Raw genomic sequence first — 111,410 nt, forward strand, 5'->3', positions numbered from 1 at the left:
GGGGCTCCACGCTCTATATACACCCCCGGCCGGCGCCGGAACATGTTCCGTCGCGGCCCGTCAGTTGATAAGGGATTCGTTTCTTACGTCTTGTCGAGACTGTTGAGCACCGCCAACACGGCCTCGCCGAACGCCTCGGGACGCCCCGCGAAGATACGTTCGACGGCTTTCCCGTCGATCAGGCGCCGGCGCAGCGCCTCCCGCTCATCGTGCTGCTCGGCGAGCCGCGCGGCGGCGCGCACGTACTCGTCGGTCGAGTGAGCGGTCAGCCACGACGGCAAGCCGGCGCGCCCGAACAGGCCGCTGTCGATATGCTCGAATACTTCGCGCCCGCACAGATTGACACCGGGCAGGCCCATGGTGAACGAATCGACGATGCCGTTGGTGTTGCCGAACGGGAACGGGCTCACGAACATGTCCATCGTGTTGAGGACGTTTAGATACGTCGGGTAGTCGAGCGAACCGTACACGTCCACGCTCGATTGCGGCAGCGTCGCGTGAATCGACTTTCTGACGTACGCCAGATCGATGCTTTCGCTCCAACATGTCATGAAATGGAATTTGACCGGCACACGAGCGGTGTGAACGATCGCCTTGCAGGTCTCGAGAAAGTGCGGATTGATCTTCATCGCACTGGCCGTTACCCCGATGTTGACGATGTCGCCTCGCGCCGGAATTGACGGCACGATTTCGGTGAGCAGTTTCGACGGCACGTACGGTTGGCCATCCTTCGGCAAACGGATTATTTTTTCGCTGAAGCACGCCGGGTCGCCGACGAAATCTTCTTCGACGCTCACGTAGTCCATATGCGCCGCGTGCATCGTCGCCGGATGACCGAGACCCGCGATCTGCAGTGGCGCGACGCGCAGGTTCGACAGAAAGATCGTGTGCGAGAACATGCCGACACTCGGCATATAAAGCACATCCGGTTGCTCGCGCGTGGCGAATGCCTGGATCTGGCGGATGCAATCGCCGATGTATTCCGGATGCTCGAATTCGACGAAGCGATCGAAAATCGCGCGCCCTGTTTCGTCCACATGCTGCGCCTCGCCGAACGCGACGACTTCGAAATGCTCGCGCGCGGCGAGCATTGTGCGTGAATGGGTGCGGTAGATCGAGTGGCCGCCCGTGAACCATTCGAGAACCACCAGCATCACCGGCTTGCGGTTCTTATCGGGTCGTTTGGCCGGCGTGCGTGGGACGTTGGCTTCATGGTCGAGCAGGCCGAGCGTCGCCAGTTTCTTGCGAACCAGCTTGTTGATGCTGCGCTTGATTGCGTGCCGATCGGGCGAGGTGGAATAGCTGCAATGCATGTAAGCGCCGCACACGGCGGCGGTCGGCAAGTCGTCGAGGTCTTCGATACTGTCCAGCGCGCCCGGCAACCAGTCGAGCAGCCGCTCGCGTTTTTCGTGCGCGGCGGGCGAGATATGCACAGCCGCGCTGACGATCGAAATGCCGAGGCTGGTCGCGAGCACCGGGTCGCATCGATGAAGATCCGCGAAATCGATATCGTATTGCGAGCCCGACGTGTAGAGCACCAGTTGCTTGCGGGTCAATACGTCGCGCGCGGCGTTGTTGTCGTTGTTGTCGTGCGCGGCGTCGAGCAGCGTGCGGACGATGTGATCGGTCGATCCATACGACGACACGGCGAAGATCATGTTGATCCATGGCCGCCCCCAAAACAGGATGTTCATTTTCTCCGCGGCGAGCGTGTACTCGGGCGCCGAAAACAGCGCGGTGAATCCATCGGCGATGCGCTGCAAGGTGCGCTGCGACGCTTCGTCGCCGGGCGAATTCGGACTGCTGCGGGCAAAGCGTTCGCCGCCGAGCGTGCCGCGCTTTTCGCAGAGCGTTTTGAGCAGCGCGCAGAACTCCTCGTGCGCGGCATCGTAGTCACGGGACTGGATCTGGGATTCGAATCGATCGAGGGAGAATTCTGTGCTCATGGTGACGGTCGAGAGTGAACGGCATGCGGTGTTCCGCATGCGCGTCGTGTTCAATGACAGGAAGGCGGGCGACGGGGCGTGAGACCCACTGCGGATTGCGACGCGTGATGGGACGCGCGCCGCGCCGAGTTCGGGCGATGTCCACTGACTGCGTGTGTCGCCAACGGAATCCGATTGTCAAAGAATTCGACCGGGATGCATCTAGGAAGAGTCTTATTTTGAGAAAGGCTTTTGAAGAGGCCTTTGAGCCGATGCGGTGCGAGAGCGCGCCTAGCGCCGCCGCGTGGCCCGCTTTGCCGGGGTTGTTTGGACGGCGGCGGGCTCCGGCTGCAACGGTGACTCGGATGCCACGGGTTCCAACTGCGGCGGCGGGGCCTCCACCGGTTGTGCCGGCGCTTGCGAAGCTACGGCCTGCCCCGGCGGCGTTGCCGCTTCGCGCGGCACAGATTTGTCGCCGGCCGCCCCGATCACGCGATGCACGAAGCGCAGCTTCTCCACCACCGGCGCGGCGAGCGTGAACGGATAACCGTCCGGCATGCCAAGACTCCGGTTCAGGCTGTTCAGTGCATAGGTAAGCGGAAACCAGCGCTTCATCAGATTCTCGAAGCTGGCGTCTTCCACCGGCGTGCGATCGGTCAGCGTCGGCTCGCTCGGATCGTCGGGCAGCAGCGCAACGCCGTACGAGGTCGACGTATCCAGCACGTCGACGATCAGCATGTAATGCGCCCACGTCTCGGCCCAATCTTCCCAAGGATGCATCGTGGCATACGCGCTGATATACGACGCCTGCCAGTCGGCCGGCGCGCCGTCGCGATAGTAGGCGTTCAACGCCTCGCCGTAGTCGATGCTTTCGTCGCCGAACAGTTTGCGGAACGGTTCGAGCCAGCGCGGGTTGTTCTCGACGAGCTGGCTGAAGTAGTAGTGCCCGGTCTCGTGCCGGAAGTGGCCGAGCAAGGTCCGGTACGGCTCGCCCATCGCGGTGCGGACTTTCTCGCGGTAGGCGTCGTCGGCTTCGGCGATGTTCAGCGTGATCAGGCCGTTATCATGGCCGGTCATGACGCGCGAACCGTCGCCGCCGTCTTCGAGGAATTCGAAGGCGAGGCCATGTTCCGGGTCGGCCTGGCGCGACTTCACGTCGAGACCGAGTTCGGCCAGTGTGTACAGCAGGCGACGTTTGGCCATTTCCAGCCGATACCAGTAGAGCCGATTGTCCGGCGCGCTCAGATTCGGAATCGTCAAGGTCAACTGGCAGGCGCGGCACAGCACGTCCGGCGAGTCGGCGGGGATCATCCAGTTACAGACGTTTTCGACGGCGTAGTTGTGGCATTGGCGGAACAGCGCACCGTCGGCGCCCGGATGCAGGCTGCGCCAGCGTCCTTCGCCGGCGTCTTCGAACGCGCTGATTTCCGCCAGTTCAGGTACATAGCCGAGCAATGACTCGCAACGTTCGCAACGCACGTTTTCATAGAACACGAGGTGCGAGCAGTGATTGCAGTGGAAGGTTTTCATCGGTCGAGCCTGGGAGGTGGAGGGCGGGCATGAGCGAACAGCTGCCGCAATCTTCATGCCGCATTTGCCAGACGTCACTGGTTTAACGCACATTACGTGCATGATCGTGCATCAGCGTTGCGCCGCTTTGGTGCGCGACCTTGGAGATGGCAGGAGAAAGGGTGCTCGGTTCGATCGACCGGACGGTCGGCCAGGCGCGGCAAAGTTCATCGCAGGCGGTGATCCGGGCAGTACGGGCAATTCAGGCGGTTTTTCGCACTTGTTCAATAAACGGCATGAAGCTTGCTTTTTGGCGGGCTGCCATCCTTCGTCCAGGAGTCCGGTGTGTCCATACGCGTCGCGTTGCATCATGTCACACATTACCGCTACGACAGGCTGGTTTCACTGTCGCCCCAGGTCGTGCGTCTCAGGCCTGCGCCGCATTGCCGGACCCCGATCCTGTCGTATTCGATGCGGGTCGAGCCGGCCGAACATTTCATCAACTGGCAGCAGGACGCGTTCGCCAACTATCAGGCGCGGCTGGTGTTCCCCGAGAAGACGCGCGAATTCAAGGTGACGGTCGATCTGGTCGCCGAAATGGCGGTCTACAACCCGTTCGACTTCTTTCTGGAGCCCTCGGCCGAGCAATTTCCGTTCGAATACTCACCCGGCCTCGCGCTGGAACTCGCGCCGTACCTCGTCAAGCGGCCGATGACGCCGCGCTTCGCCGAATTCGTCAAGAGTATCGACCGCACGCCGGCTGCCACCGCCGACTTTCTCGTCGGCCTGAATCAGCGGCTGCAACGCGAGATTCGCTACCTGATCCGGATGGAGCCGGGCGTGCAGACGCCCGAGGAAACGCTCGTGAGCGCGGCGGGATCGTGCCGCGATTCCGGCTGGCTGCTGGTCGAGACCTTGCGGCAACTGGGGCTGGCGGCGCGCTTCGTGTCCGGCTACCTGCTGCAACTCGCGCCCGACGTCAAATCTATCGACGGCCCCAGCGGCACCGAGGTCGATTTCACCGACCTGCACGCGTGGTGCGAGGTGTATCTGCCGGGTGCGGGCTGGATCGGCCTCGATCCGACCTCCGGGCTGCTGGCGGGCGAAGGGCATATCCCCGTCGCCTGCACGCCCGAGCCGGGCAGCGCGGCGCCGATCTCCGGCGCCGTGGACGAATCCGAGGTCGAGTTCGAACACACCATGTCGATCGAACGGGTGCTGGAGACGCCGCGCGTCACCAAGCCGTTCAGCGAAACCGTGTGGGCCGACGTGCTGAAAATGGGCGCCCACGTGGACCAGCAACTCGCCGGCATGGACGTGCGTCTGACCATGGGCGGCGAGCCGACCTTCGTCTCGGTACGCGATCGCGACGCCGCCGAATGGAACACGGACGCGCTCGGCCCGACCAAGCGCGGCTACGCGGTCGCGCTGATGGAAAAGCTGCGCGCGCGCTACGGCGCGAACGGCTTCCTGCATATCGGCCAGGGCAAGTGGTATCCGGGCGAGCAATTGCCGCGCTGGGCCATGTCGCTGTACTGGCGCGCCGACGGCGAGCCGTGCTGGCACAACCCCGCGCTGTTCGCGGACGAGCGCGAGCCCGGCACCTACACGGCTGCCGACGCGCAACGCTTCCTCGCGCATCTGGCGACGAAGCTCGCGCTCGACGCGGACTGCATCCAGCCCGGCTTTGAGGACGTCTGGTACTACTTGTGGCGCGAGCGCCGTCTGCCGGTCAACGTCGATCCACTCGACGCGCGGCTGGACGACGAACTGGAGCGCGTGCGTCTGCGCCGCGTATTCGACGCGGGGCTGGGCGGCGCGACCGGTTACGTGCTGCCGCTCGCGCGCGAACGCGAGGTGCCGCACGAGGCGCCGAAGTGGGTCAGCGGCCGCTGGTTCTTCCGCGACGAGCGCATGTTCCTGATTCCGGGCGATTCGCCAATGGGCTATCGGCTGCCGCTCGATTCGCTGCCGTGGGTGTCGAAGACCGACTACCCGTATCAGCACGCGCACGACCCGTTCGCGCCGCCGGTGCCGTTGCGTTCGGCCGCGCAATTGCGCATGCAATACGACGGCGAGCAACGCGGCATGAGCCCCGCCGATGCGCGGCGCGCGGCGGCATTGTCGACGTCGGCGGCGGAGTTGCTGAGCGGCATGCCGGGCGGCGGTGTGCTGGCCTATGCACGTCAGCCAGGCGATGAGGCGGTGCCGGCGCGCGGGCAGTCGTCGAAGGAAACGATCCGGACGGCGATTTGCGTCGAAGCGCGCGACCCGAAGCGGGCAGCCGGTCCAAAAGCCGAAACGGAAGCGTTCGGCAGCGGGCGGACGCTGCTGCATGTGTTCATGCCGCCGCTCACCGAACTCGACGACTATCTCGACCTGCTCGCCGCCGTCGAAGCGACGGCCGCCGAGTTGCGCATGCAGGTGGTGCTCGAAGGTTATCCGCCGCCGCGTGACGCGCGCCTGAAAGTGCTGCAGGTCACGCCGGACCCCGGCGTGATCGAGGTGAACATTCATCCCGCGGCGAACTGGGAGCAACTGGTCGACCACACGGAGTATCTGTATCAGTCCGCGGCGGAGAGCTATCTCAGCAGCGAGAAGTTCATGACCGACGGCCGCCACACCGGAACCGGCGGCGGCAATCACTTCGTGCTCGGCGGCGCGACGCCCGCGGATAGTCCGTTCCTGCGCCGCCCCGACCTGCTGGCGAGCCTGATCGCTTACTGGCACAACCATCCATCGCTGTCGTATCTGTTTTCCGGGCTGTTCATCGGACCGACCAGCCAGGCGCCGCGGGTCGACGAAGCGCGCAACGACCAGGTCTACGAGCTCGAAGTGGCGTTTCGCGAATTGCAGCGGCAGATCGACATGCTCGGCGGCCGCGAAAGCGCGAGCCTGCCGCCGTGGATGATCGACCGGTCGCTGCGCAACATCCTGATCGACGTGACGGGCAACACGCACCGCGCCGAGTTCTGCATCGACAAGCTCTATTCGCCGGACGGCCCGACCGGCCGTCTCGGCCTGCTCGAATTGCGCGGCTTCGAAATGCCGCCGCACGCGCGCATGAGTCTGGTGCAGCAACTGCTGCTGCGCGCGCTGGTGGCGCGCTTCTGGCACACGCCGTACACGCAGCGGCTCACCCGTTGGGGCACGGAGTTGCACGACCGCTTCCTGCTCGGCACCTTCGTTAAGATGGATTTCGACGACGTGCTCGGCGAACTGAACCACGCGGGCTACGCTTTCGACAGCAGCTGGTTCGCGCCGCACTTCGAATTCCGCTTCCCGCTGGTCGGCGAAACGACGGTGAACGGCGTCTCGCTGACGATTCGCAACGCGCTCGAGCCGTGGCATGTGATGGGCGAGGAGGGCTCGGCGGGCGGCACAGTGCGTTACGTGGATTCGTCGGTGGAGCGGCTCGAAGTGCGTGCGCTCGGCCTGAACGACAACCGCCATGTGCTGACCGTCAACGGCGTGCCGGTGCCGTTGCAGCCGACTGGCCGCGTCAGCGAATATGTGGCCGGCGTGCGCTTTCGCGCGTGGTCGCAGCCGTCGGCGCTGCATCCGACCATCGGCGTGGACGCGCCGCTCACTTTCGATCTGGTCGATACATGGAGTGGCCGCTCGGTGGGCGGATGCCAGTATCATGTCGCTCATCCGGGCGGGCGCAATTACCAGACCTTCCCGATCAACGCCTATGAGGCGGAAAGCCGGCGGCGCGCGCGCTTCTTCGCGACGGGACACACGCCGGGGCCGCTCACGGTCGATGCACCTCAGCGCAGTCTGGAGTTTCCTTTCACACTGGATCTGCGCTACTGGTAAAACCAGCACACACTTAAAACGACACGACCTTGGCCTTTCAATCGACTTTTCCCTTCGAAACGTCCGCGGCGCGCGCGGACGCTTCGTCCCTGTTGCGCCTGCTGCCGGCCCACGAGGGACACTGGGACGAGTTGCGCGACGCCTCGGGCGCGTTGCGCGAACCGTGGCGGCAGTTCTTCGAGCGGCTGGGCGAAGTCGGCATCGCGCGGCTCGACGACGATCTCGCCTCGGTCGCGCAGCAGATCCGCGACAACGACATCAGCTACAACGTCTACGCGGATAACGGCGAGCCGCGGCCGTGGGCGCTCGACCTGCTGCCGTTCCTGATCAGCGAGGACGAGTGGGCGCATATCGAGCGCGGCGTGACGCAGCGCGCGCATCTGCTCAACGCGATCGTCGCCGATATTTATGGGCCGCAAACCCTGCTCGAGCGCGGGCAATTGCCGCCCGCGCTGGTGTTCGGCCATCCCGGCTATCTGCGCTCGGTGAAGGGCTTCACGCCGCCGGGCGGCCAGTATCTGCAGGTGGTCGCGGTGGATCTGGCGCGCACGCCCAACGGCGACTGGACCGTGATGGCGCATCGCACCGAGGCGCCGTCCGGGCTCGGTTACGCGCTGGAAAACCGCCTGATCATGTCGACGCTGTTCGCCGATCCGTTTCGCGCCTTGCGTGTAAGCCGGCTCGCGCCGACCTATTCGCAACTGATCGCGACCCTCGTGCAGGCGGCGCAGGCCACCATGCGGGACGACGGCGAAGGCGTCGACCGTTCGCCGCATATCGCCTTCCTCACGCCGGGGCCGTTTAGCGAAACCTACTTCGAGCACGTGTTTCTGGCGCGCTATCTCGGCGTGACGCTGGTCGAAGGCAAAGACCTGACGGTGCGCGACGACAAGCTCTATCTGAAGACCCTCGCCGGTCTCGAACGCGTGCACGTGGTGCTGCGGCGTCTGGACGACGCGTTCTGCGACCCGGTCGAGCTGCGCGCCGATTCGAGCATCGGCGTGCCCGGTTTGCTGCAGGTGATGCGCGCGGGCAATGTGATCGTCTCGAACGTGCCGGGCTCGGGCTTTGTCGAATCGCCGGCCCTGCACGGCTTTCTGCCCGGCATTGCCGAAGTGCTGCTCGGCGAAGACCTCGTGCTGCCGAGCGTGCCAACATGGTGGTGCGGCGAAAAGGCGGCGCGCAATCATGCCTTCGCGCGCCTCGACGAAGCGTTCATCGTGCCGACGTGGCCGGTCGCCGGGCGCGATGCGCCGCCGGGCGTGGAGCAGGGCAGGCAGCGCCTGTCGGCGTGGCGCGAGCGTATCGAGGCCATGCCGGACACCTACACGATCCAGCAGGCGCAACGTTTTTCCTGCACGCCGCGTTACGAAGACGGCACCATTGGCCGCCGTCCGTCGGTTCTGCGCGTCTATGCGATTGCGGACGTCAACGGCGGCTGGCATGTAATGCCGGGCGGTTTCACCCGCCTCGCCGCCGAACGCCAGACCACGGTGTCCATGCAGTATGGCGGCAGCAGCGTCGATACGTGGGTGCTGTCGAGCCAGCCGACTTCGACCTTCACGTTGCTGCCTTCGCCGATGCAGCCCGCCGACCTCGCGCGCAAACACCGCACCGTGTCGAGCCGCGCGGCGGAAAACCTGTTCTGGGCCGGGCGGTACGGCGAGCGCGCCGAAAACAACGTGCGGCTGCTGCGCCTGATTCTCGGCTCGCTGGAAGGCAACGACGCCGACGCGATGTTTCCGACCCTGGTCGAACTCGCCATGCATTGCGGGCTCGTGCAATCCGGCGACATGTTCTCGCCGCATTCGCCGCAAGCTTTCGAGCGCGCGCTGGTCGCCAATCTGAGCGAGAGCACCGGCGCCGCGAGCATCGGCCAGAACCTGAACTGCCAGGCTCGCTCGAACGGGGAAGTGCGCGGGCGTCTGTCGAACGATCACTGGCGCACGATTCTCGCGGCGCGCAACGACTTCCGCGACGCGTTGCAGACACTGATGCCCGCTCCTGGGTACAGCGGTGGGGGATCGCAAGGCAACGGCAATAGCAATGGCAACGGCAACGGCCGTGGCGAGCGCTACGAACGTTACGATCGCGTCACGCTGATGAACGCGCTCGAACGCCTGTCGGTGCAGTTGTCGGCGATCAGCGGCGCACAGGGCGACCGCATGACACGCGACGAAGCGTGGCGTCTCCTGTTCGTGGGCCGTCACATCGAGCGCGTGTCGGCGATGACGTCGTACCTGCGCGTAGTCGCCGACAAAGGTCAACTCTCCACGCCCGCCGGCTTCGACCTGCTGCTGCAGTTGTTCGACAGCACGCTCACGTATCGCTCGCTCTATCCTGGCCGCTTCGAGGTGCCGGCGCTGCTCGACCTGCTGGTCATCGAGCCGACCAATCCGCGCGGCATCTACGGCGTGTACGAGCGTCTGCGCAAGAAACTTGACGAGATCGCGGTGGCGGCGGGCAGCACGCGGCATCGTCCGTTCGCGGAATTGATGGCGCCCGCCGCTTCGTTGCCTTCGCTCGAATCGCTGTGTACCGTCGACGAAGACGGCGCCTATGCCAATCTGATTGCGGTATGCGATCAGATCGGCGCTTATGCCGGCGCGGCCGCCCACGAAATCAGCGCGCGCTATTTCAGTCACGCCAGCACCGTCGCTTCGCAGGTGTGGTCATGAAGAACGCGCCGACCGTGCTGTCCGTTTCGCATCGCACGACTTATCGCTATTCCACGTATGTGGAGACCGCGCAGCATCTCGCGACAATCCGGCCGATCGCCTGCGCGTGGCAGCGCGTGGTGTCGCACAGCGAAACGATCGAACCCGAGCCGTCGTATCTGAATAGCCGCATCGACGCATTCGGCAACGACGTCCTCTATTTCGCGCTGGATGCGCCGCACGAGCGCTTGCAACTCGTCAGCGAAACTACCGTGGCGCTCACGCCGCGCTGGACCGACCTCGATCCCGAGGCGACGCCCGAATGGGACGACGTGTCCGACGCGCTGCGGTTTCGCGTCGGCGGCCAGTTCCGGCCCGAGGTGGAGTTCTGTTTCGCGTCGCCGAACATCGTGCCGCGGCCGTCGCTGCGCGCCTATGCATTGCCGAGCTTTCCGCCCGGCACGCCCATCGCAGCGGGCGCGATCGATCTGATGCATCGCATTCACGAAGACTTCACCTACAAACCTTCCGCGACGATGTTCGATACACCCGCCGAACGTGCCTTCGAACTGAAGAGCGGCGTGTGCCAGGACTTCGCGCAGGTGATGATCGGCTGCTTGCGCTCGCTGGGATTGCCGGCGCGTTACGTGAGCGGCTATCTGCGCAACGATCCGCCGCCTGGGCAGCCGCGTTTGATCGGCGCGGACGCTTCCCATGCGTGGGTGTCGGTGCATTGCCCCGGCAGCGGCTGGATCGATCTCGATCCGACCAACGACGTGCTCGCCGATGTGGATCACGTGACGCTTGCGATCGGCCGCGACTACAGCGACGTGTCCTTGCTGCGCGGGATGATTCTCGGCGGCGGCGCGCACCGGGTGGAAGTGGGTGTGACGGTTCTCGCGCTTTAGGCGCGGGCCGCATGCGGCGGGCCATTTCCAGCGGCTATTCCAGTTAGCTTTTCTAGCGATCGACAACGTTCCCCAACTTGCGTCGCGACGCATTCGTGTCGCGACTTCGCCGCTCGCTTCTGAGCCGCGCTGATCCCACCTCGACAGACGCCTTCGCTCGGTGGATGTCCATTCCTTCCGTCGCCGGTATCGCCCGTAATTCCTACGACATCTTTGGGAAAGTTCCGACTTTTTCTCAGTGAAATCGTATAGCTGACGAGACCGTCAACGCGGATACTTTCACACGTTGCCGCGTGCCTACCGCCGCGCGCAGAACAAACGTTGATAGTTGAAATGGCGGCAAAAAGACATTCCGAATTCACCCGAGGATTGAGCAGACGAGCGCGGCGGCGCACGCATGCGCTGATGTTCGGTGCGCTCGGCGCCTGTGTGTGGGCGCCGGGGCATGCGCAGACCATCACCGGCGCCGGTGCGCAGTTCAACGATCAGCGTGACGATGGCGCGAATGCTTCCGCTATGGAGTCGGGACAGGCGGCGCCCGGGAGTGAATCGCTCGTAACCGCGCATGCGGAAAGTCCGTCGGCGGCGCTTGGTTACGCGTTCAATACGTTTCGCACCTCGGGGCAAGGGGTGGCGGATACACAGCGTTACTTTGGCTTTAACGCAGGCGTCAATATCGGCAGTTGGCAAGTGCACGAGCGCGGTGCGGTCCAGTCCATGACGGGGCGAGGCACGTCATACCAGAATATCGCGACTTACCTGCAGCGAGACATTCCGTCGTTGAAAACCCGGCTCGCTCTTGGCGACCAGTTCACGGACGGCGCTGTGTTCGACAGCATCGGCGTGCGTGGCGTAAAGGTGGAGAGCGTCGATAGCGCGGTGCCCGAGGTCGTGTCCGGCTATGCGCCGATGGTGCGCGGGGTGGCAATGTCGAATGCGCTAGTCACTGTGACGCAGAACGGCAACCGCTTATACGAAACCACGGTTGCGCCGGGGCCGTTTGAAATCAACGACGTCGCGGCAACCGGTTATGGCGGCAATCTGCTTGTCACCGTGACGGAAGCCGACGGCAGTCAGCACAGTTTCACCGTGCCATACCCTTCGGCCGTGCCGCTTTTGCGTCGGGACTCGACGCGATTCAGCGTCGCCGGTGGTGTGGCGCGTGACCCGCAGATCAAGCGCCACGACGCGATGCTGCAGGGCACGATCCAGCACGGCTTCAGCGGTTCGGTAACGGGCTACGGCGGGGCGGTTGCCGCGGACGGTTATCTGTCCGGCTTGATCGGTGCGGCGATCCGCACGCCGATCGGCGCGCTGTCGGCCGACATCTCGGCGGCTCAGGCCGACGCGCCGCAATCGCAAAGCACGCGTGGTGCAAGCCTGCGCATCGGCTATAGCAAGTTCATCGAGCCGACGAATACGAACGTTTCGATCGCCGCGTATGGCTACTCATCAGGCGGCTTCCTCTCGCTGCGCGACGCGCTGCTTACACGCGAGGTGGCGTCGGCGGGTTCCGGCGTAAACGGCGTCGGACATCGGCGCAGCCAGATGCAGATTGCGCTGAACCAGCGCCTCGGCGGCGCTGCCGGTACGCTTTATGTGGTCGGCTCGACGTCGGACTACTGGAACCATTCGGGATCCGAAACGGAGTTTCAGATTGGCTACTTCGGCGCGGTACGCGTGGCCAATGCGAATCTGAATTACACCGTATCGGCTTCGCGGCAGCGCACCGGCTTGACCGGACCCATGAGCAACCAGTTGTTCGCCACCGTCTCCGTGCCGCTTGGCAAGGCGGAGCATGCTCCGCTGCTGTCGGCGGGCTTGATGCATGACAGTCACGCCAACTGGTCCGAGCAGGCAATCCTTGCTGGTTCCGCGGGTGCTGCGGATGAACTGAAGTACGGCATGTACGGGACGCACTCGGAGCGCTCGAGCATCGGTGGCGGCAATGTCCAGTACCACAGTCCCTACGCGACTTTCGGAGCAAGCGCGAGTGGCGGTTCCGGCTATTCGCAGGTGGCGGCGAACATTCGGGGCTCGGTGTTTGCTCGCAGAGAAGGCATCACGATTACCGAAGCACCAGAAGACAAAGCCGACACCCTCCAACCGAAGGGCGGCCTGGACGCCGGCGCGTCGGCGAACCCGGACCTGAGCGCGGGCAGTCCCGGCCATGCGGCCGTGCCGCACCTGCTGCCCGGCAGCGCGGATCCGATTGAAGTCGGTCCTCAGAGCGCTCGGCCCGACAGCAAGGTTGAGCCAACCAGCCTGGAGCCAGCGCCGCCGTTGAATGCGGTAGTCGTGACGCGCCAGTCTGCGAGCGACAACATTGCTTCGAATGTCGCAACGGTTGACCAGACAGAAGGGGCGGAACGGCTGATGTTGTTCATGAATGCAGTGCCCATGAAGGTGTATGCACGCAATGCGGTTGTCTCATGGTCGGATGTCGAGCGTGGGAACGGGCATCACTAGTTTCACCCGGGAGCGCGCCTACAGGATTGACCGGGTGGCTGAAGAATTCAAGGATTGGCCGAGCTTCGCAAGAGGCAAAGCCATGTTTTGCAGGGCGTAGTTAGAAGTAGATGTAGAAGTTGTAGTTATCCTAATTTTATATTTTTTATCACAAGGCAAGAAAATGCAAAAGATCGATCGTAATGCACTGGCTCAATCGGAAATCGCCGGCGGCTGCTGCAAGTGCTGCTGTGCTCCGGCAAGCTCGGCATCGAAGTCCGCAGCACCGACCGCGGCGCCGGCAGCAGCTCCGGCAGCCAAGCCGGTCGCGCGCAGCTAAGCAGCGTCGCAATAACGGTGTAAGGACGGGCTGATTGCCCGCTCACCGTCTCGCGAAGCCCGGTCGTTCAAGATCGGGCTTCGCGTCCGGACAACGAATCATGGCGTTCCCGTGGAACGGCTGTATCACCGTGACGAAGGAACGAGCATGCGGTTATTCAAAGCGTTGCGCGAGTTGCCTGCCGCTTTCAGGCGCGGCGCGAGACATAGCCGCGACCGGCTACAAGGCGCTTGCCTTGCGCGCATTCCTCTGCGCGCGATCGAGCCGCTTGCAATGACCGCCTGGTATGTGCGCAGTCGCTTCAATGCGAGGCTCCGCTGGAGCGGTATCGAGCGGCGGGAAGTCGGGCGCGACGTATTGAAGCTCGACCATCTCGACAATCGCCGGGTGCTGCCGGGCAGGATGCTCGAGAAACTGATCGATCAACGGCTTCATTTTGGCCGCCAGCGCAATCGCGCGGAACCGTGGCCGGATTTGCAGCGTGCCGCGACCGTGCTGGCGCAGATCATCAGGAAGGTGAAGGCCGCGGCGCCTGATCGGCCAGTCATCGTTTCGCCATTTCACTACGTCTCGCAATACGCCAACATCTACTTGGTCGACGAACTGCGCAAACAGCTCGGACTTGCGTCGATCGGCGTCGTATCGGGTGTGCCGCAGAATATCTACGGAAGCGATGAGGCGATGATTCCGCACATCGACATCCTCCACACCTATAGCGAAACGAATCGCAGCGGATTGGGTTTGCGCGCGGCGCGCTCGCTCAAACGCAACGGTGTCGTCGTGCTGTTTTCGGATGCGCCGCCGTTCACGCTGAGCGGGTATCCCATGGAGACCGTCGGCGTTTCCATTTTCGGCCGTCCGGCGCGGATTCATAACGGCGTATTTCGCATGGGCGCGCCGCTCGACGCGCTGCTGCTGCCGTTCTATCTGCGCTTTGAGCATGGGCGTTTTGGCGCTTTCGTATTCGATCCGCTCGAACTGGCGCAACGCGACGCGCCTCAACGTCTCGCCGATTGCATCGAGCAGGCGTTAAGAGACAACTATGCACGTGCGTTGGCCGCCGGACATCCTTCAATGTACGCATTCGCGCCAGTCAGATAACTCACGCAGTCACCGCTAGAAAAGACAGCTCGTCTCCAGCAGAGAGGCGGCAGGACAGTCATGGACCCAACCAGTATCCCGCAGTACAAAGACATTTCCTGGCGATGGATCGCCTATGCCGCGTCGGCGATCGTGGTGGTTGCCGTCGGCTTCGGCTTCCTGCATGAAGTGGAACTCAAGCAGGACGTGCAGTGCGAAATCGTGTCGCCATCGGAAGTGAAGGTACGGGGTTTGAGCGGACTCGTGACCTCGGTATACGTGCGCCCGTCGGAGCGCGTGGCAGCCGGTGCGCCCTTGTTCACGCTGCAGCGTGACCTGTCGCTGTCGAGTGACGGCCGTCAGCGCACCGTGTTCGACTCGCAAATGCGCGACGAACAGATTCGCGTCGCAGACGAACAATACGCCCAACGCAAGGCGCAATTGACCGCACAGCGGGATGCTTCGCTGCTGACGGGTTCGAGCCGTAAAGCGGAGCTCATTGCGCTGGATGAACAGATTTCCCAGAACCGCCAGCTTTCCGACGAATCGCAGCAGAAACTCGTGCGGCTCAAGTCGGTGTCGGACTACGTCACCGCGGATCGTATCGAGCAGGCGAGTGCCGATGAACACCAGGTCAAGGTTTCCATCGCCCAAGGTTTGGCGCGCCGCGAACAGTTGCGCGGCGAGATGTCGACGCTCAACGGCGCGCTGATCGACCTCAACGCGCAGCTGAAAGAGAACGACGCGCGGCACGAACAAGGCATTCAGGAAATCCGGATGCGCTTCGAACAGTCGCGCCAGGACGCGACAATTTCGGCGCCGCAAGCCGGGGTCGTCACGTTTTCGAAACTCGTGACGGGCCACACGCTGGAGGCGTCCGACGTTGCGCTCGTGATTGCGACCGACGACAAGGGCGCATTGCGGGCGGCGCTGCGCATTCCGTCGCGCCGTCGCGGGTTCGTCGAAAAAGGCCAGATCGTGCGGCTCAAATTCGACGCGTTTCCTTACGCGAAATTCGGCAGCTACGAAGCACGCATCGACGCCATATCGGACACGACGATGCAGTCGTCCCCCTCGCTTCCGGGCATGCCCGGCTCGCTCGCCGCTCAAGGCGGCGGAGACGGCGACTACCTGGCGTGGGCGACGCTACGGGGCAAGACCTTCGACTACGGCAAGCAGCATTTCGACATCTTGCCCGGTATGCGCGCTACGGCGAGCATCGTCGTCGAGCGTAGAACGATTGCCGAATGGGTGTTGGCGCCGCTTTTCCGCATGATCAGAGGCTAATCAGGGGGCCCAGTGCGAACGATTTATCAGAACGAAGTCGCGGAATGCGGCTATGCCTGCCTGGCAATGGTGCTCTCGCATCTTGGCCGCGCAACCGAGGTGCGCGAATTGTCAGCCTTCAGGCCGATCTCGGCGAACGGTCTGTCCTTGATGGACCTGTACGACGTGGCGACCGAATTCGGCCTCGCCGTGCAGGCTTACCGGTTCGACGTGGCGGATTTGCCGTCGGTCAAGCGAGGGTCGATTCTTCACTTTGGCGGCGCGCATTTCGTGGTGTTCGAGAAATGCGGCCATGGCTATGTTCAGGTTGTCGATCCAGCCAGCGGCCGGCGGCGCGTGTCCATGGATACGTTCGTGGCGAGTGTGTCGGGCTATCTGCTCGAATGTTCCGCTACGCCTTCCATGCCGCGCATTCGCGCGAAGTCGCAGGTGCCCGGCGCGCTTGCCCGCGTACGGGCGTTGAACCCCGCACTGCGCAAGCAACTGGCGAAAGTGCTGTTCGTCACACTGGGCAGCCAGTTCGCGATCCTCGCCATGCCCTATCTCGGCAACCTCGTGCTCGATTATGTGGTATCGGCGGACAACATCAATCTGCTGAGCGTGCTTGTTCTGACGTTTGCCGGCATCTTCGCGGTCGGTGCGCTCAGCCAGTACGTGGAGACTCGTCTCGTCGAATTGCTGCATCAGCTTACGCAAATCAACATGACCGAAGGTTTGCTCGGTCATCTGCTGCGCAATCCGATGTCGTGGTTCGAGAAGCGCCACGTCGGCGACATTTTTGCGCGCATCAAGGCGCAGGACGAGATCAGCGTGCATGCGACCCGAACCGTGACGGCAATGTGCATCGATGTCGCTGTGGGGACGCTCGCACTCGCGCTGATGCTCGTGCAAAGCCGGATGCTGACGGCCGTCGCTCTCGGCATGTTCATCGTCTATCTTGCGGTCGCATTGGGCATGTTCGCCCGCATGCGGGACAACCATGCGCTCGTGCTCGAGACGTCGGCACGCTGCGACGATGCGTTGATCGAGACGATCCGGGCAGCGAGCCTGATCAAGCTTGCTCAGGGAGAAACGCGCCGCACGGCGCTCTTCATGATCAAGTACAAGGAATATGTCGCGGCGCTGCTGACCAGTAACCGGCTGACCAGCGCTCGCGACGCCATCCTCAAGTTGGTCCAGTATGCGGACACGATTGCGATCACCTGGTTTGCCGCGCGGCTGATGCTGGCCGGCACGGTATCCGTGGGCGTGTTCTATTCGTTTCTGATCTACAAGTCGCTCATGTCCGAGCGTCTTGCCCACGCCGTCAATGGTGCGTTTGCGTATTTCATGCTGAGCGTGCCGACCGCACGGGTGGCGGACATCGTCGAGTGTGAAGAAGAGCGCTACACGCCGCTTGCCGACTGCAACCGTGTGACCGAGATACGCATGTTCGAGCGTATTGAAGTGCGCCATGTCACGTTTCGCTACGGCGTGTCCGACCAGCCGGTGCTACGCGATGTGAGTATTGATATCCGGCACGGCGACAAGATTGCCATTACGGGGCCTTCGGGCGCCGGAAAATCGACGTTGTTCAAACTGCTGTCGGCCGCCGAGCCGCTCCAGGAAGGCCAGATCGCGCTCAACGGCATTGCGTGGCCCAATCTGACGGTCGACGAGATCCGGCGGCACGCCGCGCACATGCGTCAGGGGGATCTGATTCTGCACGGCTCGATCGCCGAAAACATCACGTTGTTTGCTGCGAGTATTGACGAAGATCGCGTGCATGCGCTCCTCGAAGACGTCGGCTTGTTGCAGGACGTCATGCGCCTGCCGATGCGCACACGCACGGTGATTAGCGACACGATTGCGAACATTTCGGCGGGCCAGCGGCAACGATTGCTGTTGGCGCGCGCGCTCTATCAGGGCCGCAGTCTCCTGCTGCTCGACGAGCCGACGTCCAATCTCGATCCGGCTTCGGTGCAGCACGTGGCCGCCTTGCTGCGCCGGCTGACCTGTACGGTCGTGGTGATTACACACGACCGGTCCCTCGCCGCCGCGTTCGATGTTCGATATCGACTGATGGACGGCGCGCTGGTGCCCGAGACGCCTGATCACGCGCACCGTTTGCCGGAGCCGACCTATGTTTGAGTTCCGCCTCGCGCGCCTGGCCGCCGGCCTGTCGTGTGCCATTGCGAGCCCCGCGTTCGCAACGGACCTTCTCACGGTCACGCAACAGACGCTAGGCCGCGACTCCACCCTTGCGCAGGCACGCGCCGGCTACGCGGCGGCACAGCAGGCCGTTCCCCAGGCGCGCGCCGGCCTGCTGCCGCAGATTTCGGCGGGTTGGGGACGCACTTATAACAGCATAGCGGCCGATGGTTTTCCGAAGACCACATACTGGCAGTCGGGATGGACCATCAATATTGCGCAGCCATTATTCGACTGGACGAAGTGGAGCACCTACAAGCAGGCGGATTATGTCGAAGCGCGCGGCACGGTCGAATTGAACGCTGCGCAACAGGCCGCGATTCTGCGGGCCGTGCGCGTGTATTTTGAAGCGCTGGTCGCCGAGGACGAACTGCGGCGCGTCAGCGAATACGCGAGCGCGGTCGATCAGCAACTTCAATTGATCAACCGGAGTAAAGCCGGTGGGGAAGCGACGCTGATCGATCTGCGCGACGCCCAGACCGCGCGCGAGAAGGTGGCGCTCGAACAGATGGATGCTGAAAATACGCTGGCAGCCAGGCGCCGGGCGTTCGAGCAAGCCACGGGCGTGCCGTTCGAGACGCTCGCGCGATTGCCTGACTCGTTGCCGATGCCGCGCCTGCAGCCTGAGGACATCGACGCGTGGGCCGGCCAGGCGAAAGATCACGCGTTTGAGGTCCAATTGAAGCAACTGGATTGGCAGATTGCCAGAATGGAGGTGAGCAAGGCCACCTCGGCGCATCTGCCGTCTGTTTACCTGACCGGAAGCTATACCCCGGCGGGCGCGGCATCCGGCTACTCGCGTCCCACGACGACAACCACAGGCATGCTCGCCATCTCGATACCGGTTTTTTCCGGCGGTGAGACGCAGGCAAAGGTAAAGGCGTCATCTGCTCTGGAAGACAAGGCGCAAGAGGGTCTTGCAGGCGCCTCGCGTGACGCCGAGGCGGCGGCGCGTGACGATTACAGCCGCTATCAATATGGGCGCACGCGAATCGATCTGCTCACGCATCTCGTGGCGTCATCGCGAGAGGTGCTGGCGGCGACTCGGGTCGGCTTCCGGGTGGGTAGTCGGACGGCCAGCGACGTCCTCAGAGCGATCGATGCGCAGTATTCCTCGCAACGCGATTTGCTGGCCGCCCGCTATAGCGCCATCGTCGCGCTGATGCAACTCAAGGGCGACACGGCCGCGCTGAGTATCACCGACGTGGTCCAGATCAACGACATGTTGGTGCGCTGAACCCGAACGGCCTCGACACGAGACAAGCCTCACTGCACGAGCGCATGCCATGAGGCTTGCATCGACAATTCAACCCACGCCGGGCAGGCACACGCCTCGGAAGCCGAGGTTGACCGGATTGTGCAACACAGTGTTCAATCCAGCTAAACTTGACTCTGTGCGTATGCACATATAGACTGCCCTTCATGAACCGTCCTCTCTCTTACGACGAATGCAACTGTTTTGCGCTGCGCCAGGCGGCGCGCCACGTCACGCAAATCTATGAGCGCCATCTCAGCGCCGTTGGCCTGACGGCTGCGCAGTTCACGATTCTCGCCAAACTCGCGCGTACGCCGAATCTGCCCATGGTGGATCTGGCGGATGCCATGGTGATGGAACGCACCACGTTGGTCCGCGCCATGAAGCCTTTACAGCGCGAGGGGCTGGTAGTGGCCGAATCGGCGGAGCATGACGGCCGCACGTTGCTGTTCAGCCTGACGGACAAGGGCGAAGCGACGTTCGACCAGGCCGCCATTGCGTGGCGTGCGGCGCAGGAAGAGTTTGAAACGAAGTTCGGCCATGCGCGCGCCAAAACGCTGCGCGCCGAGTTGTTCAGCATCACAGGATAGTTGAGGCGCACGCGCTCGTTGATACGAGCTTTAGCGCGCCTGCTTATGTGCATACGCACTCACAAACGAGGAAGTGCCGCAATGGAAGGGCTAATCGACGACGACTGCTTTGCGATCCGCCAGGCCGCACGATATGTCTCACAGATCTACGACCGGCACCTGGCGAATGTTGGACTAACCATTACGCAGTTTTCGCTGCTGGGACGGCTCAAACGCACCGGCCCCATGACGATGAGGCAAATGGCCGAGGCCATGCGCATGGAACGTACGACGCTGGTTCGCACGATTCAGCCGCTGCGCCGCAATGGTCTGGTGTCGAGCGAGGCACTCGGCGCCGACGCGCGGGCGCTGACGATCACGCTGACAGCCGCAGGGGAAGAGCGGTTGAAGGCAGGCCGTGAACATTGGTATGCCGCGCAGGCGGAATTCGAGCATCGTTTTGGCGAGCGGCGCGCGGCCGCTCTGCGTAGCGAGCTGTTTGCCATGACTCGGGATTGAATCCAAGGCCGCGAGTGCGGCACCGGCCCACCGGCGCAATCCAAGCGCCGTTTTTTTCACCTTAACGAGTGCATACGCACATATCGACATCATGTCCACTACTCCAGCGACTATCGCCCCGCCGAGCGCGGCGCAGACCGCCAAACCGGCACGGCGTATTCCGTGGATGTTGCTAGCGATCATCACGGTCCTCGTGGTGCTGGCGCTTGCTGCGTCGTATTGGTTCTTCGCCGGCCGCTTCGTCGAAACGACGGACGATGCATACGTGGGCGGAGATGTCACGGTGATGGCGCCGAAGGTGAACGGCTTCGTCACGGACGTGCTCGTGCATGACAACCAGTTCGTCCACGCGAACGACGTGCTGATCCGGCTCGACTCACGCGATTACGACGCGCGGCTCGCGCAGGCCACGGCGGAAGTGCAGAGCGCGCAAGCCGCGGTGACCGAACTGCAGGCGAAGAAATCCTTGCAGCTCGCCACCATCAACGAGCAGGCCGCGGAAGTCCGCGCGTCCGGCGCCGAATTGACCCGCAGCGCCGCGGACCAGACGCGTTACCGCGAACTGGTGAAGGACGAGGCGGTATCGAATCAGGTCGTTGAACGCGCGGATGCCGATCTGACCAAAGCACGCGCCGCGGTCGATCGCAGCGGCGCCGCGCTGATCGCGGCGCAACGCCAGATTGCCGTGCTCGACGCGCAGATCGGCGACGCCGAGGCGCGCATCGCCACGGCGCAGGCTGCCCAGCGTGTGGCGGCCCTGAACGTGGAGTACACGACGATTCGCTCGCCGATCGACGGTTATGTCGGCAATCGCACCGCGCGAGTCGGCTTGCTGGCGAACACCGGCGTGTCGCTGCTGACCGTGGTGCCTTCGAGCGGACTCTGGATCGACGCCAATTTCAAGGAGGACCAGTTGAAGAAAATGCGCGTCGGCGACAGCGTCGACGTCGATCTCGATGCGTCGAGCAAGCGCATTCACGGCGTCGTGGAAAGTCTGGCGCCGGCCACCGGTGCGACCTTCAGCGTACTGCCCGCCGAAAACGCCACGGGCAACTTCACGAAGATCGTGCAGCGTGTGCCGGTGCGCGTGCGGCTCGAAGCGCCGAAGGACATGCAAGGCGTGCTGCGCCCGGGCCTCTCGGCAACCGTGAAAGTGCATGTCGATGCCGCTCCGGTCGGCAATACGCCGGCGCGCGGATGAGCCGATCATGACTCAAGTTCTCGCCAACCCCGCCGACCTGCCGACACGCACCAAAGTGGCGGCGTTCACGTTGATGTGTCTAGGGTTCTTTATGGCGACGCTCGATATTCAGATCGTGGCGTCGTCGCTCAAGGATATCGGCGGCGGTTTGTCCGCGAGCCAGGACGAACTCTCGTGGGTGCAGACGTCGTATCTGATTGCTGAAATTCTCGTTATTCCGATGTCCGGCTGGCTGACCCGCGTGTTCTCGACGCGTTGGGTGTTCGCGTTTTCCGCGCTCGGCTTCACGATCACCAGCATGTTGTGCGGTCTCGCGTGGGACATCAATTCGATGATCCTGTTCCGCGGTTTGCAGGGCGCGCTCGGTGCAGCGATGATCCCGACCGTGTTCACTACGGCGTTCGTGCTGTTTCCCGGCAAGCAGCGACTGATTGCATCCACCACCATTAGCGCGCTCGCCACGCTCGCGCCGACCATCGGCCCGGTGATCGGCGGCTGGATCACGTCGCAATGGTCGTGGCACTGGCTGTTCTATCTGAACCTCGTGCCCGGCGCCGTCGTCACGGTGATGGTGCCGAAATACGTGCACTTCGACGAGGTCGATCTGTCGTTGCTGAAAAAAGGCGACTACCTCGGCATTCTTCTGATGTCCGGGTTTCTCGGTTGCCTTGAATACGTGCTGGAGGAAGGACCGCGCAAAAACTGGTTCGGCGACGACCTGATCCTCACGTGTACATGGGTGGCGGCGATCTGTGGATTCCTGTTCATCGTGCATGCGTTCACCGCGAAAGAGCCGATCGTCGATTTGCGCGCATTGGCGATCCGCAACTTCGGCATAGGCAGTCTGCTGTCGTTCATCACCGGGATCGGGATTTTCTGCGCGGTGTTCCTGACGCCGGTGTTTTTATCGCGTGTACGCGGGTTTGATTCGTTGCAGATCGGCGTGGCGTTGCTGTCGGTAGGCTGTTTCCAATTGGTCGCGATGGTGGCGTACTCGGTGGTCGCGCGCTTTGTCGATATGCGCGTGCTGCTGGTGTTCGGGCTGGTGCTGTTCGGTGTCGGCTGTTATCTGTATGTGCCGCTGACCAATCAGTGGGGCTGGCAGGAGTTGCTGATCCCGCAGGCGTTGCGAGGCTTCGGCCAGCAGTTCTGCATTCCGCCTATCGTGACGATGGCGCTCGGTTCGTTGCCGATGTCGCGGCTTCGTTCCGCCAGCGGCCTGTTTAATCTGATGCGTAACCTTGGCGGCGCGATCGGCATTGCGGTGAGCAGCACGATGCTCAACGACCGCCTGAACCTGCACTACGAGCGGCTCGACGAGCATCTGAACGTAGGCCGTCCGGTGGTCGAGTCGATCTTGCAGCAGCAAAGCGCACATTTCGCGGCAGTGGGCGGCAACGTGCTGAATGCGGCAAACGCCGGGCTCGGCGAACTGCACGCGCTGCTGTTGCGCGAAGCACTCGTCCTCACGTTCTCCGACACCTTTTTCGCCCTGTCGCTGTGCTTCCTGGTCGGCCTGCTGAGCGTGCTGTTTTCGCGCCCGTTCGGCAACTCCGCGCCGCCGCCCGACGCTCACTGAGGAATTCACCATGAAACCGATCCTTCTCAAAGTACTGGCGAGCGCCGCAATGCTGACGATTGCAGCGTGCGCGGTGCAACCGGAAACGCACGCGGATTTGCCGCAGACCGTGAAGACCGTTGCGCCCGCTGCGTGGAATGTCGAAGCGCCGCAAGACAGCGTGAGCGCAAACGCGTGGTGGGCGCAATTCGGCGACCCTGTCATGCATCAACTGGTCGAAACCGTGTTGACCGGCAACCTCGACGTGCAGTCGGCAGTGGAGCGCGTCAAGCAGGCGCAGGATCTGGCGACGCAAGACCGCGCGGCCTTGCTGCCCGAGTTGAATGCGAGCGCGACTGCCTCCGACTCGCGTCAGAACACGCCGCCGCCGCTCGGGTACGTGCGTCAGGCCGGTGTCGGCCTGACGGCCAGTTGGACGCCCGACGTATTCGGTGGCGAACGTCTCGCCGTGCTCGCGGCGCAGGCGCAGGTGTCCGGACGCCAGGCGGCTCTGAACGAGGTGCGCCTCGCGCTCGCGGCGAATACCGCCGCAGCGTATATCGACCTGCGCTGGGCACAATCGCAATTGCAGATTCTGAGCGACAACGAGCAGATTCGCGCGCGCGCATTGAAGCTCACACAGCAGCGTCTGCATTACGGGCTGTCGACACAACTGGATGTCGCACGCGCGCAGAACCAGTTGCAAGATTTGCAGGCGCAGATTCCGCGCGTGCAATCGGCGGTGCAGCACGAGTTGAGTCTGATCGCGGTGTATTCGGGGCGCACGCCGGAAAGCGTGGACGGGTTGCTGCTCGCCAATGCACGCGATATTCCGGTGCCCGCGCAAAGCGTGCCGCAGATGCTGCCCTCGCAAGCGTTGTTGCAGCGTCCCGACGTACGCACCGCGTACGCGACGGTCGAACAGCGCGCGGCGGAAGTGGGCGTATCGAAAGCGCAGCGCTATCCGCAGTTCAGGATCAATCTCGCCGACGGCCTGCTGGCCTCGTCCTATCTCGGCTTGCCCACGCTGACCGACAACCTTTTTAGCGCCGCCCTGAACGCGACGAGTCCGATCTTCAACGCAGGCCGCATTACCGCGAATATCGACGCGAGCGAAAGCCGCATGCGCGAATCGCAACTCGGCTTGCAGCAAACCATGTTGCAAGCCCTCAAGGAGATCGAGGACAACCGCAGCGATCTGGTGAGCGGCGCAGTGCAGGTTCAACGGCTTGGCGGCGCGCTGGACGCGTCGGACCATGCGCTGCGTCTATCCACCGAACTGTACAAGGGCGGCGTGTCGAGCTTTCTCGATGTGCTCGCGGCGCAGGAAGCCTTTCTGCGCGATGCCGAATCGTTGAACCAGGCCAAACGCGAGCATGCGCTCTCGGCGGTCGCGTTGTACCGCTCGCTCGGCGGCGGCTGGGATGTGCCTGACGCGGTCACGGCGGTATCGGCGAATAACTGATGCATGCGTGTGACCAATGAGGTGTTGAACCAACAGGAGAGAAGCAATGGCGAATCAGCGCGAAGTAGTGATCTGCAATCCGGTGAGAACGCCGATCGGCGCGTTCGGCGGATCGTTGAAAGAGGTGCCTGCAACCGAACTCGGCGCAATCGCCGTGCGAGAGACCTTGCGCCGCAGTGGGCTCGATGCGGCGGCGCTGGCATCGGTCGTGATGGGTAACGTGATTCAGGCGGGCAACAAGATGAATCCGGCGCGCCAGGCGTCGATTGGCGGCGGCGTGCCGGTAAGCGTGCCCGCGTTGACGGTCAATCGTGTGTGCGGCTCGGGTGCTCAGGCGATCGCGTCCGCAGCGCAGGAGATCCTGCTGGGTCTCGGCGATGCCGCCGTGGCCGGCGGCATGGAGAACATGGACCGCGCGCCGTATCTGCTCGACGGCGGCCGCTGGGGCTACCGCATGGGCAACGCGCAAATGCATGACAGCCTGTTGCGCGACGGCCTGAACGACGCGTTTTCGGGCGAGCACTCTGGATGGCACACCGAAGATCTCGTCGCGCAATTCGATATCACGCGCGAAACTCAGGATCGTTGGGCCGCGCGTTCGCAACAGCGATTTGCGCAAGCCCAGGCGAGCGGCGATTTCGACGCCGAACTGGTCGCGGTGGAAATAGCCGGGCGCAAAGGCCCACAACATTTCACGCGCGATGAGCAGCCGCGCCCCGACACCACGGTGGAAACGCTGGCGAAGCTGCGTCCGGCATTTCGCCCGGATGGCACGATTACGGCAGGCAACGCGCCCGGCTTGAACAGCGGCGCGGCCGCGATGCTGGTGGCCGAACGCGGCTTCGCGGAAGCACGCGGCATCGAGCCATTCGCGCGACTTGCGGCCTACGGCGTCGCCGCGGTGGAACCCGGCATGTTCGGCCTAGGTCCCGTGCCGGCGGTAGAGATGGCGTTGGCGCGAGCCGGGTGGCAACTGCACGATGTCGAGCGCTTCGAAATCAATGAGGCGTTCGCCGCCGTGCCGATCGCGGTCGCGCGCAGACTCGGCATTGCGGACGAACTGATCAACGTGCAAGGCGGCGCAATTGCGCATGGCCATCCGATCGGCGCGACCGGCGCCGTGCTGACCACGCGCCTGCTCCATTCAATGCGGCGCGACGGCCTCAAACGCGGCATCGTGACGCTGTGTATAGGCGGCGGACAGGGGATCGCGCTGGCATTGGAAATGCTGTGATGCCGAGTCGATAAAAGCGGGGTGCATCGGCGTGCGAACGAGTTCGATGCACCTTGCTGACATCGCGCAGATGCGCGGCGCATCAATCTTGACTGATTCTTCGGCAAAGGACGCGGGCCTCTATTTAAAGTTTTTTCTCCGGGTTCAGTTTCGTTTAGCATCGTTGCCACTTTCACAAGAACACGACGAGACATGGCACTGATTGTTCGAAACATCCTCGGTATTGCCCTACTGCTGCTCATTGCCTTTATCTTTTCCACCAACCGGCGTGCTATCCGCTTACGGACCGTAAGCAGCGCACTGCTTGCGCAGATCGGAATCGGCGCGTTCATTCTTTTCGTCCCGGTCGGCAAGTCGATCCTCTCGGGCGCGGCGTCCGCTGTGAATCATGTGCTGGGCTACGGCAACGCGGGAATCGAGTTCCTGTTCGGCGGCCTCGTGCAGTCGAAAATGTTCCAGGTGTTCGGCGACGGCGGCTTCGTGTTCGCCGTGCGCGTGCTGCCGGCCATCATCTTCGTTACCGCGCTGATTTCGGTGCTGTACTACATCGGCGTGATGCGCTGGATCGTGATCGTGCTCGGCACGCTGTTTCAGAAACTGCTCGGCGTGTCGAAGCTCGAATCGTTTTCAGCCGTCACCACCATCTTTCTCGGTCAAAGCGAAATGCCCGCCGTGGTCAAACCGTTTACGCGCGCCATGACCGGCGCCGAATTGTTCGCGGTGATGTCGAGCGGCATGGCGGCCGTGGCCGGGTCGGTGCTGGCGGGGTATGCGGGCCTCGGCGTGCGTATCGAGTATCTGCTGGCCGCCTCATTCATGGCGGTGCCGGGCGGCTTGCTGTTCGCGAAGATCATCCACCCCTCGACCGAAGCGAGCCGGGTTCATCTCGACAACCTCAACTTCGACGAGAAGCGTCCCGCCAATGTGATCGAAGCAGCGAGTTCCGGTGCGACCGTGGGCCTGAAGATCGCGGTAATGGTCGGCGCGATGCTGATCGCGTTCGTCGGGCTGATTGCGTTGCTCAACGGGATCGTGGGCGGCATTGGCGGCTGGTTCGGCCATCCGCAGTTGTCCATGCAATCGGTGCTTGGCATCGTATTCGCGCCGCTCGCCTATCTGATCGGCGTGCCGTGGAACGAGGCCACGATTGCCGGCAATTTCCTCGGGCAGAAGGTCATTCTGAATGAGTTCGTCGCCTATGCTTCGCTGTCGCCGTATCTGAAAGACGCCGCGAGCGTGACCGCGGCCGGTCTGCAGGCGCTCGATCCGCGTACCATTGCTATCCTGTCGTTTGCGTTGTGCGGCTTTGCGAACTTTTCGTCGATCGCGGTGCTGACGGGCGGCTTTAGCGCCGTCGCGCCCGAACGCCGTGCCGAAGTCGCGCGTTACGGCCTGCGTGTCGTGCTCGCCGCGACGCTCTCGAACCTGATGAGCGCCACGATAGCGGGCATGTTCATTACGCTGAATTGAATCGAGGATTGCTGGATGAATATGGAACAACTACTGGAGCGCGCGGGTGCCGCGCGAGAAAAGGCCTACGCGCCTTATTCGAAATTCAAGGTCGGCGCGGCGCTGCTGACCCAGGACGGCCAGGTGTTCGACGGCTGCAACGTCGAAAACGCCTCGTACGGTTTGTGCAATTGCGCCGAACGTACCGCGTTTTTTAGCGCCATTGCGGCGGGCTATCAGCGCGACCAGTTTGCGGCACTCGCCGTGATCGGCGACACGGACGGCCCGATCGCGCCGTGCGGCGCATGCCGCCAGGTGATTATCGAACTGGGCGGCCCTGAATTGCCGATTCGCCTCGGCAATTTGCATGGCGCGACGCGCGACACGACCGCGCGTGAACAATTGCCGGACGCGTTCTATCTATGAGCCGGCATAAAGTCATCTACGACACCGACCCAGGTGTGGACGACGCCATGGCGCTCGTGTTTCAGGCGCTGCATCCGGATATCGAACTGCTTGGCCTGACGAGTGTATTCGGCAACGCGACGATCGAAACGACCACACGCAACGCGCGCTTTCTCGCCGGGCGATTCGCCAAGGGCGTGCCGGTCGCGCAGGGCGCGGCAGCGCCGCTCAAGCGCGCCGCGCCTGAGCCACTCGCATGGATTCACGGCGACAACGGGCTCGGCAATATCGCGTTGAATACAGCGGAGCAGGCCGCACTCGACACGCGCCCCGCGCACCGCTTCATCATCGACACGGTGCGCACGCATCCTGGTGAGGTGACGCTGCTTGCGGTAGGGCCGCTCACGAACCTCGCTCTCGCGCTCGCGGACGATCCGCAGATCGCCTCGCTCGTCAAACAGGTGGTGATCATGGGCGGCGCGTTCGGCACGGACGGCGTGCTCGGCAACGTGACGCCCGCAGCGGAGGCCAACATTCTGGGCGACCCGGATGCCGCCGACATCGTATTCGGCGCGGCGTGGCCGGTGGCGATCGTCGGTCTCGACGTTACGCAGCGCACCATCATGAGCCACGATTATCTGGCGTCGTTGCGCGCTCGCGGCGGCGCGGCAGGTCAGTTCGTGTGGGACGTGTCGCGCCATTACGAGGCGTTTCACGAGCAGAGCGCGCAGCTTGCGGGCATCTATGTGCACGATTCGTCGGCCGTGGCCTATGTATTGGCGCCGCATCTCTATACGACGCGCAGCGGTCCGGTGCGTGTGCTGACGGACGGTATCGCGGTAGGCCAGTCCATTCAGAAACCGTCGACAATGCCTGTGCCCGCGCCGGCCTGGGATAGCCGGCCCGACTGCAAGGTGTGCATGGATGTGGATGTGCCGGGCATGCTGGCGCTATACGAGCGCACCATTTGCGGCACGTTTTAAGAGGGCGGCTGTCGTACAGTCGACACATCCAGCGCCTGCGCGGCATGGCGTGGATTGATCCGACATAAGCCGCTGTGCAATGCAACACGCTGCGCACCGGCAATCGTGGCCGATGTCGATCTTCAATCTTTGCTACATTTCTGCACACGCGCTGCATAAGCGTCCCTGAAGCCCTCGCTTATCGGCGCGGCGCGCGTGACCGAAATCTATCAAGAGGCCAAAGATGCGAATTCTAGTAGTAGGGGCGGGCGCCGTGGGCGGCTATTTCGGTGGTCGTCTCGCCGCGGCGGGCCAGGACGTGACCTTCCTCGTGCGCCCCGGCCGGGCGGAAAAACTCAAGCGCGACGGACTCGTCATCAGAAGCGTGCGGGGCGATCTCACGCTGCGCGACCCACAAACCATTCTCGCCGGCGTGAGCGCCGAGCCGTTCGATCTGGTGCTGCTGAGCTGCAAAGCCTACAGTCTGGACGACGCCATCGATTCCTTCGCGCCGCTCGTCGGCAAATCGACGCTGATTCTGCCGATGCTCAACGGCATGCGCCATATCGAAGTGCTCAACGAAAAATTCGGCGCCGCGCGCGTGCTGGGCGGTCAATGCGTGATCGCCGCCACGCTCAATGCCGAGCAGCACATCGTGCATCTGAACGACAGTCATGCGCTCACCTTCGGCGAACAGGGCGGCGGCGCGTCGGAACGTGTCGCGGCGATCGCCGAGGCAATGGGCGGCGCGAATTTCGACCCGCTGGTCAGCGACAATATTTTGCTGCGCATGTGGGAGAAGTGGGTGTTCCTCGCCACATTGGCGGCCAGCACGTGCTTGCTGCGCGGATCGGTCGGCGATATTCTGGCTGCGCCGGACGGCAAACGCGTCATTGAAAATCTGCTGGGCGAGGCCCGCGCCGTGGCCGAACACAACGGTTTCACGATGGGCCCCGACTTCGACGCACGCGCCACGCAGACGCTCTTCACGCCTTCGCCGCTCACCGCTTCAATGCTGCGAGATGTGGAAAACCACTCGCACACCGAGGCGGATCACATTCTCGGCGATCTGATTTCGCGCGGCGGCGACGCGCAAAAGGGCGAGCACGGCTTATCGCTGCTGCGCATCGCCTATAGTCACCTGAAGACGTATGAAGCAAGGCAGACCCGCACGTCCTGAATGAAGCCGCGGCGCGGGACCTGGCAGGCACGGCCATAACAGCCTAAATATCTGAGGTGAAGCATGCCGAGTCCAACAGGATCAGTCCCCGCGCTGAGTGCCGCGTCGGCCACGATCTTCTCGATCGGGATCGTGTTTCTCGGTTACTGGGGCATGTACGAGCCGACCGGCTGGCGAGTCGCCGACATCTTCGTGTTCGCGTCCGCGCTAATCGGCTTTGCTTGTCTCGGGCTCGTGCCGTGGGTCGCGACGAGTCCGGTCGAACCCGAAACCAGCGACAGGCGGGTGCGCATTGCGCGGCATCTGTTTCTCGCCGGTGTGGTGGCGATCTGGCTGGCGGTGGCGACATCGGTGATTTTCTAACGCCGCTCCTGTACGAACCCATAAAGAACGCGCGCCTTGCTGGGCTGCAAGGCGCGCGTTTTCGTTGCAGTTTCAACAGACCGGCTTAGCGCTCGATCTGCCGGTTCCAGCGCGTATCCCACTGTGCGCGGTGCGCGTTGATCGTGTCCCAATCCACCACTGTCACCTTGCGCACCAGATCTTCGACGTTGCCGAGGCTTTGCTGCATGGGCGGCGTCATCTTCGCGAGACGGTTGGTGGGAATCTGACGGCCGGCCTCGGCGGCTTTGGTTTGGGCCGGCGCGGACAGCAGGAATTGCGCGAGCTTCTGCGCCAGTTGCGGATCCGGGTTGTTGTTGACCACGCACAGGTCGACTAGCAGCAACACCGGACCTTCCTTCGGATTCACATAGCCGACCGGAATGCCCTTGTCGGCCAGATCGCCCACGGCGGTCGGCGTCAGCGGGAACAAGCCCGCTTCACCGGTCTGGACCATTTCGGAGATCTTCGCCGAATTCGGCACATATTCGACCACGTTCGGTCCCACCGTGCTCGCCCACTTGGTGAAGCCCGGCTCTACGTTCTGCTCGCTGCCGCCCATCAGGCGGTTGATGGCGAGAAAGCCGTGCAGGCCGAAAGTGCTGCTCGACGCCGACTGGAACACGACCTTGCCCTTGTATTTCGGATCGGCGAAATCCATCCACGAGGTCGGCGGCGCCCAGCCTTTTTCCGCAAACAGCTTCTTGTTGTAGGCAATCCCAGTCATGCCGAGCTGCACGCCTGCGCCCATGTCGTCCTTCATGCGCGCGAACGGATAAAGTTCCTTGAGCACTGGCGAGTCATCGAGCTTCTTGCACACGCCCATGCTGACCGCGCGCGCCATCACGCCGTCGTCGAGAAACACCACGTGGATCTGCGGGCTGGCCTTGTTGGCAAGCAGCTTGGCGAGAATGTCCGACGACGTGCCCGGCACCACGACCACCTTCACGTTGTTGGCTTTCTCGAAGTCGGGCAGCACCTGACTCGTATAGGCCTTTTCCATCGGCCCACCGTTCATGCCGATATAGATCGTTTTCGTTTGCGACCACGCCGGCGCGGCCGCGCCGAATGCACACAATGCGGCCAGCGCCGCGAGCGTCTTGAACAGTTTCATTGATGGGCTCCAGGGGTTCACTAAACGTTGACTTGGGCGACCGCAGAGGTCGCAACAGCAGAAAAGCGGCCAATCGAAAAAGCGTCGAGCGGCGTGGCGGTGGCACCGTCGATGACGAGATCGGCGAGCACTTCGCCGACGCCCGGCGCGAGCAGAAAGCCGCCGCCTGAAAAACCGAACGCATGCAACAAGCGCGGCACGGTGCGGCTCGCACCGATGATCGGATTGCTATCGGGCGTTTCGCCTTCCACACCGCTCCACGTGCGGATCAGCAACGCCTCGCGCAATGCCGGGAGCAGCGCGCACGCATCACGCATCACGGCGCGCGTGGTTTCCGTCGAGGGCTGGCCATACTCGCCGTCGCCATGTCCGCGTCCGCCGCCGATCACGCAATTGCCGCGCGCCACCTGCCGCGCGTAGATGCCGCCGCCATACACGCCCAGGTTGTGCGTGATGAAGAGCGGCAAAGGCTCGGTGACCCACATGTTCGGGTAGATCGGTTTCATCGGCACGGTCTCGCCGAAAAGGCCCGCAACCGTATTCGCCCATGCGCCAGCCGAGTTGATGAGCCAGTCGGCGCTGATGCGCATCTCACCGGCGCGCAATTGAAAGCGCGTGCCGTCGTGATGAAGGTCGGTGAGTTCGGTGTGTTCGCGCACGTCCGCGCCCGCGGCCCGCGCGGCCCGCGCGAATGCGGGCGACACGAGGCGCGGATTCGCGTGACCGTCCGTCGCGCACAGCGAACCGCCAATGGCCGATGCGCCGAGCCATGGATAGCGCTGGCGGAACGCCGCACCGCTGATCAACTGCGCGTGCAGTCCGTAGTCGCGCGCCATCTCGGCCCATGTTTGCAGCGCATCGAGCGCGCTTTCGCTACGGGCGAGCCGCAAATGGCCCGACACCGTGAATTCGCCGTCGATGCCGATCAACTCCGGCAAGCGGTCCCAGATACGCCGCGCGCGGATCGCGAGCGGCATCTGTTCAACCGGGCGGCCCTGGCAGCGTACGCCGCCGTAGTTCACGCCGCTCGCCTGCGCGCCGCAATAGCGCCGCTCGAACAGGCCCACGCGCAGGCCGCGCTGCGCCAGCGCCAAAGCCGCCGATGAACCGACGAGGCCGCCGCCCGCGATCGCAACGTCGTAGTGCAGGGTGTCACTCATCGCGCGCCTCCACGGGAATGTCAGCAACGTCGTCGGCATACATGGCCGGCGAGAGCGGAATGGGTTTGACGGGCGGCTGGCTGCGCAAGCGGCCTACCGCTTCGAGGGGTTTGCCGGTTTCCTCGGCGAGCAGGGTGAGCGCGGCTTCGCCGCACATGCGCCCCTGGCAGCGACCCATGCCGACGCGCGTGAGTGCCTTCAGCCGGTTGATCTCATTCGCTTCGCCGCCGCGGATGCAGCGCCGTAAAGTGCCCGCATCGATTTCTTCGCAGCGGCACACGGTCATGTCGTCGGGCCATTGCGACGCGCATTTCGCCGGTGGCGCGAAAGCCGTTTCGATGCCCTCGCGGAATACCGCGATACGTTTCAGACTGCGTTCGATCGATGCGGCGTCGGGCATGCCCGGACCGCGTGGATGCGCGATGCCGAGATCGTCGAGCAGCGCCAGCGCTGCGCGGCGGCCGGCGAGTTCGGCGGCGTCCGCACCGGCGATGCCCGCGCCGTCGCCGGCGAGATAGAGGCCGCGCACGGAACTGCGTCCCGCCGCGTCCACTTCAGGGAGCCAGCAACGGTTGGTCGCGTCGAAACGGAAGCGGCAGCCCGCGAGATCCGCGAGTTGCGTTTCGGGCTTCAGGCCGAAGCTGACGCCGACCGCATCGCATGCGATTGTCTCGGTTGCCGAACCGTTACGTGCTGCGCGCCATTCGAGCGACTCCACACCATCCACACCGCGAATGCCGAGCAGTCTCACATCGCGCTCGATGCGCACGCCGCGCGTTTTCAGCCAGCCGACGTAGTACAGGCCTTTGGCGAAAGTGGACGGCAGGCGCGCCAGTTTCGGCGCCGCGGCGATCTGCTGCGCAAGCGGACTCGTGTCGAGCACCGCCACGACGTGCGCGCCTGCCTTCACGTACTGGTACGCGACGAGATACAGCAGCGGCCCGGTGCCGGCCAGCACGACGCGTCGGCCGATCGCGCAGCCTTGTGCCTTCAATGCGACCTGGGCCGCGCCGAGCGTATAGACGCCGGGCAGCGTCCAGCCCGGCACCGGCAGCACGCGGTCCGCCGCACCGCTCGCGATGATCAGATGAGAGAACGGCACGCGAAGCTCGCGTCCTGCATGCAGGGTATCGAGGTGGCCCGCTTCGCATGCCCACGCGAGCGTGTCGGGACGATAGTCGAGATGGGGCAGCAGCGCGGCCATGGTCGAATGCAAGGCGTCGGCTTTGTGCGCCTCGAAACCGTAGAGCGTTTTTTTCGAGCGCTCGAATCCGCCGTTGGCGGGCGGCTGCCGGTAGATCTGGCCGCCCCAGCGCGCGTTTTCGTCGATCACGATTGGCTTCACGCCGGCCGCGACCAGCGTCTCAGCGGCGCGCACGCCCGCCGGCCCGGCGCCGACGATCACGATGCGGCGTTCGTCGTTCATCGGGCGTCTCCGTTCGCGTCCGCAGCGCTGGTCTCGATAGCGACGCTGCGCGTGAGCACCCGCATGCCCTCGGTGACGAGCGTCGAGCACGCGCGCACGCGCTTGCCGTCTTCGGTACGCATCCAGCAGTCCTGACATGCGCCGATCAGACAGAAACCCGCGCGCGGCGCGCCGCTGAATTCGCTTTCGCGCACGCGGCGTTGCTGCATCAGCACGGCCGTCAACAGCGTATCGCCTTGCAGCGCGGTGACTTCGCAGCCGTCGATAAAGAAGTGCAGCGGCTCACGCCGCGTTTCCGCAACGCGGATGAATTGCGGCTCGCCGCGCTCTGCGGCGGCATGAGTGGAGGGCAAGGTGGACGGCATGAGAGCGTGGGCGGAAGAAGACATCAGTGCTGGCCGATCAGAATGCGGTTCAGGCCATACACGCGGTCGAGCAGCAGCATCGCGCCGCCGGTAATGAAGATCACCAGCGCGGAGACGGAGGCCATCATCGGGTCGATGGATTCGGTGGCGTACATGTACATGCGCACCGGCAGCGTGACGGTTTGCGGCGAGGTGACGAAGATCGACATCGTCAATTCGTCGAAGCTGTTGATGAAGGCCAGCAGCCAACCGCCGGTAATGCCCGGCAGAATCATCGGGAAAGTGATGCGGCGAAACGTGGTCCATGCATCGGCGCCGAGCGAGTGCGCGGCGTGTTCGACGCTGCGGTCCAGTCCGCTCACCGAAGCCAGCACGAGCCGCATGACGAACGGCGTGATGATGATCATGTGCGCGAGCACGAGCCATGAGAACGAGCCGGTCGCGCCGATCAGCGCGAAAAAGCGCAGCAGGGCGATGCCGAGCACGAGACCGGGAATCACGAGCGGCGACAGCAACAGGCCGTTGAGAAAGCTGCGGCCCGGAAAGCGGGCGCGGCCGATGGCGAGCGCGGCAGGCAGCGCCACGATCAGCGACAACGTGGCCGAAGCGAACGCCAGCTTCAGGCTGTTGAAAAACGCGCCGATGAAATCCGGGTAATTGAGGATCGCGCGAAACCAGCGCAGCGAGACGCCGTGCGTGGGCAACGTGAGCGTTTCATCGGGCGTGAAGGCGACCAGCACGACGATCACGAGCGGCGCGAGCACGAACGCAATCACGAGCGTGTGGAAAATCAGCGCAATAGGGCCGTTCTTTCTCATGATGTTTTCACTGAGTGAGCTGATAGGTGCGCTGATGAATTAGCCGAGGCTTCTGGTGTACTTACGTTCGAGAACGCGGTAGTACGTGAGCATCACGATCAGATTCGCGACCAGCAGGAGCAGCGCGATGGTCGCGCCGAGCGGCCAGTTCAGCGAGCCGAGGAATTCGTCGTAGACGGCGGTGGCGGCAACTTTCAGGCGCCGTCCGCCGAGCAGGCCGGGAATCGCGAAGGCGCTCGCCGACAAACCGAACACCATCAGGCTGCCCGACAGAATGCCCGGCGTGAGTTGCGGCAGCACGATACGGCGCAACGTGGTGGCGGGCGACGCCATCAGCGAAAGCGCGGCGTTTTCCGTTTGCGGATCGAGCTTCTGCAACGCTGTCCATACCGGAATCACCATGAAAGGCAGCATGACGTGCACGAGTGCAATGACAATCGCGAAGGTGGTGTATTCGAGCTTGTAGGGCCCGAGTCCGATGAGGCCGAACGCCTGATTCACGAGTCCGTTGGTGTTGAGCAGCATGCTCCAGCCGAAGGCCCGCACCACCACCGATACCAGCAGCGGCGCAAGAATCACCAGCAGGAACATCGAGCGATAAGGATCGCGCATGCGCGACAGAACGTAGGCCTCAGGCGTGCCGATCACGACGCACAGCAGCGTGACCAGAAACGCAATGCCGAACGTGCGCAGAAAGATGGTGTGGTAATACGACGAGCTCAGTACTTCCGCGTAATTGCCGAACTGAAATGCGGCTATGGGCCCGCTGGCCGGATCGAAGCGATAGAAGGTCAGCACCAGCGTCATCAGCAGCGGCACCAGCACGAGCGCCACGAACAGCAGAAATGCCGGCGCGCACATCAGCCACAATGGCAAAAAAGCATGCCATGACGCACGGCGCGGTTTAGCGGATTTCACGTCGCGGTCGTCGGTTGCGGGCAGCGTACTAGCCATGATGCGCGTCCCGTTGAACGAAGCGAATCGCGTCGCTGTTCCAATCCACGCCGACCGCCGCGCCTTCCGCCAGCGGCTCCGTGCCTTCGTTCTGGCAGCACACCAGCACTTCGCCGAGCCGGCTGTCCAGCCGGTACAACCACTGGCTGCCGAGGAAGAAGCGACTCGTCACGGTTGCCGGCACACGTCCCGCGTCCGGCGCGCACAGTCGCAGTTTTTCCGGACGGATGCACAAGGTCACCGCGTCGCCGACACCCACCACGCGCTCGCGCGCCGGCAACTGCGCCATGTGCCCCGTTTCCGCCAGGTCGTGGCCGAGGTCGATGCGGATCGCGTCGCCCTCGCGCGCCACGACCGTGCCCGGCAGCATGTTGGCCTTGCCGATGAACTGCGAGACAAAGCGATTCTCGGGGCGCTCGTACGCTTCGTACGGCGTGTCGATCTGCGTGATGCGGCCGGCTTCCATCACCACCACGCGATCGCTGATCGACAGCGCTTCGGATTGGTCGTGCGTCACCATGATGGTGGTCGTGCCGATCTTGCGTTGAATGCCGCGCAGTTCGAATTGCATGTCTTCGCGCAGCTTGGCGTCGAGATTCGACATCGGTTCGTCGAGCAGCAGCACGGGCGGCGCGATTACGATGGCACGCGCAATCGCCACACGCTGCCGTTGACCGCCGGAGAGTTCGCGCGGAAAGCGATGCGCGAGCGCGTCGAGGCGCACCAGCGCCAGCGCTTCACGGATGCGCTCCTTGCGCTCGGCCTTGTCGATGTTGCGCATTTCCAGCCCAAAGCCGACGTTCTCGGCGACGCTCATGTGCGGAAACAGCGCATAGCTCTGGAACACGATGCCGAGGCCGCGCTTGTTCGGTTTCATGTGCGTGATGTCGCGGCCGTCGAGCGTGATGCGGCCGCGCGTCGTTTCGACGAAGCCCGCGATCATCTGCAACGTGGTGGTCTTGCCGCAGCCGGACGGCCCGAGCAGCGAAACGAACTCGCCTTTTTCCACCGACAGGTTCACGTCCGCGACGGCGTGCAGATCGCCGAACGATTTCGTGACGTCGGTAAGTGTGAGGAACGACATGATCTGACCTTTGGATGGTTCGACACCGGTTCAATCGACTACTGCCTCGATGACGCCGACTCTAGCCAGCCAAATTACGGTCAGTCAATTTCAAATTCCGTTTGGCGATATAAAATTCACAAAAATTCCATCAAACGGAATGTATTTGTGGGAACATCGTGGAACTGTTCCGCTCCATGGCGTCCGGAAAATCCCTATGAATCATGACAAGATTGGCGCATGGCGGGAAAGCGTCCGGGATTCCATATGAGGATAAAACGCTTTATAGTGTTCCGGTCAATGAAATAATCGAGAGCCATGAAGATGAATGCTGCCGCCAAACGGGATACCGATACTGCAGCAGAGGCGGGCGCAGCGCCCGGCCCCGGCATGCTGGAACGCGCGTTCGCGGTGATCCGCGCCTTGTCCGAAGCTCAGCCCGATGGCGGTCGCGTCACGCGACTGGCGAAAGCGGTCGGTCTGACGCAGGGCACCGTGCACCGCATCCTGCATGCGTTGATCGCGGAGGGCATCGTTGAACAGGACGAAAGCTCCAAGCTGTACCGGCTGAGCGTGGATTTTTTCGCGCTCGCGGCGCAGGCCGGCAATCCGAGCGGCATGCGCACGCTGTGCCGTCCCGCGTTGTTGCGGTTGTGCGCCAGTCTCGGCGACACGATCTTTCTGCTCGTCAAGAGCAGCTTCGACGCGGTGTGCCTCGACATCTGCGAAGGGCCGTTTCCGATCCGTTCGTTCACCGGCGATATTGGCGGGCGCGTGGCGTTAGGTGTCGGGCAGGGCAGTCTGGCGATTCTCGCGTTTTTGCCGGAGGCGGAGCGCGAAGAGATCATCCGCTTCAACGTGCCGCGAATTCGGGGCTACGGCGTGCTCGACGAAGTCTATTTGCGCACCGAGATCGAACGCGTGCGTCAGTTGGGCTACGCGGGGCGCAATAGCGGCGTGCTCGACGGCATGGCGGGTGTGGCGGTGCCGATTCTGGATCGCACCGGCGTGGCGGTGGCGGCGTTGAGCGTCGGCACGCTGGCCGCGCGCCTGGGCGACGACCGCTTACCGATGGTGGTCGAACTGCTGCGGAGGCAGGCCGATGCGATCGGCCCGCAAACCAATCCGTTCGATGTCGCGTTGCGCAGGCCGATGCATGGCTTGTCGCGCGCCATGACCACCGAACGGATCACGGGATAAGCGCAGGCGAAGCACCAGGCGTCACGCTCAAGCCACGAGCGTGACGCCCTTTGCGGCAGCGCGAAAACCCGCGCGCCAGATGCCGCTGAAAACCGCTTAGAACACCTTCACCGGCACATTCACGACCAGCCGGTATTCCATGTTGTTGCCATCCGAGTAGTGGTACTGACTGTTGTGCCACATGGCGATGAACGTGACCTTCGTATCCTTGAAGCGTCCGCTTTGCAGCGTATAGCTCGGAATGAAACCGAACTCGTGATGGTGGCCGTGCACCGGCTCGCCGTTCTTCCAGTAGAGATCATGCAGCGGCGCCGACGGCGAAGCATTCTCCGCCGCACCCGCGGATGCGTCCGCGCCCCAACCGTATTGCCCCCAGAACATCGCCTTGAGTCCCGGCACACCGGCATATTTGCCGTCGAACGTATAGCGCAATTGCAGCGACTGCTCGTGCGGCGCGTTGTAGTCCACGTCCATCGAGTTGGTCAGGTAAATGCCGTTGGTCTCGTTGACGTAGTCGAAGAACTGGTCGCCGAGCACCTGCTGGTAACCGAGCAGCAGCGCATGCGGGCCGTGCTGTGCGGAAACCGACACGCTGTAGGCGTTGCTGTTGATGTGCCCCTGACGTGACGCGCCGGTGTCGTGCGTCGAGTAGATGTTCGCGAGCCCGCTCCACTTGATGGTGGTCGGATCGCCGAACGACTGCGCGACCGAGCCGTAGTACTGGCGCCAGACGTCGTCGGCCTGATCGACATACAGGGCCATTTCGCCGTTCTTCGCGTAGTGCCAGGTGCCGCCCACATACGTGAGGCGATCGATCCGCGTGCCGCCATACGAGGTGGTGAGATTGGTCAGGTTCGTGTGGCCGCGCGCGTCGACTTTCGTGAAACTGCCGGCCTCGAGCGTGGTGTGCACGAGATCGTTGCTGACCATGGAAACGCCGAGGAAGGTCGGCGGCAGCGCGCGATTGTCGTGTGGTTCGAGGAACGGGTTGGTGACGATCTGCAGACCATACTTCACGACCGTTTCCGAAATGCGCCCCTTGATGTCGTACATGCCGGGGTAGGCCCACGCGAGTTGTTCCGAACCGCCACCGTCCTTTCCCACGTGCACCATGTTGCCCGCGCCGTTGCCGCCGTCGAGCTTGAGCGCGCCGAACAGCGAGGCATCCACACCGAAGCCGACCAGTCCTTGCGTGTAGCCGGATTCATAATTGGCCTGCACGCCCTGAACCCACGCGTGACGGTAGATGGCGTCAGGCGCCTGGAAGTAATCGGCGTAGTTGCGAAACAGCAGATTCAGATGGCTGTCGGCGATAAACCCTTTGCTCGCCGCCTGGCTCGACAGCGGTGCGGGCGGCGTGACCGACTGATTGGCTTCGGCGTTGACGATGGCGTTGGTGGTGTCCGGCTGGTCGTTACGCACCTGGCCGCCCTGGTCCGCGCGGCGCTTGCCGGATGGACTGCTTTGCGCGACCGAAGGTTCCGGTGCATGTTGCGTAGGGGACGACAACGTTTGCGCTAGCGCTTGAGCTTTAGACGTTTCGGAGGTGGGCTCCGAAACACCGTCGTCGGCATACGCGTTCGCGGCGAGGGTCAACGCGGGAAGCGTGAATGCGCAGTAGAAGAAAGTTGCAGCTCCGGTTTTTTTTGACCGGTTTTTTGATCGGGTATCTTTCATGGAATACGTCTCTGATTATTGTGGTGAACCTTTGGCCGGCGCGTAGCCAGTCCAAGCGAATCGCTCAGTCCTGCTGATGACAGGACGAGCGAATCCAACGGCGCGACGGCCCGCCGCGCCGGAGAATACGGTTTTAACTTCTTGGGTTTGCTGCTCTAGCGGTGTTCCAGCGGCGCTTCCTTCGGGACGTCCCCCACGCGAATGCATGCGACGCGTGTCGCTTTGGCGCCGTGCGTGACAGGCTGCGGAATCTCCCGCGCGCAGGCTTCGATCGCATCCGGGCAGCGCGTGCGAAACGCGCAACCGGACGGTGGACTGAGCGGCGAGGCAATCTCGCCGCGTAACAGCAGATGACGGCGCGCGCGCTCCACCACTGGATCGGGGACCGGCACGGCAGAGAGCAATGCCCGCGTGTACGGATGACGTGGCGTGCCGTACACCTCGCGCTTGTCGCCAAACTCCATCACTCGTCCCAGATACATCACCAGCACGCGGTGGCTGATCGCTTTGACGACGGCCAGATCGTGCGCGACGAACAGCAGGGAGAGCGACAGTTCGCGTTGCAGATCACGCAGCAGGTTGACGATCTGCGCCTGGATCGACACGTCGAGTGCGGATACGGGCTCGTCGCAGATCACCAGTTGCGGCTCGCCGATCAGCGCGCGCGCAATGCCTACGCGCTGGCACTGGCCGCCGGAAAATTCGTGCGGATAACGGCGCAGATGCTGGGCGTTGAGGCCGACGCGTTCGAGCATGGTCAGCACGCGGCGTTGCACGTCGGCGCGCGCAATGTCCTGGCCGTGCGTCGTCAATGGCTCGGCGACGATCTGTTCGATCGTCATGCGCGGGTCGAGCGAGGCGAGCGGGTCCTGGAAAATCATCTGCACGTCGCGGCGCAAACGCGACGTATCGCGTTGCGCGCCGGGCACTACGGTTTCGTCGCCGAGCCAGCGCACGCTGCCGCTCGCCACGGGAGCGAGCCCGATGATCGCGCGCGCAAGCGTGGATTTGCCGCAACCCGATTCGCCGACGAGCCCCACGGTTTCGCCGCGCCGCACGGTAAATGACACGCCGTCCACCGCGCGCAGCGTCGCTTTGCCGGACCACGGAAAACCGCCGCGCGGTACGCCGAATTGCACCTTGAGATTGTCGACGCGCAAGAGCGTTGCCGCGTCCTGGTTTGCAGGAGGAGTGGAGTTCATACGTGTTGGGCCTCGAGAATTTCCGCTACCGGCCGATGGCACGCGCGCAGCGCGTCGGCGTGACCTTCCGCGGAAGTGAGACGCGGGCGCGACTCACGGCAGCGATCGGTGCAATATCCGCAGCGCGGCGCGAATGCGCAGCCCGCGCCGACTTCGCCGGGCAGCGGCGGATTGCCGGGGATGGTTTGCAGGGGGCGCTCGTCGTCATCGTCGGTCAGGCGCGGCAGCGCGTTCAGCAGGCCGAGCGTGTACGGATGCGTCGGCGCGGCGAACAGCGCGGCGGCGCTCGCCTGCTCGACGGTCTGGCCGGCGTACATCACCATCACGTCGTCGCACAAACCGGCCACCACGCCCATGTCGTGCGTGATCAGAATGATCGCCGTGCCGCGTTCCTGATTCAGTTCGCGCAAGAGTTCGATGATCTGCGCCTGCACGGTCACGTCGAGCGCGGTGGTCGGCTCGTCGGCGATCAGGATTTCGGGCTCGGAGAGCAGCGCCATCGCGATCATCACGCGCTGGCGCATGCCGCCGGAAAACTCGTGCGGATACATGTTGATGCGCCGCGCGGCATCGGGAATGCGCACCGATTCCAGCGTTTCAATCGCGCGGCGGCGCGCTTCGCGGCGCGACATCTTGCTGTGCAGTTGCAACGTCTCGGTCATTTGCCGTTCGATCGTCAGGAACGGATTGAGCGAGGTCATCGGGTCCTGAAAGATCATGCCGATGCGGTCGCCGCGAATCCGGTTCAAGGCCGCTTCGTTCATGGTCAGCAGGTTTTCGCCGCGATAGGTCGCGGCGCCCGACACCTTGCCGTTGCCGGCCAGGAGGCCCAGCAGCGCCATCACGGTCTGGCTCTTGCCGGAGCCGGATTCGCCGACGATACCGAGCGTGCGGCCCGCCTCCAGCGAAAACGACACGCCTTGCACCGCGTCGACGGGTGCGCCTTCGCGGCGCGTAAAGCGCACGCTGAGGTCTTTGACTTCGAGTAGCGGCATGTCAACGGTCCTTCGGATCGAATGCGTCGCGCAAACCATCGCCGACGAAATTCACGCAATACAGCGTCACGCACAACATCACGGCGGGGCACAGCAGCAGCCAGGGCATCGATTCGAGCTTCTGCGCGCCGTCCTGAATCAGCACGCCCCAACTCGTCATCGGCTCCTGCACGCCGAGGCCGAGAAACGACAGCACCGATTCCGTCAGCACGATGTTCGGCACCGTCACGCTCGCATACACCACGACCACGCCGAACAGATTCGGCACGATATGGCGCGCGATGATCGAACGCGAACTCACGCCGATCGCCTTCGCGGCGTCGATGAATTCGCGCGAGCGCAGCGACAGCGTCTGGCCGCGCACCACGCGAGCCATGTCGAGCCACGAAAACGCGCTGATGGTGAGCACGACCAGATAGAACGCGCGGCCGAACATGGTCATCATCAGAATCGCGATCAGCATGTAGGGGATCGCGTACATCATGTCGACGATCCGCATCATCACCGCGTCGACTCGTCCGCCCAGATAACCCGCGGTCGCGCCGTACGCGACGCCGATCAGCCCGGACACCAGCGTGCCGAGCAGGCCGACTTCGAGCGACACGCGCCCGCCTTGCAGCGTGCGCGCGAGCAGATCGCGGCCGAGTTCGTCGGTGCCGAACCAGTGCATGTTCTGCAACGTGGGCGCGAGGCTGATCGCGCTCCAGTCGCTATCGATCGGGTTGTTCGGCAACAGCCACGGACCGGCCACGCAGGCGATCACGATCAGCATCAGCAGGACGAAACTGGCGAAGGCGGCGCGGTTGCGCACGAAGCGCCACGTGGCGGTGGCGAGCGGGCCGCGCGAACGCGGCGCCCTTGCTATGGCCGCGAGCGGATCGAGCGCCGCGGCAGTCGATTGAAGAGAGCGGGGCATGGATCAGTACCGGATGCGCGGATCGAGCCACGCATAGGCGAGGTCGACCAGCAGATTGAACAGCACGGCGATGGCGGTCGTCAGCACGACGAGGCCGAGCACGAGGGTGTAGTCGCGATTGATCGCACCGTTGACAACCAGCTGGCCGAGGCCCGGCAGCGCGAACACCGATTCGGTGACCACGGCCGCGGTGATCGACGAGATGCAGATCGAACCGAGCAGCGAGACGACCGGCATCAGCGCAGGCTTCATCGCGTGGCGCAACACGATCGTGCGGCCCGGCAAACCTTTGGCGCGCGCCGTGCGGATGAAGTTGCCCGACAGCACTTCGATCATGCTGCCGCGCATCACGCGGGCAATCGCGGCGACGTTGATGATGGTGAGCAGCACGATCGGCAGCACGCGATAGCGCCATTCGCCTTCGCCCCAGCCGCCGGCCGGCAGCCAGCCGTGCCCTTCGGAGGTCTTCAGCAGGATCGCGAAGATCCACACGAGTACCGGACCGAGCACGAAAGGCGGCACCACGTTGCCGATATTGCCGAGCACCATCACGAAGTGATCGACGAAGCGGTCGCGCCGCACCGCGGCCACGGTGCCGAGCGCGACGCCGATCACGAGCGCGATCGGCACCGAGACGCCGCCCACGCCGAGGCTCACCGGCAACGCTTTCCACACCAGATCGTTGACGGTCCAGTCGGCGTAGCGGAACGACGGCCCGAGATCGCCGTGCAGCAGCGAACCGAGATAGTGGAGGTACTGCAACCACAACGGTTCGTCGAGGTGGTACTTGGCGTTGAGGTTCGCGAGGACGGCCGCCGAGAGTTGCTTCTCGGTGTCGAACGGTCCGCCCGGGGTGAGATGCAGTAGCAGATAGCACGCGGTGATCACGGCGAGAATCGTCGGGATCGCCCAGAGCGTGCGGCGCAGCGTATAGGCCAGCATGACGGTGCTCCCGCGCTTAGTGCTTGATCAGATACATGTCTTGCGTGGCGCGCTGGTCGACGTAGTTGGTCGACGTATAGCCGCCCACATACGGTTTCACCAGCCGGTCCGCCGAGTACTGGAAGAGCGGCACCAGCGGATAGTCGTTCATCGCCAGATCGTGCGCCTGCGTGAGCAGAGCGGTGCGCTTCGCGTCGTCGAGCTGCTGGTTGGCCTGATCGACCAGTTTGTCGACTTGCGGGTTGCAGTAGCGCTGATCGTTCTGCACGCTGTTGCAGCGGATCAGATCGAAATACGACATGGCGTCGTTGTAGTCGACGAACCAGCCGTCGCGCGAGGCCTGCACCTTGCCGTCGTGGCGCTGCTTGAGCAGCACCTTGTATTCGACGTTTTCGAGCTTGGCGTTCACGCCGAGCTTGGTGCGCCATTCGGAAGTCGCGAACAGCGCGACTTTCTTGTGCAGGTCGTTGGTGTTGTAGGTGAGCGTGAACGTGAGCGGCTTGGCGTCCGAATAGCCGGCCTGCTTCAGCAGATTGCGGGCATAGTCCACGCGCTTGGGCATCGGCCAGGTGGACCACTCAGGCTTGAAAACGGCCGCGCCTTGCGTGCCCTTGGAAATCAGGCCGTACATGGGCAGTTCGCCGTCCGCGGTGAGGCGCTGGGTCAGCAGGTCGCGATCGAGCACCATCGAGAGGGCCTGGCGCACGCGCTTGTCCTTGAACAGCGGGTCGTCGTTGTTGAGGCTGTAGTAATAGGTGGCGATCTGCAGGCCGGTTTTCAGTTCGGAGCCGAACTGCTTGCTCACCTGCGCATAGATGCCCGAGGGGACCGAGTACGTATAGTCGAACTGGCCGGCCTGATACATGCGCATGGCCGTTTCGTCGTTTTCAATCGGCAGGTAGGTCACTTTCGTGATCACGACCTTGCTGGCGTTCCAGTACGTCTTGCTCTTCGTGCCCACCAGGCGGTTGCTCGGCTGCCAGTCGGTCAGCGCATAAGGTCCGTTGCCGACGAAGTTGCCCGGCCGGGTCCAGTCGCCGCCGAACTTCGTCACGACATCACGGTTGACCGGCGCCATGGTCGGCATGGCGGCCAGTTGCGGGAAGAAAGCGGCGGGAACTTCGGTGGTGACTTCGAGCGTGTACGGGTCGACGGCGCGCGCGGCGAGGCTCGTGAGCGGCGCCTTGCCGGCGAGAATCGCCTTGGCGTTCTTCACGAATTCGACCAGCACGGTGTACTTCGAGCCGGTTTTCGGATCGAGCACGCGCTGCCATGCGTAGATGAAGTCCGCCGCCGTGACCGGCTGACCGTTGCTCCAGCGCGCATCGTGGCGCAGCTTGAACACCCACGTGTCCGGCCCGGTGCGCGTCCACGATTGCGCGACGCCCGGCACCACCGCGCCGGCTGCGTCGATGCGCGTCAGGCCTTCGAACAGGTCGAGCGCGATCGTATTGCCGGTCCACGATTCGATATGCGCGGGGTCGAGCGATTCGGTTTCAGCCGGCACCTGGCGGGTGATTTCCTGGCTCGCGGCGAGCGTGACGCCGGCAGGTACGTTGACAGCAAAAGCGGACGGGGCAAACGAGAGGACGAGCGCGGTCAGCGCCGTCGCGTAGACGAACGGGGTTTTCATCGATTGAGATCGCAGGAAAGGTCGAGAGAGAAACGCGCTGGCGCCAGGGCGCCCGTTTAGCTGCGTTGCTCGGGCCAGGGCGGCCCTTGTTGCTCGTATTGATAGCGCGACATGCAGGATTCCTTACATTGCGTAATGCAGGCAATCCCTGGCCGGTCCGACCGGATGAGGTGCCTGCTCTTTAGAACAGTCTTGGTGTGCCCACCCAGACGACCACCGACTCGATGCGCGCGGTGTTCACCCAACTGTGCGGCACCGTCGATTCGTAATGCGCGCTGTCTCCCGCGTGCAACACGAACGTCTTGCCTTCCAGTGTCAACGACACTTCGCCGTCGATCACATACATAAACTCTTCTCCGGCATGCGTGGTGACTTCGGAGCGCTTCTGCCCGGGTGGCATTCTCACCAGGATCGCCTCGAGCTGACGGCCGCCCGTCACATTGGTCAGCCGCGCAAACAGATTGGCCGAGTCCGCAAAACCGAAAAACCTCAACTGATCGCCGCGGCTCACGCAGCGTTCTTCGCTGGGTGTGTCGACGAAATACTGCACCGTGACCCCGAGTGCGTTTGCGATCCCCGCCAACGACGTGATGGACGGTGACGCGAGGCCACGTTCCACCTGCGACAAAAACGGCTTGGAAATGCCCGCCGCGGTTGCCGTGTCATCCAGCGTGCGCTTGAGCCGTTGCCGCAGCGCGCGGATCTTGCTGCCGATTTCTAGTGCCGGATTGCTCTTTTGAATTGTCGTGACCATAGCAGGAGGAAATTAGCCCGTCAAAATTTGTTTGATATATGTAAATATGGTTTGATTGCGGTCCGGGCGCGGCATCGGGCCTTGGCGACGCCGGGTGAGGCAAGCGACCACAATCTGAGATAACACTCTATGTTGCCAGAATCGAAACTAAACCCCGCCAAAATGACCGTTTATTTCGGAAAACAGCAAACAAAGGCGGTAATGCCTGGAGTATGCACGCTCGCCGGCGCGTTTATGCAATTCGAGTATCAGCAGGATTAACGGCATGACATTACAGATTATTTTTGGCCGCGGGTGCGGATGCGGCAAAGACGCAAGGCGCAATCGACCCATGTCATCAACGCGGGATCGGTGAAATCCCTGAGTGACTCAGCATGTTTCTATTTGCAGAATCGGCCCCGCTGTTTCTCATTCCGCGCGCAGCGATCCTGTGCGGCGGAGCACTGTCCGGCCCGTTCCAACCGAACGCCCGCCGGCGTAAGGATATGACCATCACTGCCGATCTTTCCCGCCGCGGGCTCGCCGCCCGTCGCCGACTGGCACCGACGCCATCGGCCGGCCTCAGAATTTCCATTCGCCGCGATGCTTTATCATTCAGCCCGCTCCGCATGCCGGAGCGCGGCCCCGATATGACGTCGCGTGCCCCGGCAACGCGTTGCGCAGGGCGCTCGCCAACGGGACTTGCTTCGGGGCCTATCGCGAGACGGGCCTTCGCCACCCTTCCTGGTTTATCTGCTGGTTTGGCGCATTGGCGCGCGAATGCGCGCGTTCGCGCCAGGGCCCATGCGTCCGCGTGTGCGTGACGGCACAGGCTGCGCCGACTGTCTTTCCAGATTCCGTTTCATGCGCCGCGCGGCCAGTTCGCGCGACGCCGTAACCGTTTGAACAAGAGGTACACGATGAATTCATCCAATCCGCCGGGCGCGCGCGTGTCGCAGACCCGTTCGTTTTCGACGGTCTTTCTGATCGAGATGTGGGAGCGCTTCGGCTACTACGGCATGGCCGCGCTGCTGGTCCTGTTCATGATCGACAAGCTGCAGTTCACCGACAGCCACGCCACCCTCACGTGGGGCGCGTTCACGGCGCTGGTGTATGCGTCGCCCTCGATCGGCGGCTGGATCGGCGACAAGATTCTCGGCGCGCGCCGCACCATGATCTTCGGCGCCGGCGTGCTGTCGGTCGGCTATTTCATGCTGGCGCTGCCCAATGACCAGCTTGCCTATATGTACGCGTCGCTCGGCGTGATCGTGGTGGGCAATGGTCTCTTCAAGGCCAATGCCGCGAATCTCGTGCGCCGTATTTATGAAGGCGACGACGCGCGCATCGACAGTGCGTTCACGATCTATTACATGGCGGTCAACATCGGCTCGACCGTATCGATGCTCGCCACGCCGTGGATCAAGGACCATTGGGGCTGGCACACGGCGTTCGCCGTCTGCTGTGCGGGGATGCTGTTGTCGGTGCTGAACTATTTCGTCATGTTCCGCACGCTCGCGCATATCGGCTCCGCGCCGGACGCCGAACCGGTGCGCTGGAAGCGTGTCGGCGCGGTCGCGCTGGGCGGCCTCGCGCTCGGCGCGGCGACCATGTTCGTGCTGCAGCACAAGGCGATCGCGGTGGCCTGCGTGTACACGGCGGGCGTCGCGATTCTGGCGATCTTCGGCTACATGCTGATGAAGTGCGAACGCTCGGAGCGCTCGGGTCTGGTGGCCGCGCTGATTCTGACCGCGCAGGTGATCCTGTTCTTCGTGTTCTACGTGCAGATGTCGACCTCGCTCACGCTGTTCGCGCTGCGCAACGTCGATCCGCGTTTCATTCTGTTCGGCCAGACGTGGTTCACGTGGAGCGCCGCGCAGTTCCAGGCGCTCAATCCTATCTGGATCATGTTGCTGAGCCCTGTGCTTGCGCTGCTTTACACCAAGCTCGCGAAAAGCGGCAAGGACGTTCCTGTGGCGGTGAAGTACGCGTTCGGTTTCGCTGTGGTGGCGGCCGGCTTTTTCGTCTATGCGGCGAGTGGCAATTACGCGGTGAACGGACGCGTGTCGTCGTGGTTCATGGTGGGCGGCTACGGGCTGTATTCGCTCGGCGAACTGCTGGTGAGCGGTCTCGGGCTCGCCATGATCGCGCGTTACGTACCGGCACGCATGAGCGGCTTCATGATGGGCGCCTACTTCGTCGCGACCGGTGTGTCGCAATATCTGGGCAGCGTGGTGGCGAATTTCGCGCAGATGCCGGCCGGCGACATGGATCCGCTCGAATCACTGCCGCTCTACACCAAGCTGTTCACCGGCCTCGGCTGGCTCGCGGCGGTGGGCGCGCTGGTGGCGGTTCTGCTGTTGCCGCTGATGCGCAAGCTGTCGCGCGAACATCAGCGCTGCAGCGACGAAGCGCGTGAGAGCGCGCGGCAAAGCGCGGCACTGAACGGCGTGGTGGCGGAGTAATCCGCTGCAACATCGGCAGCGGTGCGAACGCGCCGCTTGCAGGCCGCCTTCACCTTGAGTGCCGCATTGAGTCCGGCACTCAATCCGGCACTTCCGGCATCAGACCTTCCTGATCGTCAATGTCCGCTCAAATGCCGGCGACGGGGGTAAGCTTAGGACCGACATCGGTCTTTCGACTCAACCCTCTTCCGGATAGTTGAGGTAGCCACCCGGATGGAAATCCATATCGCGGTCCAAGGGCATCACGATCTGTCTGGACAGATCTATCGCCAGTTGCGCGCCGGCATCCTAGAAGGGCGCCTTGCCGGCGGCACGCGCCTGCCGTCCACGCGAGAACTCGCCACGCAACTGGGGGTGTCGCGCAAGACGACGCTCGACGTATTCGAGCGGCTGCTTTCCGAGGGTTATCTCAGCGCCCGAGCCGGCTCGGGCACTTTCGTCGCCGACGGCCTGGAGCGTCTGCCGGTGGAGCGCTCCTCGCATGCTAAGGCGGCGGATGTGTCGCGCGAGCGGGCCAAGGCGAAGGCCGCCGCGCGCGCCCAGCCGCTGTGGGACGAGATGCCCGAGCGCCTCGCGTTGCCGCGTCCTTCGGTAATGTCGCCGCAGGACTTCATAGGCGGCGCGACCGACAAGACGCTGTTCCCCTTCGACGTGTGGCGCCGCTGCGTGAATCGTGCGTTGCGTGCGCAAGCGCGCGGCCCCGGCACGTATCGCGACGCGGCCGGCGAGCAGGAGTTGCGTCTCGCGATCTCGCGCTATCTGGCCTTTAACCGCGCCGTGGCGAGCAACTGGGAAGACGTGATCGTGACGCAAGGCGCACAGCACGCGCTCGATCTGCTGGCTCGCGTCACGTTGCGTGCCGGCGACGTCGCGGCTATCGAAGACCCCGGTTATTCGCCCGCCCATGCCTGCCTGAAGGCCACAGGCGCGCGTGTGGTGCCCGTGCCGGTGGATGCGCAAGGGCTGATCGTGAGCAAGCTGCCGGACAAGGCGCGGCTCGTCTATCTGACGCCTTCACACCAGTTTCCGCTCGGCATGCCGATGAGTCTCGAGCGCCGCGTCGAGTTGCTCGAATGGGCGCAGAAGCGCGGCGCGGTGATCATCGAGGACGACTACGACTGCGAGTACCGTTTCGAAGGCCGGCCGATGGAGCCGCTCAAAAGCCTCGATCGCGCCGGGCTCGTGGCCTACGTAGGCACGTTTTCGAAGACGATCTTTCCCGAACTGCGGGTCGGTTACGTGGTGCCGCCGGCTTCGCTCTTCAATCCGCTTCTCAAGGCGCGCCAGATCGCCGACTGGCATGGCTGCACGCTCACGCAAACCGCGCTCGCGGCCTTCCTGCTCAACGGCGATTTCGCCAAGCACCTGCGGCGCATGCACAAGACCTATGCGGCGCGCCGTGCGGTGCTGCTCGATCATCTGCACGGCGGCCTCGCGCCCTGGTTCGAGCCGATCGTGCCCACGGCCGGCATCCACATGGCGGCGCACCTGAAAGCGCCGCTGACGGAGGAGGCCGTGGTTGGCGCGGCGCGTGAAGCCTCGATCGGATTGTATGGACTCGCACCGTTTTATTTGCGTGTGAAGGCGCGGCCCGGTCTGATTTTCGGCTACGGCAATATCGCGGTCGAGCATATCGACGCGGCGCTCACCAAGCTAGCCGGCATCCTGCCGCGGCTCGCGCAATAGGCACGCGAACCGCGCATACGGTTTACTCAAACCTATCTAATGCCCTACAAATCAGTGTCATAAACCCACCGTACGCTTGCGCCTCTGTAATTGTTTGTAATGCAAAGCCGGCCAGATGTGCCGGCATGACACGACGACAAACCGGAGGGCGGTAAGGATGCGAGTGACGTTCATGGCAGGCAAGCGGCTGCGCGCGCGAGGCGCGTTTGGCGCATGGGGAACCTTGGGGGCGCTGGGCGCAATGGGAATCGCCGCGGGTATCACGGCGTGCAGCAGCAGTGTCGACACGCCCGCGCCGCAAGTGGCGAATGGCACGACCGCGACGCTTGCGTTGCTGGAAACCACCGACATCCATACCAATCTGCTGAGTTACGACTACTACAAGCTGGCGGAAGACAAGTCGCTCGGTCTGGAGCGCACGGCGACGCTGATCGCGGCGGCGCGCAAGGAATTTCCCAATACCATGTTGCTCGACGACGGCGACACGATCCAGGGCACCGCGCTCGCCGACTATCAGGCGCAAGTCGCGCCGATCGATTGCAAGACCACGCTCGGTGTCTACAAGGTCATGAATCTGCTGAAGTACGACGCGGGCACGATCGGCAATCACGAATTCAACTACGGCCTGCCGTTTCTCGCGCAAGTGACGGGCAGCGCGTTCGACGTGCCGAACATGAGTCCGGTCGCCGCGCAGCCGGCATGCGCGGGGCCGAACTTTCCGCTGGTGCTCTCCAACGTGCTCGGCGCGAAATCGCAGCAGCCGATCTTCAAGCCGTACACGATCCTCGAACGCACGATCACGGCCACGACGCCCGACGGCAAGACCGTCAGCGCGCCGGTGAAGATCGGCGTGATCGGCTTCACGCCGCCCGCTATCATGGCGTGGGACAAGCGCTGGCTCGACGGCAACGTCTACACGCAAGGTCTTGTCGAAAGCGCGTCGAAGTACGTGCCGGAAATGAAGGCGAAGGGCGCGCAGATCATCGTGGCGATGTCGCACGGCGGGCTCGACAACTCAACCTATTCGCCTTCGATGGAAAACGGCAGCTACTACCTGTCCAAAGTGCCTGGCATCGACGCCATGTTGATTGGCCATTCGCATCAGGTTTTCCCAGATAAAAACAGCACGGTCACCCAATTCAACCTGCCGGGCGTGGACAAGGTGAAAGGCACCGTCAACGGCGTGCCGACCGTGATGGCGAATTTCTGGGGCAAACATCTCGGCGTGATCAAGCTCGCGCTGAACTTCACGAACGGCACGTGGACAGTGGACCGAAACGCGAGCACCGCGGAAGCCCGCTCGATCCAGAACGCGGATAAAAGCTACGTCGCCGTCGATCCGGCGGTCTCACAGGCGATCGCCGCCGAGCACGCCGCGACCATCAACTACGTGAAAACACCGATCGGCACGACCGACTTTCGCATGACCACGTACTTTGCCGATGTGGGCGACGTGTCGGCTATCGAAATCGTCAACCAGGCGCAGGCGGCCTACACGCAGGACTACATCAACGCGAATCTGCCGCAATATGCGGGCATTCCGGTGTTGTCGGTGAGCGCGCCGTTCAAGAGCGGCTTCGGCGGCGGCAACGATTTCACCGACGTCGCGCAAGGCAACGTGGCGATCAACAATGCCGCCGACCTTTATCTGTATCCGAACACGATCTATGCGGTGAAGGTGACGGGCGCCGACCTGAAGGCCTGGCTCGAAACCGCGGCCCAACGCTTCAACAAGATCGATCCGGCCAACACCGCGCCGCAGGCACTCGTCAGCACGTATCCCGGCTATAACTTCGACATGATCACGTCGAAGGATTTCAGCTACGAAATCGACGTGACGCAGGCTGTCGGCAGTCGCATTCGCAACCTGAAATATCAGGGCGCGGCGATCTCGGACACGCAGTCGTTCATCGTCGCGACCAACAACTATCGCGCGAGCGGTGGCGGAAATTTCCCTGGGCTCGACGGCAGCAAGACGATTTACGCGTCGCCGGATGCGAGCCGCGACGTGCTGATCGCCTATATCAAGAAAGTGCAGGCTATCAAGGCGGTCAGCAACGGCAGCGATCGTAGCTGGCGGTTTACGAAGGTGGCAACGGCCGGCCCGGTGACCTTCCTGTCGGCGCCGAACCTGGCGGCGCTCGCGCAGGCCAACGGCATTGCCAACGTCGCCCAGATTCAGGCCGACGACGGCACGGGCAAGGGACTCGCGGTCTACACCGTGAACCTCAACCAATGAACGCGCGGCTTTCTTTGGTGCTGGCGGTGGCCGTCGCCATCACAGCCGGCACGTTCGTCACGGTGGCCACGGTGGCCGCCACGCGCGTCTCCAACGTGCAGATCGACGACTGGCAGATGCAGGGCACGGCGACGCACGCGGCCTGGCCGCTGTGGCAGTTGCGCGTGACCTCGGCATTCGGCAACGCGGCGGCGCGCGAAGCGCTCGCGGACGTGCTCGTGAATTCCACGCGGCTCGACGAACGTCGCGAAGGCGTCGAGCTTTACCGGCAACTTGCGCTCGACGGCGCGCCGCGCGCTCAGGCGACGCTCGGGCATCTGCTATTGCGCGGGCTGCCCGGCATCGCGCCGGACTATGTGGAAAGCCGCCATTGGCTGACGCTGGCGGCATCGCATGATTCGCGCGACGCCCAGGTGGCCTACGATCTTGCAACGCTTTATCGCAATGGTTACGGCATGGTGCGTGACGCAAGCCTGGCGATTCGCTGGCTCGAACGGGCGGCGCAAGCGGGCCTGCCGCTCGCGCAGTTCCAGCTTGCCAACGAGTATCGCTTCGGCACGAGCTTGCCGCACGACGACGCGTTGGCGCTGCAATGGCTCACGCGCGCGGCCAATGCGGAGTTACCCGAAGCCAACCTCGCGCTGGCAATGGCCTATCGCAACGGCGAGCTTGGCCTCGCGCGCGACGAAAGCGAGTACTGGGCTCACGTGAAGGAAAGCGAACACGATCTGAAACACGTCAGCCGGCAGTAACCGTGCGCTGAAACCGGCCCGCGATTTTCTGTCGCAGGGCGAGATTGGTCGCCCCCTGCAATGTTTTTCGCTGCAGGGGGCGCGTTTTTTCCGCCGCGTGAAAGAGCATGGCGTGCGAGCCGCGAGGTCTTTTTTGCGATGACCGGACGATCCACCTTCTACTCTCCGATGCAGAAAGTGCCGTTATTCATGCATCGAAATGACTTGTAACGTACGTTACGTGTTCGTGTTGCCGAGCCCGCCTACGCACGTTTACCCGCTAAAACAAGCATCAAAATGTGTTGCGCAGTCTGCGCCGCGCAACAAACCTTCGCTGTTATACATAAAAGAGTCGCGCAAATCGTATTAGCGCTTGTAGAATCCGGCGTTGAAGCGTGCACATGTCGTGTGCGCTTCGTGCAATTCACTGACCACAACAGGTAGGAGAAACATGCCGACTTCCGCAAAAAAGGTGGCCAAGAAGGCTGCTGCCCCGGTACCGACCAAGAAGGTTGCTGCAAAGAAAGTTCCTGCGAAGAAGGCCGTCGCAGCTAAGAAGGTCGCCGTGAAGGCGTCCAGCGCTCCGTCGCCGATCAAGGACACCTTCACGAAGGCCTCGCTGGCTGCACACGTCGCTGAACGCGCTGCTGTGGAACCGAAGACCGCCAAGGCTGTTCTGGCCGCGCTCGAAGACACGATCCTCGGCGCCGTGCATAAGAAGGGTGCTGGCGAATTCACGCTGTCGGGTCTTCTGAAGATCGTCGTGCAAGCTGTGCCGGCGAAGAAGAAGCGCTTCGGCAAAGACCCGTTCTCGGGCGAAGAGCGTTGGTTCCCGGCCAAGCCGGCTAGCGTGCGCATCAAGGCACGTCCGCTGAAGAAGCTGAAGGACGCTGCTGCAGGCTGATCGCGTTTCACGCGTTGGCGTTGTATTTAACAATGGCTGACGCTTGAGACACCCGGCGGAAATTTCCGTCGGGACGATCCGTAGTGCATGTAGTCTGAAATCCCCGTGGGTGCGAATCCACGGGGATTTTTTATGCGCGTTCATGGCGTGTGCGAAGCCGGGCGCGAGCCCGAGGACTGTCCAAGTCACGCACCGCGGTGCTGCGTATGCACCGTACTAGCGCATCATGGGCCGCCGCAGTACGATGACAGCGGAGCCTTGCCGGCCGGGATGCGCTGTTCGCGTGCATGCACCGTGTTTAGTACGCGAAAAGCTCAATGGCATAGCGCTTGCTTGATCGATTGTCGAACACCGAATGCGCAGCGCATTCGCCTTCTATCCGACAACAAGAGCGGGGCGTGACATGCGATGCTATGACGAGATGCGTCATCATGACGATGCCGTGCGACCACACTACGCGCGCTTTGAGCGATGGCTGGTGGAGCAGGGCAACGAGGCGATCGCACGCAAGCGTGCGGAAGCCGATCTGCTGTTTCGCCGGGTCGGCATCACCTTCGCGGTGAACGGGGACTTGTCCGGCACCGAGCGGCTGATTCCCTTCGACCTGATTCCGCGCATCATTCCGCGCGGCGAATGGCAGACGCTGGAGGCCGGTTTGCGCCAGCGGGTGCAGGCGCTCAATCTGTTCATCCACGACGTCTATCACGATCGCAATATCGTGCGTGCCGGTATCGTGCCGGCCGAGCAGGTCTATACCAACGCGCAATATCGGCCTGAAATGCAGGGCGTGAATGTGCCGCTCGGTGTTTACGCGCATATCGCCGGTGTCGACGTGGTGCGCGCGGGCGACGAAGGCGAGTTCTACGTACTCGAAGACAATCTGCGAGTTCCGTCGGGCGTGTCCTATATGCTCGAAAACCGCAAGATGATGATGCGGCTTTTCCCTGAACTCTTCGTGCAGAACCGCATTGCGCCGGTCGCGCATTATCCCGATCTGCTGCTCGATACGCTGCGCTCGGTCGCGCCCGAAGGCGTCGACGATCCGGTCGTGGTGGTGCTCACGCCGGGCATGTACAACTCTGCGTATTTCGAGCACACCTTCCTCGCGCAGCAGATGGGCGTGGAACTGGTGGAAGGCAAAGATCTCTTCGTCGACGACAACTATGTGTTCATGCGCACCACGCAAGGGCCGAAGCGCGTCGATGTGATCTACCGCCGCGTCGACGACGATTTTCTCGACCCGCTCGCTTTCCGCAACGACTCGGCGCTCGGTGTGCCGGGTCTGCTGACCGCGTATCGCGCCGGGCGCGTGGCGCTCGCGAACGCCATGGGCACCGGTATCGCCGACGACAAATCGATCTACCCGTACGTGCCGGAAATGATCGAGTTTTACCTCGGCGAGAAGCCGATCCTCAACAACGTGCCCACGTTCCAGTGCCGCAAGCCCGACGATCTGGCCTACACGCTCGCGCATCTGCCGGAACTGGTGGTCAAGGAAGTGCATGGCGCGGGCGGATACGGCATGCTCGTCGGACCGGCTTCGACGAAAGCCGAAATCGAGGCGTTCCGTGAGCGTCTGATTGCGCGTCCGGCCGGCTATATCGCGCAGCCCACGTTGGCGCTTTCCGCGTGTCCGACGTTCGTCGAAAGCGGTATCGCGCCGCGCCATATCGACTTGCGCCCGTTCGTGCTGTCCGGCAAGACCGTCACGATGGTGGCCGGCGGACTCACGCGCGTGGCGTTGCAGGAGGGTTCGCTCGTCGTCAATTCGTCGCAGGGAGGCGGGACCAAAGATACATGGATGGTCGACTGACGCGGTTGCCGCTCGCGGTTGCAGATGTTTTCACGCAACCGCGCCTGCAACCCAGCGCGCCGGGGCGGCACGCAATACGCAATACGCACGCCGCCGGCGCATACGGATAACCAGCGCGAGCCTTTTACTTCGACAAGGTCTCGCGTCATCAGATACGGAACGCCGTCATGCTAAGCCGAACCGCCGATCACCTTTTCTGGATGGCCCGCTACATGGAGCGCGCGGAGAACACCGCCCGCATGCTCGACATCAACCTGAAGGCGCTGCTGTTGCCGCAGACGCCCGAACAGGAGGCGCGCGCGCAACGCTCGGTGCTGCGCATTTCCGAACTCGAAACCGCGTTCGCGCAGCGCTACGACGAACCGACCCGAGAACATGTGCTCGATTTCATGGTGGCGGATTCGACCAATCCGTCGAGCATCCACTCGTGTTTGCAGGCCGCGCGCGAAAACGCCCGCGCGGTGCGCGGCACGTTGACGACCGAGTGGTGGGAAACCATCAACGACACGTGGCTGGAATTCAACGAGCGCATTTCGTCCGGCCAGGCGGCGCACAATCCCGGCGCTTTGTTCGAATGGGTGAAGTTCCGCTCGCACCTCTCGCGTGGCGTGACGATCGGCACCGCGCTACAGGACGACGCGTTCTTCTTCACGCAGCTCGGCACTTATCTGGAGCGCGCCGACAACACCGCGCGGATTCTCGACGTGCGCTTTGCCGACGTCGAACCGAATTCACGCGACGCCGCGCGCCAGCTCGAAGATTTCTACTACTGGACGTCGATTCTGAGTTCGGTATCGGCGCTGGAGATCTATCGCAAGGTGTATCGCGACGTCGTCACGCCGGCACGCGTGGTCGAACTGATGATCCTGAATCAGCAGATGCCGCGTTCGCTGCTGGCGTCGCTCGAAGGCGTCTGTGCGAACCTCGCGATGCTGCGCACCTCGGGTTCGAACCAGTGCGAACGGTTCGCCGGCAAGCTGCGCGCCGAACTCGTGTACTCCGACATCCGGCAGATTTTCGAAGCCGGCCTGCACGCCTATCTGACGCAGTTCCTCGCTCGCGTGTTCGAGCTTGGCAATCTGGTTGCGCGTACCTACCTGATGCTGCCAGTCGCCTGACGGAGTTTTTTTATGTACCTGACGATCCGCCACGACACGTCCTATCGCTACGAAGCGACTGTCCATTATTCGATCCAGCAACTGCGGCTGACGCCGTCGAGCGGCGCCTCGCAGGTCGTGCGGCGCTGGAGCATCGACGCGCCGGGCAAGCTCGACGCGACCTTCGACGCTTACGGCAACGTGCTGCACACGCTGGTCATCAACAAGCCGCATAGCGAGATCCGTCTGCACGTGGCCGGCGAAGTGGACACGATCCCGCTGGTCGATGGCTATCTGCCCGACGCTGTCGGCCCGATTCCGCTCGAACATTTCACCTGCTCGACGCGGCTGACCGAGGTCGATGCCGCGGTGCGCGAACTGGCCGAATCGGTGCCGAACCTGGCGAACTCGGCGAACCTGATCGCGCTGTCCGAACAGATCGTGCAGCGTGTGAAGTACAACCCGGGCGTCACGGAAGTTACCAGCACGGCCGCTCAGGCGCTCGCGCTCGGCAACGGCGTGTGCCAGGACCACGCGCATCTGATGCTGGCGTGCTGCCGCGCGCGTGGCATTCCCGCGCGCTACGTGAGCGGCTATATCGAGCCGGGTGATGTGGAGCATGCCGCGAGCCACGCGTGGGTTGACGTCTGGCTCGAAGGCAAGGGCTGGATTTCCATCGACGTCACGCATGCCGCATTCGCCAGCGAAATCTACTGCCGCCTCGCCGTGGCGCGAGACTATGAGTCGGCTGCGCCGGTGCGCGGCCGGCGTATTGGCGGGCTGGAGGAACAGCTGAAAGTGTCCGTCATGGTCAGTGCGCAACAGCCGCAGCAACAGCCGCAATAGCAGGAAGAACGGGGCGGCGACCAGAGAGGCCGCTAGAGGCTCTGGTGAGCGCCAGGCCTCATAACCATTCAGATTGGGCCCCCAAGGCCGTTATACGGAATGGCGGCGCATGCGAGCCGCATTACAATAGCGCCGTTCAGTCGTTTTTTTGCGGGTACCTTTTCTTATGACCTATTGTGTCGCGATGTCCGTCGACGAAGGTCTCGTGTTCCTCTCGGACACGCGCACCAATGCGGGCGTCGATCACATCAGCACCGCGCGCAAGATGTCGGTGTTCGAGCAGCCCGGCGAGCGCATGCTCGTGCTGCTGGGCGCCGGCAATCTGTCGCTCACCCAGGCGGTGTTGCACGAGTTGTCGGAGCCTGCGGATCCGTCGCTGCCCACGCTCTGGAACGCGCCAACCATGGCCGACGCGGCCCGTGTGATCGGCCGCGCGGTGCGGTGCGTGCATCAGCGCGAGGCCGAGGCGCTGCAGGAATTCGGCGTCGACTTCAATTGCAGCTTCATTCTCGGCGGGCAGATCGCGGGCAACCGGCCGCGCCTGTTCATGATTTACGCGGCGGGCAATTTCATCGAGGCGTCGGCGGTGAACCCCTATTTCCAGATTGGCGAGGCCAAGTACGGCAAGCCGATCATCGACCGCGTGCTCACGCCCTCCACGCCGCTCGACGAAGCCGCCAAGTGCGCGCTCGTCTCCATGGACTCGACGCTGCGCTCGAACCTGTCGGTGGGATTGCCCCTCGATCTGCTGGTCTACCAGAAGGACGCGCTGCGGGTCACGCGCTTCGTCTCGATCGATCAGGACAACGCGTACTTCGAGATGATTCACCGCACCTGGGGCGAGCGATTGCGCCAGGTGTTCGGCGAGATTCCCGACCCGGACTGGCAGGATTCGCCGAACGTGCCGTTGCTGCAACGCGAGCGGGCACTGGTGCTGTATCGCGCGCCGGTCGGCGCGGATGGCATCGAGCATGAACTCGACGCGAGGCCCGCGCAGACGTTGGCGCAGGCCGAGAAGGGCAAGTCGCAGCGCAAATAGGCTGCTGGCGTATGACCCGCTTCCGCTGGCTTGGGCGGGAGACGCAACATGGCGAGGCCGCCAGCAGCCCCAACCGGCTGCTGGCGGCCTTTTTTTGCCTCAACCGGCGTGGATCGGCCGCGCATCTGACGAGCGGGGCATCCACGAGTATGTGATCGATCGCGCTGACGCGGCACGCGTGCCGGCGTCACTGGGGCCAGGGCGAAAAAAAACCAGCCACAGGCTTTCGCCTGTGGCTGGTCTTCAACTGCGTGTTGCTTCAGCAGTCCGTCAAGTTCGATTAGAACTTGTGGCGGATGCCCAGGCTGACCAGCTCTTGCGAGCTGGAAGCCGAGTTGTAGCCGTACGAACCGATTGCAGCGCCTGCGTCGACCAGCGTGCCGGCCGAGGTGCGTTGCTGGCCGCTTGCGTGCTGATATGCGCCAACTAGGTAGATGTCCGTGCGCTTCGACAGGTTGTAGTCGCCGCCCAGGGAAACCTGGTGATACGTTGCGCTCGAATCGCCGCTAGCCTTCGTGTAGGTGTAGCCCACGCCAACCAGCATGGCCGGCGTTGCCTGGTAACCCAGGTATGCGCCACCGACGTTGTACTTCTCGGTCGAACCGAAGCCCGAGTTTGCGTCCGGCTTGTACTGTGCGTTGCTGTAACGCAGGTTAGCCGTGAACGGGCCTGCGACGTATTGCACAGCGACCGAAGCGATGCCGATCGACTTGGCTGCCGCGTACGCGCCGTTGACCTGGTTGTCGAACGTGCCGTCCGACGTGCTGCCATTCCAGCCCACCGAGCCTGCCGACGTGCGGCTAGCCAGCGTGTTGCCGTTGTCCATGCGGAAGTAGCCAGCAGCAACGCTGAACGGGCCCGTTGCGTACGTTGCAGCGCCCGACCACGATTGACCCGAACCCGTTGCACCAGCCACGCCGCCCAGAGCGTACATGCCTTCGAACTGGAAGCCGCCCCACACCGGCGAGGTGTACTTGATGGCGCTGCTCGTGCGCGAGGAGTTGTCGTTGTTGTCGACGTCGCCCGGCGTGGTGAAGGTCGAACCGAAGTAGTTGTCAGCCGTCAGCGGCTGAACCAGGTCGACGAGCGGGTCGTATTGACGACCCAGCGTGAACGTACCCCATTGGTCGCCCGTCAGGCCGACGTAGGCTTGACGACCGAACATCTTGCCACCTTGACCCAGCTTGCCGTTGTTGATGTCAAAGCCGTTTTCCAATTGGAAAATCGCCTTCAGACCGCCGCCGAGATCTTCGGTGCCTTTCAAGCCGAAGCGATTGCCTTGCAGGTTGCCGCCAACCAGGCCGACCTGGTTCGAGTTCTTGCCCGAAGCGTCAACCGTGTTGTGTGCGTACTGGATCGATTCATCGATCAAACCGTACAGGGTCACGCTGCTTTGAGCATGAGCGACGCCAGTGACGCTCAGGAGCGCCAGCGAGAGGGTAGACAGCGCGATTCGTTTCATCCATTTCTCCACGCAGATGATTAGTTTGTTGTTGCGGGAAGGAGAATAGCGCAGGAGGTCTACCGGCTAGAACTGGAAAAAAAAGACTGTCTCCAAAAACTGACAACTCGCGCAAAGCCTTGTATTTAAAGCGCCTTAACGATTATTTCCGTTTCAGCAACATTTAATCGTTGACCAAGCATTATTGTTGTTTTGTTGACAGTGACGGCTCTGGCACCTTCACTTTCGACACTTATTTGAAGGTCTGTCGTAAGAAACTCGTCTACTTTTTTGGGGCGCTTTGTAGGAAACACGTAAAAATTTCGATGCATTTCGCTTGACGCACGCGCTGGACAGGTCTCTCCCGCTGTGGTCAGGCGCACCACGCTGGCGCATAGGCGGAGCACGCGGCGCGGGGCGGATTGCAACCGCGTGGCCTAGGGATTCGGGTCGCGTTCGCCGTTGCTGCGCCGCGCGACCGTTGCCGCAGTCAGCCCGGCAGCGGCGGCGAACAGCACCGAAGTCCACGGGTGCCGCCTCACGTAGCGATCCGCCGCAACGGCTTTGCGACCGGCCTCGATCAGCGCGACGGCGGCGATGCGAGTGGCTTGCGCCTCGGCCGATACGACAGTCCTGCCGAGTTTGACCGCCGTCGCGCGTGCCGACTTCTTGTTACTCGCTCGAGCTCGAAGCGCCGCTGCCGGCGTCGCGCCGGTCAGCGTGCCGGATGTCGCGTCAGACTGGACGCACGCGAGCGCGGCGTCGCTCGAAGCGGTGCGCTCACGCGCGACTTGCGGCGCGGCTTCCGCGGCGACCGTCGATGCCGCCAGCACCGACGCCAGCTTGGCGCGGCTGCCGGGCGGCGTGTCGTCCTGCATGCCCCAGCCTCCGCGCGGATCGAGCATACGTCCGCGCGCCGCTGAAAACTCCGCGCCGAGCAGCAGCACGGCGGCGGAGAAATACAGCCACATCAACAACACGGCGAGGGAGCCGGCCGCGCCGAACGAACTTGCCATCCCGGCGTGCGCGATATAGAGCGCGAACAGCTTTTTGCCCGCCGAAAACAGCACCGCGGCAACGATCCCGCCCACGAACGCATCGCGCCAGCGCACGCGAGCGTCCGGCAGGAACTTGAGCAGGCCGGCGAACGCAAAGGCCAGCACCAGCAGGCCGACGCCGAGTTGGAGCAGGTTGCCGATCACCACATACGGCGAGTCGCCCCACAGCCACTTGCCGATGAAGGTAATGACCGTGTCGAGCACCAGCGAAACGATCAGCAGGAACGCGACGCCGAGCACCAGGCCGAACGAGATCAGGCGCACACGCACCAGCGCGATCACGCTCGATGACCGTGGCCCCGTATACGGCCACACTATATTGAGCGCGCTATTGAGCGACGAAAAGGTGGCCGAAGCGCCGATCGCCAGCATCGTGAACGAAATGATTGCCGCAATGCCGCCGGCGCTGCCGCTGTGATGGGCATTTTCGACGATGGTTTGCACGCCCGCGGCAGCCTGGTCGCCGAGCAATCCGTGAATGTGGTCGAACAATTCGCCGCGCGCGGCTTCTGCGCCGAAGAACCAGCCGGCCACGGCGATCACCATCACCAGCGTCGGCGCAAGCGAAAACGCGGCATAGAAGGCGATGCTTGCCGCCATGGCCGCGCAGCGGTCTTCGGCAAACTGTTTGAAGGCGCCGATGGCCCAGTTGGCCTGCTTGCGGGCCACCAATTGCAGGTTCTCGGCGGAAAGCGTGTCGATGTCCATGGTCGTGTTTCTCAAAAGGTACAGGCGCCGCGCGCGTCAGGCGGTTGGGCGGGGGCGAACCGTTGAGGCAGCCTTGACGCAGTCTTCGCGTGAAAGCCTTCCGCAAACCTTGTGCCTGTCACTATAACAAGCGGCCGCGGCATGCGCGGACCCCGCGCACCTCGAGCGGGGCGTGCCGTTAGAATGCCGAGGGATCCCCATACACTTTGCTCGCTATGCACTCGCACGAACTCGTACAGCAGTTGGACATCATTCCCGCCGAACAATTGGGCGCGCATCTACCTGCGCATGTCGTCGAGCAATTGCCGGCCCAAGGCGTGACGGTTTTCTCCGTCACCGACGACGCTTCGGATACCGCCGAATTCAGCGCGCGTTACGGCTTCGGCCTAGAAGACTGCGCGAACACGATCGTGATCCGATACAAGAAAGAGGGCGCCGAGCATTACGCGGCGCTGGTCTCGCTGGGTTCGCTGCGCCTCGACATCAACGGCGCGGTGAAGGCGGCGTTGGGCGCGCAGCGGCTTTCGTTCGCCAAGCGGGAAGCGGCCGTCGAGCATAGCGGCATGGAGTTTGGCGGTATCACGGCCTTCGGCTTGCCGGCCGACTGGCGCGTTCTCGTCGACGCCGCCGTCATGGAGCGAACCCAAGTCGTCATGGGCGCTGGCGTGCGGGCCGCCAAGCTGTTGCTGGCGCCCGATGTATTGCGTCAGTGGCCGCGCTGCGAAGTCGCCGCGCTGACGCTGCCGGCGGAGTAACGCCTCACCCGGCCCGCGTGCACGAAATCGGATCGGCAGACGGCGCCGCCGCGTCGAGCATATCGTGAGCAGCGCCGGCAAAGTGCATGCATTGGCCCGGCGGCTGCCGCCGATTGGCCAAGCCTGAAGTTTTCCCTCGCTCCGCCGTTAATCCTGAAGATGGACATGAATCGCCGGGGCGTCCGCCTTGGCGGCGCGTCGACAAACAAGTACAAGGGATACGGAGATGGAACGGTTTCGCCTGAAGGTGCGGCTTTGGCTCGCACTAGCGGTAATGTGCATGGGTATTCTGGCAATCGGCCTGTGGGGCGCGTTCAAGACACGCGACACGATGATCGCCGACCGCCAGGCCGAACTGAAGAGCGTGGTCAGCGTCGCGTACAGCGTGCTGGACCGCTATAACGGCCTGGTCGCCTCGGGCGCCGTGCCGCTCGCCGACGCGCAACGCTCGGCGATGGCCGATCTGCGCGCGATGCGCTACGACGGCGCCGGTGGCTATCTCGTGATCGAAGACGCGCAGGCCCGTGTGCTCATGCACGGCGTGCGTGCCGACCTCGAAGGCAAGGACATGAGCGGCTTCACCGACCCGCAAGGGCGCCACGTATTCAAGGACGGCTCCGATCTCGCCCAGCGCGAAGGCGAAGGCTTCATCCACCTGCAGTTCCTGAAGCCCGGCTCCAACCAGATGGCGCCGAAGGTCAACTACGTGCGCCTCTACAAACCATGGGCCTGGACGATCGTCACCGGCGTATTCACCGACGATATCGACGCTGCGTTCTACACGACGCTGATCCAGTACGTGGGCGCCGCGCTGATGCTGTGTCTGGTGGTGTCGCTCGTGATCGGCGTGATCCTGCGCAGTATCTTGCGGCAACTCGGCGGCGAACCGGCCTACGCGGCGCAGATCGCCGCGCGCATCGCCGACGGCGAGCTCGACCTGGTCGTCGAAACGAAGGCGGGCGACGAAGCCAGCCTGCTCGCCGCCATGCGGCGCATGCAGCAGCGCCTCGCGCAAGCGATCGCGCAGATTCGCGGCGGCGCGACGCTGATCTCGACGGTGTCCAACGAAATTGCCGCCGGCAACGCGGATCTGTCGCGCCGGACCGAACAACAGGCCACGGCGCTCGGCGAAACCGCGTCGAGCATGGAGCAGATCACCGCGACCGTGAAGCAGAACGCCGACAACGCGAAGCAAGCGAGCCAGCTCGCGCATAACGCATCGGAGACAGCAGCGCGCGGCGGCGAAGTGGTCGGTCAGGTGGTCGAGACGATGCGCGGCATTTCGCAGTCGTCGCATCGGATTGGCGACATCATCGGCGTGATCGAAGGCATTGCGTTTCAGACCAACATTCTCGCCTTGAACGCGGCCGTCGAAGCGGCGCGCGCCGGTGAGGAAGGGCGTGGCTTCGCGGTGGTGGCGGGCGAAGTGCGCAGCCTCGCACAACGCAGCGCGGCGGCGGCCAAGGAGATCAAGGCGCTGATCGAAGAGTCGGCCGCGCAGATCGAAGGCGGCTCGCAGTACGTGAGCCGCGCCGGCGAGACCATGCAGGAAGTCGTGCAGGCGGTGCGTCGCGTGACGGACATCATGGGCGAGATCAGCGCGGCTTCGGTGGAGCAAAGCTCGGGCATCGAGCAGGTCAACATCGCGGTGGCGAGCATGGATCAGACGACCCAGCAAAACGCGGCGCTGGTGGAGGAGGCGAGTGCGTCCGCGGATGTGCTCAAAGCGCAGACCGGCCAGCTTAGCGCGGCAATCGCCGTATTCACGCTACCGGAAGGCCGCTGACCGAAAGCCCGCCGTTGGGCGAGGCGGGCACGTCGTCACGCCAATGCGATACCGGCGCGGCTCAGCAGACGCTGGTTGCGCTCGGACAGATTCTTCATGCGCAATTGTTTGCCGGCTTTTCGATAGCGCTCGACGAGGCCTTGCAGCGCCGCGAGCGCGGAATGGTCGGCCAGCAGCAGATCGCGGCAGTCCACTGTGACGCGCTCGGGATCTTGCAGCGGGTCGAACAGCTCATGAAAACGGGCGGTCGACGCGAAAAACAGCGTGCCGCGCGGCGTGTAGATCTTGTCGCCGGCGCGATCTTCGACATGCGCATGAATTTCGCGGGCGTGCTGCCACGCGAAATTGAGCGCGGCGATCACGATGCCGCACAGCACGGCGATCGCCAGATCGGAAAACACGGTGATGATGGTGACCGCCACGATCACCAGCGCGTCGTTGCGCGGCACCTTGCCCAGCACCCGCAGCGAGCCCCATGCGAAAGTCTGCTGCGCCACCACGAACATCACGCCGACCAGCGCCGCCAGCGGAATGCGCTCGATCAACGGCGACAGGAACAGGATGTACATCAGGATCATCACGCCGCTGACGATCCCCGACAGACGCGAACGGCCGCCCGAATTGAGATTGATCATCGTCTGGCCGATCATCGCGCAGCCGCCCATGCCGCCGAACAGACCCGAGGCGATATTCGCGGCGCCGAGCGCGAGGCATTCACGGTTCGGCTGGCCGCGCGTTTCGGTGATCTCGTCGGTCAGATTGAACGTGAGCAGCGTTTCCAGCAGACCGACGATCGCCATCAGCACCGCGTAGGGCAGCACCACATGCAGTGTCTCAAGATTCAGCGGGACCTCCGGCATGCGCGAAAGCGGCAGGCCGCCCGCAATATGCGCCATGTCGCCGAGCGTGCGCGTGGGCAGGTGCAGCAACTGCGTGAACAGGCCGACGCCGACGATCGCCACCAAAGCAGGCGGCGCCGCACGCGTGAGCCGCGGCAGCAGATAGACGATCGCCATGGTCAGCGCGACGAGTCCGCTCATCATCAGCAACGCGCTGCCGTGCAGCCATTGTTCGCCTTCTGGCGTGCTTTGCCTGAAATGCGCGAGCTGCGCGGTCGCGATGACGATCGCGAGCCCGTTGACGAAACCGAGCATGACCGGATGCGGCACCATGCGGATCAGTTTGCCGAGCCGCAGCGCGCCGAACAGCACCATCAGGATGCCGCTGAGGATCACGGTGGCGAGCAGATATTGCGCACCGTGTTGCACGACGAGCGCCACGATCACTACCGCCATCGAACCGGCGGCACCGGAAATCATGCCGGGCCGTCCGCCGAACAGGGCCGTGATGGTGCAGATGAAGAACGCGCCGTACAGACCCATCAAGGGATTGAGGTGGGCGACCAGCGCGAAGGCGATGCATTCCGGCACCAGCGCGAAAGACGAGGTCAGTCCTGCGAGGACATTGCTTTTGATATCGGGCAGCGCGGCCAGCCGGCCGTGAGTGGGACGAGCGGTGTTCATCTTCAGCGGGGAGGGAGTCCGGGCAAACGGCGTGCGTAGACGCGAAACGCGCGAATTCGGACAGGTGAATGTCTCGGCCTGAAGCGCGGCAATGGCCGGGCAAGATGGCGAAAAGGCTGGATTTTACAGCAGGGCAGTCAAACTCACCGGTGAGGGGCGCGGTGAGGTGGCGGTGGCGCGCAGGGGTGGTCGCGCATCGAGCCCAAAGAAAAACGCCACGCAGCCGGCGAGACGGCTGCGTGGCGATTGGGCCGCGCGCTTAAATCATCAGGCGCGAGACTTTGGTGCCTTCGAGCGATACGCCGGCCATCAAGCCGCCGTTCGTCAGGACAAAGGCTTCGACCGGGCTGGTGGCGGTCGACGTGTCGACCGCGCCGTTCGCGCCAACCTTCAGCACGGCAACCGTTGCGTCCGCGCCGGCGGCCCAGCCCTGGCTGCCGAGGAATTTGTCGAGCGCCTCTTGCGTCATGAACAGGAACACGAGCGCCTTGGACTGCGCGCCGATCTGCAAACCGAACGAGCCCGCAGCGGTGCTGTAATAGCCGGCCGTGCGGCCTGCCACGCGCAGCGCGCCTTCGCCGTATTGGCCGCCAACCCAGAAGCCTGCCGAGATCACGGACGGGAACACCAGCACACCACGCGCTTTTGCCACCAGTTCGCGCGAACCGGTAACGTTGGCGTACAAACGCGAAAGCGTCGAATCGATCCCCGCGTTGATGGTGTCGCGCTTGCCGGCGTTGGCGGCAGGCGATGCGCTCGAGGACGGCGACGTCGTCGTGCAGCCGGCGAGGCCAAGGCCCGCCGAGGCAAGAGCGGCGCTGGTCGTCATGATGAATTGTCGTCTGCGCATGATTGTTTTCCTTATGCGTTATTTACGTTATGGAGGCTGCGTTCTCGTTTCCAGTCGAGTGGTCGTATCGTGACGCAGGGCGTGCCGTGCGTCGGTTGCTAACCAGCATTTAGCGTGCCTGCCCCCGTGTTTTAGCAGGCGCGGCGTGCCGGACCCGCACGCACGGGGAAACGGCACGCGATTCGCGCGCCGTTTCCCCGTGCTGCTATGACTACGCCGATGGCCGGATGTTCTGATTGCAGCGGAACAGGTTGCGCGGATCGTAGCGGTTTTTTACAGTCACCAGCCGTTCGTAGTTCGCTCCGTACGCCTCGGCGACGCGGCCGCCTTCTTCCTGCGTCATGAAATTGACGTAGACGCTGCCCAGCGCAAACGGCGCCGCCGCGTCGAAGAACGCGCGAGCCCAGCCGATGCAGCGCTCGTCGTCGCTCGCATCGTCCCAGCGGCCGTGCACGTTCATCGCGTACAGCGTGTCGCGGCTCGAATAGGCGGTGGCTTCGACAGGCACGCGCTGGGTCTGCGCGCCGATCTGTCCGAAGAAAATCTCGCATTGCGGCGACGGCAGGTTGTCGATCGCGCCGAGCAGCGCGTCGATGAGCCCGTCCTGAATCTCGCCGAGGTTGTGCGATTTCCAGTAGTTGCGCGCGCCCGGCGTGAGCAGCGGGTCGAACGCCTGTTGCCACGCGACATACGGCATCGGGCCGAGATGTTCGCCGAGCGGCGTTCCGAATGCGCGGACCGATTCCACCACGGATGGCCCGTTTTCGACGGGGCCGTTGTAGCACATCGCGAACACGATCACCGGCTTGCCGTGCACTTCGGGCGGCAGAAACGGCAGCGGCGGCGCGAGCCGCAGCACGGCCCACACGCTCAGTTCCTCCGGCATGGCGGCGTTCGCCGCGCGGTACTTGAGCAGGGCGTCCCGCGCCTGAGCGAGCGGCAGGACGACAAGGCCGCCGTAGACCAGCGGTCCAACCGGATGCAGCGCGAACTCGAACCGCGTGACGACGCCGAAATTGCCGCCGCCGCCGCGAATGGCCCAGAACAGATCTTCATGCGAAGCGGCGCTCGCAGTGAGGAATTCGCCCTCTGCGGTCACGACGTCGGCCGAAACCAGATTGTCCACCGTCATGCCATATCTGCGGCTCAGCCAGCCGAAACCGCCGCCGAGCGTCAGGCCCGCGACGCCGGTGGTCGAGTTGATTCCGAGCGGAGTGGCGAGCCCGAACGCCTGCGCTTCATGGTCGAAATCGTGCAGCGTCGCGCCCGGTTCAACAGACGCGCGCCGTGCCGCGGGATCGATGCGCACCGATTTCATCTGCGTCAGGTCGAGCACTACACCGTCGTCGCACAATGCGCTGCCGCCAATGTTGTGGCCGCCGCCGCGAATCGCGAGCGGCAGGCCGTTGTCGCGCGCGAAGGCCACGCCCTGGCGAACGTCGGCTACGCCTGCGCAACGCAAGATGATTGCCGGATGCCGGTCGATCATCGCATTCCAGATGCTGCGCGCCTGATCGAAGTTCGGGTCGCCGGGCAGCAGCACCTGGCCCCGGATGGCGGTTTTCAATTCGTCGACGGCGCTGCTGGACACATTAACCATGGCTCATCTCCTGAGATAGTGGAAGACGCTCGCAGAACACTATTCAGCTGCCGAGAGCAAATCGGAAGTGTCCTGAAAGGTTGTTTTGCGTCCAGTAAACGAGCCTGCCCCCTGAAGTCAAACAAAGGTAAACCCGCGTTTCTTACCGATTGTCCGCGAGGGCTCGCGCGACAGGCATCCGCGGGAGCCGCCGGCGATGATGCTCGGTTCGATCCCGTGGATGGTGGAAATGCTTCGGAAAAAGATGCTGCCAGGAAGTGTTGGTTATGCGGTGGCGTGGTGGTTGCGCAGCGACACTTTCTGGATTGGCACTCATCGCGATGAGCTGGCATTTCGTTCTCTTGGCGGTTTGCGACCAGGGGCACGGTTTTTAATCTGATGTTTTTAGTGCCTCGCTGAATCGCCAGGCAGCCGTTCCGCCGATTAAAAAACACGGGGTGTGTTGTCTGTGTGATTGCCCTCACACCCACCTCGACAGTCGCTCTTTTATGTTCGGGGAAGTTCGGGGACTCACATAGCATTTCTTCTCGGCGTTCTGAGGGCAACGATCGTGTCGGTTTAATTCGTCCTGTGAGTATGTCAACGCTGGTGATAATAATAGTTGGGAGTGCGTATCGGATGGCATGATTTCCCGGGCCTTAATAAATAGCGGTAATTGACGATCTTTGACAATCCGGACACGCAATTAATCGCAAATGCGCCGTGGATGTCGCATTGCGTGGTCTAGCGCACGGTGACTGAACAGTGCTCCGCATAACTTCAACGTCCATCAGACCCAGCTGTGTCATTTGAAAATCAGTGCGTACACAGCCAATCGTTTTTCTCGAAACACGTTGAATCGGACCGGGGTTTTCCGCGAGAGAAATGCCGGACGTCATGCGGTTTCAGCGTGACGCGAGGTAATGGCGAGTGGGTTTTGAAGTTTCATTTTTAACAGTGAACAGAGATTCACTCGTTATCCAGGCCGGTCTTTCAAGAGATATAGTTAGGAGAATGAAATGAAAAAGCAAAACGGGGACGTGCTGGCGTTGGGGACGCGCCGGGCTGTATTTGCAGTTGCCGTGAGTTTGTATGCGGCGATGGCGGGTGCGCAGACGAATCAGGCGGTGACTGCGGCACCGTCGGCCGGGCCGGGGAAGATCATGATTGCGCAAGCGTTGCCGATTGATTGTTCGTCGTTCGACACACTTGGTTGCAAGGAGGAAAGCGCTGACCTCGTAACCTCTGGCGGAATTGGAATCGCCGCAGCTGCGGAAGGGTTCGGATCGCTATCGGCTGCGGGCTTGCAAGGCGGCGGAAATGGGAACTCGTCGGGAGGGGCTGCGGCTGCGGGCAATGGCGGCGGGAATGGTGGCAATGCGGCGAGCGGCGGGAATGGCGGGACTAACTCCGGCGCGGCGGGGCTTGGTGCTGGGAGTACGGGTAGCGGCAGCGGTGGGAAGGGCGGCGCGGGATCGGGAGGCGGGACTAATAGTGGTGGGACGGGTAGCGGGGGAACCGGGAGCGGTGGGACTGGTAGCGGTGGGACGGGTAGCGGCGGAACCGGGAGTGGTGGAACCGGGAGTGGTGGAACCGGGAGTGGTGGAACTGGTAGCGGCGGAACTGGCGGTGGTGGGACCGGTAGTGGCGGAACTGGCAGTGGTGGGACCGGTAGCGGCGGAACTGGCAGTGGTGGGACGGGAAGCGGCGGAACTGGCAGTGGTGGGACCGGTAGTGGCGGAACTGGCAGTGGTGGAACTGGTGGCGGAGGAGCCGGTAGCGGTGGAACGGGAAGCGGCGGAACCGGCACAGGCGGTGACGGCGGAAATGGTGGCGGCACCGGTGGCCATGGTGACGGTGGCCACGGCGATGGCGGCCATGGTGACGCTGGTCATGGCGATGGCGGCCATGGTGACGGTGGTCATGGCGATGGCGGCCATGGTGACGGTGGTCATGGCGATGGCGGTCATGGCGATGGCGGCCATGGTGACGGTGGTCATGGCAATGGCGGCCATGGTGATGGTGGCCATGGTGATGGTGGTCACGGCGATAGCGGCCATGGTGACGGTGGTCATGGCGATGGCGGCCATGGAGACGGTGGCCATGGTGACGGTGGCCATGGCGATGGCGGCCATGGAGTCGGCGGCCACGGCGATGGTGGCAAAGGCGGAAGCGGCCCCGGCGCGGGCGGTTCCGGCAACGGTGGCCATGGAGACGGCGGCCACGGCGATGGTGGCAAAGGCGGAAACGGCCCCGGCGCAGGCGGCTCCGGCAATGGTGGTCACGGAGACGGCGGCCACGGTGATGGTGGCAAAGGCGGAAGCGGTCCTGGCGCAGGCGGCTCCGGCAACGGTGGCCATGGAGATGGCGGCCATGGAGACGGCGGCCACGGCGGAAGCGGCCCTGGCGCAGGTGGCTCCGGCAACGGTGGTCACGGCGACGGCGGCCATGGCGGAAACGGCCCCGGCGCAGGCGGCTCCGGCAACGGCGGCCACGGAGACGGCGGCCACGGAGACGGGGGCAAAGGCGGAAACGGCCCTGGCGCAGGCGGCTCCGGCAACGGTGGTCACGGAGACGGCGGCCACGGCGACGGTGGCAAAGGCGGAAGCGGCCCCGGTGCAGGCGGCTCCGGCAACGGTGGTCACGGAGACGGTGGCCACGGCGACGGTGGCAAAGGCGGAAGCGGCCCTGGCGCGGGCGGCCCCGGCAACGGTGGTCACGGAGACGGCGGCCACGGCGACGGTGGCCACGGCGGAAGCGGCCCTGGCGCAGGCGGCTCCGGCAACGGCGGTCACGGAGACGGCGGCCACGGCGACGGTGGCAAAGGCGGAAACGGCCCGGGCTCCGGCAACGGAGGCCAAGGCCACGGCGGCGGCTTCGGCGGCGGCTTCGGCTCGGGCCACGGCGGCGGCTTCGGCTCAGGCCATGGCGGTGGCTACGGCGGAGGAGGAGGAGGCCACGGCGGCGGCAACGGCGGCAGCCACTAACGGCGCTGCATTCGCTAATCGGATGGGGGCCGGGCGTCCGGCCTCCATCCGGCACCACGCGGAGCGAGCGAACGAACAACCCCCGTCCGCTCGCTCCAACCCGCACCTTCCACGAGCCACCCGCTCAAGAAACCCGAACCCAAAAATTCATCGCACCACTTCGATCAGCCTCTCCTGCACCACCAGAAAAACCTTCTCCCCGGCCACGCGCCCATCTTCACGCGTTCCGCCCGTAAAGCTCCCGAACGCAGGCAACACACCACACTCCACCCCGAACCGGAAACACGGAACCCGCACTGAATCGCGGCGAGTCGCAATCCTGTACACCGGATGCACATGCCCCGCGAGCGCATACGCACCTTCGACTTTCTGCGGGTGATGACACAACGCCCACGGCCCGATTCGCCAAGGCTCCTGAACATACTCGACGCCGAGCGTCGCCGGCAGCGCACCGGCGTGCCGGTCGTGATTCCCCTCGACCAGCACCACCCTCAGCCCGGCATGCCGCGCGCGCCAGCCGTGCAATGCTTCGAGCGTTTCCCGGGCATGCGCCTCGCGCGCATGCAGCAGATCGCCGAGAAACACGAGCGTGGCCGGCTCGAACTCGGCAATCAGAATATCCAGGCGCATCAGATTGTCGGCGGTCGAACCAATCGGCACAGGAATGCCGCGTGCGCGAAACACGGCGTCCTTGCCGAAATGCGCATCGGCGACGAAGAGACACCGCAGCGCCGGATCAAAAGCCGCGCGCAAGCTCGACAGCACGAGAGAATGCCCGGCGATTTCCACCGCCATTGAAGCCGGCTTCATGTGCGGGCCGCCTTCTCGAGTTCGGCCAGCATCCGCTCCACGCGGTCCGCGAGCTTCTCCGTGCTGACCTTTTCCCGCAAGCGTCCGACAATCAACGGAAATGCAAACGGCGTTGGCTTTTTCGGGCGCGTGATGACCACGCGGCTCGCGTTCATGCGTTCGAGCGCGGTTCGAATGCGCCGGGCGTCGAGTTCCTGCAGGAGCACTTCGTCGTCGGCCTGGTTGAGCAGCAGATTGCCGCGATCGTGACTGCGAAAGATTTCATAGAAGAGCCCACTCGACGCCTGCAACTGCCGCGCGCTTTTCTGCTGCCCGGGGTGGCCCTGAAACACGAGTCCCGACACGCGCGCAATCTCGCGAAAGCGGCGCATGGAGAGTTCCGAAGAATTGAGACTCGCAAGAATGTCGTGATCCAGATCATCAGGCGAGAGCAGACCGTTTTCGAGTTTCTCCGCCCAATCGAATGGTTGCGCGGACAACAGCTCGAAGCCGTAGTCGTTCATCGAAATGGAAAACGTACCCGGATTTTCACGAGCAATGCGCCATGCGAGCAATGCGCCCAATCCGATGTGCGCCGTTCGCCCCGCAAACGGATAGCAAAAGAAATGATGTCCTTCGCGCGATTTCACCAACTCCACCACCAGTACACCCGGCTCGGGCAATGCCGACCACTTTTGCTGCAATTCGAGCAGCGGCCGCACGGCGCGCATTTCGGGTTCGTCGTAGATGCCGCCGGCGGCGCGCGCGAGCATCGTGAGCGTGGCGTCGGCGAGTTCGGAGGAAAGCGGCATGCGACTGCCCGCCCATTGCGGCATGGCTCCGCGCGATGACGTGGCGCGCCGAACCCATGCGGTCATATCCTGTACGCGAATCAATTCGAGTGCGCGTCCGCCAAAGGTGAAAATATCGCCGGGCTTAAGCCGTGAAATAAACGATTCCTCGATCGCGCCGATCCGGCCGCCCGAGAGATAGGCGACATTCAAGGTGCCATTCGCGACGATCGTGCCGATGTTGTTGCGATGCCTTCGCACCAGATCCTCGCGCGGCACGCGGTACAGCCCATCGCGTTCGCGCACCACGCGATGGTAGTCGGGATAGGCGCGCAACGCCGTGCCACCGCCTTCCACGAAGCCGAGAGCCCAGTCGAACTCAGCCTGCGTCAATTGCCGGTAGGCGTAGGTGCTGCGAATTTCGCCGTACAGTTCGCGTGCGTCGAATCCACCGCCGATCGCCACGGTGACGAGGTGCTGCACGAGTACGTCGAACGGTTTCTCAGGCGTCTCGCGACCTTCTATCTGACGCTTCTCGACGGCCTCGCGCGCGGCGGCGGCTTCGACGAGTTCGAGCGCATGCGTCGGCACGATTGTCACCCGGGAAGGACGTCCCGGCGCGTGACCCGACCGGCCCGCACGCTGCATCAAGCGCGCGACACCCTTGGGCGAGCCGATCTGGAACACGCGCTCCACCGGCAGAAAATCGACGCCCAGATCGAGGCTCGATGTACACACAACCACTTTTAGCTGACCGCTCTTGAGGCCATGTTCGACCCATTCACGCACTTCCTGATCGAGCGAGCCGTGATGCAGCGCGATCAGGCCCGCCCACTCCGGCCGTGCTTCGAGCAGCGCCTGATACCACACCTCGCATTGCGAGCGTGTGTTGGTGAACACGAGCGAGGTTCGGGCTTCGCCGATCGCCTCGGCAACGGCGCCGACCTGGCGCATGCCCACGTGGCCGCCCCACGGAAAGCGCTCGATGGTCTCGGGAATGACGGTATCGACGATCAGCGCTTTAGGCAGCGCGCCATGCACACTGGCGCGGGGTGTTTTCACGGGCGCGAGCAAGACATCGGCGGCGAAGGGCAGATTGCCGAGCGTCGCCGACAAGCCCCATACCTGCAATTCAGGCCGCCAATGGGCGAGACGCGCAAGCGCAAGTTGCGTCTGCGTGCCGCGCTTGTTGCCGAGCAACTCATGCCATTCGTCGACGATTACCAGCCGCACGTGCGCCAGCACGTCGCGTGCATCGGGGCGCGTGAGGATGAGCGAAAGGCTTTCCGGCGTCGTGACCAGTGCGGACGGCATGCGCCGATTCTGTCGCGCGCGTTCGGCAGACGACGTATCGCCTGTGCGCAGCCCGACGCTCCACGGCACGGCCAGTTCCGCCGCCGAACTTTGCAAGGCGCGCGCGGTGTCCGCGGCGAGCGCGCGCATTGGCGTAATCCATAACACGGTGAGCGGTTCTGGCTGCGTGCGGGGCGCGCGGCTGCGAGTGCTTGGGGACGCGGCGAAGGCGGCCAGCGCGCCGAACCAGACAGCCCAGGTTTTACCTGCACCGGTGGTGGCGTGCAGCAAACCGCTCGCACCGCGGCCGATTTCCTGCCAGACCTCGCGTTGAAACTCGAATGGCTGCCAGCGGCGCGCCTCGAACCAGGCGGTGAGTTTGTCGGCGAAGGGACGGCGCGCGGCGGTTTCGTCGATGGCAAAAGGTAACGGCTCGAACACCGGCTCGCGCGCGTCGAGCCGCGCCTGTTGTTCGCGGCTGCGCGGAATCCGGCGCGGCCGGGGAGCGCGGCGCCGCTCAGGTGGAGTGGGAGGGGGCGGGATCGCGCTTTCGTCGGAATCAGCCGGCTCGGTCATCGGAAGCGCTCTTTAGCATTGAATCGCGTGTTGGCAAACGGCTCGAATGGGATTTAGTGTGTGGACCGCCGAACCGGGCTGGTGGTTCACAATAGAATCTTCTCAGTTACGCGCCGTTCCGCCCTTGTGCAAATGGCGAGGCTTTGGCTGATCGCCGCTGCGGCGATACGCGACTAATCGACGAAGACGCCTTTCGCCGATCAGCCGCGCGGTGGTCGTGCTGGTGCGGCAGATGCGATCCGTTACAATGAGGCGCACTACCCATCTGGAGACTCGCTTTGAAATCTATCGTTGCATTGGTCGCAGCAGCTCTTCTGTCTTCAACGGCGATGGCCGCCGCGCCCACCACCGAAAAATTGCCTTCCGGCGTCGTGGTTGAACATCTGAGCCAAGGCACCGGCGCGCAGCCTGCCGCCGAAGATGTCGTCAAGGTCAACTACCGCGGCACGCTGGCCAACGGTACCGAGTTCGATAGCTCGGCGAAACATGGCGGCCCAGCCACGTTCCCGCTGAACCGTGTGATTCCGTGCTGGACGCAAGGCGTGCAGAAAATGAAAGTGGGCGAAAAGGCCAAACTGACCTGCCCGGCAGCGACTGCATACGGCGATCGTGGCGTTGGCGTGATTCCGCCGAACAGCGACCTGACGTTCGAGGTCGAACTGGTCGGTATCGTCAAATAAGCACACGACGTGAACCGAGACTGAGCCTCGCTCCGGATACCGCAGCGGGGCTTTTTCTTGCTCGGGGCACTGCGTTTGCCCACTGCGTATGCCCACTGCCAGGTGCCCTGTGATGAAACGCGAAAACAATGCGGTGCCCGTGACCACGATCGGTTTCACCGGCAAAACCGCGCAGGAATTTTTCGATTTGCTGAAAAACGCAGAGGTGCGCACGGTGCTCGACATCCGCCTGAGCAATACGTCGCAATTGGCCGGCTTCGCAAAGAAACAGGACCTGCCTTTCTTTCTCGACAGATTGTGCGGCGCCGCTTACCGGGAAATGCCAGAACTGGCTCCAGAGCCCGACTTGTTCAAGCGCTACAAGGCCAAAGAGCTGACGTGGGACGATTTGGCGGCCGCTTACGTGGAGCTGATTGCAAAGCGCCGGGTGGAAAACAATCTGGATGTCGATCTATTCCGCTCGGCTTGCCTGCTTTGCAGTGAACATTTACCCCACCACTGTCACAGGCGACTGGCGCTCGAGTACTTGAATTCGCGGTGGAATAGCCGCCTGAAAGTCACCCACCTGTCATAAGCGTCGAGCCGACGGCCGCACCTGTGCGCGGCAGGAGACGCCCGGCTTTCACTCGGACGGCGCGAAAAGCATCGAGATATATACGATCGTGGACACGACGGTAATACCGACTCCGATGAAAACTTTGGTGCGATTGAATTCCAATCCGCCGTTAATGGCCACGCAGATCCCAACCACGGATGCCAATGTGCCGATCGTGGCCAGTAAGACGTGAATCTTGCTGCGTATCAGCTTGCGGCGCTCCGGACTTGCGCCTTCTTTCCAATTCTCGAGTTTCACAGGACTTGTCCTTTGAGTTAACGTGTAGTGGCCCGAAGCTTTGGACCCGAGCGTGATACGGCCCGGCGTGCCTTTCGCATTACGAATGTTCCCAATGGCACAGAGCATAACCGAGCCGTCAGACCCTGCAAATAACAAATACGAGAAAATGCAGCGCCTGATTGTCACAAGTCTATTTAGTGGCACGGCACTGTCCGGCCATGAAGCAGGATTGCGCGAGTTTTTTAAAGTTTCATTGCGCCCGGTCGTCTACTATCTACTCACGCGCCGCCGCAACGCCCACCTCGCGCGCAGTCAGGAAAGATCCCGTCGTCATTCGCCGCGCGTCAGGAGCGCCAGCCATGAATATCGACTTCCACTACGGTGTGGTCTATATCGCCGCCCGCGTGGCCGGAATGCCGCCCGGCGACGCGCTCACCGTAGCGCATGCCTGCCAATACGTCGACGATGCGACCACAGCGGGCATACTGCGTTTCAAAGGCGGGGAGACATTCGAACGCTTTGCCACCGCGCACAAGTTATTCGACTATGCGACCACGGAGGACGACAAGAACCGCCTCGTGTGGACGCCCTTTCATTTTCTGCCCGCGGCTGAAGGCTCGACCCTCCACGAAAAGGCCGTGTGCCGGCCGGATAGCCCCGTGGCGCGCGAGGTGGTGCGGCGGGCGATTCTGCGGCGGGACACCGAGACCGGATTGCATCGGCTGGGCGTGACACTTCACACTTACGTCGATACATGGGCGCATCAAGGGTTCGCCGGTATCGAAAGTCCGTGGAATCGCGTTCACCTGCTGGAGGCGCAAGACTGCACGCGCAAAGGCTGGCTCGCCCAGCTCAGACTCGCCAGCGAGCATCTGCTCGAGCACCTGGAGGAGGATATTCTGACTGTCGCGCTACCGGTCGGTCATGGCGCCGCGTTGCACTATCCTGACCAGCCGTGGGCGAAATGGCATTACATCGACGGTAGAAACGAGTTTGTCCAGCGGCACAACTTGCCGGAGTTCGTGCAGGCGGCCGAGATGGCGTGCCGCGCGGTGCGCGCCTATCTGACGGGTCGGCAAGATTTCGAGAACGAGGCCGGGTTGCCGGACAATATCAGGGAAGTGCTCACGAATCTGCTCGATACCAATCGCCACGAGGACGACGACGAGCGCTTGCGGCACATTTGCCGGGTCGTGAAGGCCGGCGGTATTCCGGGTTTGAAAGAGTCGATCCCGGAATATGTGGCCAAAGGACCAGGCTCCTGGAAGTACCTGGCCACCGGTCTAATGTTCGACGACGACACCGGAGACAAACCCGTATGGTCGGATGCCTTCGAGAAAAGTGATTACCGGTTATTTCACGACGCGGTCAAGCAGCACCGCTTCGTGACTACCCAGGAAGTTCTGCCGACGCACGGACTGCGGATCGCCTGAAAGAGAGCCGCGCGTCGGACCTGGGTTATTCCACTCTGGCTTGCTGACGTTGCGCGGCCTGTTCTTCCGCATGTTTTTTGGCCACGTGCCGACCGACCAGGCAGCCGCCGACCGCGCCGGCCACCGCATGGTGGCCGGCATAGTGTCCCGCCACCCCGCCTACGAGTGCTCCCTTCATGCAGCCGGCCGCGTTTGCCGTGCCGACCGCTGCCGAAGTGAGTGCCGCCGCCACGAGGGCGAATTTGATGTAACCCGCTTTCATCTGAAAAGTACCGTCCTATTGAGTGGTTCCAAGCTGGCGCCTTTCGGCGTCATTTCAATACCCGTCCCAGTGGCGTTCACGCCACTCGTGTTCGCGCCAATGCTCGCGCCGCCATTCGTGTTCCCGCCATTCACGACGCTCGCGCCACTCGCGTGCGCGCCAGTCGCCATAACCGCCATAAACAACCGGAACCGGAGCCGGATCTCGCGCGACATAGACGGGTTGCGCGGCAACCACGCCGACTGGAATGCCGACCCCGACGGCCACATCCACATGTGCCGAGGCCGCCGACGATGCCGCCAGCACTGCCAGACCCAATACCGCGCCCATGATCTTCTTGTTCATCTGCTTTCTCCTTGCGTATCGAAGTGCGATGCATCCGATTGCCTCAGGTCTTGCCCTTACGAAGTACCGAGAGCTTTGTTGCTGAGTACGGTTTGGAGTGTAGAAGGCCGGTCCGGACACAGGTGAAACAGCGCTGCGAGATTGGTAACGCGGGATTACGGACGGCAGGTGAGCAAACGGGCTTGAATGACAAAAAAAGTACTGCCGCTCTTTGAATCTTCAAATGCTTGCCTATAGTAGAAGCGGCCAGTGGCGAGATGCACGGCGGGAAATCAACCAGACAGGACGCTTTTGCCGGCCCGGCCGAGATGCAATCGCAGTAGAAGAGAAGGGGGGAGTGGCAGACGAAAAGACAGGAAAAGTGTGGCAATGGCGTAATGAACCGAAAAAGTTCGTACTCCCCCGCATGCCCAATCGACTCAGGCTCGTGTATATATAGCCACGCCGATCTGCCTTTCTCACGTCATTCGTGGCATAGTTCGATCGATTACCACATAAGGAGCAATTAAATGCCCACGTTAGAGCAAATCCAGGCAAAGCTTAAAAAGCTTCAGGCACAAGCTGACGCCCTTATTGCCAGAAAAGCGCAAGTTGCGGTCGACCAGATTCGCGACCTGATGCTCAAGCATGGCCTGACTACTGAGGATATCGAAGCCCGTGCGAAGGCAAGACGTGCCGCCGGAGGTTTGAACGGTCATGCTGGTAGTGGCAAAGCGAAAGGCGCCAGCGCCGGTAAGGCAATCGCCAAGTATCGGGATCATAAAACCGGTGCGACATGGACGGGCCATGGCCGCGCACCGGGCTGGATTGCCAGCGTGAAAGACCGCACTCAGTTCCTGATCGAAGGCGCGAGCGAACTGAAGTCGGCGGCAAAGGCGGCTGTCACCCATGCGAAAGGCAGCAAAGGTCAGCCGAAAGGCGCGCAGCCGCCCAAGTACATCAATCCTAAAACAGGTGCTACCTGGAGTGGCCGTGGCCCGGCTCCGGCATGGCTCGCCACAGTCAAGGACCGTACGAAGTTCCTGATCGAGAGCGCCTCGGCGGCAGCGGCTGATGTTGGCTACCAGGCTGCAAAGAAAGCGGGCAAAGTGAAGTCGGCGGCGGCTGGAGGCGTAGTGAGCAAGAAAGCCGCAGCCCGAAAGGTGGTGGCAAAGAAAGCGGCAACGGCCAAAAAGACGGTTGCGAAGAAAGCTACTTCGGCAGCCGGGAAAGTAGCGGCAAAGAAAGTAGCGGCCAAGAAAGGCGCGGCAAAGCCGGCCGCAAAGAAGAGCGCCGCCACCAAGGCCGCAAGGAAAGCACCGGTCCGCAAGGTCGCGGCTAAAAGCAAAGCCGTCGCGACGAGTGCGACGAGTGCCGCTGCGGCACCGCAAGCCTCACCCGCACCAGCCAGCGCATAAGCGCAACGGAGTTGTGAAGTAGATGACCAGTACGCTCGAATCACCCCAGCAGGAAGACCAGGTCGTCCTGCTGGACGGCGTTCCTCATCCGGCGGAAGATGCCGCCGAACCGTTCATTGTCGCCAGTGCCCGCCGGGTTATTCTCTCTTATCCGATTGCGGAATCCGACTTTGAGCGGCTCGGACCATTCGACGCCGACGACGATCCTTTCTGCACGGTGCTATTTCCTGACACGATATTTCACCGTCTCGGCCCGCCCGGCGACGTCGATCTCGAGATTCATCCGCTCGCCCCGCAAGGTCTGATCGGTTACTCGGTTCACGAAGTCACCAATTCGTCGCTTGTCGCGGAAGTTGTCGCCGAGCTTGCTGCGGTTGCATCGACGGGAGCCGCAAAGCGCCATTTTGTCATTACCTTCAATGAGTCCACGTTTGAATGCGTGGCGTCGGACTATACCGTGGTCGGTGTTTATGGCGCAGGCGAAATCGCCAGCCGGGAAGCGTTCTCGCTCGTCAGGTAGTCAGGTCGAGTAGCAAGGCGCGGGCCTGCAACGGGCACGCGCAATGCGTCCTGCGTGTGGCGTAAAGGCCGGGCCGAGGTCCGGTTTTCTGTCAAACCGCAGGACGCGCATGCAACGCGTCCCGCCGATTAGCATCGAGGCCACACGCATGCTGGCAATTCCCATTACCGCGTTAGTCACGCTTCTGATCATATTGGTGATTGCCAATTTATCGAGTGGCGAGAAGAAGATCGAGCATAAGATCGAACGTCTCTATGCGAGCGACGATCCACAGTTTCTGCGTTCAATGGGTTTATTGCTCGGGCCGCCGGTGCTCTCGGGCAATCGCTTCGAGATGCTGCTCAACGGCGACCACATCTTTCCTTCGATGCTGGAAGCCATCCGTTCCGCGCGTCGAACCATCACGTTTGAAACCTTCATTTACTGGTCCGGCGAGATCGGCGAGCAGATTGCGCAGGCGCTCGCGGATAAGGCGCGCGACGGCGTCGCGGTGCATGTATTGCTCGACTGGGTTGGGTCATCGAAAATGGACAAGCGCTATCTGAATCTGCTTCGCGATGCCGGCGCGGAGGTGATTCAGTATCACAAGCCCCATTGGACCGGACTTGGCCGCATGAACGATCGCACGCACCGCAAACTGCTGATCATTGACGGGCGTATCGGATTCACGGGTGGTGTGGGTATTGCGTCGGAATGGACCGGCCATGCGCAAGATGAGAAGCATTGGCGCGATACGCATTTTCGCGTAGCGGGTCCGGTGGTCGGCCACATGCAAGCCGTGTTCATGGACAACTGGGTCAAGGCAACCGGCAACGTGCTCCACGGTCCCGCATATTTTCCCGACATCGAGCCAATGGGCGACGGCCTCGCGCATATGTTCAGCAGTTCGCCCTCGGGCGGCAGCGACGATATGCAATTGATGTATCTGATGGCGATCACGGCGGCCACGCACTCCATTCATCTGGCGAGCGCCTATTTCGTGCCCGACAAGCTGACCATCAACGCGATTGTCGAGGCGGCGAAACGCGGCGTGAAAGTGCAGATCATCATGCCGGGAAACCGGATCGATACGCACACGGTGCGTGAAGCGTCGCGTGCATGCTGGGGCGATCTGCTCAAAGCGGGTGTGGAAATGTTCGAGTATCAGCCGACCATGTTTCACTGCAAATTGCTGGTCGTGGACGAATTCCTGGTGTCGGTCGGCTCGACCAATTTCGATAACCGTTCATTCAAGCTCAACGACGAAGCGAATCTGAACATCTATGACCGCGACTTCGCGAAGCAGCAAACAGCCGTTTTCGCCGACGACATCAAGAAGTCGCAGCAGGTCACGCTCGAAGCATGGATGCATCGCCCGCTCACTGAAAAGCTGATCGAGAAGTTCGTGCCGCTGCTGGATACGCAGCTCTGACGAATCTTCTGGTCAATGATCCGCGCCAGAGAGATAGGCTTCGGTGTTCGATAGGGAAGAGGGCGTGCCGATCTCCGGCTCGACAGCGGGAAGTGGTATGGGAAGCGGTGCGGCAAGAAGCGCTTTCGCGCGTTGATAGGCCTGAGCGAATCCACGCAATTCCTGCGTCCCCGGGCGATCCTCCAGGCGGCGGCGCGAGAGCGCTTGCTCAATACTGCGGTCGATCAGCGCGAGCTGGCTGTCGATATAGTCGAGGCATAGCTGTCGGCAACGCGCGGAAATGCCTGCCACGGCCAACAGCGCCGGCACAATGGAGATCGTCAGAAAGCCGCCCGGCGGAATACGCGCCAACGCGGCAGGCGACTCGAACAGGTCTTTGCGCAGCGATTCGAATACGGCACGACCCCATACTTCATGTTCTCTTTCGAGATCACGGCGGCGGCGTGCCAGAGCGTCTCTCGCCTTTGCGTCTTTTATCTCGCCTTGGGCGACCATCAATGTCGCGTCCGCGCGCTCACCCTCCTGAATACAATCGGCGCCAATATACGAGGCGCTTTGATTGCGCCCGGCGAGAACCAGATGTTGGAGCCTGTCCGGCACGAGCGGATCGAGCGGCACCACTTCGCACATGAGCGGCTTGCCGTTCAGATGAATGGCGCAGCGTCCATCTTCTGCGAGCGCGGGGCAACGTGCCAGAGACGGGTAATCGTAGCCCTGCGTCATGATGCTGAACGTGTCGCCGGCGCGATGAAGCAGCGTACCCGCAATCGACTCGAAGGCGGCGCTATCCGCTTCGTCGAGTACGGCTTCGTGCTGGCCGACACGTATGCGTTCGCCCATGTGCCTGCGCGGCACACGGCCAATCGCAATGCAACCGATGAACCGGTCGCGATGCCGGAACAATTCGGGCAACGACATGGCAGGCGGACTGTTGCAACATTTGCCACACGCCGTGCACGCGAACGAGAAGGCGTTCACCACGGCCGGCGCACCGAATCCTGATAGCGCGTCAGAATGAAATGCGCGACGTCGTTTGAATGGTAAGCCGCCACCAGTTGCGCGACCCAAGGCTTCGTGCGATCGGCTTCGCGAACTGTCAACACGTTGGCGTAGGGCGAGCGGGCATCTTCGAGGCCGAGACTGTCGCGCGCCGGGTAAAGGCCCGCGCGAGCCGCGTCATCGCTATCGATTACGGCAAAGGCTACGCTGTTCAATGTGTCGAACAGACGCGCGCGCGGCACCTGGCGGATCCGCAGATTGAGCCGGTTGCTCGTGATGTCGGCGAGCGTCGCGTGCAGACCGGCGTTGTCCCTGAACGTCAGCAGCGTGAAGTTCTGCAGCAGGATCAACGCGCGCGCGGTGCCTTCCCGGTCGTCGGGAATGGCAATCGTCGCAGCTCGTTGCAATTGGCCGAGGTTCGTCAGTTTGCGCGAATACAGGGCGACGGGAAACGTCACGGTGGTGGCGACACTGGTCAGCGCATAGCCGTGCTGTTTGCGCTCTGCGTCGAAGCGCGGCTCGTCTTCGAAACTCGCCACATCAATCTGCTTCGCGGCGAGCGCGGCGTCAATGCGCTCGGGCTGGTCGAATACGACCACGTCGAGCGTGAGTCCGCGGCCGGTCGCGACACGGCGTACTTCGTCCATGATCTCAGCGTGCGCACCTCGGCTGACACCGACCTTGATGACTTGCGACGCGGCAGCCTGTACGTGCTGAACCAACGAAGCAGCCACCAGCAGCATGACCGTTGCAAATAGCCGCGGCCTCATGACGCGTCCCTCAACACCGTGCGAAAACCGATATGTGACGCCGGCAAGTCTGCTTCCTGCTGTTCGCGCGACGCTGCCCGATAGCGCACGCAATAGTCGCGCGAGCACAGGAACGAGCCGCCTTTGATGACCATCGGCGTATCATGTTTGCGGCTGAGCGGCGCGACCGCCGCGGTATCGCCGTTGGTATGGGATTGGTGCGGACCGCTATAAACGTCCTTGGTCCATTCCCATGCATTGCCGATCATGTCGTAGAGCTTGAAATCGTTGGCGGCATAGCAGCCGACAGGGGCAAGACCGACATGACCGTCCTCGTTCGTATTGAGTACGGGAAATACGCCTTGCCAGTAATTCGCGCTCGGTTTGCCGTGTTCGTCGCGTGGCGCCGTGTCGAGGTCCGCACCTTCGCGGCCCGCTTTGCCCGCGTATTCCCACTCGGCTTCGGTCGGCAGATCGCGGCCGAGCCAGCGAGCGTAGGCCAGCGCGTCGGCCTGCGTGACCATTGTCACCGGCTGGTTCATGCGGCCTGCGAGCGTGCTGCCCGGTCCTGTCGGATGATTCCACGCGGCGCCTTTCACCCACGTCCACCAGGCGAGATCGCGTGCGTTCATTTCGTCGCGAGTCGGGATGTGAAAGACCACGGCGCCGCCTTGACGCTCGGAGTCGCTGACATAGCCCGTGGCTTTGACGAAGGCCGCGAACTGCGCATTCGTCACGTCGGTCTGGTCGATCCAGAAACCGGCGACACGCGTCCTGCCGTCGCCGGCGGGACGCTCGTCTTCGTAACCGAGCTTGCTGCCGAATACGAAGTCGCCGCCATGCAGATGCACCATGCCGGCTTTCGGATCGTCGCGCCACCGTGACGGCAGGCCTGCGTAGCGCTTGCATTGCTGCTCGGAGCCGAGCGCGGCCAACGGGCGCGCCGCGTTGAGGTTGTCGAACGCGCTTTGTTTGCCGCCGCTAAAAACCGCCGAAGCGGCCGTCGCGGCGGTGAAAGCGGCGGCGAACGCAACCGTGGCGATCGCCGCGTAGGCGCCATAAAGCGCCGCGCGTCTTTTCTGCTTGAATCGAACGGTCATTGCGCGCTCAGTAGTAACCGCGCGGACGCAAGGGTTCGACGCCGCCGACGCTGCTCATATAGTTGTTCCACTGCTGCACGAGACCGTCGATGACCGAAGGATTCTGCGTCGACACGTCCTGCGTTTCGCCACGGTCGGCGCTCATATCGAACAGTTGCCAGTGGCCGTCCACGGGGCCGAGGGGCGGTTCGGTCCACAATGCTTTCCAGCGGCCGTCGGCGCTGCGCAGATAACCGCGGCCATACGCTTCGTCGCCGAACGAAGCGGTGTGCACCGCGCTCGTGGCCTGATCGTTCAGCAGCGGCAGCAGCGATTGCCCGGTCACCGGATACACGTAGCGATTGTTGTAGACCACCTTGCCCTTGTTCTGGTCGACGCCGGTCAGCGTATTGATGAGCGGCGGCGCGGCCTGCGTGGGCGGCGACACTTGTGCAACGGCGAGGAAGGTCGCGGTGTTGTCAGTCACGTGCGTGAAGTCGCGCAGTGTCGGCTTCTGGGCGGTCTGACCCGGCAGATGCACGATCAACGGCGTGGATACGCCGCCTTCGCCCGAATAACCCTTGGTCAGCCGGAACGGCGTGGCGCTCACTTCGGCCCAGCGCAAACCGTATTGCAGACGTTGCGCGTTCTGCTTGCCGTTGTCGGTGCCGAGTGCCGAATAGATCGGGTCGGCGGCGTTGGCGGTGTCGGTCGCGGTCGGGTCGGCGCCGGAGTCGATCGGCCAGCCTTCCGCGCCGTTATCCGACTGGAACATGATGAACGTGTTGTCGTACTCGCCGATATCCTTCAGATGCTGGATCAGCAGGCCGATGTTGTGGTCGAGGTTTTCGACCATGCCCGCGTAAATTTCCATATAACGGGCCTGAGCTTTCTTCTCGGCGGGCGAGAGGCTTGCCCACGTCTTGTTCACGGTGCCCGGGCCGTAGTCGGTATAACCTTGCGCGGCGCTATGCACGGCGCTCACGTATTTCGCGTTGACCGTGCCGTTGTTCGCGGTGGCCGCGGTGGCGACGAGCGTTTCCGATGCGCCGCCATACGGCACGAAGTCGTTCGGAATGATGCCGAGCGCTTTTTGTCGCGCAATGCGTGCATTGCGGATCGCGTCGTAACCGGCGTCGTATTTGCCGGCGTAATTGTGCAGATAAGGCTCGGGCACCTGCAGCGGCCAGTGCGGCGACGTGTAGGCCGCGTAGGCGAAGAACGGTTTGCCGTCGCCCTTGTTCGAGTCGATGTACGAGATCAGGCGCTGCGTGTAGAAGTCGGTCGAATAGAACACCGCGGGGCTGCCGCCCGTGCCGCCCGGTTGTCCCGGTTGGCCAGGCTGCACGTATTTGCCGTCTTCGGTGTAGTTCTGCGAGTTCGCCGGTTCATGCGCGAAGTGATTGGTCGCGGCGCCGCCGAGCAGCGCGTAGCTGTGTTCGAAGCCCCATTGGTCCGGCGTCTGTCCGCCGCCCGTGGTGCTGCCGACAATGCCCGAACCGATATGCCATTTGCCGGCCATGTACGTGTGATACCCGCCGTCCTTCAGCAATTGCGCAACGGAGAGCGCGCGGTCGTTCAGATAGCCCTCGTAACCCGGCAGCCCTTTGCGCTCATCGGTCGGCACACCCATGGTGCCTTCGCCGACCAGATGGTGATCGGTGCCCGAGATCAGCATGGAACGCGTGATCGCGCAGACGGCGCCCGTATGGTGATTCGTCAGGATGCGGCCCGATTGCACCAGCGCGTCGAGGTTCGGCGTGTTGATTTCACCGCCGAACGCGTGGATGTCGGAATAGCCGAGGTCGTCGGCCATGATGTACAGAATGTTCGGTCGTTTCTGCGCGACAACGGGTGCGGGCGTCGGGCCGGGAAGATTGTCGTCGCCGCAGGATGCGAGGACGACGAGGCTGGCCACGGCGGCGCCGATCATGCCAAGACGAAGAGAGGGGAGCTGCGATCGTTGTGTTGTCATTGTTGTGCTGACCGGGTATGTCGGGTCGCCGATGGTAGCAATGACGTCGAAACGGACAAAGTTTGATTTCTGCGTTGCTATGTTCGATTGTCGATATAGGCGTTGCAGCGTGATACCGGGTATCACGCGCGCTTGGCTATCGGCAGCCGCAGTGTGTGGTTAGTTGCCGGGATCGAGCACGGGTCGGTCCGGATCTGCAAGCGTTTTGTAGGGGAGCTGTGCAGCGTGCGGATCGTTCGTCGTGTCGTCGATCACGCGCTCGACGTCCGCGGTTTTCGCGAGTTCGGAGAGGAAGGCCTGCTTGTCGAAACCCGGCGCGACGCATCCTTGCACGTAGATGAAGCGGCGTTGCAGCGTCAGCCACAGCGTCGATCGTTCGCGCCAGTGCGTGGCGAAATTGATGTTAGCGAGGCGCCGCTGCACGGCGTCGGCGATCTCCGCGTCGTACAGATATGCATTCGACAAACGGCAGCGGCCTTCCACCCAGCAGCTGTTGCCGCGCTCGATCCGGTAATGGCTGTCGTCGAGCCATTCCTGCGCGGTTTCGAGCGGGCCCAATGGCACCGGACAGTCGCCGATCGCTTTGGAGATCTGAAAGAACGGGTCGTGACCGCGATTGAGGCGGGCCGGTTCGGCGTGCGCATGACTCGTGGCGAAGCAGATCAGCAGGCTCGCCAGCCGCAGTGGGATCGAGCGTTTCATCCTCATCAGCTCCAGGTGTCGGGCGTTGAGTGGATCAGACGGAACGACGGCCGTGCTTCGAGTGGAGGCGGTGCTGATTGTGCGGTGTTTCGCCGGCCTGCGTCAGTCAGGGCTTTACCGGCTCGTGCGCCGGTTCTCGACCGCGAACTTGATCAACTCCGCCTGGCCTTCAATATCGAGTTTGCGTTTCAGGTTCAGCCGATGCGTTTCCACCGTACGCACGGAGAGATCGGTGCGTTGAGCGATCTGCTTACTCGACAAACCTTCCGCAAGCGCATCGAGAATATCGCGCTCGCGCGGCGTGAGCCGTTCGACGGGCGCCTGCATTGCCGAAGCCTGAATCAGGCGCGCGCCCAGTCCCGCACTAAAGAACTGCTTACCTTCGAGCACCGCGCCGATTGCCTGAATGATTTCGGTGGCGGGCGAGTCCTTGAGTACATAGCCAGTTGCGCCCGCGCGCACCGCCTGGGTCACGTATTCGAGGTTGTCGTGCATGGACAGCATGAGAACGCGAATCGCCGGAAAGCGCTCGTGAAACATACCGGCCAGCACGATGCCGTTCATCCCGTTCATGCCGACATCCATCAGCACGAGATGCGGCTCCGCGCTCGCGGCGAGCGCGAGCGCTTCCTGCGCATTGCCGGCTTCGCCGACGACTTCGAGATTGCGCACCGCTTCGAGCCGCGCGCGCAGACCGTCGCGCACGAGCGGATGGTCGTCGACGAGAATCAGACGGGCGATAGCGGGTGAGGTGTCGTTCATGGTCAGGTTTCCTGCAAGGCCGGCAATGTCGGCTCGGTCGAGCCCAGCGGCACGCCCGCGGTGACGAGGGTGTGGCCGGCTTGTGAGGTGAGCGACAACGTGCCGCCGAGTGCTTCGAGCCGTTCGCGCATGTTGCGCAAGCCCACGCCCGAGCGCCGGCCGACGAAGGCGTGCGCCACGTCGAAGCCGCGTCCGTTGTCGGCAATGGTGAGCGTAACGGCGTCGTTCGACACTTCCAGGGCTAACGCCGCGCTCGACGCCTGCGCGTGCCGCACGATATTCGTCAGCGCTTCCTGCGCGATCCGGAACAGGACGGTATTGACCGTGTCCGGCAAAACCGCGGCATGGGTATGCGAGATCTGCGTGAAGCCGATCTCGATACCGGACTGCTCGCTGAGTTCGCGCGTGAGTTGCTCGAGCGCGGCGGCCGCGCCGAGGTCGTCCAGCATCGACGGACGCAGCGCGTGGGAAATGCGCCGCACTTCGCGCAGCGTGTCGCCGAGGCGCGTGAGGCTGGTCGTGAGCGCGGCCTCGGCCGCGGGCACGCGCACTTCGCTGCGCTCGAAGCGCGCCAGCGCGGATTCGAGCAGCAGCTTGACGGAAACCATCATCTGGCTGATGCCGTCGTGCAGCTCACGCGAGAGCCGCGCCCGTTCGTTTTCCTGCGACTCCACCACCTGCTGCGCCAGCCGCTTCAGCTTGGCGTCCGCGCTGCGATATTCGGTGACGTTGAGCACGAGCGCGCACAGCGCGATCACGGCGAGTCCCGCCACGGCGATCGTGTCGATCCATTTCATCGTACGATCGATGTTGGCGGCCGCGCCTTCGTCGATATGCGCGAGCGTGCTATCCACGTCGTCGAGATAGATACCGGTGCCGATCATCCAGCCCCAGCGCTCCAGCGGCACCACGTAGCCGAGTTTCGACGCCACCTTGCCGGTCGACGGACGATGCCACAGGTAGCGCACGTAGCCGCCGCCGCGCGAAGCGGCGGCGAGCAGTTGCTGGATCGTCAGCGTACCTTGCGGGTCGCGCAGCGCCCACAGGTCACGCCCCACGAGGTCCGGCTCGCGCGGATGCATCAGCGAGCGGCCATGCATGTCGTACACGAAGAAGTAGCCGTCCTTGCCGAAGTCCATTTTCTCCAGGATCTCCAGCGCGCGCGTGCGCAGCATCGCGTCGTCGCGCGCATTGTCCTGGCCGGCGTTGTAGAGCGGCGCGATCGCGGTGGTGGCGAGCTCGACGTAATGCTTGAGCTCGACTTCCTTGCTCGCCATGTACGCAGCCTGCGTGGTCGCGTGCTGCGTCTCGGCAAGCGCTGTGGCTTCCTGACGCACACCGAGTTCGATGCTGGCGATGGCGGCCAGAAAGGGCACGATCGCCAGCAGGACAATCTTTGCTTTGAGTTTCATCGTTGAAAACACAGCCGACGGGCTACGTATTATTACGTAGCCGGCTTACGTAGTTGCGCGCTTGTGAGGACGCTTACGAAGGCGAATACTACATCCCCGCGGCGTAATGCGCCTTGCGGGCGCTCACGCCTGCCGCCGCGCGCATGGCGCGGCGCAAAGGGCACATCCGGTTTTGCCGTCTACTGTCAGGTAACCGGTTTCCGCGTGCCACACCACGAGCCGTGGCGCGCGGTTTCAATAATAGACTTAGGAGAAGTTTGTGGAGACCTCCCAACCTGCCGGCCGTTCATGGCTATGGCTGATCCTGCTGATCCCGTATATCGCGTTGTTGTGGCTGCCGTTCTATAACGACACGCGTCCGTCGTTCGCGGGCTTTCCGTTCTTCTACTGGTATCAGTTCTTGTGGGTGCCGTTGACCTCGCTACTGATTTACATCGTGTACCGAGGTGTCAAATGAGCGAAGTGAATCCTGTGAATCCGGTTGCGATGACCGTCTTTATCGCGTTCTTTGTTCTCGTCACCGTGATCGGCTTCTTTGCCGCGCGCTGGAAACGGGGCGATCTGACCCAGTTGCACGAATGGGGCCTCGGTGGCCGCCAGTTCGGCACGGTCATTTCGTGGTTCCTCGTGGGTGGTGACTTCTATACCGCTTATACGGTGATCGCCGTGCCCGCGCTGGTCTATTCGGTGGGCGCGTATGGCTTCTTTGCGCTGCCTTACACGATCATCGTCTATCCGTTCGTGTTCGCGGTAATGCCGAAACTGTGGAAGATCGCGCATGCGAAAAACCACATCACGGCAGCGGACTACGTGCAGGGCGAATACGGCGGCAAGTGGTTCCCGGCAGCGGTCGCCTTGACCGGCATTGTCGCGACCATGCCGTATATCGCGTTGCAACTGGTGGGCATGCAGGTCGTGATCAAGGGGCTCGGCGTGACCGGCGAAATGCCGCTGATCGTCGCCTTCGTGATTCTCGCGCTCTACACCTACGCGAGCGGTCTGCGGGCGCCGGCAATGATCGCGTTCGTGAAGGACATCATGATCTACATCGTCGTGATCGCGGCGGTGTGGCTGATTCCGGCCAAGCTCGGCGGCTACGCGCATGTGTTCGACGCGGCCGATACGTATTTCAAGGCCAAGGGCGGCGCGACCGGCATCATTCTGAAGCCGACGCAATTCACCGCGTATGCGTCGCTGGCTTTGGGTTCGGCGTTGGCGGCCTTCATGTATCCGCATACCATGACGGCGGTGCTGTCGTCCTCGTCGGCGAATACGGTGCGCAAGAATGCGATCTTCCTGCCGGCGTACACGCTGCTGCTGGGTCTGATCGCGTTGCTCGGCTATATGGCGATTGCAGCCGGCGTGCATGTGAAGTCCGCTTCGGACATGGTGCCGGCGCTCTTCAACACGCTGTTCCCGTCGTGGTTCGTCGGCTTTGCGGCGGCGGCGATCGCAATCAGCGCGCTGGTGCCCGCGGCCATCATGTCGATCGGCGCGGCTAATCTGTTCACGCGCAACTTGTGGCGTCCGCTGGTTTCGCCGAATATCTCGCCTGAAGGCGAGGCTTCCACGGCGAAGATCGTTTCGCTCGTCGTGAAGTTCGGTGCGCTGCTGTTCATCGTGTTCCTGCCGACGCAGTACGCGATCGACCTGCAACTGCTGGGCGGCGTGTGGATTCTGCAGATTTTCCCGGCTATCGTGTTCTCGCTGTACACGCGTCGTTTGAATACGACGGGCCTGTTCCTCGGCTGGCTGGTCGGCATTGTGATCGGCACGAGCCTCGCGATCATTCAAGGGCTCAAGCCGGTGTATGCACTGCATCTCGGTGACGCGGTCTACCCGGTCTATATCGGCCTGATCGCGCTGGTGGCCAATATCGTCGTGAGTTTTGTCGTATCGGTTCTGTCGCCGCGCAGAGTGGCGGCTGCAGCCTAAGCCTGACCGACTGACGGTCTGGTCAATGAACGCCGCGGACTTTATTGTTCGCGGCGTTTTTTATTGTGGGTTCGATCTGGACACGCGAGCTGACCAGGTATGTCGCGAGCAGGCCCAGCGCTGCGCCCGGTTCGTATTGAACGGCCGCGCGTGGGCCGCTAAACCAGTATTTCCACCGAATGCGTCGCGCGCAGCGTGTCGGGCGTGCGCGCCCACGATTCGTCGCGGATCGTATCGATCAGGCAGTCGATAAAACACATCGCCGCAGCGTCCGAAGGTTGACCGGCGCGCGTGATGATCCCGACCATCGACTCGTCGAGCTGCTCCCGCACGGGGATCGCGCATAAGCCCTCGCGGGCCGCGCACAATTCGATGAGCGGCCACGGAAAGATGCTGACCATGTCCATGCGCTTGAGCAGCGGCAAGGCGACGGTCAACGAGTGAAGGAAGTGAATACTGCGCGGCGCGGGCAAGCCGTGCTGCAGGAACATCCGGTACGGCGCCTGCCCCTCGGTTTCGGGGTCGAGCGCGACGAGCCAGTCGAGATCGAGCAGATCGGTCAGTGAGCGGCTGTTCGCGCGCGGATGATCCTGCCGCGCGACGATGGCGAGGCTCGAAGAAAACAGCGGCCGGTAGTTGAACTCGCAGTTAGTCATCCCTGGCGTTTGCCTGCCGACGAAGATGTCGAGGCTGCCGTCGCGCAAACGCGGGTTGGCGATGGCGATCAAGCCTTCGAAGACGTTGAGCTGGATGTCCGGCATTCTTTCGCGAAAACGCGCGACCGCCTCCGGCAAAAACGTCATCGCAACCCATGCCGTTACGGCAATCGAGAGTCGCCCGTTTGGATCGCCGCGCATTGAATCCACGGCCTGATGCGCGCGCGCCATCTGCGCGACGATAAGCCGCGCATGGGCGAGCAGCGTCTGCCCGCATTCGGTCAGTGTGACGCCCGACGAAGTGCGGGCTACGAGCTGCATTCGTACGGCTTCTTCCAGATACTGAAGGCTTTGAGTGACTGCAGCGGGTGACGAATTGAGCAGTCGCGCGGCCCCGCGGACGCTGCCCGCGTCCGCAATGGCGACAAGCGCACGTAGCTGGTGAATTTTCACTTTTTAATTGTGTGGTTCGTGCGGCGTGCAGCAAAGTGTTCAGCTTTGCTTTACGCGTTCACTCGGACGACCCGTTTTCGGGCGGGCGATGCCGGGATATCGTGGCGGCACTGTTACGAATGCCACCCCGAGGTGTTCACGCCGCGCAGCTTGTTCAAGTCTCCCTGCTCCGGCCCTGTCTGTCAATTCGTTATGCGCGTTGGCAATGCGTCACTCGTGTACAGCGGCCCGAAGGGTCGATGCTGGCGCGATTGGTCCACCCCTTTCCGGCTGTTCTCCCCGGACGAAGTGTAAAGTGCAGGAGTGCCAAGATGACTCACCCAGCGACCAACAGCCGCATGCAAGCGCGTGCAAGCGATTCAATCTCCTGTTTGCCTCGCGAAGAAGCCGCACGCCCTATACGCTGCGGTGCGAGTACTGTTCAGCCGGAGCCTGTTCATCACGCCGGCTATGCGTTGGTACTCGACTCGCTTACCCGTTTGCACAATCGCGTCTACGTTGCTGAGTGCCTTCAGCATTTACTAAAATCGCCGCGCGCGGCACGCATTGCCGTGCTGTTCGTCAATCTCGATGGCTTCAGCAAGATCAACGATCATGGCGGTTACGATGTCGGCGACTACGTTTTGCGCGACGTCGCGGGCCGGCTCAAGGGAGTGATCGGTGAACGTGGTCTGTTGGGGCGCATCGGTGGCGACGGATTTCTCATCGTCGTCGACGACCGCGGCAACCCGCTGACGATCTGCGCCTACGCGCGCCGGATCTTCGAGCTGTTCACCGCACCGATCGAGGTCGGCGACAGTGAATACTACGTGGGCGTGTCGATCGGCATTTCCCGCTCCTGCGGTGAAGCACGCGACGCAGCCGCACTGATTCGCGACGCCGGTCTCGCGATGAGCCACGCGAAGCAGCACGGCCGGAACCGTGCGCAATACTTCACGGCTGACATGCAATGCGAGCTGCAACGCCGCTTCAGGATCGAAGCGTTGTTACGCGGCGCACGGGCGGCCGGTGAACTCAAGCTCGTTTATCAACCGATCGTCGACAGTGCCTCGGGCGAGACGGTCGGCGCGGAAGCGCTGCTGCGCTGGACCCATAGCGAGTTGGGCGAGGTCGCTCCTGCCGAGTTCATTCCGATTGCCGAAGAAGCCGGTTTGATGGAGAGAATCGGAGACTGGGTGCTGGAACAGGCTTGCGCGCAGGCCGGGCAATGGCGCTGGAGCCTTGCGCCGCAACTCGCTGTCTCCGTCAACATTTCGCCGCTCCAGGTCAACGAACGCTTCGTGCGGCACGTTGCCGCGTGTCTCGAGCGCAATGGGCTCGATCCATCGGCGCTGCAACTGGAGATAACGGAAGGCATGTTGTTGCCGAATGACCCAGTGGTGTCGGCGGCCACGGCGGCGCTAGCGAATCTCGGCGTCAAGCTCGCCATCGACGACTTCGGTACGGGCTATGCGTCGCTCTCCTATCTGAAGCGCTTTGCTTTGCACAATCTGAAGATCGATCGCTCGTTCGTCGCGGGCCTGCCGCACGATCGCGATTCGGTCGCGATCGTGCTTGCGCTCGTGACGATGGCGCACGCATGCGGCATGACGACGACAGCCGAGGGCGTGGAAACACACGAGCAGGCGACGGCTCTGTTCGAGATGGGTTGCGACATGCTGCAGGGTTACTTCTTCAGTCGTCCTGTAAGCGCGGCGGAATTCGGCGGCGCGTTGTCCGCCGCCGATCTCGGCAATAAATGGTGCGCCGTGCGGTAGTAATCGATAACGAACAATGGAGCTGCCGGTATGTTGCCGCCGGCGAGGCTTGCCGTTAGAAGCGCTCCACGCTGAACGGCCGCGGGTCCACGACGGTGGCTTCGCCGGTCATCATTTCGGCGACGAGGCGTCCTGTGATCGGACCTAGCGTGAGCCCATGATGTGCGTGACCGAACGCGAACCATAAACCGTCGTGCTTTTTCGCGGGGCCGATGATCGGCATCATGTCCGGCGTGCAGGGGCGCCGGCCCATCCACGGTTCGGCATCCAGACGTTCGCCCAGCGGAAAAAGCGCGCGGGCGGCCGGTTCGACGGCGGCGAGCTGCGTTGGCGTTTTCGGCGCGTCGAGGTGGGCGATTTCCGCGCCCGTCGTTAAGCGGATGCCGCGTGCCATGGGCGCCAGCACGTAGCCGTTTTCCGCGTCGAGCACCGGCTGATGCAGGCGGGCCGTTCCCTGCGGCGCGTAGTGCATGTGATATCCGCGTTTGACGGCGAGCGGCAAGCGATAACCGAGGCGCGCGCTCGCGCGATCCGACCACGGCCCCAACGCCACGACAGCGGACGCTGCCGAGATCGTGCCTTCCTCCGTATCGACCTGCCAGCCTTCGCGAAGCGTATCCGCATCGCCGATAAAAAACCGTCCGCCCAGCGCTTCGAAATACTTCGCGTACGCGGTGACGAGTGCGTTCGGGTCGCTCACGGAATCGGATTGCGGATAGCGCACGCCACCCACGAGCGTCTTGTCGAGATCGGGCTCGATCTGCTGCAGGCGGGCGGCGTCGAGCGTTTCGAACTGGACCTCGTATTCCCTGTGCCAACGTTCGGCGACAAGCGCTTCCTTCTCGAGAACCGCTTCGGTGCGAAACACCTTCATCCAGCCGATCGGGCGCAGTAGCGCGCTTGCGCCGGCGTCGGCGGCTAGCGCACGGTGCTCGCTCACGCAATGCTCGATCAGCGTCGCATACGACTTCGCAATGGCGGCGTGCCTCGACGGATGAGAGTTGCGCCAGTATCGCCACAGGAAGGGCGTGGTCTTGAGGATGGCGTCGGCATGGTAGCGAACGTCCGGTGATTGATTGCGCGCGTAGCGAAGCAACGTGCCGAGCCCACGAGGAAACGCATAGGGATAGACGCCTTCGCGCTGAATCAGGCCTGCATTGCCGAACGACGTCTCATTGCCTGGCAGTTTGCGATCCACCAGCGCGACCTGGCGGCCGCGTTTCTGCAGATGCACGGCAATGCACACGCCGACAATGCCCGCCCCGAGCACAACCGTATCGAATTTCATTCTATTGACGTGCCTCGCCTGAAGTCACTTTGTTCGAAGATTTCCGCGATCCGATCGTCCGACATTCGGGTCGCGCGGCGCCGAGCGCAGGCGCAATGAAGCGAACGTTTATCTTACATGGAGTCGTCCAGATCTAAGGCCGAACCCGGCATCACGCAATGCATGCGCAAGAACCTTGCGGCGACCGGGGGCGTCGCGCTTCAGCGCGTTGCGCAAGCGGCTGGAGCAGCAGGCTGGAAGGCCCGTCGGCAGGGCGTTCGGCACGATCCAATGCCTCTTGCGCACGGCCAATGGATCGCACGGCAGCCGCCCCGGTCCCGTCAGCGTGTAAACTGCTGACTTTTTTGACTCCGGTGGTATGTTGCAAGCCCCCCCGCGCACCGCGCTCAGCGGCCCGGCGCTCATTCGCTTACTGGCTCGCCTCGCGGATGCCGACATTCCCGAATCCAGGCAATCGCTCTCGGACCGGCTTAGCCAATGGCTCGGCTGGACCGACGCCATTGCGCTGTCCTCGGCGCTGAACGGCAATCCGCCTGCTGTCGCGGCCGGCGGTCGAGTTTTCGGCAGCGCCGAAGAGGCGGACTATGTGCGCGCGCGCAGTTCGCTGGCGAAGGCGATCACGGGCGACAGCGTATTCGCTGCCGCGCGGCGCCATGGACACGGACACGCGCACGGACATGGACACGGAGCTGCTCACGCGCCGTCGCGGATTGCGCCCACGGAGCCGGCGGCCGACTACGCGGTTTTTCGTCAGCGCTATCTTGCCCTCCAGCAGTCGATGGAAACGGGCATCGGCAATCTGCGCGGCCGTCTGCGAGCCATGCTGGCGGCCAGAACGCCCGCCATGGCGCGGCTCGCGGTGGTGGACGCGGTCATGGAGCGCGCCCTGAGCGAACGTGAGCGCAATCTGCTGGCTGCCGTGCCCGGGCTGCTCGCGGGGCACTTCGAGCGCTTGCGCGCGGCCGAGCAGGCGGTGCTTACCGCCGCCGAGGCCGAGGCCGAGGCTGCGGCCTCGGGTGACTCTGCAGGCGACGCCACCGGCGACGCAACGCCGGTCACGCCCGGCGCATGGCTGAACCTGTTCCGCAAGGATATGCAAAGCGTGTTGCTTGCCGAACTGGATATTCGTTTACAACCGGTCGAAGGGTTGCTCGCCGCCCTTCGCGCCAGCTAACTGGGACACTATGTCCAGATATCGTATTGATCTCGTTGTGTTTCTGGCTGGTCTGGCCGCTGTGTGCTGGATCGCCGCCGGCTACGCCGTTTCGAACCCGTTGGCGTTGGCCGTCACTTTATTGATCGGCGCTTGCTACGTGGCGGGCGCGCTCGAATTGCACCGCTACCGCGAGGCTACTGGCACGCTGACGCGCGCCGTCGCGGGGCTGTCCGCGCCGCCGCCAAGCCTCGGCGCATGGCTCGAGCCCTTGCATCCCAGCCTGCGCAACGCGGTGCGGCTGCGTGTCGAGGGCGAGCGCGTGGCCTTGCCAGGTCCGGCGCTGACGCCTTATCTGGTCGGCTTGCTGGTGCTGCTCGGCATGCTGGGTACGCTGCTCGGCATGGTGGCCACTTTGCGCGGCACCGGCATGGCGCTGGAAAGCGCAACCGACCTGCAGGCGATCCGCGCCTCGCTGGCCGCGCCGGTCAAGGGTTTGGGCTTTGCGTTCGGCACCTCGATTGCGGGCGTGGCGAGTTCCGCCATGCTGGGGCTGCTGTCCGCGCTGTGCCGGCGCGAGCGCCTGCAGGCCGCGCAGATGCTCGACGTGAAGATCGCGACGACCTTGCGCATCTACTCGCAGAGTCATCAGCGTGAAGAAGCCTTCCGGCTCCTGCAACGTCAGGCCGAGGTGATGCCCACGCTGGTCGACCGCTTGCAGACGATGATGGGGGCCATCGAGCAGCAGAGCCTCGCCTTGAATGAGCGGCAGATCGCGAGCCAGGAGGCTTTCCATGGCCGGACCGAGGCCACTTATACGCGCCTCGCCAGTTCGGTCGAGCAGTCGTTGAAGGCGAGCGTCGCGGACAGCACGCGTGCCGCCGGCGCGGCGCTGCAGCCGGTCATGGAGGCCACGATGGCCGGTCTCGCGCGCGAAACGGCCGCGTTGCACGAGACCGTCACGCACGCGGTGCAGCGGCAACTGGACGGACTGTCGAGCGGCTTCGAGGCGAGCACCACGACCGTTGCGGACATCTGGAACAAGGCTCTGGAAGGGCATCAGCGTTCGAGTGAGGAACTGGCACAGCACCTGCGCGACACGCTGGATCGCTTCACCGGCACGTTCGAACAGCGCTCGGCCGGTTTGCTGGACGGCGTCGCCGCACGCCTGGAAAGCGCGGTGGGTGGCGTGTCGCAGGCCTGGAACGAGGCGCTGTCGCGCCAGGAAAGCGTCGGCGAGAAGCTTGCCGCGAGCAACCAGCAAGCCCTGGCGGCGGCTGCCGCGACGTTCGAGCAGCACGCGGCGTCCCTGTTGCGCGGCGTGGGGCAGTCGCACGCGGAGTTGCAGACCGAGTTGGGCTCGAAGGACGAACAGCGGCTCGCCGCCTGGACCGAGGCGCTCGGTGCGATGGCGGCGACGTTGAGCAAGGAGTGGGAGCAGTCGGGCGCGTGCACCGCGAGCCGTCAGCAGGAAATCTGCGAGACGCTGGCGCAAACCGCGCGCGACATCTCGGTCCAGACGCAGGCTCACGCGAGCAACACGATTGCCGAAATCGACCGGCTGGTCCAGGCCGCGGCGGAAGCGCCGAAGGCCGCGGCGAACCTGCAAGCGGAGTTGGCCGCGCGGGATCAGCAACGGTTGGCAGCGTGGACCGACACGCTTGGCGCGATGGCGGCGACGTTGAGCAAGGAGTGGGAGCAGTCGGGCGCGCGCACCGCGAGCCGTCAGCAGGAAATCTGCGAGACGCTGGCGCAAACCGCACGCGACATTTCGGTCCAGACGCAGGCGCACGCGAGCAATACGATTGCCGAAATCGACCGGCTGGTCCAGGCCGCGGCGGAAGCGCCGAAGGCCGCGGCGAACCTGCAAGCGGAGTTGGCCGCGCGGGATCAGCAGAGGCTGGCCGCCTGGACCGAGGCGCTCGGAGCGATGGCGACGACGTTGAGCCACGAATGGGAACAGGCGGGCGCGCGCACCGCGAGCCGTCAGCAGGAAATCTGCGAGACGTTGGCGCAAACCGCGCGTGATATTTCGGCCCAGACACAGGCACACGCGAGCAGCACGATCGCCGAGATCGGGCAACTCGTGCAAGCGGCTTCGGAAGCACCCAAAGCCGCCGCCGAAGTCGTCGCCGAATTACGCCAGAAACTCTCCGACAGCATGGTGCGCGATACCGCGATGCTGCAGGAGCGCAGCCGCTTGCTCGAAACGCTGGAAACGCTGCTCGACGCGGTCAATCACGCATCCACCGAGCAGCGCACGGCCGTCGACGCGCTCGTCGCCACTTCGGCGGATTTGCTGGAGCGCGTGGGGACACGCTTCACCGACAGGATCGAACTCGAAACCGGCAAGCTGGGCTCGGTGGCCGCGCAAGTCACCGGCAGCGCTGTCGAAGTGGCGAGCCTCGGCGAAGCGTTCGGCGCCGCCGTGCAAGTGTTCGGCGAGTCGAACGACAAGCTGGTCGCGCACTTGCAGCGTATCGAAACCGCGCTCGACAAATCGCTCGCGCGCAGCGACGAACAGCTTGCGTATTACGTGGCGCAGGCGCGGGAAGTCATCGACCTGAGCGTGATGTCGCAGAAGCAGATCGTAGAAGACCTGCAGCAGCTCGCCGGGCGGCGCGCGGCAGCCGGAGCTGAAGCGGCATGAGCGAGGACATCGACGGCGGCGTGGAGCAGGTCGCGCCGATCTGGCCGGTTTTTGGCGACCTGATGTCGGTGCTGCTCGGCGCCTTCGTACTGATTCTGGTGGGCGTCATTGGCGTGCAACTGGAGCTGTCGAACAAGCTGGAACAGGAGGTCAAGCAGCGTCAGCTCGAAACGCAGCGCCGCAAGACGCTGGAGCAGGCGCTCGCGGGCCCGCTCGCGGCCGGGCGCGTGACACTCGTGAATGGCCGCATCGGCATTAGCGGCAATGTGCTGTTCGCGCTGAACTCCGATCAATTGCAGCCGCAAGGGCGGGATCTGCTCAAGAGTCTGGCCGGGCCGCTCTCCGCGTATCTCGGCGCCAATGACGAGATCCTGATGGTGAGCGGCTTTACCGACGACCAGCGTTTGCGCGAAGGCAACCGTCGTTTCGCCGATAACTGGGAATTGTCGGCGCAACGCGCGTTGACGGTGACGCGCGCGTTGATCGACGACGGCGTGCCTGCCTCGTCGCTCTTTGCAGCCGCGTTCGGCTCCGGCCAACCCGTAAGTTCGAATGCCGACGAGCAGGGACGCGCCAAAAACCGGCGCGTGGAAATCGCGCCGGTCCCGCGCCCGTCGTCTTCCACGGTGAAGCCTCGTGAGTAAGCCCGACAGCGATCCGGCAAACGGAGCCCGGGCGACGCTCGACGCGTGGCGCGCGCGCGGCGCCGATCGTCTGGATCCGGTCCGCTTTCATTTCATCGAGGCGCTGGCCCGGCGCGCGGCCGGCCACAGCGGCGAGGCGCGACGGATTCTGGATGCCCGGTTAGCCGGTCTGCTGGAAGCGTATGGTGGGCAGATCGAACGTTCAGGAGGCTCGACGGACGATGCCGACGCCTTAAGGCGCGCGGACCGCACGGTGTCGTTGCCAGACGAGCCCGCGCAGGCAACGCTGAAGGGCCTCGTCGACTCCATCGCGAGTCAACATGCGCTGGCGACGAACGGCTCGCCGCGATCCGCCTCGTACCCGGAACTGGCGGAACTGGATTACTTCAGGGAAGTCTGGTCCAAAGTCCGTACCGAGAAGCAGATGCGGCAGTCGCTCGAGCAGGTGCCTGGCAACGCCGGTCCGCTGAACTCGAGCAGCCTCGTGCATCGTGCGCTCTCGCTCATGCGCGAGGTATCGCCCGGTTATCTCAAGCAGTTCCTCTCCTATGTCGACGCCTTGTCGTGGATGGAGCAGATCAACGGCGCCACGGCGCCGGTGGGTAAAGAGGCCCCGCGCGCCGGTACCCCCGGCAAGAGCGCTCGCGGCAAAGCACGCTAACGGTGGCGGCGACGGCATACTGCCGGCGCCTTTTTCATCCTGACTGGCGCTGCTCAGTCGAAATCGAACACGTCGAAAATCGAGCGCTTTTTCTTTCGCGTCCGATAGTCCGTTCGACGATCGTCGTACCCACGGTGGCTGTCGTACGAGTGTTCCCGATCACGGTGGCCCTCACGACTTGCGCGTGTCGCGGGCGCCGTGTCGAGGCTCGCGGCGTCCTGCGCGATCAGCTTGTCGAGTTCACCGCGATCGAGCCACACGCCGCGGCAGTCCGGGCAGTAGTCGATTTCGATCGAGCGGCGCTCGGTCATCAGCAGGTCGGTGGTCTTGCATACAGGGCATTTCATGGTGTCGCTCCTCAAGAGTAGAAAGGCATCGAACGCTCGATCGTGCGAGCCGTCCGATCCGTCAACAACTTCCCGCGCTATCGGTCATTCCCCGGTGCTGGGCACGCGCTTCGACTTCGCGCGGCGCACCAGCATGTTCATCGCCTCGACGAACGCGGAGAAAGCCATCGCCACGTAGATGTATGTTTTCGGCACGTGTGAGCCAAAACCTTCAGCAATGAGCGTCATGCCGATCACGAGCAGGAAACTCAGCGCGAGCGTGACGATGGTCGGATTACGATCGATGAAGCGTGACAGCGGACGCGCTGCGAACAGCATGACCAGCACCGCGCTGATCACCGCGATGAACATGATCGGCATATGGTCCGTCATGCCGACCGCCGTGATGATGCTGTCGACCGAGAACACGATATCGAGCAGCAGGATCTGGCCGATCGCGCCTGCCACGGTCAACTGCACGGTGCTGCTCGCGTTGCCGCGTTCTTCTTCCGCATGCACCACGTGATGGTGAATCTCACGCGTCGCCTTCCAGACGAGGAACAGACCACCGCCGAGCAGGATCAGATCGCGCCACGAAAACGCGTGGCCGAACAGCGTGACGGCGGGCGCGGTCAACTGCGCAATCCAGGCAACCGTACCGAGCAGGCCCAGTCGCAGCACGAGCGCGAGCATGATGCCCAGACGCTGCGTGCGGGCGCGTTGCGCTTCCGGCAGCTTGTTGCTGAGGATCGAGATGAAAATCAGGTTGTCGATGCCGAGCACGATCTCCATCACGACCAGCGTGAGGAGCGCTGCCCATGCAGCAGGGTCGGAAGCGAGTGTGAGCAGAAAGTCCATGGTGTCCGTAAGCGAATGAATGCAGGTAACGTCGGAATAGCGTCATGATCGCCGCCACCGCATTTCGAATAAATCAGTGATAATCTGATCGTTATATCGATTTTTTCGAAGTGTTACGCCATGCTCAACTACCGTCACCTGTACTATTTCTGGATCGTCGTGAAGGAAGGCGGCTTCGCGCGCGCGGCCGAGCGGCTCGATATGGCGGTTCAGACCATTAGCGCGCAGGTGCGCGAGCTGGAAAAATCGATCGGCCGCCAGCTGTTGAAACCGGCCGGGCGCGGCGTCACGATGACGGAGGCCGGCGAGACGGCATTCAATCGCGCGGAGCAGATTTTTCAGATCGGCGAGGCGTTGCTCGACGAGATGCGCGAGGCGGGTGGGGAAGGCGTGGCGCGGCTCGCGGTGGGTCTTTCCGACGGCATTTCAAAGCTCGCGGCACACGCGCTGCTGGCGCCGGTGCTCGGCACGCCGTCGCTCAGGCTCTTGTGCCACGAGGGTGAGCATGCGGAGCTGATGTCGGAGCTTGCGCTGCACAGGCTCGATCTGGTGCTCGCGTGCCAGCCGGCGCCGCACAATGCCGACCTGCGCGTGTTGAGCCAGCGCCTTGCGGGTTCGCCGGTCGATTGGTACGGCCCGGCGGAGATGGTCCGCAAGTCCGCGCGCGCGGGCTTTCCGCAGTGCCTCGCAGAGGTGCCTCTGCTTCTGCCCACCCGGCACGCCGCGTTGCGCGCACGCCTTGACCGGTGGTTCGAGGCGCAAGGCATCCGGCCGCGCATTGTCGGCGAGTTCGAGGACAGCGCGTTGATGGCGGTGTTTGCCGCGCGCGGCCTCGGCGTATTCCCGCTCGCGGAACTGGGCGCGGAAGACCTGTCGCTGCTGCGAGGCCTGCGCTGGCTCGGCCGCGCGGACGGCGTGATCGAAGAGATCCACGCCATCCGGTCGCGTCGCGGCCAACATCACGGCCTCGCGTCTCAGGTGGTGGCTGGCGCGCGGTTATAACTACGCAACACGTGCGAGGGGAGGCCCTGACGTCGCGCGGCAGGCGTCAGATTGGGGCCCCACGCATTCAATACGGCGGCAAGCACGGCGATTTCACCGTCCGCCAGAAAGTCGTCGGCGACCGTCACGGCCACGCATAGGCGAATCACCTTGCGACGCAGCGCGGGATCGTCGATCTCGTCGATCAAGGTCGTCAGCATGGCCGGATCGAGATGACCCACCGGCGGCGCAAATGAAGGCTGTGCGACCGAGTGATCCTCGCATAGCGTCTGCACGATCTGCTCGAATTGTGCCGGTGCGAGACCGAGTTCGCCGGCAATATCCAGTCTGTCCAGCACACGCTCTTCCGAACTGCTGACGTGGCCGTCGGCGGTGAGAGCGAGCGCGACGATGCGTGCTGCGGCTTGCGGGCTGTTACGGGGATAGGTGCGCATGATAGGGTCCTTTCGCGGATATGTCCGTAGTGAAGATGAACCCAGTCTGCGGCATGCGGTGGATCGAATAAACCTGCCAATTACGAACAAATGGTTCGGAAAAAACGAAGCTTTCCGGTTAGCCAATCGTGCCGGATGTGCTCGACAGGTCACCGATGAGAAGTTGAAGTTCCTGCCTTCTCACCGGGGAACCATGCGGCCGTTATCGATTTAAAGCGGATGTAGCTTGCCGTTGAGGTCCATCGACCACTTCGAGCCATCGCCGAATGTGAGGACGCCGTTCATCGCGTCGATATGCGTCGGTTTGCCGACGGGCTCTTTCGTTGTTCCTCCGACAATACGAGCCATGTCGGAAGAGGTCATTTCTTCGTTGCGATGCAACTCGTCGATCTTCAGTTCTTTCATGACGTGCTCCTTGAGAAAGATTATTTGGTTGAGCACGTTGATGAGTGCTCGGCTAGTCATAGCGCACAGGACATGCCAGTTTCGCTTTTGCACCGCCAAGCCGCTGATAACAAAGGAGATGCCGGCGATTAACCGCATACGGCGAAGGTGCCGGGTGGTGCGGCTAATCCAACAGTCAAAGGCTTGGGTGTCGGTTGAACGACAACAGGCTTTACGCGGAGGAGGATCCACGTCGAACAGGGCGCGAATGATCGAATCCACGCTTCGAAGCGGATCGCTCACCGCTCCGCTTACTGCCTCCAAGTCGATCCCAGTTTTGGCCGGAACAGCGTCAATCGAAGGGCGAGCCCGCTTTCCGCAGGTTCGCCCATCCAGAATTGCCGTTAATGCATCGGCATGGTCTGCATTGCCGGCTGGTTGTCATTGAGCGCATTCTTTTGGGCTGCGTGCATGGCGGCGACTTTTCTTTCCGCTTCCTGAATGTCGGCGGGATAGTCGTTGTCGTCGCCTCGGGACGGGTCATATCCAGCGGCTTCTAGTTCCTCGAGTTCATGGCGCACTTCGGCGCGCGTGACTTGATGCGTGCCGGGCATGGCAGACGTTTGCGCATAAACACTGGTCGAACTCACCAGAAAGGCCGCGCTCATGACGAATGCGCCAGACAGGGCCCGCACGGCGCGCCGGTTCAGCGAGATCAGTTTCATGTCAATACTCCTCAATGTGCGAGCGCAATGTTCGAACTCGACGTGAGCCGGCATCAGCACGCTCTGAACCGGTAAACCGTCGGAATGGATTTCTTATTCCGGGTGACGTGTTTAAAAGGAGAGCGGGAATAACCACGTGAAATGCGGCGTCTTACAGTCGTGAAGACACGAATTGGGGGTGCTCAAATGGACATCATCGACATGGCCCGTCAGTCAGGAATGGCGGTTATTCTCGACGGCCGGATAGGCCGGGAGGAATACCACAGCGTTTGCGGTTCACTGTCGGCACTTCAGAAATTTGCCGACGCTATTCGCCATACGGCGGTGAACCGAAGAGCGGACGACAACCGGCAGGAACGGTCTGCGCGTGGGGCCTGACATGATTCGAACACGTAACCCCGCTGGGACGACACCGTGCCCGGCTGACTTTCCGCGAGCCACCCGACGCGAGACGATATCGCTGCTGCGGCGGCCGCCGGGTTTGTCCGCGCTCAATGTCAGGGAGTCGACCGTGCATACGTTACTGCGCCGTTTTCAGCTCGTGTCCGGTGTGGTTTTGCTGATCTACCTCTTTCTGCATCTGGTCAATCACGCGCTGGGGATCTGGTCGCTGGATCTTGCCGGGCGCGGTCTCGTGCTGGCGCTGCGGTTGTGGCGCAGCGTGCCTGGCACCGTGCTTCTGTATGGCGCGGCGTTGCTACATTTTTCGCTGGCGCTGCGAACCATCTATGGGCGCCGCTACTGGACGCTTCCGCTCACTGAATGGGTTCGACTCTGGGCGGGACTGAGTCTGCCTCTGCTGCTAATCCGGCATGCCGTGTCGACCCGTCTTGCGTCATCGCTCTACGGTTTTGAACCGAACTATGAACGCATTCTGATATCGCTCATCACCAGCGGCACGCAAGGCTTGCAGCTCGCATTGCTCGCGCCGGGCTGGTTGCACGGTTGTCTCGGACTGTGGCTGCGCATGCGTCATCATGCTATGGCGCGCCGCGCGAAGCCCGTTCTGGTTGCGCTGCTCGTTCTGTTGCCGCTGTTGTCCGCCGCGGGTTTTATACGAATGAAGCAGGCGGTCATGGCGATCAGTGCCGGGCCGTTGCAGCCCGATTCGAAACTGATCGCACATCAGGGCGCGCTCGATGCATGGCGCCATTACATTCTGCTGCTATATCTGTCGCTGCTGATAGGCGCGTTCGTCGCCGGCCAGCTACGCAACTGGCTGGAGCGTCGGCGACTTGGAAAGACAGCGATTAACGTCTGATTCCCCGGTGTCGTGAAAGGCCGCTGCCGCTACGACCATGCCGACGGTCTCAGGTGCGCGCGCGTTGGCGGCAGCGAGTTCTGCTGCGATCCGTCACAGGGGCAGGCCCGCGGTACTCGCCCTGACGGCAGCCGTAGGCAACTCGAAGCAGAAAGTCGTGCCCGCTCCCGCTGCGTCGACCAGACGTATCTGGCTATGGTGCAATTGCAGCATGCGCTGGACGATCAGCAACCCGAGCCCGCCGCCACGATGCGCGCCGCCGGCGCTGAATGGCCGTTCGAACAACCCCTCGCGCTGCTCGGCTGGAATGCCGGGCCCCGTGTCGCTGACCGTGACCGACACCTTGCCGTCCTTGTGCACGAGATCGATTTCAATCGATCCTTGGGCGGGTGTGTGGCGAATCGCGTTATCGAGCAGGTTGGTCAGCACGCGTTCGATCATGCCGAGGTCAGCGCAAACATTCGGCAGACGCGGCGGAATAACCGCTCGCAACTGAATGTGCCTCGCCTCGGCCGGCAACTCGAACTTCTGAAAGACGTCCTGTACCAGATCCGTTAGCGAGAATGGCTCGAGCGCAGGTTGCACGTTGCCGTGTTCGAGCCTGGCCAGTTCGAACAGTGCCTGGGCGAGCCGTCCCACCTTGACGCTTTGCGCGAGCGCGATCGCCAGATAGCGTTTGCGCTCCGTTTCGCCGAGCGTGTCGGACTTCAACGACAGTGTCTCGAGGTAGCCGTGCAGGGAAGTCAACGGTGTGCGCAGGTCGTGCGAAATATTGGCGATCAACTCGCGGCGCTGCTGGTCCTGCCGCGTCAGCGCGCGCCATTGTTCGCCGATGCGCTTCGCCATCTGCGCAAAGGTGGTTTCGAGCACCGCGATTTCGTCGCGCGGTCCGGCTGCCGAGGAGCGCGGCACGTTCGGCTGGGTGTCGGGCTCGCCCTCCGCGTCGAAGCGGCGCATGGCGTCGGTGAGCCGGCGCAGCGGCCGCGTGATGAGGCCGAATGCCGTCAAACCGGCAAGCAGTCCCAACAAGGCAACTAGCGCCATCGACCACAGCGTAGTCCGCAACACGGAACTGGCCGCCACGCGTGCGGCCAGTGCGTCGTGTTCTTCGCCGAGCAGGACCACGTAGATATACCCGGACGGCGCCTGGCCGCTCAGTTGCAGCGGCGCGGCGCTGAACACTTTCCTGCCGTCGGTGCTGCGCGGGTCGTCGCCGAGAATCGGCAGTGCCTCGCCCGCGATGAATTGCCGGATTGGCTTCAGGTTTACCTGTTCACGCTTGACGTGTCCGACAGGCGCGTCGTCGCCTTTAATGCGCCCTTGATTGTCGAGCAGATACACCTCGACACTCGGATTCACCATCATCAGTTGCCCGAACAGTTGCCGGACCGCGTCGGGCCGCAAGCCGTTCGCGTCCATCAGCGTGGTGCGGCGCGCGATATGGTCGGCGAGATTGCGCGACAGGCTCTGTATGACCTCCTTTTCGTGCAGATCGCTTGAACGGATTTGCAGGAAGGCCGACGCGCCGCAGCATGCCAGCAACAGCACGGAGAAAACGAGCGAGAGCCGCTGGGTCAGCGTCAGATTCACGATGCGTCCTTCTGCGCGCCGGCGGGCGCGGGTGTGTCGCCAGGTACGGCGAGCTTGTAGCCGCGACCCCAGACGGTCAGGATGCGCTCGGGTTGGGCCGGATCCGCCTCGATCTTCGCGCGCAGCCGGTTGATATGGGTATTGACAGTGTGCTCGTAGCCTTCGTGCTGATAACCCCACACTGCATTGAGCAGGTCCATGCGCGAAAACACTTTGCCGGGATGCTGCGCGAAGTAATACAGCAGGTCGAATTCACGCGGCGTGAGTTCGATCGGCTTGCCGTCGACGGCCGCCTCGCGCGTCAGCGGATCGATTGCGAGCCCGGCAATCCGCAGGCTGCCGCCTTCGATCCGCGCATCTTTCGCCAGGGCGTCGACGCGGCGCAGCAAGGCCTTGACGCGTGCGACCAGTTCGAGCACCGAGAACGGTTTGGCGAGATAGTCGTCAGCGCCCAGTTCGAGGCCGAGAATCCGGTGCACTTCGCTCGAACGTGCGCTCGTGATGATGATCGGCGTGTAGCGCGTCATTGCGCGGGCGCGCCGGCAGATTTCGAGGCCGTCGACGCCGGGCAGCATCAGATCGAGAATCAGCGCGTCCCAGCCGCCTTGTTCGAGCAGGCGCAGCCCTTCGTTGCCGTCGGCGCTGTGCACCACTTCATAGCGCTCGTCACGCAAATGAAGACTCAGCACGTTGGCGATGTCGACGTCGTCTTCGACGATCAGGATGCGCTTCGGATTGTCCATGGTGGGTTTCAGCGGCGGTTCAGGGCGCGGTTGAGCAGCAGGGCCGGGCACGGCCGCCGGGAAAGGCAGCCATTGCGCCATTGTGCAAAATTTCCGGCCTGCGAGTTATCACATTTAATTTAACTTTTCGTGAGGACTTCGACATCGGTGGCGCTCTAGCATGGGGGCACTTTCCGCAATACCAGGCCCTGAATGAACTGTACGCCGGCTGACGCCCGAGCCCGCGTGCCCACTGTAACCGTCTACACGAACGTTCGGAACTGACATGCTACTCATCGTTCTCGCCTATCTTGGCGGCGCCCTCACCATTCTCAGCCCATGCATTCTGCCTGTGCTGCCGTTTGTTTTCGCGCGCGCCGATCAGCCGTTCGTGCGCAGCGGCTTGCCCTTGCTCGCCGGCATGGCGCTCACGTTCGCGCTCGTCGCGACACTTGCGGCGGTGGGCGGTGGCTGGGTCACGCAGGCCAACCAGTATGGCCGCTGGCTGGCTATCGCGCTGCTGGCGATCTTCGGGCTGACGTTGCTGTTTCCGCGCTTCGCCGATCATTTGATGCGGCCGCTCGTCAGCGCCGGCAATCGTCTGTCCGATTTCGCGCAGGCGGATGGCCACCAGGTCCGCGCGGGGTCGTCGTTTCTGCTCGGCATTGCCACCGGTCTGCTCTGGGCGCCGTGCGCCGGGCCGATTCTCGGCCTCGTGCTGACTGGCGCGGCACTGCGCGGCGCGAGCGTGGGTACTACGTTGCTGCTGGCGGCTTATGCGGCGGGCGCGGCGACGTCGCTGGCGGTGGCGCTCCTGATCGGCGGCAAGGTGTTCACGGCGATGAAGCGTTCATTGGGCGCGGGCGAATGGGTTCGCCGCGGAATTGGTGCCGCGATGTTGTTCGGCGTAGCTGCGATCGCGCTCGGATTCGACACCGGCGTACTCGCTCGTGTTTCGACGGTCGCCACCGGCGGTCTCGAACAGAAGCTCGTCGACACGCTTTCACCCAACGCGGCGCCGGGCAAGTCGCGGGTTGCCGGGAATCCGGCGGAGGTATCCGCCGGCGGCGCGATGAGGAGCGCCAACCCGGCGACGCAAGGCGGCGCGGTGGTCGAACCGGTCTCCGCCGCGATGTCGGGCGGGGCGATGATGCGCACCGCCGCCGCTGCGGCGCCGCTGCTGGTCGAGGGTGTGCTGCCTCCGCTGAACGGCGCTGTCCAATGGCTCAATTCGCCGCCGCTTACGCTGCAGGACTTGCGCGGCAAGGTCGTGCTGATCGATTTCTGGACATACTCGTGTATCAACTGCCTGCGTTCGCTGCCGTATGTCAAAGCGTGGGCGCAGAAGTACAAGGATCAGGGGCTCGTCGTGATCGGTGTGCATGCGCCGGAATTCGCCTTCGAGCGTAATATCGACAACGTGAAGAAGGCCACGCATGACCTGGGGGTCGACTACCCCGTTGCGATCGACAACAACTATGCGATCTGGCGCGCGCTGAATAATCAGTACTGGCCCGCGCACTATTTCGTCGATGCGAAAGGGCAGATTCGCTATCACCACTTCGGCGAAGGCGATTACGCGGAATCGGAAAAGGTGATCCAGCAACTGCTGGCCGAAGCGGGCCACGCGAATGCGTCGAATATCGCAATCGGTATTGCGAGCACCGGCGCACAAGGCGTGCAAGCCGCAGCCGACAATGCCGATATGCAATCGCCGGAAACCTATGTCGGTTATCAGCGCGCGGAGAACTTCGCGTCGCCGGGCGGGGAGGTCGAGGACAAGGCGCACACGTATGCAGCGCCGTCGCAACCAGCCGTGAATGACTGGGGGCTCGCCGGTTTATGGAACGTGGGTGCGGAGCAAGCCACGCTCGTCGCCGCGTCGGGACGCATCGTGTATCGCTTTCATGCGCGCGACCTTCATCTGGTGCTCGGGCCGGGTAAGGACGGCAAGCCAGTGCGGTTTCGTGTAAGTGTCGACGGTGCCGCGCCTCGCGCCTCGCACGGCACCGATGTCGCCGCTGACGGCAGCGGCATCGTGACCGGGCAGCGTCTCTATCAACTGGTGCGGCAAACCGGCCAGGTCGAGGACCACACGTTCTCGATCGAGTTTCTCGATCCGGGTGTGCAGGCATTTGCCTTCACATTCGGTTAAGCCGACGCGAGCGGCCTGACTCAACTTCAAGCTGATCCAAAGGAATGACCATCATGCGTACGATATCCAACCGCACCGCGTCGCCGCGGAAACGTTTCTCCGTTACTCGACTCACAGGTCTCGTTGTAGTTGCTTTGGGCGTTGTGGCCGCGCAGCACGTCGCGCATTCGGCTGAAGCCGCCACGAAGATCCCGGCTCCCGTACAGGACGAGAAGGGCGTTGCAACGCATAGTGAAACGGCGGTGCTGGCGGGAGGCTGTTTCTGGGGCGTGCAAGGTGTGTTCGAACATGTGCGTGGCGTGAAACAGGTCGCGTCCGGTTATAGCGGAGGCGCGGCTTCCACCGCGCAATACGAAACCGTCAGCGACGGCGATACGGGACACGCGGAGTCGGTGCGGATCACCTACGACCCAACGCAGATCACGTATGGGCGATTGCTGCAGATATTCTTCTCGGTTGCGCACAATCCCACTGAGTTGAACTATCAGGGCCCTGACCACGGCACGCAATATCGCTCGGCGATTTTCCCCGTGAATGCCACGCAGCGCGGTATTGCGCAGTCGTATATCGCACAACTGAACAACGCTCATGTTTTTGCTGCGCCAGTCGTGACTCGTGTGGAGGACTTCAAAGGCTTCTATACGGCGGAAAGCTATCACCAGAACTTCCTCGCGCTGCATCCGAATCACCCATACATTGCCAT

At 63.2% G+C, this 111,410-nt stretch carries 93 protein-coding genes; 50 read left to right on the forward strand and 43 right to left on the reverse strand.

What is annotated here, in order from left to right; all coding sequences use genetic code 11:
* Positions 1–83: 83 nt before the first annotated feature.
* Together P0D70_RS15150 and P0D70_RS15155 are read right to left on the reverse strand one after the other, a co-directional pair.
* Positions 84–1,946 carry an adhesin gene (locus tag P0D70_RS15150; protein WP_408185097.1) on the reverse strand — a complete coding sequence of 621 codons (1,863 nt, stop codon included), beginning with the start codon at positions 1,944–1,946 and terminating at the stop codon, positions 84–86.
* Positions 1,947–2,216: 270 nt separating this feature from the next.
* Complete coding sequence (locus P0D70_RS15155; protein WP_408185098.1) at positions 2,217–3,455, reverse strand: zinc-binding metallopeptidase family protein; 1,239 nt, start codon at positions 3,453–3,455, stop codon at positions 2,217–2,219.
* 324 nt (positions 3,456–3,779) lie between these two features.
* On the opposite strand from P0D70_RS15155, the gene P0D70_RS15160 reads away from it, so the two are divergent.
* From P0D70_RS15160 to P0D70_RS15250, 19 genes are all read left to right on the forward strand, one after another.
* The gene (locus P0D70_RS15160; protein ID WP_408185099.1) at positions 3,780–7,253 is read left to right on the forward strand and encodes a transglutaminase family protein; all 3,474 of its coding nucleotides are present in this window, start codon (positions 3,780–3,782) and stop codon (positions 7,251–7,253) included.
* A gap of 29 nt (positions 7,254–7,282) precedes the next feature.
* The gene (locus tag P0D70_RS15165; protein WP_408185100.1) at positions 7,283–9,931 is read left to right on the forward strand and encodes a circularly permuted type 2 ATP-grasp protein; all 2,649 of its coding nucleotides are present in this window, start codon (positions 7,283–7,285) and stop codon (positions 9,929–9,931) included.
* Positions 9,928–10,818 carry a transglutaminase family protein gene (locus tag P0D70_RS15170; protein WP_408185101.1) on the forward strand — a complete coding sequence of 297 codons (891 nt, stop codon included), beginning with the start codon at positions 9,928–9,930 and terminating at the stop codon, positions 10,816–10,818. The genes P0D70_RS15165 and P0D70_RS15170 overlap by 4 nt, the downstream gene beginning before the upstream one ends.
* Before the next feature lie 369 nt (positions 10,819–11,187).
* Positions 11,188–13,287 carry a fimbria/pilus outer membrane usher protein gene (locus P0D70_RS15175; protein ID WP_408185102.1) on the forward strand — a complete coding sequence of 700 codons (2,100 nt, stop codon included), beginning with the start codon at positions 11,188–11,190 and terminating at the stop codon, positions 13,285–13,287.
* Positions 13,288–13,753: 466 nt separating this feature from the next.
* Positions 13,754–14,707 (forward strand): lysophospholipid acyltransferase family protein, encoded by a 954-nt coding sequence (locus P0D70_RS15180; RefSeq protein ID WP_408185103.1) that lies wholly within the window; start codon positions 13,754–13,756, stop codon positions 14,705–14,707.
* Positions 14,708–14,767: 60 nt separating this feature from the next.
* A complete protein-coding gene (locus tag P0D70_RS15185; protein WP_408185104.1) occupies positions 14,768–15,973 on the forward strand; it encodes an HlyD family secretion protein in 1,206 nt (401 codons plus the stop codon).
* Between the two features lie 12 nt (positions 15,974–15,985).
* Positions 15,986–18,103: a peptidase domain-containing ABC transporter gene (locus tag P0D70_RS15190; RefSeq protein WP_408185105.1), complete on the forward strand. Its 2,118-nt coding sequence runs from the start codon at positions 15,986–15,988 to the stop codon at positions 18,101–18,103.
* Entirely contained in the window at positions 18,096–19,400 is a 1,305-nt protein-coding gene (locus tag P0D70_RS15195) for a TolC family outer membrane protein (RefSeq protein ID WP_408185106.1), read from the forward strand. The genes P0D70_RS15190 and P0D70_RS15195 overlap by 8 nt, the downstream gene beginning before the upstream one ends.
* Before the next feature lie 185 nt (positions 19,401–19,585).
* Positions 19,586–20,008: a MarR family winged helix-turn-helix transcriptional regulator gene (locus tag P0D70_RS15200; RefSeq protein ID WP_408185107.1), complete on the forward strand. Its 423-nt coding sequence runs from the start codon at positions 19,586–19,588 to the stop codon at positions 20,006–20,008.
* A gap of 81 nt (positions 20,009–20,089) precedes the next feature.
* Complete coding sequence (locus P0D70_RS15205; protein WP_091807029.1) at positions 20,090–20,506, forward strand: MarR family winged helix-turn-helix transcriptional regulator; 417 nt, start codon at positions 20,090–20,092, stop codon at positions 20,504–20,506.
* 91 nt (positions 20,507–20,597) lie between these two features.
* Complete coding sequence (locus tag P0D70_RS15210; RefSeq protein ID WP_177205157.1) at positions 20,598–21,707, forward strand: HlyD family secretion protein; 1,110 nt, start codon at positions 20,598–20,600, stop codon at positions 21,705–21,707.
* A 7-nt stretch (positions 21,708–21,714) separates the two neighbouring features.
* On the forward strand, positions 21,715–23,286 hold the full coding sequence (locus P0D70_RS15215; RefSeq protein ID WP_408185108.1) for a DHA2 family efflux MFS transporter permease subunit: 1,572 nt from the start codon (positions 21,715–21,717) through the stop codon (positions 23,284–23,286).
* 10 nt (positions 23,287–23,296) lie between these two features.
* Complete coding sequence (locus tag P0D70_RS15220; protein ID WP_408185109.1) at positions 23,297–24,730, forward strand: efflux transporter outer membrane subunit; 1,434 nt, start codon at positions 23,297–23,299, stop codon at positions 24,728–24,730.
* Between the two features lie 46 nt (positions 24,731–24,776).
* Positions 24,777–25,964, forward strand: a complete 1,188-nt coding sequence (locus P0D70_RS15225) for a thiolase family protein (protein ID WP_408185110.1) — start codon at positions 24,777–24,779, stop codon at positions 25,962–25,964.
* A 192-nt stretch (positions 25,965–26,156) separates the two neighbouring features.
* Positions 26,157–27,434 (forward strand): NupC/NupG family nucleoside CNT transporter, encoded by a 1,278-nt coding sequence (locus tag P0D70_RS15230; protein WP_408185111.1) that lies wholly within the window; start codon positions 26,157–26,159, stop codon positions 27,432–27,434.
* Positions 27,435–27,449: 15 nt separating this feature from the next.
* Complete coding sequence (locus tag P0D70_RS15235; protein ID WP_091807039.1) at positions 27,450–27,839, forward strand: cytidine deaminase; 390 nt, start codon at positions 27,450–27,452, stop codon at positions 27,837–27,839.
* Positions 27,836–28,801, forward strand: a complete 966-nt coding sequence (locus P0D70_RS15240; protein ID WP_408185112.1) for a nucleoside hydrolase — start codon at positions 27,836–27,838, stop codon at positions 28,799–28,801. The genes P0D70_RS15235 and P0D70_RS15240 overlap by 4 nt, the downstream gene beginning before the upstream one ends.
* 223 nt (positions 28,802–29,024) lie before the next feature.
* Complete coding sequence (panE, locus tag P0D70_RS15245) at positions 29,025–29,960, forward strand: 2-dehydropantoate 2-reductase (protein WP_408185113.1); 936 nt, start codon at positions 29,025–29,027, stop codon at positions 29,958–29,960.
* Positions 29,961–30,023: 63 nt separating this feature from the next.
* Positions 30,024–30,323, forward strand: coding sequence for a hypothetical protein (locus P0D70_RS15250; RefSeq protein ID WP_091807045.1), 300 nt, complete (start codon positions 30,024–30,026; stop codon positions 30,321–30,323).
* An 85-nt stretch (positions 30,324–30,408) separates the two neighbouring features.
* On the opposite strand, the gene P0D70_RS15255 is transcribed toward P0D70_RS15250, so the two are convergent.
* The 7 genes from P0D70_RS15255 to P0D70_RS15285 are packed head-to-tail and all read right to left on the reverse strand — an operon-like array spanning position 30,409 to position 37,262.
* Positions 30,409–31,455, reverse strand: coding sequence for an ABC transporter substrate-binding protein (locus tag P0D70_RS15255; protein ID WP_091807047.1), 1,047 nt, complete (start codon positions 31,453–31,455; stop codon positions 30,409–30,411).
* Positions 31,456–31,475: 20 nt separating this feature from the next.
* On the reverse strand, positions 31,476–32,615 hold the full coding sequence (locus tag P0D70_RS15260) for an NAD(P)/FAD-dependent oxidoreductase (RefSeq protein WP_408185114.1): 1,140 nt from the start codon (positions 32,613–32,615) through the stop codon (positions 31,476–31,478).
* Positions 32,608–34,041, reverse strand: coding sequence for an FAD-dependent oxidoreductase (locus P0D70_RS15265; RefSeq protein ID WP_408185115.1), 1,434 nt, complete (start codon positions 34,039–34,041; stop codon positions 32,608–32,610). The genes P0D70_RS15260 and P0D70_RS15265 overlap by 8 nt, the downstream gene beginning before the upstream one ends.
* On the reverse strand, positions 34,038–34,430 hold the full coding sequence (locus tag P0D70_RS15270) for a (2Fe-2S)-binding protein (protein ID WP_408185116.1): 393 nt from the start codon (positions 34,428–34,430) through the stop codon (positions 34,038–34,040). The genes P0D70_RS15265 and P0D70_RS15270 overlap by 4 nt, the downstream gene beginning before the upstream one ends.
* Complete coding sequence (locus P0D70_RS15275) at positions 34,430–35,224, reverse strand: ABC transporter permease (protein WP_408185117.1); 795 nt, start codon at positions 35,222–35,224, stop codon at positions 34,430–34,432. Before P0D70_RS15275 ends, P0D70_RS15270 begins: the two co-directional genes overlap by 1 nt.
* A gap of 39 nt (positions 35,225–35,263) precedes the next feature.
* Positions 35,264–36,178, reverse strand: a complete 915-nt coding sequence (locus P0D70_RS15280; protein WP_408185118.1) for an ABC transporter permease — start codon at positions 36,176–36,178, stop codon at positions 35,264–35,266.
* Positions 36,171–37,262 (reverse strand): ABC transporter ATP-binding protein, encoded by a 1,092-nt coding sequence (locus P0D70_RS15285; RefSeq protein WP_408185119.1) that lies wholly within the window; start codon positions 37,260–37,262, stop codon positions 36,171–36,173. Before P0D70_RS15285 ends, P0D70_RS15280 begins: the two co-directional genes overlap by 8 nt.
* Positions 37,263–37,565: 303 nt before the next feature.
* Here P0D70_RS15285 and P0D70_RS15290 point away from each other — a divergent pair, with 303 nt between their 5' ends.
* Positions 37,566–38,441 carry an IclR family transcriptional regulator gene (locus P0D70_RS15290; protein WP_091809165.1) on the forward strand — a complete coding sequence of 292 codons (876 nt, stop codon included), beginning with the start codon at positions 37,566–37,568 and terminating at the stop codon, positions 38,439–38,441.
* 96 nt (positions 38,442–38,537) lie between these two features.
* On the opposite strand, the gene P0D70_RS15295 is transcribed toward P0D70_RS15290, so the two are convergent.
* From P0D70_RS15295 to P0D70_RS15325, 7 genes are all read right to left on the reverse strand, one after another.
* Entirely contained in the window at positions 38,538–40,118 is a 1,581-nt protein-coding gene (locus P0D70_RS15295; protein WP_408185120.1) for an OprD family outer membrane porin, read from the reverse strand.
* Positions 40,119–40,273: 155 nt separating this feature from the next.
* Complete coding sequence (locus tag P0D70_RS15300; RefSeq protein WP_408185121.1) at positions 40,274–41,320, reverse strand: ABC transporter ATP-binding protein; 1,047 nt, start codon at positions 41,318–41,320, stop codon at positions 40,274–40,276.
* Positions 41,317–42,315 (reverse strand): ABC transporter ATP-binding protein, encoded by a 999-nt coding sequence (locus tag P0D70_RS15305; protein WP_408185122.1) that lies wholly within the window; start codon positions 42,313–42,315, stop codon positions 41,317–41,319. Before P0D70_RS15305 ends, P0D70_RS15300 begins: the two co-directional genes overlap by 4 nt.
* Position 42,316: 1 nt before the next feature.
* The gene (locus P0D70_RS15310; RefSeq protein ID WP_408185123.1) at positions 42,317–43,231 is read right to left on the reverse strand and encodes an ABC transporter permease; all 915 of its coding nucleotides are present in this window, start codon (positions 43,229–43,231) and stop codon (positions 42,317–42,319) included.
* A 3-nt stretch (positions 43,232–43,234) separates the two neighbouring features.
* Positions 43,235–44,173 (reverse strand): ABC transporter permease subunit, encoded by a 939-nt coding sequence (locus P0D70_RS15315; protein WP_091807070.1) that lies wholly within the window; start codon positions 44,171–44,173, stop codon positions 43,235–43,237.
* Between the two features lie 16 nt (positions 44,174–44,189).
* The gene (locus P0D70_RS15320) at positions 44,190–45,806 is read right to left on the reverse strand and encodes a peptide ABC transporter substrate-binding protein (RefSeq protein WP_091807072.1); all 1,617 of its coding nucleotides are present in this window, start codon (positions 45,804–45,806) and stop codon (positions 44,190–44,192) included.
* A 181-nt stretch (positions 45,807–45,987) separates the two neighbouring features.
* A complete protein-coding gene (locus P0D70_RS15325) occupies positions 45,988–46,560 on the reverse strand; it encodes a cupin domain-containing protein (RefSeq protein WP_007177972.1) in 573 nt (190 codons plus the stop codon).
* A gap of 899 nt (positions 46,561–47,459) precedes the next feature.
* On the opposite strand from P0D70_RS15325, the gene P0D70_RS15330 reads away from it, so the two are divergent.
* The 9 genes from P0D70_RS15330 (at position 47,460) to P0D70_RS15370 (ending at position 59,356) form a co-directional block, all read left to right on the forward strand.
* Positions 47,460–49,001, forward strand: a complete 1,542-nt coding sequence (locus P0D70_RS15330; protein WP_408185124.1) for a peptide MFS transporter — start codon at positions 47,460–47,462, stop codon at positions 48,999–49,001.
* A gap of 213 nt (positions 49,002–49,214) precedes the next feature.
* Positions 49,215–50,687 (forward strand): MocR-like pyridoxine biosynthesis transcription factor PdxR, encoded by a 1,473-nt coding sequence (gene pdxR / locus P0D70_RS15335; protein ID WP_408185125.1) that lies wholly within the window; start codon positions 49,215–49,217, stop codon positions 50,685–50,687.
* Between the two features lie 241 nt (positions 50,688–50,928).
* The gene (locus tag P0D70_RS15340; RefSeq protein ID WP_408185168.1) at positions 50,929–52,926 is read left to right on the forward strand and encodes a bifunctional 2',3'-cyclic-nucleotide 2'-phosphodiesterase/3'-nucleotidase; all 1,998 of its coding nucleotides are present in this window, start codon (positions 50,929–50,931) and stop codon (positions 52,924–52,926) included.
* Complete coding sequence (locus P0D70_RS15345; protein WP_408185126.1) at positions 52,923–53,678, forward strand: tetratricopeptide repeat protein; 756 nt, start codon at positions 52,923–52,925, stop codon at positions 53,676–53,678. The genes P0D70_RS15340 and P0D70_RS15345 overlap by 4 nt, the downstream gene beginning before the upstream one ends.
* Before the next feature lie 430 nt (positions 53,679–54,108).
* Positions 54,109–54,561, forward strand: a complete 453-nt coding sequence (locus P0D70_RS15350) for an HU family DNA-binding protein (protein WP_007177969.1) — start codon at positions 54,109–54,111, stop codon at positions 54,559–54,561.
* Between the two features lie 403 nt (positions 54,562–54,964).
* A complete protein-coding gene (locus P0D70_RS15355) occupies positions 54,965–56,374 on the forward strand; it encodes a circularly permuted type 2 ATP-grasp protein (protein WP_091807082.1) in 1,410 nt (469 codons plus the stop codon).
* A 167-nt stretch (positions 56,375–56,541) separates the two neighbouring features.
* Complete coding sequence (locus P0D70_RS15360; protein ID WP_408185127.1) at positions 56,542–57,492, forward strand: alpha-E domain-containing protein; 951 nt, start codon at positions 56,542–56,544, stop codon at positions 57,490–57,492.
* Positions 57,493–57,504: 12 nt separating this feature from the next.
* A complete protein-coding gene (locus tag P0D70_RS15365) occupies positions 57,505–58,317 on the forward strand; it encodes a transglutaminase family protein (protein WP_408185128.1) in 813 nt (270 codons plus the stop codon).
* 166 nt (positions 58,318–58,483) lie between these two features.
* Positions 58,484–59,356, forward strand: coding sequence for a proteasome-type protease (locus P0D70_RS15370; protein WP_091807085.1), 873 nt, complete (start codon positions 58,484–58,486; stop codon positions 59,354–59,356).
* A gap of 280 nt (positions 59,357–59,636) precedes the next feature.
* On the opposite strand, the gene P0D70_RS15375 is transcribed toward P0D70_RS15370, so the two are convergent.
* Together P0D70_RS15375 and P0D70_RS15380 are read right to left on the reverse strand one after the other, a co-directional pair.
* Complete coding sequence (locus P0D70_RS15375) at positions 59,637–60,818, reverse strand: porin (RefSeq protein ID WP_408185129.1); 1,182 nt, start codon at positions 60,816–60,818, stop codon at positions 59,637–59,639.
* A 416-nt stretch (positions 60,819–61,234) separates the two neighbouring features.
* Positions 61,235–62,563: a YihY/virulence factor BrkB family protein gene (locus P0D70_RS15380; protein ID WP_091807087.1), complete on the reverse strand. Its 1,329-nt coding sequence runs from the start codon at positions 62,561–62,563 to the stop codon at positions 61,235–61,237.
* Positions 62,564–62,778: 215 nt separating this feature from the next.
* Here P0D70_RS15380 and P0D70_RS15385 point away from each other — a divergent pair, with 215 nt between their 5' ends.
* Together P0D70_RS15385 and P0D70_RS15390 are read left to right on the forward strand one after the other, a co-directional pair.
* Complete coding sequence (locus P0D70_RS15385) at positions 62,779–63,318, forward strand: YbaK/EbsC family protein (protein ID WP_408185169.1); 540 nt, start codon at positions 62,779–62,781, stop codon at positions 63,316–63,318.
* A gap of 226 nt (positions 63,319–63,544) precedes the next feature.
* Entirely contained in the window at positions 63,545–65,104 is a 1,560-nt protein-coding gene (locus P0D70_RS15390) for a methyl-accepting chemotaxis protein (protein WP_408185130.1), read from the forward strand.
* A gap of 35 nt (positions 65,105–65,139) precedes the next feature.
* Here the strand turns inward: P0D70_RS15390 and P0D70_RS15395 are convergent, their stop codons facing one another.
* The 3 genes from P0D70_RS15395 to P0D70_RS15405 form a co-directional block, all read right to left on the reverse strand.
* Positions 65,140–66,627, reverse strand: a complete 1,488-nt coding sequence (locus P0D70_RS15395; protein ID WP_408185131.1) for a SulP family inorganic anion transporter — start codon at positions 66,625–66,627, stop codon at positions 65,140–65,142.
* 259 nt (positions 66,628–66,886) lie between these two features.
* Positions 66,887–67,477, reverse strand: coding sequence for a BPSL1445 family SYLF domain-containing lipoprotein (locus P0D70_RS15400; protein WP_091807092.1), 591 nt, complete (start codon positions 67,475–67,477; stop codon positions 66,887–66,889).
* Between the two features lie 211 nt (positions 67,478–67,688).
* A complete protein-coding gene (locus tag P0D70_RS15405; protein ID WP_408185132.1) occupies positions 67,689–69,077 on the reverse strand; it encodes an FAD-binding oxidoreductase in 1,389 nt (462 codons plus the stop codon).
* Positions 69,078–69,273: 196 nt separating this feature from the next.
* Between P0D70_RS15405 and P0D70_RS15410 the strand changes: the two genes are divergently transcribed.
* Positions 69,274–69,456: a hypothetical protein gene (locus P0D70_RS15410; RefSeq protein WP_408185133.1), complete on the forward strand. Its 183-nt coding sequence runs from the start codon at positions 69,274–69,276 to the stop codon at positions 69,454–69,456.
* A gap of 889 nt (positions 69,457–70,345) precedes the next feature.
* Here the strand turns inward: P0D70_RS15410 and P0D70_RS15415 are convergent.
* The 3 genes from P0D70_RS15415 to P0D70_RS15425 form a co-directional block, all read right to left on the reverse strand.
* On the reverse strand, positions 70,346–71,959 hold the full coding sequence (locus P0D70_RS15415) for a hypothetical protein (RefSeq protein ID WP_408185134.1): 1,614 nt from the start codon (positions 71,957–71,959) through the stop codon (positions 70,346–70,348).
* A gap of 231 nt (positions 71,960–72,190) precedes the next feature.
* Entirely contained in the window at positions 72,191–72,853 is a 663-nt protein-coding gene (pdeM, locus tag P0D70_RS15420; protein WP_408185135.1) for a ligase-associated DNA damage response endonuclease PdeM, read from the reverse strand.
* Positions 72,850–75,492: a ligase-associated DNA damage response DEXH box helicase gene (locus P0D70_RS15425; protein ID WP_408185136.1), complete on the reverse strand. Its 2,643-nt coding sequence runs from the start codon at positions 75,490–75,492 to the stop codon at positions 72,850–72,852. The genes pdeM and P0D70_RS15425 overlap by 4 nt, the downstream gene beginning before the upstream one ends.
* A 278-nt stretch (positions 75,493–75,770) precedes the next feature.
* Here P0D70_RS15425 and P0D70_RS15430 point away from each other — a divergent pair, with 278 nt between their 5' ends.
* Together P0D70_RS15430 and P0D70_RS15435 are read left to right on the forward strand one after the other, a co-directional pair.
* Positions 75,771–76,172: an FKBP-type peptidyl-prolyl cis-trans isomerase gene (locus P0D70_RS15430; protein ID WP_408185137.1), complete on the forward strand. Its 402-nt coding sequence runs from the start codon at positions 75,771–75,773 to the stop codon at positions 76,170–76,172.
* A gap of 112 nt (positions 76,173–76,284) precedes the next feature.
* On the forward strand, positions 76,285–76,746 hold the full coding sequence (locus P0D70_RS15435; protein WP_408185138.1) for a DUF488 domain-containing protein: 462 nt from the start codon (positions 76,285–76,287) through the stop codon (positions 76,744–76,746).
* A 48-nt stretch (positions 76,747–76,794) separates the two neighbouring features.
* Here P0D70_RS15435 and P0D70_RS15440 read toward each other — a convergent pair whose 3' ends face one another.
* Positions 76,795–77,025, reverse strand: a complete 231-nt coding sequence (locus P0D70_RS15440; protein ID WP_091807109.1) for a hypothetical protein — start codon at positions 77,023–77,025, stop codon at positions 76,795–76,797.
* Between the two features lie 341 nt (positions 77,026–77,366).
* Between P0D70_RS15440 and P0D70_RS15445 the strand changes: the two genes are divergently transcribed.
* On the forward strand, positions 77,367–78,440 hold the full coding sequence (locus P0D70_RS15445) for a DUF6765 family protein (RefSeq protein ID WP_091807111.1): 1,074 nt from the start codon (positions 77,367–77,369) through the stop codon (positions 78,438–78,440).
* Between the two features lie 25 nt (positions 78,441–78,465).
* Here P0D70_RS15445 and P0D70_RS15450 read toward each other — a convergent pair whose 3' ends face one another.
* Complete coding sequence (locus P0D70_RS15450) at positions 78,466–78,702, reverse strand: hypothetical protein (protein WP_408185139.1); 237 nt, start codon at positions 78,700–78,702, stop codon at positions 78,466–78,468.
* A 54-nt stretch (positions 78,703–78,756) separates the two neighbouring features.
* Positions 78,757–79,047 carry a hypothetical protein gene (locus P0D70_RS15455; protein WP_091807115.1) on the reverse strand — a complete coding sequence of 97 codons (291 nt, stop codon included), beginning with the start codon at positions 79,045–79,047 and terminating at the stop codon, positions 78,757–78,759.
* Between the two features lie 509 nt (positions 79,048–79,556).
* On the opposite strand from P0D70_RS15455, the gene P0D70_RS15460 reads away from it, so the two are divergent.
* From P0D70_RS15460 to cls, 3 genes are all read left to right on the forward strand, one after another.
* On the forward strand, positions 79,557–80,444 hold the full coding sequence (locus tag P0D70_RS15460; RefSeq protein WP_408185140.1) for an H-NS histone family protein: 888 nt from the start codon (positions 79,557–79,559) through the stop codon (positions 80,442–80,444).
* Between the two features lie 22 nt (positions 80,445–80,466).
* The gene (locus P0D70_RS15465) at positions 80,467–80,964 is read left to right on the forward strand and encodes a hypothetical protein (protein ID WP_408185141.1); all 498 of its coding nucleotides are present in this window, start codon (positions 80,467–80,469) and stop codon (positions 80,962–80,964) included.
* A 148-nt stretch (positions 80,965–81,112) separates the two neighbouring features.
* Positions 81,113–82,375: a cardiolipin synthase gene (cls, locus tag P0D70_RS15470; RefSeq protein ID WP_408185142.1), complete on the forward strand. Its 1,263-nt coding sequence runs from the start codon at positions 81,113–81,115 to the stop codon at positions 82,373–82,375.
* A 12-nt stretch (positions 82,376–82,387) separates the two neighbouring features.
* On the opposite strand, the gene P0D70_RS15475 is transcribed toward cls, so the two are convergent.
* The 7 genes from P0D70_RS15475 to P0D70_RS15505 all read right to left on the reverse strand — a co-directional run bounded on the left by P0D70_RS15475 (position 82,388) and on the right by P0D70_RS15505 (position 90,053).
* On the reverse strand, positions 82,388–83,293 hold the full coding sequence (locus P0D70_RS15475) for a hypothetical protein (protein ID WP_408185143.1): 906 nt from the start codon (positions 83,291–83,293) through the stop codon (positions 82,388–82,390).
* A gap of 56 nt (positions 83,294–83,349) precedes the next feature.
* Complete coding sequence (locus tag P0D70_RS15480) at positions 83,350–84,144, reverse strand: MetQ/NlpA family lipoprotein (RefSeq protein ID WP_408185144.1); 795 nt, start codon at positions 84,142–84,144, stop codon at positions 83,350–83,352.
* On the reverse strand, positions 84,141–85,223 hold the full coding sequence (locus P0D70_RS15485; protein ID WP_408185145.1) for a formylglycine-generating enzyme family protein: 1,083 nt from the start codon (positions 85,221–85,223) through the stop codon (positions 84,141–84,143). The genes P0D70_RS15480 and P0D70_RS15485 overlap by 4 nt, the downstream gene beginning before the upstream one ends.
* Before the next feature lie 7 nt (positions 85,224–85,230).
* Positions 85,231–87,177 carry an arylsulfatase gene (locus P0D70_RS15490; protein WP_408185146.1) on the reverse strand — a complete coding sequence of 649 codons (1,947 nt, stop codon included), beginning with the start codon at positions 87,175–87,177 and terminating at the stop codon, positions 85,231–85,233.
* 159 nt (positions 87,178–87,336) lie between these two features.
* Entirely contained in the window at positions 87,337–87,879 is a 543-nt protein-coding gene (locus P0D70_RS15495) for a hypothetical protein (RefSeq protein ID WP_408185147.1), read from the reverse strand.
* A gap of 114 nt (positions 87,880–87,993) precedes the next feature.
* Entirely contained in the window at positions 87,994–88,641 is a 648-nt protein-coding gene (locus P0D70_RS15500) for a response regulator (protein ID WP_408185148.1), read from the reverse strand.
* Between the two features lie 2 nt (positions 88,642–88,643).
* The gene (locus P0D70_RS15505; protein WP_408185149.1) at positions 88,644–90,053 is read right to left on the reverse strand and encodes a cache domain-containing protein; all 1,410 of its coding nucleotides are present in this window, start codon (positions 90,051–90,053) and stop codon (positions 88,644–88,646) included.
* A gap of 259 nt (positions 90,054–90,312) precedes the next feature.
* Here P0D70_RS15505 and P0D70_RS15510 point away from each other — a divergent pair, with 259 nt between their 5' ends.
* On the forward strand, positions 90,313–90,510 hold the full coding sequence (locus P0D70_RS15510; RefSeq protein ID WP_091807142.1) for a DUF3311 domain-containing protein: 198 nt from the start codon (positions 90,313–90,315) through the stop codon (positions 90,508–90,510).
* Complete coding sequence (mctP, locus tag P0D70_RS15515) at positions 90,507–91,988, forward strand: monocarboxylate uptake permease MctP (RefSeq protein ID WP_408185150.1); 1,482 nt, start codon at positions 90,507–90,509, stop codon at positions 91,986–91,988. The genes P0D70_RS15510 and mctP overlap by 4 nt, the downstream gene beginning before the upstream one ends.
* A 158-nt stretch (positions 91,989–92,146) precedes the next feature.
* On the opposite strand, the gene P0D70_RS15520 is transcribed toward mctP, so the two are convergent.
* Positions 92,147–93,097 (reverse strand): LysR family transcriptional regulator, encoded by a 951-nt coding sequence (locus P0D70_RS15520; RefSeq protein ID WP_408185151.1) that lies wholly within the window; start codon positions 93,095–93,097, stop codon positions 92,147–92,149.
* A gap of 311 nt (positions 93,098–93,408) precedes the next feature.
* On the opposite strand from P0D70_RS15520, the gene P0D70_RS15525 reads away from it, so the two are divergent.
* Positions 93,409–94,854: a putative bifunctional diguanylate cyclase/phosphodiesterase gene (locus tag P0D70_RS15525; RefSeq protein WP_408185152.1), complete on the forward strand. Its 1,446-nt coding sequence runs from the start codon at positions 93,409–93,411 to the stop codon at positions 94,852–94,854.
* Positions 94,855–94,909: 55 nt separating this feature from the next.
* Here the strand turns inward: P0D70_RS15525 and P0D70_RS15530 are convergent, their stop codons facing one another.
* Entirely contained in the window at positions 94,910–96,142 is a 1,233-nt protein-coding gene (locus tag P0D70_RS15530; RefSeq protein WP_408185153.1) for an NAD(P)/FAD-dependent oxidoreductase, read from the reverse strand.
* A 358-nt stretch (positions 96,143–96,500) separates the two neighbouring features.
* Between P0D70_RS15530 and P0D70_RS15535 the strand changes: the two genes are divergently transcribed.
* From P0D70_RS15535 to P0D70_RS15550, 4 genes are read left to right on the forward strand one after another with little or no spacing between them, the layout of a single operon-like run.
* On the forward strand, positions 96,501–97,316 hold the full coding sequence (locus tag P0D70_RS15535) for a DUF3348 domain-containing protein (protein WP_408185154.1): 816 nt from the start codon (positions 96,501–96,503) through the stop codon (positions 97,314–97,316).
* A gap of 10 nt (positions 97,317–97,326) precedes the next feature.
* Complete coding sequence (locus P0D70_RS15540) at positions 97,327–99,945, forward strand: DUF802 domain-containing protein (protein WP_408185155.1); 2,619 nt, start codon at positions 97,327–97,329, stop codon at positions 99,943–99,945.
* Positions 99,942–100,589: an OmpA family protein gene (locus tag P0D70_RS15545; protein WP_408185156.1), complete on the forward strand. Its 648-nt coding sequence runs from the start codon at positions 99,942–99,944 to the stop codon at positions 100,587–100,589. The genes P0D70_RS15540 and P0D70_RS15545 overlap by 4 nt, the downstream gene beginning before the upstream one ends.
* Positions 100,582–101,250, forward strand: coding sequence for a DUF2894 domain-containing protein (locus P0D70_RS15550; protein WP_408185157.1), 669 nt, complete (start codon positions 100,582–100,584; stop codon positions 101,248–101,250). Before P0D70_RS15545 ends, P0D70_RS15550 begins: the two co-directional genes overlap by 8 nt.
* Before the next feature lie 53 nt (positions 101,251–101,303).
* Here P0D70_RS15550 and P0D70_RS15555 read toward each other — a convergent pair whose 3' ends face one another.
* Both P0D70_RS15555 and P0D70_RS15560 read right to left on the reverse strand, forming a co-directional pair.
* Positions 101,304–101,597 carry a TFIIB-type zinc ribbon-containing protein gene (locus P0D70_RS15555; RefSeq protein WP_408185158.1) on the reverse strand — a complete coding sequence of 98 codons (294 nt, stop codon included), beginning with the start codon at positions 101,595–101,597 and terminating at the stop codon, positions 101,304–101,306.
* Positions 101,598–101,681: 84 nt separating this feature from the next.
* On the reverse strand, positions 101,682–102,434 hold the full coding sequence (locus P0D70_RS15560) for a TerC family protein (RefSeq protein WP_408185159.1): 753 nt from the start codon (positions 102,432–102,434) through the stop codon (positions 101,682–101,684).
* A gap of 120 nt (positions 102,435–102,554) precedes the next feature.
* Between P0D70_RS15560 and P0D70_RS15565 the strand changes: the two genes are divergently transcribed.
* Positions 102,555–103,436 (forward strand): LysR family transcriptional regulator, encoded by an 882-nt coding sequence (locus P0D70_RS15565; protein ID WP_091807166.1) that lies wholly within the window; start codon positions 102,555–102,557, stop codon positions 103,434–103,436.
* On the opposite strand, the gene P0D70_RS15570 is transcribed toward P0D70_RS15565, so the two are convergent.
* The 3 genes from P0D70_RS15570 to P0D70_RS15580 all read right to left on the reverse strand — a co-directional run bounded on the left by P0D70_RS15570 (position 103,409) and on the right by P0D70_RS15580 (position 104,979).
* Entirely contained in the window at positions 103,409–103,870 is a 462-nt protein-coding gene (locus P0D70_RS15570; protein WP_408185160.1) for a TerB family tellurite resistance protein, read from the reverse strand. The two genes, P0D70_RS15565 and P0D70_RS15570, sit on opposite strands and share 28 nt — an antisense overlap.
* Before the next feature lie 210 nt (positions 103,871–104,080).
* Complete coding sequence (locus tag P0D70_RS15575; protein ID WP_408185161.1) at positions 104,081–104,557, reverse strand: hypothetical protein; 477 nt, start codon at positions 104,555–104,557, stop codon at positions 104,081–104,083.
* Between the two features lie 101 nt (positions 104,558–104,658).
* A complete protein-coding gene (locus P0D70_RS15580) occupies positions 104,659–104,979 on the reverse strand; it encodes a DUF4148 domain-containing protein (protein WP_408185162.1) in 321 nt (106 codons plus the stop codon).
* A 186-nt stretch (positions 104,980–105,165) separates the two neighbouring features.
* Between P0D70_RS15580 and P0D70_RS15585 the strand changes: the two genes are divergently transcribed.
* On the forward strand, positions 105,166–105,357 hold the full coding sequence (locus tag P0D70_RS15585; protein ID WP_408185163.1) for a hypothetical protein: 192 nt from the start codon (positions 105,166–105,168) through the stop codon (positions 105,355–105,357).
* A gap of 133 nt (positions 105,358–105,490) precedes the next feature.
* Positions 105,491–106,240 carry a hypothetical protein gene (locus P0D70_RS15590; RefSeq protein ID WP_408185164.1) on the forward strand — a complete coding sequence of 250 codons (750 nt, stop codon included), beginning with the start codon at positions 105,491–105,493 and terminating at the stop codon, positions 106,238–106,240.
* Positions 106,241–106,333: 93 nt separating this feature from the next.
* Here P0D70_RS15590 and P0D70_RS15595 read toward each other — a convergent pair whose 3' ends face one another.
* Both P0D70_RS15595 and P0D70_RS15600 read right to left on the reverse strand, forming a co-directional pair.
* On the reverse strand, positions 106,334–107,830 hold the full coding sequence (locus tag P0D70_RS15595) for a HAMP domain-containing sensor histidine kinase (RefSeq protein WP_408185165.1): 1,497 nt from the start codon (positions 107,828–107,830) through the stop codon (positions 106,334–106,336).
* Entirely contained in the window at positions 107,827–108,573 is a 747-nt protein-coding gene (locus P0D70_RS15600; protein ID WP_091809173.1) for a response regulator transcription factor, read from the reverse strand. Before P0D70_RS15600 ends, P0D70_RS15595 begins: the two co-directional genes overlap by 4 nt.
* 265 nt (positions 108,574–108,838) lie before the next feature.
* Here P0D70_RS15600 and P0D70_RS15605 point away from each other — a divergent pair, with 265 nt between their 5' ends.
* Positions 108,839–110,707, forward strand: a complete 1,869-nt coding sequence (locus tag P0D70_RS15605) for a cytochrome c biogenesis protein DipZ (protein WP_408185166.1) — start codon at positions 108,839–108,841, stop codon at positions 110,705–110,707.
* Between the two features lie 53 nt (positions 110,708–110,760).
* Positions 110,761–111,410: peptide-methionine (S)-S-oxide reductase MsrA (msrA, locus tag P0D70_RS15610; protein ID WP_408185167.1), on the forward strand; the 650-nt coding region annotated here is incomplete at its 3' end.

It is taken from the genome of Paraburkholderia sp. RL17-381-BIF-C, from assembly GCF_046026435.1.
In the GTDB taxonomy this organism is placed as follows: Bacteria; Pseudomonadota; Gammaproteobacteria; order Burkholderiales; family Burkholderiaceae; genus Paraburkholderia.

Excerpts from the sequence above, each read along its gene's own strand:
- P0D70_RS15465 (WP_408185141.1), top strand. The coding sequence starts at position 80,467 with ATGACCAGTACGCTCGAATCACCCCAGCAGGAAGACCAGGTCGTCCTG.
- P0D70_RS15480 (WP_408185144.1), bottom strand. The coding sequence starts at position 84,144 with ATGAGGCCGCGGCTATTTGCAACGGTCATGCTGCTGGTGGCTGCTTCG.
- P0D70_RS15255 (WP_091807047.1), bottom strand. The coding sequence starts at position 31,455 with ATGAAACTGTTCAAGACGCTCGCGGCGCTGGCCGCATTGTGTGCATTC.
- P0D70_RS15200 (WP_408185107.1), top strand. The coding sequence starts at position 19,586 with ATGAACCGTCCTCTCTCTTACGACGAATGCAACTGTTTTGCGCTGCGC.
- P0D70_RS15395 (WP_408185131.1), bottom strand. The coding sequence starts at position 66,627 with ATGAACACCGCTCGTCCCACTCACGGCCGGCTGGCCGCGCTGCCCGAT.
- P0D70_RS15280 (WP_408185118.1), bottom strand. The coding sequence starts at position 36,178 with ATGGCTAGTACGCTGCCCGCAACCGACGACCGCGACGTGAAATCCGCT.
- P0D70_RS15555 (WP_408185158.1), bottom strand. The coding sequence starts at position 101,597 with ATGAAATGCCCTGTATGCAAGACCACCGACCTGCTGATGACCGAGCGC.
- P0D70_RS15325 (WP_007177972.1), bottom strand. The coding sequence starts at position 46,560 with ATGGTCACGACAATTCAAAAGAGCAATCCGGCACTAGAAATCGGCAGC.
- P0D70_RS15310 (WP_408185123.1), bottom strand. The coding sequence starts at position 43,231 with ATGCCCCGCTCTCTTCAATCGACTGCCGCGGCGCTCGATCCGCTCGCG.
- P0D70_RS15485 (WP_408185145.1), bottom strand. The coding sequence starts at position 85,223 with ATGACCGTTCGATTCAAGCAGAAAAGACGCGCGGCGCTTTATGGCGCC.
- panE (WP_408185113.1), top strand. The coding sequence starts at position 29,025 with ATGCGAATTCTAGTAGTAGGGGCGGGCGCCGTGGGCGGCTATTTCGGT.
- P0D70_RS15270 (WP_408185116.1), bottom strand. The coding sequence starts at position 34,430 with ATGTCTTCTTCCGCCCACGCTCTCATGCCGTCCACCTTGCCCTCCACT.
- P0D70_RS15355 (WP_091807082.1), top strand. The coding sequence starts at position 54,965 with ATGCGATGCTATGACGAGATGCGTCATCATGACGATGCCGTGCGACCA.
- P0D70_RS15365 (WP_408185128.1), top strand. The coding sequence starts at position 57,505 with ATGTACCTGACGATCCGCCACGACACGTCCTATCGCTACGAAGCGACT.
- P0D70_RS15535 (WP_408185154.1), top strand. The coding sequence starts at position 96,501 with ATGTTGCAAGCCCCCCCGCGCACCGCGCTCAGCGGCCCGGCGCTCATT.
- P0D70_RS15315 (WP_091807070.1), bottom strand. The coding sequence starts at position 44,173 with ATGCTGGCCTATACGCTGCGCCGCACGCTCTGGGCGATCCCGACGATT.
- mctP (WP_408185150.1), top strand. The coding sequence starts at position 90,507 with ATGAGCGAAGTGAATCCTGTGAATCCGGTTGCGATGACCGTCTTTATC.
- P0D70_RS15475 (WP_408185143.1), bottom strand. The coding sequence starts at position 83,293 with ATGTCGTTGCCCGAATTGTTCCGGCATCGCGACCGGTTCATCGGTTGC.
- P0D70_RS15585 (WP_408185163.1), top strand. The coding sequence starts at position 105,166 with ATGGACATCATCGACATGGCCCGTCAGTCAGGAATGGCGGTTATTCTC.
- P0D70_RS15300 (WP_408185121.1), bottom strand. The coding sequence starts at position 41,320 with ATGAACTCCACTCCTCCTGCAAACCAGGACGCGGCAACGCTCTTGCGC.
- P0D70_RS15260 (WP_408185114.1), bottom strand. The coding sequence starts at position 32,615 with ATGAGTGACACCCTGCACTACGACGTTGCGATCGCGGGCGGCGGCCTC.
- P0D70_RS15600 (WP_091809173.1), bottom strand. The coding sequence starts at position 108,573 with ATGGACAATCCGAAGCGCATCCTGATCGTCGAAGACGACGTCGACATC.
- P0D70_RS15490 (WP_408185146.1), bottom strand. The coding sequence starts at position 87,177 with ATGACAACACAACGATCGCAGCTCCCCTCTCTTCGTCTTGGCATGATC.
- P0D70_RS15495 (WP_408185147.1), bottom strand. The coding sequence starts at position 87,879 with ATGAAACGCTCGATCCCACTGCGGCTGGCGAGCCTGCTGATCTGCTTC.
- P0D70_RS15525 (WP_408185152.1), top strand. The coding sequence starts at position 93,409 with ATGACTCACCCAGCGACCAACAGCCGCATGCAAGCGCGTGCAAGCGAT.
- P0D70_RS15340 (WP_408185168.1), top strand. The coding sequence starts at position 50,929 with ATGGGAATCGCCGCGGGTATCACGGCGTGCAGCAGCAGTGTCGACACG.
- P0D70_RS15150 (WP_408185097.1), bottom strand. The coding sequence starts at position 1,946 with ATGAGCACAGAATTCTCCCTCGATCGATTCGAATCCCAGATCCAGTCC.
- P0D70_RS15540 (WP_408185155.1), top strand. The coding sequence starts at position 97,327 with ATGTCCAGATATCGTATTGATCTCGTTGTGTTTCTGGCTGGTCTGGCC.
- P0D70_RS15565 (WP_091807166.1), top strand. The coding sequence starts at position 102,555 with ATGCTCAACTACCGTCACCTGTACTATTTCTGGATCGTCGTGAAGGAA.
- P0D70_RS15155 (WP_408185098.1), bottom strand. The coding sequence starts at position 3,455 with ATGAAAACCTTCCACTGCAATCACTGCTCGCACCTCGTGTTCTATGAA.
- P0D70_RS15265 (WP_408185115.1), bottom strand. The coding sequence starts at position 34,041 with ATGAACGACGAACGCCGCATCGTGATCGTCGGCGCCGGGCCGGCGGGC.
- P0D70_RS15405 (WP_408185132.1), bottom strand. The coding sequence starts at position 69,077 with ATGGTTAATGTGTCCAGCAGCGCCGTCGACGAATTGAAAACCGCCATC.
- P0D70_RS15570 (WP_408185160.1), bottom strand. The coding sequence starts at position 103,870 with ATGCGCACCTATCCCCGTAACAGCCCGCAAGCCGCAGCACGCATCGTC.
- P0D70_RS15205 (WP_091807029.1), top strand. The coding sequence starts at position 20,090 with ATGGAAGGGCTAATCGACGACGACTGCTTTGCGATCCGCCAGGCCGCA.
- P0D70_RS15290 (WP_091809165.1), top strand. The coding sequence starts at position 37,566 with ATGAATGCTGCCGCCAAACGGGATACCGATACTGCAGCAGAGGCGGGC.
- P0D70_RS15385 (WP_408185169.1), top strand. The coding sequence starts at position 62,779 with ATGCACTCGCACGAACTCGTACAGCAGTTGGACATCATTCCCGCCGAA.
- P0D70_RS15425 (WP_408185136.1), bottom strand. The coding sequence starts at position 75,492 with ATGACCGAGCCGGCTGATTCCGACGAAAGCGCGATCCCGCCCCCTCCC.
- P0D70_RS15375 (WP_408185129.1), bottom strand. The coding sequence starts at position 60,818 with ATGAAACGAATCGCGCTGTCTACCCTCTCGCTGGCGCTCCTGAGCGTC.
- P0D70_RS15530 (WP_408185153.1), bottom strand. The coding sequence starts at position 96,142 with ATGAAATTCGATACGGTTGTGCTCGGGGCGGGCATTGTCGGCGTGTGC.
- P0D70_RS15250 (WP_091807045.1), top strand. The coding sequence starts at position 30,024 with ATGCCGAGTCCAACAGGATCAGTCCCCGCGCTGAGTGCCGCGTCGGCC.
- P0D70_RS15580 (WP_408185162.1), bottom strand. The coding sequence starts at position 104,979 with ATGAAACTGATCTCGCTGAACCGGCGCGCCGTGCGGGCCCTGTCTGGC.
- pdxR (WP_408185125.1), top strand. The coding sequence starts at position 49,215 with ATGGAAATCCATATCGCGGTCCAAGGGCATCACGATCTGTCTGGACAG.
- pdeM (WP_408185135.1), bottom strand. The coding sequence starts at position 72,853 with ATGAAGCCGGCTTCAATGGCGGTGGAAATCGCCGGGCATTCTCTCGTG.
- P0D70_RS15545 (WP_408185156.1), top strand. The coding sequence starts at position 99,942 with ATGAGCGAGGACATCGACGGCGGCGTGGAGCAGGTCGCGCCGATCTGG.
- P0D70_RS15210 (WP_177205157.1), top strand. The coding sequence starts at position 20,598 with ATGTCCACTACTCCAGCGACTATCGCCCCGCCGAGCGCGGCGCAGACC.
- P0D70_RS15215 (WP_408185108.1), top strand. The coding sequence starts at position 21,715 with ATGACTCAAGTTCTCGCCAACCCCGCCGACCTGCCGACACGCACCAAA.
- P0D70_RS15295 (WP_408185120.1), bottom strand. The coding sequence starts at position 40,118 with ATGAAAGATACCCGATCAAAAAACCGGTCAAAAAAAACCGGAGCTGCA.
- P0D70_RS15390 (WP_408185130.1), top strand. The coding sequence starts at position 63,545 with ATGGAACGGTTTCGCCTGAAGGTGCGGCTTTGGCTCGCACTAGCGGTA.
- P0D70_RS15170 (WP_408185101.1), top strand. The coding sequence starts at position 9,928 with ATGAAGAACGCGCCGACCGTGCTGTCCGTTTCGCATCGCACGACTTAT.
- P0D70_RS15435 (WP_408185138.1), top strand. The coding sequence starts at position 76,285 with ATGAAACGCGAAAACAATGCGGTGCCCGTGACCACGATCGGTTTCACC.
- P0D70_RS15225 (WP_408185110.1), top strand. The coding sequence starts at position 24,777 with ATGGCGAATCAGCGCGAAGTAGTGATCTGCAATCCGGTGAGAACGCCG.
- P0D70_RS15460 (WP_408185140.1), top strand. The coding sequence starts at position 79,557 with ATGCCCACGTTAGAGCAAATCCAGGCAAAGCTTAAAAAGCTTCAGGCA.
- P0D70_RS15560 (WP_408185159.1), bottom strand. The coding sequence starts at position 102,434 with ATGGACTTTCTGCTCACACTCGCTTCCGACCCTGCTGCATGGGCAGCG.
- P0D70_RS15345 (WP_408185126.1), top strand. The coding sequence starts at position 52,923 with ATGAACGCGCGGCTTTCTTTGGTGCTGGCGGTGGCCGTCGCCATCACA.
- P0D70_RS15285 (WP_408185119.1), bottom strand. The coding sequence starts at position 37,262 with ATGTCGTTCCTCACACTTACCGACGTCACGAAATCGTTCGGCGATCTG.
- P0D70_RS15220 (WP_408185109.1), top strand. The coding sequence starts at position 23,297 with ATGAAACCGATCCTTCTCAAAGTACTGGCGAGCGCCGCAATGCTGACG.
- P0D70_RS15185 (WP_408185104.1), top strand. The coding sequence starts at position 14,768 with ATGGACCCAACCAGTATCCCGCAGTACAAAGACATTTCCTGGCGATGG.
- P0D70_RS15360 (WP_408185127.1), top strand. The coding sequence starts at position 56,542 with ATGCTAAGCCGAACCGCCGATCACCTTTTCTGGATGGCCCGCTACATG.
- P0D70_RS15500 (WP_408185148.1), bottom strand. The coding sequence starts at position 88,641 with ATGAACGACACCTCACCCGCTATCGCCCGTCTGATTCTCGTCGACGAC.
- P0D70_RS15380 (WP_091807087.1), bottom strand. The coding sequence starts at position 62,563 with ATGGACATCGACACGCTTTCCGCCGAGAACCTGCAATTGGTGGCCCGC.
- P0D70_RS15275 (WP_408185117.1), bottom strand. The coding sequence starts at position 35,224 with ATGAGAAAGAACGGCCCTATTGCGCTGATTTTCCACACGCTCGTGATT.
- P0D70_RS15235 (WP_091807039.1), top strand. The coding sequence starts at position 27,450 with ATGAATATGGAACAACTACTGGAGCGCGCGGGTGCCGCGCGAGAAAAG.
- P0D70_RS15240 (WP_408185112.1), top strand. The coding sequence starts at position 27,836 with ATGAGCCGGCATAAAGTCATCTACGACACCGACCCAGGTGTGGACGAC.
- P0D70_RS15400 (WP_091807092.1), bottom strand. The coding sequence starts at position 67,477 with ATGCGCAGACGACAATTCATCATGACGACCAGCGCCGCTCTTGCCTCG.
- P0D70_RS15455 (WP_091807115.1), bottom strand. The coding sequence starts at position 79,047 with ATGAACAAGAAGATCATGGGCGCGGTATTGGGTCTGGCAGTGCTGGCG.
- P0D70_RS15330 (WP_408185124.1), top strand. The coding sequence starts at position 47,460 with ATGAATTCATCCAATCCGCCGGGCGCGCGCGTGTCGCAGACCCGTTCG.
- P0D70_RS15410 (WP_408185133.1), top strand. The coding sequence starts at position 69,274 with ATGATGCTCGGTTCGATCCCGTGGATGGTGGAAATGCTTCGGAAAAAG.
- P0D70_RS15350 (WP_007177969.1), top strand. The coding sequence starts at position 54,109 with ATGCCGACTTCCGCAAAAAAGGTGGCCAAGAAGGCTGCTGCCCCGGTA.
- P0D70_RS15320 (WP_091807072.1), bottom strand. The coding sequence starts at position 45,806 with ATGAAAACCCCGTTCGTCTACGCGACGGCGCTGACCGCGCTCGTCCTC.
- P0D70_RS15450 (WP_408185139.1), bottom strand. The coding sequence starts at position 78,702 with ATGAAAGCGGGTTACATCAAATTCGCCCTCGTGGCGGCGGCACTCACT.
- P0D70_RS15195 (WP_408185106.1), top strand. The coding sequence starts at position 18,096 with ATGTTTGAGTTCCGCCTCGCGCGCCTGGCCGCCGGCCTGTCGTGTGCC.
- P0D70_RS15370 (WP_091807085.1), top strand. The coding sequence starts at position 58,484 with ATGACCTATTGTGTCGCGATGTCCGTCGACGAAGGTCTCGTGTTCCTC.
- P0D70_RS15505 (WP_408185149.1), bottom strand. The coding sequence starts at position 90,053 with ATGAAACTCAAAGCAAAGATTGTCCTGCTGGCGATCGTGCCCTTTCTG.
- P0D70_RS15230 (WP_408185111.1), top strand. The coding sequence starts at position 26,157 with ATGGCACTGATTGTTCGAAACATCCTCGGTATTGCCCTACTGCTGCTC.
- P0D70_RS15605 (WP_408185166.1), top strand. The coding sequence starts at position 108,839 with ATGCTACTCATCGTTCTCGCCTATCTTGGCGGCGCCCTCACCATTCTC.
- P0D70_RS15305 (WP_408185122.1), bottom strand. The coding sequence starts at position 42,315 with ATGCCGCTACTCGAAGTCAAAGACCTCAGCGTGCGCTTTACGCGCCGC.
- P0D70_RS15180 (WP_408185103.1), top strand. The coding sequence starts at position 13,754 with ATGCGGTTATTCAAAGCGTTGCGCGAGTTGCCTGCCGCTTTCAGGCGC.
- P0D70_RS15445 (WP_091807111.1), top strand. The coding sequence starts at position 77,367 with ATGAATATCGACTTCCACTACGGTGTGGTCTATATCGCCGCCCGCGTG.
- cls (WP_408185142.1), top strand. The coding sequence starts at position 81,113 with ATGCTGGCAATTCCCATTACCGCGTTAGTCACGCTTCTGATCATATTG.